107 protein-coding genes and 1 pseudogene (1 of these 108 running past the window's edge) are annotated in these 115,343 nt (G+C 58.3%); 45 read left to right on the plus strand and 63 right to left on the minus strand.

Annotation, left to right across the window (positions count from 1 at the left end; genetic code table 11):
• Both ACW5W8_RS01640 and ACW5W8_RS01645 read right to left on the minus strand, forming a co-directional pair.
• A partial coding sequence (locus tag ACW5W8_RS01640; protein ID WP_498626117.1) for a transposase occupies positions 1-410 on the minus strand: 410 nt, incomplete at its 3' end.
• Positions 411-534: 124 nt separating this feature from the next.
• Positions 535-1,827 (minus strand): HAAAP family serine/threonine permease, encoded by a 1,293-nt coding sequence (locus ACW5W8_RS01645; RefSeq protein ID WP_431361331.1) that lies wholly within the window; start codon positions 1,825-1,827, stop codon positions 535-537.
• 494 nt (positions 1,828-2,321) lie between these two features.
• Between ACW5W8_RS01645 and ACW5W8_RS01650 the strand changes: the two genes are divergently transcribed.
• Positions 2,322-3,260, plus strand: a complete 939-nt coding sequence (locus tag ACW5W8_RS01650; RefSeq protein WP_498626202.1) for a LysR substrate-binding domain-containing protein — start codon at positions 2,322-2,324, stop codon at positions 3,258-3,260.
• Between the two features lie 73 nt (positions 3,261-3,333).
• A complete protein-coding gene (locus ACW5W8_RS01655) occupies positions 3,334-4,746 on the plus strand; it encodes an MATE family efflux transporter (RefSeq protein WP_498626118.1) in 1,413 nt (470 codons plus the stop codon).
• Between the two features lie 186 nt (positions 4,747-4,932).
• Here the strand turns inward: ACW5W8_RS01655 and tyrS are convergent, their stop codons facing one another.
• Positions 4,933-6,132, minus strand: coding sequence for a tyrosine--tRNA ligase (gene tyrS, locus ACW5W8_RS01660; protein ID WP_019445249.1), 1,200 nt, complete (start codon positions 6,130-6,132; stop codon positions 4,933-4,935).
• A 109-nt stretch (positions 6,133-6,241) separates the two neighbouring features.
• Here tyrS and ACW5W8_RS01665 point away from each other — a divergent pair, with 109 nt between their 5' ends.
• Together ACW5W8_RS01665 and ACW5W8_RS01670 are read left to right on the plus strand one after the other, a co-directional pair.
• Positions 6,242-7,579 carry a peptidoglycan DD-metalloendopeptidase family protein gene (locus tag ACW5W8_RS01665; protein ID WP_498626119.1) on the plus strand — a complete coding sequence of 446 codons (1,338 nt, stop codon included), beginning with the start codon at positions 6,242-6,244 and terminating at the stop codon, positions 7,577-7,579.
• 311 nt (positions 7,580-7,890) lie between these two features.
• A complete protein-coding gene (locus ACW5W8_RS01670) occupies positions 7,891-9,012 on the plus strand; it encodes an anhydro-N-acetylmuramic acid kinase (RefSeq protein WP_498626120.1) in 1,122 nt (373 codons plus the stop codon).
• Positions 9,013-9,033: 21 nt separating this feature from the next.
• On the opposite strand, the gene ACW5W8_RS01675 is transcribed toward ACW5W8_RS01670, so the two are convergent.
• Positions 9,034-9,906, minus strand: coding sequence for a hypothetical protein (locus tag ACW5W8_RS01675; RefSeq protein WP_498626121.1), 873 nt, complete (start codon positions 9,904-9,906; stop codon positions 9,034-9,036).
• 1,180 nt (positions 9,907-11,086) lie between these two features.
• Here ACW5W8_RS01675 and ACW5W8_RS01680 point away from each other — a divergent pair.
• A complete protein-coding gene (locus tag ACW5W8_RS01680; protein ID WP_498626122.1) occupies positions 11,087-12,352 on the plus strand; it encodes a RidA family protein in 1,266 nt (421 codons plus the stop codon).
• A 157-nt stretch (positions 12,353-12,509) separates the two neighbouring features.
• Here the strand turns inward: ACW5W8_RS01680 and ACW5W8_RS01685 are convergent, their stop codons facing one another.
• Positions 12,510-13,118: a hypothetical protein gene (locus ACW5W8_RS01685; RefSeq protein WP_498626123.1), complete on the minus strand. Its 609-nt coding sequence runs from the start codon at positions 13,116-13,118 to the stop codon at positions 12,510-12,512.
• Positions 13,119-13,376: 258 nt separating this feature from the next.
• The gene (gene tkt / locus ACW5W8_RS01690; protein ID WP_498626124.1) at positions 13,377-15,368 is read right to left on the minus strand and encodes a transketolase; all 1,992 of its coding nucleotides are present in this window, start codon (positions 15,366-15,368) and stop codon (positions 13,377-13,379) included.
• A 349-nt stretch (positions 15,369-15,717) separates the two neighbouring features.
• Between tkt and metK the strand changes: the two genes are divergently transcribed.
• The 7 genes from metK to ruvX all read left to right on the plus strand — a co-directional run bounded on the left by metK (position 15,718) and on the right by ruvX (position 21,463).
• The gene (gene metK, locus ACW5W8_RS01695; RefSeq protein WP_498626125.1) at positions 15,718-16,869 is read left to right on the plus strand and encodes a methionine adenosyltransferase; all 1,152 of its coding nucleotides are present in this window, start codon (positions 15,718-15,720) and stop codon (positions 16,867-16,869) included.
• Between the two features lie 68 nt (positions 16,870-16,937).
• Complete coding sequence (locus ACW5W8_RS01700; protein WP_498626126.1) at positions 16,938-17,465, plus strand: SprT family zinc-dependent metalloprotease; 528 nt, start codon at positions 16,938-16,940, stop codon at positions 17,463-17,465.
• Between the two features lie 73 nt (positions 17,466-17,538).
• The gene (locus ACW5W8_RS01705) at positions 17,539-18,243 is read left to right on the plus strand and encodes an endonuclease (RefSeq protein ID WP_498626127.1); all 705 of its coding nucleotides are present in this window, start codon (positions 17,539-17,541) and stop codon (positions 18,241-18,243) included.
• Positions 18,244-18,362: 119 nt separating this feature from the next.
• Positions 18,363-19,094: a 16S rRNA (uracil(1498)-N(3))-methyltransferase gene (gene rsmE, locus ACW5W8_RS01710; RefSeq protein WP_421191528.1), complete on the plus strand. Its 732-nt coding sequence runs from the start codon at positions 18,363-18,365 to the stop codon at positions 19,092-19,094.
• Positions 19,095-19,290: 196 nt separating this feature from the next.
• Positions 19,291-20,241 (plus strand): glutathione synthase, encoded by a 951-nt coding sequence (gshB, locus tag ACW5W8_RS01715; RefSeq protein ID WP_005338524.1) that lies wholly within the window; start codon positions 19,291-19,293, stop codon positions 20,239-20,241.
• A 202-nt stretch (positions 20,242-20,443) separates the two neighbouring features.
• Positions 20,444-20,998: a YqgE/AlgH family protein gene (locus tag ACW5W8_RS01720; RefSeq protein WP_498626128.1), complete on the plus strand. Its 555-nt coding sequence runs from the start codon at positions 20,444-20,446 to the stop codon at positions 20,996-20,998.
• 42 nt (positions 20,999-21,040) lie between these two features.
• Positions 21,041-21,463 carry a Holliday junction resolvase RuvX gene (gene ruvX, locus ACW5W8_RS01725; protein ID WP_005343821.1) on the plus strand — a complete coding sequence of 141 codons (423 nt, stop codon included), beginning with the start codon at positions 21,041-21,043 and terminating at the stop codon, positions 21,461-21,463.
• Between the two features lie 57 nt (positions 21,464-21,520).
• On the opposite strand, the gene dtpB is transcribed toward ruvX, so the two are convergent.
• From dtpB to ampC, 4 genes are all read right to left on the minus strand, one after another.
• Positions 21,521-23,026, minus strand: a complete 1,506-nt coding sequence (gene dtpB, locus ACW5W8_RS01730) for a dipeptide/tripeptide permease DtpB (RefSeq protein ID WP_498626129.1) — start codon at positions 23,024-23,026, stop codon at positions 21,521-21,523.
• A gap of 712 nt (positions 23,027-23,738) precedes the next feature.
• Entirely contained in the window at positions 23,739-24,701 is a 963-nt protein-coding gene (gene yidZ, locus ACW5W8_RS01735; protein ID WP_498626130.1) for an HTH-type transcriptional regulator YidZ, read from the minus strand.
• A gap of 18 nt (positions 24,702-24,719) precedes the next feature.
• Positions 24,720-25,892, minus strand: a complete 1,173-nt coding sequence (locus tag ACW5W8_RS01740; protein WP_498626131.1) for an MFS transporter — start codon at positions 25,890-25,892, stop codon at positions 24,720-24,722.
• A gap of 279 nt (positions 25,893-26,171) precedes the next feature.
• A complete protein-coding gene (ampC, locus tag ACW5W8_RS01745) occupies positions 26,172-27,320 on the minus strand; it encodes an FOX/MOX family class C beta-lactamase (protein ID WP_498626132.1) in 1,149 nt (382 codons plus the stop codon).
• 212 nt (positions 27,321-27,532) lie between these two features.
• Between ampC and ACW5W8_RS01750 the strand changes: the two genes are divergently transcribed.
• From ACW5W8_RS01750 to ACW5W8_RS01760, 3 genes and pseudogenes are all read left to right on the plus strand, one after another.
• Positions 27,533-28,453 (plus strand): AAA family ATPase, encoded by a 921-nt coding sequence (locus ACW5W8_RS01750; RefSeq protein WP_498626133.1) that lies wholly within the window; start codon positions 27,533-27,535, stop codon positions 28,451-28,453.
• Positions 28,453-28,934 (plus strand): annotated as a pseudogene (locus ACW5W8_RS01755) (hypothetical protein). The gene ACW5W8_RS01750 and the pseudogene ACW5W8_RS01755 overlap by 1 nt, the downstream one beginning before the upstream one ends.
• Positions 28,921-30,969 (plus strand): transglutaminase TgpA family protein, encoded by a 2,049-nt coding sequence (locus ACW5W8_RS01760; RefSeq protein WP_498626134.1) that lies wholly within the window; start codon positions 28,921-28,923, stop codon positions 30,967-30,969. Before ACW5W8_RS01755 ends, ACW5W8_RS01760 begins: the two are co-directional and overlap by 14 nt.
• Here the strand turns inward: ACW5W8_RS01760 and ACW5W8_RS01765 are convergent.
• Both ACW5W8_RS01765 and ACW5W8_RS01770 read right to left on the minus strand, forming a co-directional pair.
• Positions 30,920-31,987, minus strand: a complete 1,068-nt coding sequence (locus tag ACW5W8_RS01765; RefSeq protein WP_498626135.1) for a hypothetical protein — start codon at positions 31,985-31,987, stop codon at positions 30,920-30,922. The genes ACW5W8_RS01760 and ACW5W8_RS01765 overlap by 50 nt on opposite strands.
• 8 nt (positions 31,988-31,995) lie before the next feature.
• Positions 31,996-32,760, minus strand: a complete 765-nt coding sequence (locus tag ACW5W8_RS01770) for a transporter substrate-binding domain-containing protein (RefSeq protein ID WP_498626136.1) — start codon at positions 32,758-32,760, stop codon at positions 31,996-31,998.
• Between the two features lie 110 nt (positions 32,761-32,870).
• Here ACW5W8_RS01770 and ACW5W8_RS01775 point away from each other — a divergent pair, with 110 nt between their 5' ends.
• Entirely contained in the window at positions 32,871-34,253 is a 1,383-nt protein-coding gene (locus ACW5W8_RS01775) for an aminotransferase-like domain-containing protein (protein WP_498626137.1), read from the plus strand.
• Between the two features lie 60 nt (positions 34,254-34,313).
• On the opposite strand, the gene ACW5W8_RS01780 is transcribed toward ACW5W8_RS01775, so the two are convergent.
• Entirely contained in the window at positions 34,314-35,744 is a 1,431-nt protein-coding gene (locus ACW5W8_RS01780) for an alanine/glycine:cation symporter family protein (protein ID WP_498626138.1), read from the minus strand.
• 701 nt (positions 35,745-36,445) lie between these two features.
• Here ACW5W8_RS01780 and tal point away from each other — a divergent pair.
• Positions 36,446-37,396 (plus strand): transaldolase, encoded by a 951-nt coding sequence (gene tal, locus ACW5W8_RS01785; RefSeq protein ID WP_498626139.1) that lies wholly within the window; start codon positions 36,446-36,448, stop codon positions 37,394-37,396.
• Positions 37,397-37,555: 159 nt separating this feature from the next.
• Positions 37,556-37,738 carry a DUF3545 family protein gene (locus ACW5W8_RS01790; protein ID WP_005338547.1) on the plus strand — a complete coding sequence of 61 codons (183 nt, stop codon included), beginning with the start codon at positions 37,556-37,558 and terminating at the stop codon, positions 37,736-37,738.
• Positions 37,739-38,052: 314 nt separating this feature from the next.
• On the opposite strand, the gene accA is transcribed toward ACW5W8_RS01790, so the two are convergent.
• From accA to rpsB, 17 genes are all read right to left on the minus strand, one after another.
• Positions 38,053-39,003, minus strand: coding sequence for an acetyl-CoA carboxylase carboxyl transferase subunit alpha (accA, locus tag ACW5W8_RS01795; RefSeq protein ID WP_005338549.1), 951 nt, complete (start codon positions 39,001-39,003; stop codon positions 38,053-38,055).
• Between the two features lie 15 nt (positions 39,004-39,018).
• The gene (dnaE, locus tag ACW5W8_RS01800; RefSeq protein ID WP_498626140.1) at positions 39,019-42,498 is read right to left on the minus strand and encodes a DNA polymerase III subunit alpha; all 3,480 of its coding nucleotides are present in this window, start codon (positions 42,496-42,498) and stop codon (positions 39,019-39,021) included.
• A gap of 38 nt (positions 42,499-42,536) precedes the next feature.
• The gene (rnhB, locus tag ACW5W8_RS01805) at positions 42,537-43,127 is read right to left on the minus strand and encodes a ribonuclease HII (RefSeq protein ID WP_498626141.1); all 591 of its coding nucleotides are present in this window, start codon (positions 43,125-43,127) and stop codon (positions 42,537-42,539) included.
• A 119-nt stretch (positions 43,128-43,246) separates the two neighbouring features.
• The gene (gene lpxB, locus ACW5W8_RS01810; RefSeq protein WP_193859536.1) at positions 43,247-44,386 is read right to left on the minus strand and encodes a lipid-A-disaccharide synthase; all 1,140 of its coding nucleotides are present in this window, start codon (positions 44,384-44,386) and stop codon (positions 43,247-43,249) included.
• The gene (gene lpxA / locus ACW5W8_RS01815; RefSeq protein ID WP_216949524.1) at positions 44,379-45,170 is read right to left on the minus strand and encodes an acyl-ACP--UDP-N-acetylglucosamine O-acyltransferase; all 792 of its coding nucleotides are present in this window, start codon (positions 45,168-45,170) and stop codon (positions 44,379-44,381) included. Before lpxA ends, lpxB begins: the two co-directional genes overlap by 8 nt.
• Before the next feature lie 5 nt (positions 45,171-45,175).
• Positions 45,176-45,637, minus strand: coding sequence for a 3-hydroxyacyl-ACP dehydratase FabZ (gene fabZ / locus ACW5W8_RS01820; RefSeq protein WP_005338559.1), 462 nt, complete (start codon positions 45,635-45,637; stop codon positions 45,176-45,178).
• Positions 45,638-45,661: 24 nt separating this feature from the next.
• Entirely contained in the window at positions 45,662-46,681 is a 1,020-nt protein-coding gene (gene lpxD, locus ACW5W8_RS01825) for a UDP-3-O-(3-hydroxymyristoyl)glucosamine N-acyltransferase (protein WP_498626142.1), read from the minus strand.
• Positions 46,682-46,684: 3 nt separating this feature from the next.
• Positions 46,685-47,197 carry an OmpH/Skp family outer membrane protein gene (locus tag ACW5W8_RS01830; protein ID WP_005338563.1) on the minus strand — a complete coding sequence of 171 codons (513 nt, stop codon included), beginning with the start codon at positions 47,195-47,197 and terminating at the stop codon, positions 46,685-46,687.
• A 149-nt stretch (positions 47,198-47,346) separates the two neighbouring features.
• A complete protein-coding gene (gene bamA / locus ACW5W8_RS01835) occupies positions 47,347-49,881 on the minus strand; it encodes an outer membrane protein assembly factor BamA (protein ID WP_498626143.1) in 2,535 nt (844 codons plus the stop codon).
• 34 nt (positions 49,882-49,915) lie between these two features.
• Entirely contained in the window at positions 49,916-51,268 is a 1,353-nt protein-coding gene (gene rseP / locus ACW5W8_RS01840; protein WP_498626144.1) for a sigma E protease regulator RseP, read from the minus strand.
• The gene (gene ispC / locus ACW5W8_RS01845; RefSeq protein ID WP_498626145.1) at positions 51,268-52,464 is read right to left on the minus strand and encodes a 1-deoxy-D-xylulose-5-phosphate reductoisomerase; all 1,197 of its coding nucleotides are present in this window, start codon (positions 52,462-52,464) and stop codon (positions 51,268-51,270) included. Before ispC ends, rseP begins: the two co-directional genes overlap by 1 nt.
• Positions 52,464-53,321: a phosphatidate cytidylyltransferase gene (locus tag ACW5W8_RS01850; RefSeq protein ID WP_026034918.1), complete on the minus strand. Its 858-nt coding sequence runs from the start codon at positions 53,319-53,321 to the stop codon at positions 52,464-52,466. Before ACW5W8_RS01850 ends, ispC begins: the two co-directional genes overlap by 1 nt.
• A 27-nt stretch (positions 53,322-53,348) precedes the next feature.
• Complete coding sequence (uppS, locus tag ACW5W8_RS01855) at positions 53,349-54,125, minus strand: polyprenyl diphosphate synthase (RefSeq protein ID WP_498626146.1); 777 nt, start codon at positions 54,123-54,125, stop codon at positions 53,349-53,351.
• A gap of 72 nt (positions 54,126-54,197) precedes the next feature.
• Positions 54,198-54,755 carry a ribosome recycling factor gene (frr, locus tag ACW5W8_RS01860; RefSeq protein WP_498626147.1) on the minus strand — a complete coding sequence of 186 codons (558 nt, stop codon included), beginning with the start codon at positions 54,753-54,755 and terminating at the stop codon, positions 54,198-54,200.
• A gap of 101 nt (positions 54,756-54,856) precedes the next feature.
• A complete protein-coding gene (gene pyrH / locus ACW5W8_RS01865) occupies positions 54,857-55,591 on the minus strand; it encodes a UMP kinase (protein ID WP_033137947.1) in 735 nt (244 codons plus the stop codon).
• Positions 55,592-55,662: 71 nt separating this feature from the next.
• The gene (gene tsf, locus ACW5W8_RS01870; RefSeq protein ID WP_005338578.1) at positions 55,663-56,544 is read right to left on the minus strand and encodes a translation elongation factor Ts; all 882 of its coding nucleotides are present in this window, start codon (positions 56,542-56,544) and stop codon (positions 55,663-55,665) included.
• 104 nt (positions 56,545-56,648) lie between these two features.
• Positions 56,649-57,377, minus strand: a complete 729-nt coding sequence (gene rpsB / locus ACW5W8_RS01875; RefSeq protein WP_005303470.1) for a 30S ribosomal protein S2 — start codon at positions 57,375-57,377, stop codon at positions 56,649-56,651.
• Positions 57,378-57,747: 370 nt separating this feature from the next.
• Between rpsB and map the strand changes: the two genes are divergently transcribed.
• The 4 genes from map (at position 57,748) to ACW5W8_RS01895 (ending at position 62,784) form a co-directional block, all read left to right on the plus strand.
• Entirely contained in the window at positions 57,748-58,536 is a 789-nt protein-coding gene (map, locus tag ACW5W8_RS01880) for a type I methionyl aminopeptidase (RefSeq protein WP_498626148.1), read from the plus strand.
• An 86-nt stretch (positions 58,537-58,622) separates the two neighbouring features.
• Complete coding sequence (gene glnD / locus ACW5W8_RS01885) at positions 58,623-61,271, plus strand: bifunctional uridylyltransferase/uridylyl-removing protein GlnD (protein WP_498626149.1); 2,649 nt, start codon at positions 58,623-58,625, stop codon at positions 61,269-61,271.
• A gap of 174 nt (positions 61,272-61,445) precedes the next feature.
• The gene (gene dapD / locus ACW5W8_RS01890) at positions 61,446-62,273 is read left to right on the plus strand and encodes a 2,3,4,5-tetrahydropyridine-2,6-dicarboxylate N-succinyltransferase (RefSeq protein ID WP_005338581.1); all 828 of its coding nucleotides are present in this window, start codon (positions 61,446-61,448) and stop codon (positions 62,271-62,273) included.
• 127 nt (positions 62,274-62,400) lie between these two features.
• Positions 62,401-62,784, plus strand: a complete 384-nt coding sequence (locus ACW5W8_RS01895) for a DUF3461 family protein (protein WP_498626150.1) — start codon at positions 62,401-62,403, stop codon at positions 62,782-62,784.
• A 258-nt stretch (positions 62,785-63,042) separates the two neighbouring features.
• On the opposite strand, the gene ptsG is transcribed toward ACW5W8_RS01895, so the two are convergent.
• From ptsG to ACW5W8_RS01925, 6 genes are all read right to left on the minus strand, one after another.
• Positions 63,043-64,473: a PTS glucose transporter subunit IIBC gene (gene ptsG, locus ACW5W8_RS01900; RefSeq protein ID WP_498626151.1), complete on the minus strand. Its 1,431-nt coding sequence runs from the start codon at positions 64,471-64,473 to the stop codon at positions 63,043-63,045.
• A 423-nt stretch (positions 64,474-64,896) separates the two neighbouring features.
• The gene (locus ACW5W8_RS01905) at positions 64,897-65,868 is read right to left on the minus strand and encodes a MalM family protein (RefSeq protein WP_498626152.1); all 972 of its coding nucleotides are present in this window, start codon (positions 65,866-65,868) and stop codon (positions 64,897-64,899) included.
• A gap of 91 nt (positions 65,869-65,959) precedes the next feature.
• Entirely contained in the window at positions 65,960-67,273 is a 1,314-nt protein-coding gene (locus ACW5W8_RS01910; protein WP_498626153.1) for a maltoporin, read from the minus strand.
• A gap of 542 nt (positions 67,274-67,815) precedes the next feature.
• Positions 67,816-68,256 (minus strand): flavodoxin, encoded by a 441-nt coding sequence (locus ACW5W8_RS01915; protein ID WP_498626154.1) that lies wholly within the window; start codon positions 68,254-68,256, stop codon positions 67,816-67,818.
• 90 nt (positions 68,257-68,346) lie between these two features.
• Positions 68,347-69,120 carry a tRNA pseudouridine(65) synthase TruC gene (truC, locus tag ACW5W8_RS01920; RefSeq protein WP_498626155.1) on the minus strand — a complete coding sequence of 258 codons (774 nt, stop codon included), beginning with the start codon at positions 69,118-69,120 and terminating at the stop codon, positions 68,347-68,349.
• Positions 69,117-69,452 (minus strand): YqcC family protein, encoded by a 336-nt coding sequence (locus ACW5W8_RS01925; RefSeq protein ID WP_498626156.1) that lies wholly within the window; start codon positions 69,450-69,452, stop codon positions 69,117-69,119. The genes truC and ACW5W8_RS01925 overlap by 4 nt, the downstream gene beginning before the upstream one ends.
• A gap of 276 nt (positions 69,453-69,728) precedes the next feature.
• On the opposite strand from ACW5W8_RS01925, the gene ACW5W8_RS01930 reads away from it, so the two are divergent.
• The 5 genes from ACW5W8_RS01930 to ACW5W8_RS01950 all read left to right on the plus strand — a co-directional run bounded on the left by ACW5W8_RS01930 (position 69,729) and on the right by ACW5W8_RS01950 (position 72,660).
• On the plus strand, positions 69,729-70,769 hold the full coding sequence (locus tag ACW5W8_RS01930; RefSeq protein WP_498626157.1) for a DUF3549 family protein: 1,041 nt from the start codon (positions 69,729-69,731) through the stop codon (positions 70,767-70,769).
• A 111-nt stretch (positions 70,770-70,880) separates the two neighbouring features.
• Complete coding sequence (locus ACW5W8_RS01935; protein WP_100654341.1) at positions 70,881-71,180, plus strand: DUF3301 domain-containing protein; 300 nt, start codon at positions 70,881-70,883, stop codon at positions 71,178-71,180.
• A gap of 74 nt (positions 71,181-71,254) precedes the next feature.
• Positions 71,255-71,491, plus strand: a complete 237-nt coding sequence (locus ACW5W8_RS01940; RefSeq protein ID WP_088869965.1) for a DUF2789 family protein — start codon at positions 71,255-71,257, stop codon at positions 71,489-71,491.
• Positions 71,492-71,574: 83 nt separating this feature from the next.
• Positions 71,575-71,871: a DNA-binding protein gene (locus ACW5W8_RS01945; RefSeq protein WP_498626158.1), complete on the plus strand. Its 297-nt coding sequence runs from the start codon at positions 71,575-71,577 to the stop codon at positions 71,869-71,871.
• 3 nt (positions 71,872-71,874) lie between these two features.
• Positions 71,875-72,660 carry a Zn-ribbon-containing protein gene (locus ACW5W8_RS01950; RefSeq protein ID WP_498626159.1) on the plus strand — a complete coding sequence of 262 codons (786 nt, stop codon included), beginning with the start codon at positions 71,875-71,877 and terminating at the stop codon, positions 72,658-72,660.
• 91 nt (positions 72,661-72,751) lie between these two features.
• Here the strand turns inward: ACW5W8_RS01950 and syd are convergent, their stop codons facing one another.
• Positions 72,752-73,300: a SecY-interacting protein gene (gene syd / locus ACW5W8_RS01955; RefSeq protein WP_498626160.1), complete on the minus strand. Its 549-nt coding sequence runs from the start codon at positions 73,298-73,300 to the stop codon at positions 72,752-72,754.
• 204 nt (positions 73,301-73,504) lie between these two features.
• On the opposite strand from syd, the gene queF reads away from it, so the two are divergent.
• The 7 genes from queF (at position 73,505) to ACW5W8_RS01990 (ending at position 82,960) form a co-directional block, all read left to right on the plus strand.
• Positions 73,505-74,353, plus strand: coding sequence for an NADPH-dependent 7-cyano-7-deazaguanine reductase QueF (gene queF / locus ACW5W8_RS01960; protein ID WP_498626161.1), 849 nt, complete (start codon positions 73,505-73,507; stop codon positions 74,351-74,353).
• 212 nt (positions 74,354-74,565) lie between these two features.
• On the plus strand, positions 74,566-76,848 hold the full coding sequence (locus ACW5W8_RS01965) for a hypothetical protein (RefSeq protein ID WP_498626162.1): 2,283 nt from the start codon (positions 74,566-74,568) through the stop codon (positions 76,846-76,848).
• Positions 76,849-76,931: 83 nt separating this feature from the next.
• On the plus strand, positions 76,932-78,548 hold the full coding sequence (locus ACW5W8_RS01970) for a GGDEF domain-containing protein (protein ID WP_498626163.1): 1,617 nt from the start codon (positions 76,932-76,934) through the stop codon (positions 78,546-78,548).
• 148 nt (positions 78,549-78,696) lie between these two features.
• Complete coding sequence (gene ppnN, locus ACW5W8_RS01975; RefSeq protein ID WP_019445906.1) at positions 78,697-80,052, plus strand: nucleotide 5'-monophosphate nucleosidase PpnN; 1,356 nt, start codon at positions 78,697-78,699, stop codon at positions 80,050-80,052.
• A gap of 352 nt (positions 80,053-80,404) precedes the next feature.
• The gene (xni, locus tag ACW5W8_RS01980) at positions 80,405-81,217 is read left to right on the plus strand and encodes a flap endonuclease Xni (protein WP_498626164.1); all 813 of its coding nucleotides are present in this window, start codon (positions 80,405-80,407) and stop codon (positions 81,215-81,217) included.
• Between the two features lie 159 nt (positions 81,218-81,376).
• Positions 81,377-82,384 (plus strand): isocitrate dehydrogenase, encoded by a 1,008-nt coding sequence (locus tag ACW5W8_RS01985; RefSeq protein WP_268011936.1) that lies wholly within the window; start codon positions 81,377-81,379, stop codon positions 82,382-82,384.
• Between the two features lie 117 nt (positions 82,385-82,501).
• Positions 82,502-82,960, plus strand: coding sequence for a hypothetical protein (locus ACW5W8_RS01990; protein WP_498626165.1), 459 nt, complete (start codon positions 82,502-82,504; stop codon positions 82,958-82,960).
• Positions 82,961-83,042: 82 nt separating this feature from the next.
• Here ACW5W8_RS01990 and rlmM read toward each other — a convergent pair whose 3' ends face one another.
• The 6 genes from rlmM to dinB form a co-directional block, all read right to left on the minus strand.
• On the minus strand, positions 83,043-84,137 hold the full coding sequence (rlmM, locus tag ACW5W8_RS01995; protein WP_498626166.1) for a 23S rRNA (cytidine(2498)-2'-O)-methyltransferase RlmM: 1,095 nt from the start codon (positions 84,135-84,137) through the stop codon (positions 83,043-83,045).
• Positions 84,130-84,516, minus strand: a complete 387-nt coding sequence (locus ACW5W8_RS02000) for a DUF423 domain-containing protein (RefSeq protein WP_498626167.1) — start codon at positions 84,514-84,516, stop codon at positions 84,130-84,132. The genes rlmM and ACW5W8_RS02000 overlap by 8 nt, the downstream gene beginning before the upstream one ends.
• Positions 84,517-84,567: 51 nt before the next feature.
• On the minus strand, positions 84,568-85,197 hold the full coding sequence (locus ACW5W8_RS02005; RefSeq protein ID WP_498626168.1) for an alpha/beta family hydrolase: 630 nt from the start codon (positions 85,195-85,197) through the stop codon (positions 84,568-84,570).
• On the minus strand, positions 85,190-86,110 hold the full coding sequence (locus tag ACW5W8_RS02010) for a transcriptional regulator GcvA (protein WP_005338622.1): 921 nt from the start codon (positions 86,108-86,110) through the stop codon (positions 85,190-85,192). The genes ACW5W8_RS02005 and ACW5W8_RS02010 overlap by 8 nt, the downstream gene beginning before the upstream one ends.
• A 284-nt stretch (positions 86,111-86,394) precedes the next feature.
• On the minus strand, positions 86,395-88,536 hold the full coding sequence (locus tag ACW5W8_RS02015; protein WP_498626169.1) for a methyl-accepting chemotaxis protein: 2,142 nt from the start codon (positions 88,534-88,536) through the stop codon (positions 86,395-86,397).
• A 66-nt stretch (positions 88,537-88,602) separates the two neighbouring features.
• A complete protein-coding gene (gene dinB, locus ACW5W8_RS02020; protein ID WP_498626203.1) occupies positions 88,603-89,658 on the minus strand; it encodes a DNA polymerase IV in 1,056 nt (351 codons plus the stop codon).
• 131 nt (positions 89,659-89,789) lie between these two features.
• Between dinB and ACW5W8_RS02025 the strand changes: the two genes are divergently transcribed.
• Positions 89,790-89,996 (plus strand): hypothetical protein, encoded by a 207-nt coding sequence (locus ACW5W8_RS02025; protein ID WP_498626170.1) that lies wholly within the window; start codon positions 89,790-89,792, stop codon positions 89,994-89,996.
• Positions 89,997-90,107: 111 nt separating this feature from the next.
• Here the strand turns inward: ACW5W8_RS02025 and ACW5W8_RS02030 are convergent, their stop codons facing one another.
• Complete coding sequence (locus ACW5W8_RS02030; protein ID WP_439965322.1) at positions 90,108-90,668, minus strand: DJ-1 family glyoxalase III; 561 nt, start codon at positions 90,666-90,668, stop codon at positions 90,108-90,110.
• Between the two features lie 37 nt (positions 90,669-90,705).
• The gene (locus ACW5W8_RS02035; protein ID WP_498626171.1) at positions 90,706-91,659 is read right to left on the minus strand and encodes a ketopantoate reductase family protein; all 954 of its coding nucleotides are present in this window, start codon (positions 91,657-91,659) and stop codon (positions 90,706-90,708) included.
• 200 nt (positions 91,660-91,859) lie between these two features.
• Here ACW5W8_RS02035 and ACW5W8_RS02040 point away from each other — a divergent pair, with 200 nt between their 5' ends.
• Complete coding sequence (locus ACW5W8_RS02040) at positions 91,860-92,342, plus strand: YajQ family cyclic di-GMP-binding protein (RefSeq protein WP_182939041.1); 483 nt, start codon at positions 91,860-91,862, stop codon at positions 92,340-92,342.
• Between the two features lie 105 nt (positions 92,343-92,447).
• On the opposite strand, the gene ACW5W8_RS02045 is transcribed toward ACW5W8_RS02040, so the two are convergent.
• From ACW5W8_RS02045 to ACW5W8_RS02065, 5 genes are all read right to left on the minus strand, one after another.
• Positions 92,448-93,254 (minus strand): nucleoside-specific channel-forming Tsx family protein, encoded by an 807-nt coding sequence (locus ACW5W8_RS02045; RefSeq protein ID WP_005349699.1) that lies wholly within the window; start codon positions 93,252-93,254, stop codon positions 92,448-92,450.
• Positions 93,255-93,410: 156 nt separating this feature from the next.
• Entirely contained in the window at positions 93,411-94,790 is a 1,380-nt protein-coding gene (locus ACW5W8_RS02050) for an AmpG family muropeptide MFS transporter (RefSeq protein ID WP_041202292.1), read from the minus strand.
• Between the two features lie 172 nt (positions 94,791-94,962).
• Entirely contained in the window at positions 94,963-95,550 is a 588-nt protein-coding gene (locus tag ACW5W8_RS02055) for a peptidylprolyl isomerase (protein WP_498626205.1), read from the minus strand.
• A gap of 2 nt (positions 95,551-95,552) precedes the next feature.
• Positions 95,553-96,137 (minus strand): YajG family lipoprotein, encoded by a 585-nt coding sequence (locus ACW5W8_RS02060; RefSeq protein WP_005349692.1) that lies wholly within the window; start codon positions 96,135-96,137, stop codon positions 95,553-95,555.
• A gap of 17 nt (positions 96,138-96,154) precedes the next feature.
• The gene (locus ACW5W8_RS02065) at positions 96,155-97,288 is read right to left on the minus strand and encodes a methyltransferase (RefSeq protein ID WP_498626172.1); all 1,134 of its coding nucleotides are present in this window, start codon (positions 97,286-97,288) and stop codon (positions 96,155-96,157) included.
• 204 nt (positions 97,289-97,492) lie between these two features.
• Here ACW5W8_RS02065 and ACW5W8_RS02070 point away from each other — a divergent pair, with 204 nt between their 5' ends.
• The 9 genes from ACW5W8_RS02070 (at position 97,493) to nqrM (ending at position 105,352) form a co-directional block, all read left to right on the plus strand.
• A complete protein-coding gene (locus ACW5W8_RS02070) occupies positions 97,493-97,807 on the plus strand; it encodes a BolA family protein (RefSeq protein WP_335874049.1) in 315 nt (104 codons plus the stop codon).
• A gap of 434 nt (positions 97,808-98,241) precedes the next feature.
• On the plus strand, positions 98,242-99,585 hold the full coding sequence (locus ACW5W8_RS02075) for a Na(+)-translocating NADH-quinone reductase subunit A (protein ID WP_005349684.1): 1,344 nt from the start codon (positions 98,242-98,244) through the stop codon (positions 99,583-99,585).
• 3 nt (positions 99,586-99,588) lie between these two features.
• On the plus strand, positions 99,589-100,818 hold the full coding sequence (locus tag ACW5W8_RS02080) for an NADH:ubiquinone reductase (Na(+)-transporting) subunit B (RefSeq protein WP_498626173.1): 1,230 nt from the start codon (positions 99,589-99,591) through the stop codon (positions 100,816-100,818).
• On the plus strand, positions 100,808-101,596 hold the full coding sequence (locus tag ACW5W8_RS02085) for a Na(+)-translocating NADH-quinone reductase subunit C (protein WP_498626174.1): 789 nt from the start codon (positions 100,808-100,810) through the stop codon (positions 101,594-101,596). The genes ACW5W8_RS02080 and ACW5W8_RS02085 overlap by 11 nt, the downstream gene beginning before the upstream one ends.
• Complete coding sequence (locus tag ACW5W8_RS02090) at positions 101,589-102,221, plus strand: NADH:ubiquinone reductase (Na(+)-transporting) subunit D (RefSeq protein WP_005338644.1); 633 nt, start codon at positions 101,589-101,591, stop codon at positions 102,219-102,221. Before ACW5W8_RS02085 ends, ACW5W8_RS02090 begins: the two co-directional genes overlap by 8 nt.
• 3 nt (positions 102,222-102,224) lie before the next feature.
• Positions 102,225-102,821, plus strand: coding sequence for an NADH:ubiquinone reductase (Na(+)-transporting) subunit E (gene nqrE / locus ACW5W8_RS02095; RefSeq protein WP_431361087.1), 597 nt, complete (start codon positions 102,225-102,227; stop codon positions 102,819-102,821).
• 32 nt (positions 102,822-102,853) lie between these two features.
• Positions 102,854-104,077 carry an NADH:ubiquinone reductase (Na(+)-transporting) subunit F gene (gene nqrF, locus ACW5W8_RS02100; protein ID WP_498626175.1) on the plus strand — a complete coding sequence of 408 codons (1,224 nt, stop codon included), beginning with the start codon at positions 102,854-102,856 and terminating at the stop codon, positions 104,075-104,077.
• 3 nt (positions 104,078-104,080) lie between these two features.
• Positions 104,081-105,118 (plus strand): FAD:protein FMN transferase, encoded by a 1,038-nt coding sequence (locus ACW5W8_RS02105; protein ID WP_107682463.1) that lies wholly within the window; start codon positions 104,081-104,083, stop codon positions 105,116-105,118.
• A 9-nt stretch (positions 105,119-105,127) separates the two neighbouring features.
• Positions 105,128-105,352, plus strand: coding sequence for a (Na+)-NQR maturation NqrM (nqrM, locus tag ACW5W8_RS02110; RefSeq protein WP_005338668.1), 225 nt, complete (start codon positions 105,128-105,130; stop codon positions 105,350-105,352).
• A gap of 73 nt (positions 105,353-105,425) precedes the next feature.
• On the opposite strand, the gene ACW5W8_RS02115 is transcribed toward nqrM, so the two are convergent.
• From ACW5W8_RS02115 to ACW5W8_RS02175, 13 genes are all read right to left on the minus strand, one after another.
• Positions 105,426-105,965 (minus strand): DUF3833 domain-containing protein, encoded by a 540-nt coding sequence (locus tag ACW5W8_RS02115; protein ID WP_193859518.1) that lies wholly within the window; start codon positions 105,963-105,965, stop codon positions 105,426-105,428.
• A gap of 14 nt (positions 105,966-105,979) precedes the next feature.
• On the minus strand, positions 105,980-106,522 hold the full coding sequence (locus ACW5W8_RS02120) for a chalcone isomerase family protein (RefSeq protein WP_498626176.1): 543 nt from the start codon (positions 106,520-106,522) through the stop codon (positions 105,980-105,982).
• Positions 106,479-106,700, minus strand: a complete 222-nt coding sequence (locus ACW5W8_RS02125) for a TIGR02450 family Trp-rich protein (RefSeq protein WP_005338671.1) — start codon at positions 106,698-106,700, stop codon at positions 106,479-106,481. Before ACW5W8_RS02125 ends, ACW5W8_RS02120 begins: the two co-directional genes overlap by 44 nt.
• A complete protein-coding gene (locus tag ACW5W8_RS02130) occupies positions 106,697-107,173 on the minus strand; it encodes a DUF2878 domain-containing protein (RefSeq protein ID WP_498626177.1) in 477 nt (158 codons plus the stop codon). Before ACW5W8_RS02130 ends, ACW5W8_RS02125 begins: the two co-directional genes overlap by 4 nt.
• A 2-nt stretch (positions 107,174-107,175) precedes the next feature.
• The gene (locus tag ACW5W8_RS02135; RefSeq protein WP_498626178.1) at positions 107,176-108,432 is read right to left on the minus strand and encodes a class I SAM-dependent methyltransferase; all 1,257 of its coding nucleotides are present in this window, start codon (positions 108,430-108,432) and stop codon (positions 107,176-107,178) included.
• Positions 108,432-109,214, minus strand: a complete 783-nt coding sequence (locus ACW5W8_RS02140; protein WP_498626179.1) for a DUF1365 domain-containing protein — start codon at positions 109,212-109,214, stop codon at positions 108,432-108,434. Before ACW5W8_RS02140 ends, ACW5W8_RS02135 begins: the two co-directional genes overlap by 1 nt.
• Entirely contained in the window at positions 109,211-110,470 is a 1,260-nt protein-coding gene (locus tag ACW5W8_RS02145) for an NAD(P)/FAD-dependent oxidoreductase (RefSeq protein ID WP_498626180.1), read from the minus strand. The genes ACW5W8_RS02140 and ACW5W8_RS02145 overlap by 4 nt, the downstream gene beginning before the upstream one ends.
• Positions 110,467-111,201, minus strand: coding sequence for an SDR family NAD(P)-dependent oxidoreductase (locus ACW5W8_RS02150; protein WP_335843426.1), 735 nt, complete (start codon positions 111,199-111,201; stop codon positions 110,467-110,469). Before ACW5W8_RS02150 ends, ACW5W8_RS02145 begins: the two co-directional genes overlap by 4 nt.
• Positions 111,198-111,626, minus strand: coding sequence for a nuclear transport factor 2 family protein (locus ACW5W8_RS02155; protein ID WP_498626181.1), 429 nt, complete (start codon positions 111,624-111,626; stop codon positions 111,198-111,200). The genes ACW5W8_RS02150 and ACW5W8_RS02155 overlap by 4 nt, the downstream gene beginning before the upstream one ends.
• A gap of 1 nt (position 111,627) precedes the next feature.
• Positions 111,628-113,049, minus strand: coding sequence for a deoxyribodipyrimidine photo-lyase (phrB, locus tag ACW5W8_RS02160; RefSeq protein ID WP_498626182.1), 1,422 nt, complete (start codon positions 113,047-113,049; stop codon positions 111,628-111,630).
• A complete protein-coding gene (locus ACW5W8_RS02165; RefSeq protein WP_498626184.1) occupies positions 113,046-113,933 on the minus strand; it encodes a MerR family transcriptional regulator in 888 nt (295 codons plus the stop codon). The genes phrB and ACW5W8_RS02165 overlap by 4 nt, the downstream gene beginning before the upstream one ends.
• Before the next feature lie 145 nt (positions 113,934-114,078).
• The gene (locus ACW5W8_RS02170; RefSeq protein ID WP_139463029.1) at positions 114,079-115,026 is read right to left on the minus strand and encodes a YbgA family protein; all 948 of its coding nucleotides are present in this window, start codon (positions 115,024-115,026) and stop codon (positions 114,079-114,081) included.
• A 180-nt stretch (positions 115,027-115,206) separates the two neighbouring features.
• Positions 115,207-115,343, minus strand: the final stretch of a protein-coding gene (locus ACW5W8_RS02175) for an autotransporter (RefSeq protein WP_498626186.1). The gene runs 511 nt beyond the window's last position; the window shows 137 of its 648 coding nt (coding positions 512-648); the start codon falls outside the window, past its right edge; it ends in the stop codon at positions 115,207-115,209.

Raw genomic sequence — 115,343 nt, forward strand, 5'->3', positions numbered from 1 at the left:
TGATGGCCTGCCATGGCACGCAAGAAGCGGTGACGCCAGAGGAACGCGGTGTTTTTGCTGACCCCACAGCGCCGCGCTGCCTGGCGGACGGTCAGCCCTTCGATGAGGGCTTGCGCGTAGTCTTCCCAGCACTGTGCTTTACGCAACCGGGCCAGAGGCGTCTTGGTGAGAATGGTGCTGGTGCGCAGACACAGTTTGCAACGGTAGCGGCGCAGTCCCCGACTCCAGCCCCAAGGCGCCAGCTCGGTGACATCGGCCTGACAATGTGGGCAGCCACTGCATGCCGGTAACTGAGTATTGAGCGAGGTAATGGTGTGGGGTGCAGTGAGCTCCTGCTGAGCAACACGGCGCTGGCGCAGGGTTAACTGGGGAAAGAGGGACAACAGGTGTTGAAAGGCTGGGGTATCCATGATGGTAGACCTCAAGGTGATGGCCTACTTCAAGCTTAGCCTTTCAACACGTAATTGGGACATAGCCATAAAAAAGCCGCCTCTTGCGAGGCGGCTTCTTCATTCAACTTGGTAACCGGAGTTATCAGGCAATCAGCTTGTAGATGATACCGGACATGGCGATCAGGCCGATGATGGTCACGAAACCGTTGCTGATGTTGCCAGCGTATTTGCGCATGGCAGGTACCTTGGCGATGGCGTACATCGGCATCAGGAACAGCAGCATTGCGATGATGGGGCCGCCCAGGTCTTCGATCATGCCGAGGATGCTCGGGTTGATGGTAGCGATGGCCCAAGTGGTCAGGATCATGAAGATCGCGGTCACTTTGTTCAGTTGCTTGACGTCAACGTTCTTGCCCTTTTCACGCAGGGACTTGGCCATCAGGCCATTCATGCCCTCTTGCGCACCCAGGTAGTGACCCAGGAAGGATTTGCTGATGGCAACCATGGCGATCAGCGGAGCCACAGTGGCGATAACCGGGTTGTCGAAGTGGTTGGCCAGATAGGACAGGATGGAGATGTTCTGTTCTTTGGCAGCAGCCAGGTCAGCCGGGGAGAGGCTCAGTACGCAGCTGAATACGAAGAACATAACGGTCATCACCATCATGACGTGGGCACCCAGCAGGATGTTGCTGCACTTCTTCTCGGCACCTTCACCGTAACGACCTTTGTTGTCCACCGCGAAGGAGGAGATGATCGGGGAGTGGTTGAAGGAGAACACCATAACCGGGATAGCCAGCCACAGGGTCTTGATGAAGTCACCGTTGAAGGCGTCGGACAGGGCCGGAGCTTCAGTGATGATGGCACCATTCCAGTGCGGGATCAGGTAGAGCGCCAGGCCCATCAGGGTGATCACGAACGGGAATACCAGCACGCTCATTGCTTTGACGATAACCTGGCCGCCGAGACGAACGATCGCCATCAGACCGAGGATCAGCGCCAGAGACAGGATGGCACGGGGAGGTGCAGTCATGCCCAGCTGGTGAACCATCAGGCTCTCAACAGTGTTGGTGATAGCTACTGAATACATCAGCAGGATCGGGTAGATGGCAAAGAAGTAGAGCAGGGTGATGAACTTGCCTGCGGTCTTGCCGAAGTGCTCTTCTACTACTTCGGTGATGTCGCCATCACGGGTAGAACCGGACAGCACGAAGCGGGTCAGGCCACGGTGGGCGAAGAAGGTCAGCGGCAGGGCCAGGATCAGCATGGCAACCAGCGGCCACAGGCCACCTACACCGGCGTTGATCGGCAGGAAGAGCACACCGGCGCCGATTGCGGTACCGTACAGGCCCAGCATCCAGACCACATCGGCCTTGTTGATGCCACGAGCGGCGTTGCTGGCTACACGACCATCAGCTGCAATATTCATGTCAGACATAAGTTGTTCCTGTCATCTAGGAAAAATGGGATTCTTGTTCATTCGGGCCTTGGCCCGGTTCCATCTCCCTGGAACGCCTGCTCTTCTTCCCTGTAGCTCTCACGCCCCGACAATCTGGTCATCACTCCATGTAACAACAAGAATGCAACAAACAACGGCATGAGTTTTTGACTCTGAGGGGGGACACCTGCTCGCCTTAACAACTCGACAACATGCGTCTCTCTCGATGGGGTGACTTTAATTAAATGACCTTATTAATCACAGCGTTTTTTTGAATTAATCAACCAAAGTTTGATTCGAGTCGCCTTTCGGACGACTAAGATCACACTCAAGGCGCTTTGTTGTGAGTTTTTTTTAACATTTAAAATTAGTTTCACTGGATTCAATGAATTTTGATGATTTACATTTTTAAAACAAGCGATCGTTTTCGGGTGGATTGTATGCAGCATCCCCTTGGCGTACCCTTGTGACTCACGCCTTTTTGTTGATTGATGATGACCATTACCCGTACCGATCTCGCCGAACTGGCGGTGTTTGCCGCCGTCGCCCGTCACCGCAGTTTCAGCAAGGCCGCCCTCGAACTCGGGGTCTCCTCCTCCGCCCTCAGCCATAGCCTGAAGGGGCTGGAAGCCCGTCTGGGGGTGCGACTGCTCAACCGCAGCACCCGCGCCGTGGTGCCGACAGAAGCGGGCCAGCGGCTGCTCAAGCAGCTGCTCCCCACCCTCAATACTCTTGAAGAGGCGCTTTGCGAGCTGGCCCGCAACAGCGATGAACCGGTGGGGCGACTCAAACTCTGCGCCCCGCGCAGCGCCATCGACAGCCTGCTGGCACCTGTGCTGATCGACTATCTGGCCCATTATCCGCGGATGCAGGTGGAGGTGGTGGAGCAGGAGCTGATGCCCCGGCTGATTGAAGATGGTTACGATGCCGCGCTCTTTTATGGCGATCTGCTGCCCAAGGAGATGATCGGCATCCCCCTCGGCCCGCCCCAGCGTTATCTGGTGGTGGGCTCCCCGGCCTATCTGGCGGAGCACGGTACGCCGGAGCACCCGAGCGAGCTGAGCCGCCACGCCTGCATCGGCTATCGCCTCACCCCGCACCATCACTATCGCTGGGCCTTTGCCGCCGACGGCAACATGCTGGAAATTGAGGTGACCGGGCCGCTCACCACCAGCACTCCGGCACTCTACCTGGGCGCCGCCGAGGCGGGGCTGGGGCTCGCCTACTGTCTGGAAGAGGAGGTAAGCCAAAAAATTGCGGAGGGAAAACTGCTCACCGTGCTGGAGCCCTGGTGTCCCACCTTTGCCGGTTTCTACCTCTTCTATCCCAGTCGGCACCAGCTGGGTAGCGGCCTGCGCATTCTGATCGACATGCTCAAGACTCACTACCAACACCCCGGATTAGTGAGCAATACTCAGCAATTCATCAAGTGAAACCCTGATTATCACCAAATAAGTATTAATCTAGACTAGCTGTTCGATAATCGAACTCCCCGAGAGAACAGATATGTCTGCCTATTTAACACTGCGACAACGGGCCATGACCCGTCGCTTCTGGGCTTACGCCCTCCCCTCCATACTTGCCATGCTGGTCTCGGGGGCCTACTACCTCATCGACGGCATCTTCGTCGGCCACTATGTGGGCGCCGCGGGCCTCGCCGGGATCAACCTGGTCTATCCGGTCATCATGGTGCTGATTGGTCTGGCCGCCATGATCAGCATGGGGGCCGCCACTGCCATCTCCTTCCAGCAAGGGGCGAAAAACGACACGCTGGCCCGTCAGGCGCTGGTCAACGCCCTCTGGCTGCTGGCCGGTCTCGGGGTCATTGCGCCGGTTCTGCTCTATTACACCCACACCGATATCCTGCTGGGACTGGGGATTGAACAGGGCACCGAGACCTGGATGCAGGCGAGCGACTACCTCACCTGGATTGGCGGCGGTACCCTGCTGCTGGCCAGCAATCTGGCGGTTCCCTATCTGCTGCGCAACGATGGTCGCCCGAAACTGGCCATGGTGCTGGTGAGCAGCGGCGCCGTGCTCAATATCATCCTCAACTACATCATGGTGGGTCGGCTGGGACTGGGACTGATCGGTACCGCGCAAGCCACCCTGATGGCAGAGGGTGCGGTGAGCCTGATCGGCCTTGGCTACTTCTTTACCCCCTGGGCGCGGCTGCGCCTCAGCTGGCGGGATCTGGTGCCCAACCTCCCCGCCATGCCGCACCTGCTCTTTACCGGTCTGCCGAGCCTGATTGCCCAGTTCAACCTCGGCCTGCTGCTGATGCTGCACAACAGCCAGCTGATGCTGTATGGCAATGTGAAGGATCTGGCGGGCTTTACCGTAGCCGGTTACACCGAGGCGGTCTTTATCGTCATCCTGCAGGGGCTGGCGTTCGGCATTCAGCCGCTCATCAGCAAAGCCGCGGGGGCCAAGCGCCATCGCAACCTCAAGTACCTGATGGAGATGGGGCTCAAGTTCACCTTTATCTACGGCATGCTGGTGTGGCTCACCATCCAGCTGCTGCCGGGACAGGTCGCCATGCTCTATACCGGCGATCAGGATCCCGAGCTGCTGGCCGCTGCCATCAGCAGCCTGACCCTCAACCTCGGCGCCATTCCGCTGGAGGGGATCATCATGTTCGGCATCGTGCTGCTGCAATCCATGGCGCGTACCCGTCAGGCGCTGGTCATCTCCATCGCCAAAACCGTGTTGCTGCTGCCGCTCATCTTCCTGCTGCCGCAACTGTGGGGCCGTGATGGGGTGCTGATGGCCCAGCCCGCGACCGTGCTACTGCTAACCCTGCCGCTTTGCTGGCTGCTGTGGCGCGAGTGGCTGCGCCTGAAAGTGGCCTGCGCACCAAAAGCCAGGCTCCGCCCGCAACCGGCCAACGCGCGCGCCACCGTCCAGCTGGCCCGTTAAGGCCACCGATCCCGCGTAGCAATAAAAAAACCGGCATCCCTGATGCCGGTTTTGGTATCTGCGCTTCCCGCCCATATCGTACATACAGAGAAGCCTCCGCAAGGGAGGCTTCTCTTATTCAACGTATCAGACTGGATGACCAGTCAGCGCGGACTGAGCGCTCAGGGCTTACTTGACGGTCGCGACTTACTTAACCGTGACACGAGCAAACTTGCGCTTGCCGACCTGATAGACGGCGGTACCGGCACCAATCAGTGCCTTGCCATCTTCCAGCTTCTCGCCATCCACCTTGACCGCGCCCTGCTTGATCATCCGCAGCGCTTCGGAGGTGGTGGCCACCAGATCGGCCTCTTTCAGCAGGTTGGCGATGGCCAGACCTTCACCTTCCAGTGCCAGCTCGACTTCCGGCATCTCGTCCGGAATGGCGTTCTTGGAGAAGCGCTGGGTGAAATCTTCGTGGGCCGCTTCGGCCGCCGCTTCGTCGTGATAACGGGCGATGATCTCTTTGGCCAGCCAGATCTTCACGTCGCGCGGGTTGAGGGTACCGGCAGCGATGCCAGCTTTGAATTCTTCAATTTCAGCCAGCGGACGGAAGGAGAGCAGCTCGTAGTAGTTCCACATCAGATCGTCGGTGATGGACATGATCTTGCCGAACATCTCGCCTGGAGCGTCATGGACGCCGATGTAGTTGCCTGCGGACTTGGACATCTTCTTGACGCCATCCAGACCCACCAGCAGCGGCATCATCAGCACGCACTGGGTCGCCATGCCGGCATCTTTTTGCAGCTCGCGGCCCATCAGCAGGTTGAACTTCTGGTCGGTACCGCCCAGTTCAACGTCCGCCTTCAGCGCGACCGAGTCATAGCCTTGCAGCAGCGGATAGAGGAATTCGTGAATCGCGATGGATTGGCCGCCGGTGTAGCGCTTTTTGAAGTCGTCGCGCTCCATCATGCGGGCCACGGTCTGCTTGGCCGCCAGCTTGATCATGCCGGTCGCACCCAGCTCGCTCAGCCAGGTCGAGTTGTACTCGATGCGGGTCTTGGCCGGGTCGAGGATCTTGAACGCCTGCTCGGCATAGGTGAGGGCGTTATGCTTGATAGCCTCTTCGGAGAGCGGCGGACGGGTAGCGTTCTTGCCGGAGGGATCACCCACCATGGCAGTGAAGTCACCGATCAGCAGGATCACTTCATGGCCCAGATCCTGGAAGGTCTTCAGCTTGTTGAGGATCACGGTATGACCCAGATGAATGTCGGGGGCGGTCGGGTCCATGCCCAACTTGATGCGCAGCGGGCGCCCTTCCTTCAACTTGGCGACAAGTTCTTCTTCAACCAGAATTTCTTCCGCTCCGCGCTTGATCTCGGCTAGCGCCACCTCGAGCTGGGACATTTTTTGACTCTCCATCACGATTCCACAGGGCCAAACATATTACTGGAATGGCGGGCCAATTGGAAAGGCTGTAAAATCCGCCCATTCTGCCCGACTTCATCTGCTTCTCATGGTTATTTGGCACGCCTTCAACTCCCTCCCCCACTGGCACCGCAAGATGGTGCTGATCTTGAGCATCATGATCATGATGCTGGCAGCCTGGCCCAGCGAACAGGCGGTAGCAACACGGGTCGATGAAAACGGCAACGAGATTGCCCTGCGACAGCAGCAGGAAGAGAACAGCGACGACAATCTGCCCCAGGACGACATCACCGCAGATGCCGTGCAACCGGCCACCCCGCCCAAGCCGCGCTACATCACCAAGCAGGTGAAGGTACGCCGTGGCGACAACATGGGGGTGATCTTCCAGCGCATTGGCCTGAGCACCACGGACCTGCACCTGATCGACCAGCTCGAGGGCAGCGATCCCCTGCGCATGCTGCAACCGGGGCAGGAGCTCACCTTCAAGCTCACCGAGAACGGCGAGCTGCACAGCCTTTATTACCCCCACAGTCTGGAGCAAGCGCTCAAGGTGAGCCGCAAGGAGGAGACCTTTGTCGCCCGCAACGTCAAGATCGCCCTCGACACCCGCGAACAGGTGAGCAAGGGGGAGATCCGCTCCAGCTTCTGGGGCGCCGCGGTGGATGCGGGTATGACCGAAGATCAGATCATGGACTTGGCCGCCATCTTCGGCTGGGATATCGACTTTGCCCAGGACTTGCAGCCGGGAGACAGCTTCCGGGTGGTCTATGAAGACAAGTTCCGCGACGACGAGCGGGTTGCCTCCGGCGATATTCTGGCTGCCGAGTTCGTCAACCAGGGCACCGCCTACCGCGCCGTGCTCAATGAAGATGGCAACTACTACACCCCGGAAGGGAAGGCGATGCGCAAGAGCTTCCTGCGCGCGCCGGTCAACTTCAAATACATCAGCTCCAACTTCAACCCGCGCCGCCTCCATCCGGTGACCGGCAAGATCCGCCCCCACAACGGCATCGACTATGTGGCGCCGGTGGGTACCCCCATCATGGCGGCGGGCTCCGGCAGCGTGGTGGCCGCCGGTTACAACCAGTTCAACGGCAACTACGTCTTTATCAAGCATGCCGGCAACTATGTGACCAAGTACCTGCACCTCTCCAAACGCACCGTCAACAAGGGGCAGCGGGTGAAGCAGGGACAGACCATCGGCACTCTGGGTGGCACCGGCCGCGTCACCGGCCCGCACCTGCACTATGAATTCGTGGTGGGCGGCATTCACAAGAACCCGCGCACCCTCACCCTACCGCAGGCAGAGACCCTGAGCGGACGCGAGCTGGCCAACTTCAAAAAGCTGGCGATGCCGCAACTGGCCAAGCTCGATAACCCCGAGCTGCAGCTGGCCCAGAACAAACGGGATGGTCGCGGCAACTAAGCCATCAGGACTGGCAGGGTGAAGGCCCTGCCAGCCCATTTTATTCAGCTCGCGCCAGGTAACCAGATTGAAATGAGTCCGCTTTCAGACATAAGATGAGATGGATCACCGGGAGCGGCATGTGGCACAGGCGTAAGGGCTTATCTATCCTGTCTCTCACTCTTTTTCCGGTCCGCATTGAGGATGCCCCATGGTTGAGCGTTATATCGGTCTGATGTCAAAGACCACGCCATGTGGCATGGGATGAAAGCCGTTCCCCTCTTTACCCTCTCTGCACACCGCATTTTCGAACAGCAATGTAAGGAGACACCATGGCTGAGCGCTATATCGGTCTGATGTCAGGCACCAGCATGGACGGCATCGACGCCGTACTGGTGTTGATCGACGGGGATGAACTGCGGGTCGAAGCGGCGCTTTGTCACCCCTGGCCGCAAGAGACCGCACGCACGCTGCATGCACTCTGCACCCCGAGCGACAACGAAATCGACCGCATGGGGGTGGCCGACAATCTGGTGGCACGCGAATTTGCCGCTGCCACCCACGCGCTGCTGGCCAAGGCGGGCCTCACGCCCGCCGATATTCGCGCCATCGGCAGCCACGGCCAGACCATCCGCCATCGCCCCCAGCTCGGGTTTACCCTGCAGATCGGCAACGCCGCCCTGCTGGCGGCACTGACCGGCATCGACGTTATCGCCGACTTTCGCACCATGGATATGGCCCTCGGCGGTCAAGGGGCGCCGCTGGTGCCCGCCTTCCATCAGGCCTTCTTTGCCCGCCCCGGCGCCCTGCGGGTGGTGCTGAATCTCGGCGGCATCGCCAATATCTCGGTGTTGCCGGGTCACGCCAACGGGGTCTATGGCTTCGATACCGGCCCGGCCAACACCCTGCTAGACGGCTGGTATCGCCGCCATCACCCCAAGGGGGCCGGTTACGATGCTGGCGGCAAGTGGGCAGCCAGCGGCCAGCTCATTCCCGAACTGTTGGAACAGCTCTTGGCTCACCCCTACTTCGCCGCTCCCCATCCCAAGAGCACCGGGCGGGAGATGTTTACCCTCGATTGGCTCGATGGGGAGCTGGCAGACACTTCATACGCCCCCGTGGATGTGCAGCGCACTCTGCAGGCGCTCACCTGCCACAGCATCGCCCGCCAACTGCCCGCCCGGCCCGAATCAGTCGGTACCAGCCAGCCGAAAGCCGAGCTGTTTGTCTGCGGCGGCGGAGCCCATAACACTTCCTTGCTGAAGGAGCTGGCCAGCCTGCTGCCTGCATGGCGCATCGCCAGCACTGCCGAGCTGGGCCTTGCCCCCGACTGGGTGGAAGGCGCTGCCTTTGCCTGGCTGGCCATGAGCTTTGTTCACCGCAAGCCGGGCAATCTGCCCGCCGTCACCGGCGCCAGCCGTCCGGCTGTGCTGGGGGCGCTCTATCCCGCCTGAGTGATGACAAGGGGCTGCGTATCAGTGTGCCCCCTTGAACAGACGCACAACCTGTTGCCGGATCGGTGCAAACAAAGGAGGCTTTGGCGGCTCCAGATTGATATGGCGCCGCCCGGCACGGGTTTCACAGCGAAGCAGATTCTGGATGTAGTGCTGGTGGGAGCGATGGATCAGCAGTGAAGCCTGATACGCCCACTGTCTGGGCACGCCCCACAGGGTGCTGGCAATCGCCCCGACGATGCAGAAGAAAGCGGGCTCCTGAATTCCCATCCGGCTGGCGTTCTCCAGCGCCTCCTTAAGCGAGTTGGAGTGGGCAATACAGGTCATGATATTGACCATGAAGGCGTCGTAATCATCCTCCCCACCTTTGCCAACGCGCGCCGTCAGGGTCGCCGCGGGCTGATAACCAAACTGATGGCCGATATTTTCCAACACCGTATTCCGCTGGCGGATCACCTTGCCATAAAACATCAGCATCACCATGCAGTCGATCGCCTTGCACAGCGCCTCGTAGTGGGGATGGCTCTTCTTGGGACGCGGCGCCGTGGCGAGGGCCAGCTCTTCAGAGATAGCCAGCAGGCCCACAGGTACGGCTGTGCTGACAAACGAGAGGTCAATCGACAGCTCCAGCCCCTCCTCCCCTTCCATGCGGGCCACAATCACATGTTCGCCAAACAGCCGACGCTGGCGCTCGATAAAGGCGCCAAAGACCAGATCACGAAACTGCTTTTGCGGATAAGGGGTATCGAGCAGGCTCTCGATGGTCATGATGGCGGCGGATACCCGGCCGCGCAGTCGGTAATCGGCAGGAATGGGAAAGCTCTTTCCCAGGCGAGGAGGTAACCGCTGCCCAGATGTTTGACAATACATATCGCCCAGAACGAAACCCAGCATAAATCCTCCACAGTCAGGTAATGATGATCGCGATGCGATCTCGCTTGCCAATCCTGGGCAATGGCCTGCCGGTGCATCGATGCTCTCCGTCAGGGCTCCTTGATTACCTTATTAATCATACGATTAATAGCGAATGAAAAAAGCGACCTGACTCGCAATCACGCCACTAATTAACAGTTTCATCAAGAAACAATAAAAAGCGGTCGATAAATCCATTTTTTGACTAATTTTCCTTTAAAAACAATACATTGAACTTTATGCCTGCAAAGTCACCTGAACTGTTCCCGAGCTCTGAAAACCATCCCAATCATCACAACCAGCCACAGATAAGAGGGAGATCAGACAAAGCCACAAAAAAGTGGAAAAAGCGATGACGCGGGGCAACCCCATCGGGGGATACAACCGGCGTGAAGAGAAGCGGATTGCCACCACTGCCCCTTCCTCATCCATCGCCACCTCTCATCCAGCACTACAGGTCCCGCACACCGTCACGCCAACGCCAACGCCAACGCCAACGCCATGCTCCCCACTCCTGTGCAGCAGGGGCAGATCCGCCGTGCAAATTCATGGCATAGAATTTTATGGCGCTAATAACAGATCCCGGCTGCCAGCAAGGCGTCACCGAGTATGCCGGAATAATCATTAACAGAGAGGAATGCAAAAGCCGTGAATTATATTCCAGAGGTATCTTTAATAAGGTGGATATGCATATTCACGGGAATTTTCATAGCCCCTTTAAAAAGCTGAAAACAGATATCCATGCACCATAATATGCATTATTTGCACATCGGCGCATAATATTAACCCTTTATTCACACGCCAATATCCCGAAGAGGGGAAGAGCAAACCCAGTCAGGGCAAGGCTGTCCGCCGATTTGGCACCATTTGCGCACGAATTGGCTACGATTGCGGGTGAATTGAATAGCAATATGATTAAATTTGCGCCCATTGAGCCATCTCATAGAAATGCAATCAGCGGTTTGCACCCCCTGATAGCCACTCATAGAATCGCCCTGTCTGAAATATCTACCCTGTCTCTTCCTCTCTTATCCCTCTCAGCTATTGAGTGGAACACAAATAATAACCGGGGATGCCGCCGCTGGCGCAGTGCCGTGGCGCACAACAAGATGGGGTAAACCTGTACCTGAATGAACAACAAATATTAAAAAGAGGCATATCTATGAGTGGCACCATCATCAAGTCGGCAAGAAATACCCCCCATGCACCCCAGGATCTGGGCCCCTGCACCCAAACGGTGGCGTTTTCTCATTACAACAATATCTCCGCCCAGCTGCCGGTCGATCCCGCCACCGGCAAGATGGTGAACGGCGATGTCACCGCGCAGGCCAGACAGTGCCTGAGCAACCTCAAGGCGATCATCGAGAGCATCGGCCATGTGATGGACGATATGGTCAAAGCGACCATCTTCCTGAAAGAGATTGCGGATCTGGAAGCGGTCAACGCCGTCTATCGCGAATTCTTCCTGGGCTATCTGCCGACCCGCACCACCCTCGCCGTCGCCGCCCTGCCGCTGGGCGCGCTGGTGCAGATCGATGCCATCATCTCCAACGGCGAAGGTACCTTCCCGCAAGATCCTTGCCCGCTGGTGAAGCTCGCCCGCAACAGTGACAAGGCGCCGCACAATCCGTTCTCCACCCATACCGTGGCCTTCTCCCACTACAACAATATCGGTGCGCAACTGCCGGTCGATGCGGCCTCGGGCCAGCTGGTTGCCGGTGGCATCAAGGAGCAGGCGGGCCAGTGCCTGCGCAATATCAAGGCGGTGCTGGAGAGCATCGACGTGCCGTTTGACGATATCGTCAAGGTCACTGTCTATCTGACCGACCTGGCCGATCTGGAGGCCGTCAACGAGGTCTACACCACCTTCTTCCCCGACTCCGCCATCGCCCGCGCCGTCGCCTATCTGCCCGCCCGCTCTGTGATCAGTGCCGCCGCCCTGCCCATGGGGGCGCGGGTGCAGATGGATGCGGTCATCTCCCACGGTGACGGCACCCCGCCGCAACTGGTGGAAGATCGTCACAATCTGGTGATCCGTGCCCGTAATACCGACAAGGCACCGCGCAGCCCGCTCCATTGCCAGACCGTCGCCTTCTCCCACTACAACCATCTCTCTGCGCAACTGCCGATTGACCCCGCCACCGGCAAGATCCTGACTGGCTGTGTCAAAGAGCAGACCGCCCAGTGCCTGAGCAATATCAAGGCGATTGTGGAGAGCATCGGCCATGTGATGGACGATATCGTCAAGGTCAATATCCAGCTCGGCAATATCGCGGATCTGGATGCGGTCAACGCCGTCTACACCAAATATTTCCCAGGTTATCTGCCTGCCCGTACCGTGATTGGCGTGAGCGAACTGCCCGCTGGCGCCATGGTGCAGATGGATGCAGTGATGTCCAACGCCGAAAGCACCTCGCCGCAGGTATAAAGGTTGCGTTCAATAATAAAAAGAGACCGGCTATATGCCGGTCTCTTTTTTGGTAACAGGAGGGGATATTATTTTTATGGTATCGTCTTAAAAATGCGAACGTCCGATTACGCTTCGCTAGTCGAACTACGAGCGACTCAATCTTTCACAGAAGTTTTTACATTATTGCATATCTCTGGAGAGTTTTATAAACATGTTCATCTGCTCTGCAATACGTATCTTTAAGCTGTATATTAAATTCTAACTCTACATCTTTATACTCAGGCAATATATCTTTTGATAAAAAATCATAAGATAACTTGTTTTTTACAAACTGATAAATTTTATCGAGAACTTTCTTTTCATCTATGTATTTCAGCAGGTTTGATAGTTTTTTCGAATCAGAGAAACTTGCTGCATATTTCCCAACCTCAACCTGGTATTTTGACATATCTACTACAAACTTTGGATTTGTATAAAAATGCTCTATGCATATCTTTCTAACTTTCTCTCTAAATTCATAATCTTTTTGAGTATCAAGCATATATCCCATATCAGCTTGATATTCCTCTTCTAGCTTCTTCTCTAAGTATATTTCAAGCTTGGTTGATATTCCAAGCAAATCAATATCATCCAGTGAGAATGACACATCTTTCAAAAATTTTGCTACTCCTAACAAGTGCAAGTCAAGATAGTGATCATACACCTGCATAGAGACATCTTGACGCTGTTGCGACTCAAATTTTTCAATCCACTGTTCAAGAGTTTTTTTCACTACTTCTCTCATGTGCACCTTCCATTAGAGATCTCTAAATAACTTGATTAAATTACATTTTTGATATGTATTTTTCAACTAAATAAATAATGAATACACACATGATTTATATTCATTATAAATATACTCTTTTCTACCATAACTTTAAGTAATTGAAGTATTTACAACATTTAAAATTCATACAATAGCAGATAAAAAACACCCCCCATCTTGCGATGGAGGGCATTTTATTTTCCGGCTATTGAGTCAGATTGACCCAATATTCAGCGATTACAGGGACTCTGCGGTCGCAACCACGTTTTCCACGGTAAAGCCGAATTCCTTGAACAGCAGCTCGGCCGGCGCAGACTCACCGAAGGTGGTCATACCGATGATCTTGCCGCCGAAACCGACGTACTTGTACCAGTAGTCAGCGATACCCGCTTCGATGGCCACGCGCTTGGTGACAGAAGACGGCAGGACGGACTCTTTGTACTCGGCAGACTGGGCGTCGAACACGTCGGTAGACGGCAGAGAGACTACGCGCACGGCACGGCCCTTGGCAGTCAGCTGCTCATAGGCGGCAACGGCCAGTTCTACTTCGGAACCGGTGGCGATCAGGATCAGCTCCGGAGTACCGGCGCAATCCTTCAGCACGTAGCCACCCTTGGCGGTATCAGCCAGTTGCTGGGCAGTACGATCCATCTGGGCCAGGTTCTGACGGGAGAAGATCAGGGAAGTCGGACCGTCGGTACGCTCGATGGCGTGTTTCCAGGCGATGGCAGATTCAACCTGGTCACACGGACGCCAGGTGCTCATGTTCGGAGTCAGACGCAGGGAGGCGATCTGCTCAACCGGCTGGTGAGTCGGGCCATCTTCACCCAGACCGATAGAGTCGTGGGTGTAAACGAAGATGGCGCGCTGCTTCATCAGGGCGGCCATGCGCAGGGCGTTGCGGGCGTACTCCATAAACATCAGGAAGGTCGCGCCGTAGGGGATGAAACCACCGTGCAGGGCGATACCGTTCATGATGGCGGACATGCCGAACTCGCGGACACCGTAGTGGATGTAGTTGCCGGAGGCATCGTCGTAGGTCAGGGACTTGGAGCCGGACCACATGGTCAGGTTGGACGGCGCCAGGTCGGCAGAGCCGCCCATGAACTCCGGCAGCAGCTTGCCGAACGCTTCCAGAGAGTTCTGGGACGCTTTACGGGTAGCAATCTTGGCCGGGTTGGCTTGCAGGGTTTCGATGATCTTGGCAGATTCAGCAGCCCAGTTGGCCGGCAGTTCGCCAGTGGAGCGGCGCTTGAACTCGGCAGCCAGGGTCGGGTGAGCGGCTTCATAGGCGGCGAACTTGGCAGCCCAGTCGGCTTCCAGTGCAGCGCCCTTTTCCTGACCGTTCCACTCGGCAGCGATATCGGCCGGGATAACGAACGGCGCGTGGTCCCACTTCAGGAAGGCACGAGCTGCGGCGATCTCGTCGTTGCCCAGCGGTGAGCCGTGGCAGTCGTGAGAACCGGATTTGTTCGGGGAGCCGTAACCGATGATGGTGCGGCAGCAGATCAGGGTCGGCTTGCCGGTCTCGGCCTTGGCGGCTTCGATGGCGGCATTGATGGCTTCCGGGCTGTGGCCGTCAACAGCCGGGATAACGTGCCAGCCGTAAGCTTCGAAACGCTTGACGGTGTCATCGGTGAACCAGCCTTCTACGTGACCGTCGATGGAGATACCGTTGTCATCCCAGAACGCGATCAGTTTGCCCAGTTGCAGGGTACCTGCCAGGGAGCACGCTTCGTGGGAGATACCTTCCATCAGGCAGCCGTCGCCCATAAAGGCGTAGGTGTAGTGGTCAACGATGTCGTGGCCCGGCTGGTTGAACTGCTCAGCCATGGCTTTTTCGGCGATCGCCATACCCACGGCGTTGGTGATGCCCTGACCCAGCGGGCCAGTGGTGGTTTCAACGCCCGGTGCATAGCCGTACTCCGGGTGACCCGGGGTGCGAGAGTGCAGTTGGCGGAAGTTTTTCAGATCGTCGATGGAGAGGTCATAACCGGAGAGGTGCAGCAGGGAGTACAGCAGCATGGAGCCGTGGCCGTTGGAGAGAATGAAACGGTCGCGGTCGGCCCACTTGGGGTTGTTCGGGTTATGTCTGAGGTGGCTACGCCACAGCACTTCGGCGATATCCGCCATTCCCATGGGGGCGCCCGGGTGACCGGAGTTGGCTTTTTGAACGGCATCCATACTCAATGCACGAATGGCATTGGCAAGCTCTTTACGAGAAGGCATCTGAATCTCCTGCGATTGCTTCATTTGATGGCCAAGATTAAGGCGCGTCATTGTCCCAGCAGGGCGCGCGGCGTGCAAATACTATCTGGGCGAATAAAGTGGCTTTGAGAGGACAATCGCTTTTCTTGGCGGTTTTTGGCCAAAGAGAACGGCGGCAAACGTTTGATTCCCACCCCCTTGGGGATAGCAAGGAGCCAATAGTAGCCAGCTTGCGACACCACGACAAAATAGTGCTGGCAATCGCAGGAGGCGCTAATTAAAATAGACGTCCAGATGTAGATACCTCTATACCATCCCATTCACCCGGTTATTGCTGTGGCGATAACCCAGACAAGCTGAGACTCCCATCATGGCAAAGCTGTTTACTTCCGAGTCGGTCTCCGAAGGCCATCCCGACAAGATTGCGGACCAGATCTCCGATGCGGTACTGGACGCCATCCTCAAGCAAGATACCAAGGCCCGTGTCGCCTGTGAGACCCTGGTCAAGACCGGCATGGTCATGGTGGCCGGCGAAGTAACCACCTCTGCCTGGGTTGATATCGAAGAGATCGTGCGTGATACCGTGCGTGAAATCGGCTACACCCACTCCGACATGGGCTTCGACGCCGACTCTTGCGCCGTGCTAAACGCCATCGGCAAGCAGTCTCCGGACATCAACCAGGGTGTTGACCGCAACGATCCGCTGGAACAGGGCGCTGGCGACCAGGGCCTGATGTTCGGCTACGCCACCAATGAAACCGACGTGCTGATGCCCGCCCCCATCACCTACTCTCACCTGCTGGTGAAGCGTCAGGCCGAAGTGCGCAAGAACGGCACCCTGCCGTGGCTGCGTCCGGATGCCAAGAGCCAGCTGACCTTTGCCTACGACGACGCAGGCAAGATCATCGGTGTGGATGCCGTGGTGCTGTCTACCCAGCACGCCGAATCCATCAGCCACAAGGATCTGGTTGAAGCGGTACGCGAAGAGATCATCAAGCCGGTGCTGCCGGCCGAGTGGGTCAACAAGGACACCAAATACTTCATCAACCCGACCGGCCGTTTCGTTATCGGCGGCCCGATGGGTGACTGCGGTCTGACCGGTCGCAAAATCATCGTCGACACCTACGGCGGCATGGCCCGTCACGGTGGTGGCGCCTTCTCCGGTAAGGATCCGTCCAAGGTTGACCGCTCCGCTGCTTACGCTGCCCGCTACGTTGCCAAAAACATCGTTGCCGCCGGTCTGGCCGATCGCTGTGAAATCCAGATCTCCTACGCCATCGGCGTGGCCGAGCCGACCTCCATCAGCGTCGAGACCTTCGGTACTGCCAAGGTCGCCGAGGAGCTGCTGGTCAAGCTGGTACGCGAGCACTTCGAACTGCGCCCGTATGGCCTGATCGAAATGCTGGATCTGAAGCGCCCGATCTACCAGGCTACCGCAGCCTACGGTCACTTCGGTCGTGACGAGTTCCCGTGGGAGCAGACCGACAAGGCCGAACTGCTGCGTTCCGCCGCCGGCCTGTAAGGCTCGCTGTTGTGATAAAAGGGGAGCCTGGCTCCCCTTTTGCTTATCCGCTATCTGACGAGATGTTGATGTCTGCCACCCCTGCCCAGCTTGTCGCCCTGCTGCAACAACGCGTAGAAGCCTGCTTTGTGCAGGCCGAGGCGCGCCTTGGCCGCACCTTTCCCCGCCCGCGGCTCTACTGCAATATGCGGGGCCGGGCGGCGGGATCGGCGCGTCTGCAAACCTGGGAGCTGCGCTTCAATCCCGCCCTCTATCAGGCCAACCAGCAGGCGTTTCTGGATGAGGTGGTGCCCCACGAGGTGGCCCATCTGCTGGTTCACGCCCTGTGGGGTGAAGGGCGCGGCAAAAACCGGGTCTTGCCTCACGGCCGCCAGTGGCAGTCGGTGATGCGAGAGGTGTTCGGCCTTGAGCCCAGAACTACCCACAGCTTCGATCTGGCAGTACTGGCCCAGCGCACCGTGCCCTATCGCTGTCACTGCCAGCAGCATCAGCTCTCTATTCGCCGCCACAACAAGGTGATGCGTGGCGAGGCCCGCTATCACTGCCGCCGCTGCAAGCAGCCGCTGGAGCGGGAACGGCCGGAGCCAGAGCAGTAAGCCAGCTTGTGTCGCGCCCCTGTGGTAGGGTGCCCGCCATCGTTCGTCAATCATCCCGTTTGCAAGGAATCCCATGCGTTTCATCTCCTCCATCGCCCTGACCCTGCTGGCCGGTTTGCCGCTGCTCAGCGCCCCCCTGCACGCCCAGACCTTTCGCGAAGCCAAACAGGATCTGGTGAAGCTCTATCGCAGCCAGCCAGCAGTCACCACCTTCTACTGCGGCTGCGACATCAACTATCAGGGCAAGAAAATGAGCCCGGATCTCGCCAGCTGCGGCTATGAGCCGCGCAAGCAGCCCAAGCGCGCCGCCCGCATCGAGTGGGAGCACGTGGTGCCCGCCTGGGAGTTCGGCCACCAGCTGCAGTGCTGGCAGGATGGCGGTCGCAAGAACTGCGAGAAGGTGAGCCCGGAGTTCAACAAGATGGAGGGGGACATGCACAACCTCTTCCCCGCTATCGGCGAGGTGAACGGCGATCGGGCCAACTACCGCTTCTCCGACTGGAACGGCAAGCCGGATCAGTACGGCCAGTGCCAGATGCTGGTGGATTTCAAGGATCGTCGGGTGCAGCCCCCCAAAGGGCCGGTACGGGGCCAGATCGCCCGCGCCTACCTCTATATGAGCGAGCAGTATGGGCTGCGTCTGGCAGCGCAACAGCGTAAACTGTTCGAAGCTTGGGATCGCCAGTACCCGGCCGAGGGCTGGGAGTGCGAGCGCAACCGCCGCATCGGCAAGCTGCAGGGCAATACCAATCCCTTTATTGAAAAGCAGTGCCAATAACCCCATTTGACCAGGGAGGGGATCGCCCCTCCTATCATGAAGCCCTTCTTCACCGCAGCGTGAGCCTTGCCTCGCTGCAGGATATAAAGGGTTTCCAAGCAAGAGACTGACAAGCAGCCATGCGCATTCCACGTATCTATGAACCGGCCACCCTGCAAGTTGGCCAGACCATCGCCCTGTCGGAAGACGGCGCCAACCATATCGGCCGGGTACTGCGCATGCAGCCTGGCCAGCAGCTCGAGCTGTTCAATGGCGATGGTAATCAATATCCCGCCACCATAGCCCTGGTCGGCAAGAAGTCGGTGGAAGTGACCATCGACAGTTGTGACGCCCAATCGGTGGAGTCACCGCTGGCCATTCATCTGGGTCAGGTGATCAGCCGTGGCGACAAGATGGACTTCACCATCCAGAAATCGGTGGAGCTGGGCGTCACCTGCATCACCCCGCTCTTCTCCGAGCGTTGCGGCGTCAAGCTGCCGGCAGACCGGCTGGAGAAGAAGCGCGAACAGTGGCAGAAGGTGGTGATCAGCGCCTGCGAACAGTGCGGCCGCAACGTGGTGCCCGAGGTGCGCATGCCGATGGAACTGGACGCCTGGCTGGCGGAAGAGACCAAGGAGCTCAAACTCAACCTGCACCCGCGCGCTGAGTACAGCATCAACACCCTGCCCGTTCCCGAGCATGGCGTGCGCCTGCTGATTGGCCCGGAAGGGGGATTGTCGAGCGACGAAATCGCCCGTACCGTGCAGGAAGATTTCAAAGAGATGCTGCTGGGGCCGCGGGTGCTGCGCACCGAAACCGCCGCCCTGACTGCGATTACTGCGCTGCAGTGCCGTTTTGGCGATCTCGCTTGAAACCAGTCCAATGTCTTACTGCGAGGTCGTGATCAAGGCTCATGCGCAGCTCGCTTATGTGGAACCAAGAGGCTCACGTATATCTATACGCTCCGGTTCCTGCGCTGCTCTTTACCTTGCTGACGACCTCTCGCGACAGACTTTGAACAGGTTTTAAAAATCTCACTCGCAATCGAGCCACAAGAAGGATATTCGGATGACCATTAAACTCGGCATCGTGATGGACCCCATCTCGGCCATCAACATCAAGAAAGATTCCAGCTTTGCCATGCTCGAAGAGGCGCAAAAGCGCGGCTATGAGCTGTTCTATCTGGAGATGAAGGATCTCTACATGGAAGCTGGTCGCGCCTTTGGCACCATGCGCCCGCTCACCGTCAAATATGACTATGCCGACTGGTACAAGCTGGGAGAGGTGGTCGATCAGCCCCTCTCCAACCTCGATGTGATCCTGATGCGCAAGGATCCGCCGTTCGACACCGAATTTATCTACGCCACCTACATGCTGGAGCGGGCCGAGGATGAGGGTTGCCTTATCGTCAACAAGCCGCAGAGCCTGCGTGACGCCAACGAGAAGCTCTACACTGCCTGGTTTGCCGAGCATACCCCGACCACGCTGGTGACCCGCCGCGCCGACAAGCTGCGCGCCTTCCACGCCAAGCACAAAGACGTGATCCTCAAACCGCTGGACGGCATGGGCGGCGCCTCCATCTTCCGCATGAAGGAAGATGACGCCAACGTCGGCGTGATTATCGAGACCCTGACCGCCCACGGCAGCCAGTACTGCATGGCGCAGACCTATCTGCCCGCCATCAAGGATGGCGACAAGCGGGTACTGGTGGTGGACGGCGAACCGGTTCCCTACTGTCTGGCCCGTATTCCGGCGCAAGGCGAAACCCGTGGCAATCTGGCGGCCGGTGGCCGTGGTGAAGCGCGTCCCCTGAGCGAAGCCGACTGGGCCATCGCCCGCGCGGTGGGCCCGACCCTGAAAGAGAAAGGGCTCATCTTCGTCGGCCTCGATATCATCGGCGATCGGCTGACCGAAATTAACGTCACCAGCCCGACCTGCATTCGCGAGATTGAAGCGGCCTTCGATGTGCACATCACCGGCATGCTGATGGATGCCATCGAGCGTCGGCTGGGCAAATAATCGCTTGGCAGGCTAAACCGGCCTGTTCAGGGGTAACCCGCCCCCGACAAGCCCGGCAACAGAGAGGGTGGCCCGGCGCCACCCTCTCTGTTTCAAGACAATCCGGAAAGGAGCGGGATCTCGCCTAGCCTAAAAAGCGGTTTTTCCCATGGGGATCAACTGCCATAATTGACCTCAAATACCTTTGCACTATTTGGCCTCTATGCAAACACTGCAAAATCACTTCCTGCTTGCCATGCCAAGCCTGACGGATCCCTACTTCGAGCGTTCGCTGGTCTATCTGTGCGAGCACAACGAAGAGGGCGCCATGGGGCTGGTGGTCAACATTCCGGTCGAGATGTCGCTGGAAACCATGCTGACCCAGCTCAAACTCAACCCGCCCGCCAATCCGGAGCTCAAGCAACCGGTGTTGCAGGGGGGGCCGGTTCACGCCGATCGCGGCTTCGTGCTGCACAGCTTCCGCCCCGGTTTCAACTCCACCCTGCAGGTGGGGGATGAAATGATGGTGACTACTTCCAAGGATATACTGGAAACCCTGGGCACGAGCGAAGCGCCCGCCCATTGGCTGGTAGCCCTTGGCTATGCTGGCTGGAGCGCCGGTCAGCTGGAACAGGAGCTGGTCGATGGCGCCTGGCTGGTGATCCCCCCCAATCCGGATCTGGTGTTCAAGACCCCCATTCACAAACGTTGGCAACAAGCCGCCGCCAGCATAGGGGTGAACCCGGTTCACCTCTCCAGCGACATCGGTCACAGCTAACCCCTGCAACGCATCTGGCGTTGCATTTCGAGGATTTTTTTCATGTCATCACGCAGCATTATGGGCTTTGACTATGGCACCAAGAGCATTGGCGTCGCCATCGGTCAGGAGCTGACTGGCACTGCCCAGCCTCTGCGCGCCCTCAAGGCCAACGACGGCATCCCCAACTGGGATGAGATTGAGAAGCTGCTCAAGGAGTGGCAACCGGACCTGCTGGTGGTCGGTCTGCCGCTGAACATGGATGGCACAGATCAGGAGATCACGGTACGGGCCCGCAAATTCGGTAACCGGCTGCATGGCCGCTTCGGCAAACCGGTGGAGTTCAAGGATGAGCGACTCACCACCACGGACGCCCGCGCCCGGCTGTTTGAGCGGGGCGGCTATCGCGCGCTGGAAAAGGGCAGTGTGGACGGGGTATCGGCACAACTGATCGTCGAAGCCTGGATGGAAGAGCAGTACAACTAAGCCATCAACAACAAGGCAAGGGTCGCCGCCCTTGCCTTGTCTCGCACTATCCTCTCATTACGCCTGTGACTGACCAGGCACCAGCCCTTCGGCCTCTGTCGGAGTCGCATTCATCATCCGGTTGAGCCAGGGCACCATCAGGCCCATCACTACCGCAACCAGCAGGGTCGCTATCCCGATCTTGCCAAACACACCGGTGTAAATTGGCAGGGTCTGCAGCGGATCCGTCATCCCTTGCGGCACGGCGGTAAAGGTCGCCACATAGCCCCCGAGCAGCGATGCCATCGCCTGGGTCAGGAACCACATCCCGAGAATGAAGCCCATCAGGCGTTGCGGCACCAGCGCAGCCACCATGGCCAGCCCCAGGGCGCTGATCATCAGCTCGCCGATACTCTGGAACAGGTAGATCAGCACCATAAACCAGGGGGAAGTGAGCCCCAGTTCATCGGCAAACCACCAGCCGGACGCCGCCGCCGTCAGAAAGCCCAGCGAGCAGAAGAACATCCCGAGGGTAAATTTGAGCGGCATGGTGAGATCCCGTCCCTTGCTGCCCATCCGGGTATAGATCATCGCGAGTACCGGGCTGCCCACCACCACCCAGAAGGGGTTGAGCGCCTGGAAGCTGATGGGGTTGACGCTCATGCCCAGCATCTCGTGATGCATGTTGTTGATGGCAAAGAAGTTAAGGGAAGTCGGCATCTGGGCATACAGCACGTAGAAGAGCACCGCCTCCAGCATCAGCACGAAGGCCACATACATCTTGTTGCGACCGACGGTGTCGAGCTTGAACGCCTCGCGAAAGAAGACGATCACCACAGCGACGGTCACTGTCATCAGCACCATGTTGGCGATCACCACGTGGTGCATCAGCCAGGCGCAGAAAAACACCATGGCCACCGAGCCCACGATAACCAGCAGCAACTTGCTGTAATCGAGCGGCAGGTGATCCGGCTCGGAGCCGATATCCTTGACCATATTACGGCAGGCAAAGAAGGTGAGCAGCGCAATAATCAGCCCCACCCCGCACAGGTTATAGGTCACGGTATAGCCGTAGTGATCGGCAATCACCGGCGCGAGCGAGAGGGAAATAAGGGAGCCGATATTGATCGACATATAAAACAGGGTAAAAGCCCCATCCAGCCGCGGATCTTTTGGCTGGTAGCATTTTGACAGCAGGCTGGCCGGATTGGCCTTGAACAGACAGTTACCGACCGCAATGGTGCCCAGCGCATAGAAAATCAGGTCGGGATTGTAGATAGAGAGGCCGGTCAAAAAGTAGCCTATCACCAGCACCACGGCCCCCAGCACCATGGTGCGCTTGGTGCCGAGAACATGGTCACCGACATAGCCACCGACCGAGATCAGGCCATATACCAGCGCCGAGAAGGCACCGAAGGTAATAAAGGATTGCTCTTGGGAAAATCCCAGTTGCTGCACAAAGAAAACCGCCAGGATCCCCTGCACGCCGTAATAACCGAAGCGCTCCCAGAGTTCGACGAAAAATATCATAAAGAAGGGTTTGGGCTGTTGTAACAACCTTGTGGGTGCTGTTGCTGGATGCATATCAACCTGCCTTTGCTGAGATTTATTTTTATTAATCTGGTGGTGGCTACCGCACTATTTTTTTGCCCGCCATCGCTATAACGGGGAGCACAGTCAGCCTGCCAATCTGGCTATTTTCGGGTGCACGGGCCCCGTTCGATGAAAGGTGTTTTTCATCTAGCCGGTTTCAATTACGGGTTATCGGGGGATGGTGAGTGGCGTCTCCCAGTACAGTTACCGGCTCCGGGTTCTACCTTTGCTTCATCCCTTCACTCAAGCCGGTTTATCAACCTTGATGCTTATTCCCCTCTGTTCCGTCACTCATGGCTGGTGGCCAGATAGCCGGGGCATGACACTGCCACAGACGACCTGTGGGGCTGGCTCACTCCGCGCTCTACTGGCTATCACACTACACAAGCGCTATCTCACCCCGCCACTCCAAGGGGTGTCATGCTATATCACTGCAAATACAGGAACTTAATGGTCGATCACACTTTAAAAGTGACCATCGGTGAAGTTTTCTAATGAAACCACATGAATTTTTTTCGTGAAAAGAGCTTCACTCGAGACGTGCAACCAAGGCCAATCTGTGCATAAAGAGAGTTGAATGGCACACAGCTTGAACCCGAACTCGGCACTTCAGTCGTGCAGAAGCCTGCTCATCAGGGCGATGCGACAACAAAAAGCCGGAGCAGATGGCTCCGGCTCATCGATAGGCACCGTCACGGCCACATTAGCGTGGCGATTCGTCGTTGTAGAGTCGCCGGATCTCGTTGCGCAGCCACATCACCTTGGCATCCTGATTGTGCCGCTTGTGCCACAGCAAGATGAAGGCGATTTCCAGCTGGGCGTAGAGCTTCTCGGGGAGCGGCAGCGGCATGGCGATCAGATTGCCGTGATGCCGACTGGCATAACCACCGCAGTAGGAAGGGGCCACCGCAATCAGCTCGTGGCTCGACTGGGAGGCAATATGCAGCGCCTGCTCGAAACTGGCGACCATGATGGGCACCTCCCGCTTCAGCCCCTCATCCTCCAGCAGACTGTCGAGGGCCCAGGTATCGTTCGCTTCCCACACCATGCTGATCTGGGGGCAGGCCAGAAAGTTCTCCAGCGACCACTTCTGCTCAAGCAGGGGGTGATCCTTGCGCAGAAAAACCACCGGACGATCGGTAAACAGCACCTCGTGATCGATGTAGTAGGGCAAGCGGTTGACCTTGGCCCGGGAGCGGCCATGGGTTTCGCGGGCGCAGAAGCCGAGATCTGCATCGCCATTGACTATGTCGTTTAGGGAGTGGTGATCCCACCCCAGCATCCTGACCACCGAGTTGGGGTACTTCTGGTAGATGGTCATGGGCAGATCGCTAAGGAAGCTGATGTAGAAGGGAGACTCCATCACCAGCGTGAAGCGTGCACCGTCGGGGATCGCATCGCTATTGAGCGAGGTGATGCTGTCGGTGAGTTGGAACCAGACCTTCAGCTCCTCCTCCAGAGTCAGGGAGAGGTTGGTGGGCTGCAACCCCTGCCGTACCCGCACAAACAGGGGATCGTCAAACCACTCCCGCAACTTGGCCAGAGACTTGCTCACCGCCGACGGAGTGACACAGAGCTTTTTCGCCGCCCCTGCCACACTGCGCTCCTGCATCAGGTACTTGAACACCACCAGCAGGTTCAAATCGAGTTCACCCAGATTGCGCATATCCCCTCTCATCTTCCATCAGCCCTGCGACCGCACTTCACGAAGCGCGAGCCATGGTAACAGCCCTTTGACAGCCAGGTAACTGAGCAGTGCCAGCAGCAGAGCGCAGATCAGCATCTCGGTCGGGGCAAAGCCAAGTTGGCCCAGCAGCCAGATATAGAGGCCGGAGAGGCTGATCTGCATGATGCAGAGCACCGCGCTAGCGAACGCCACATTGTGCTGGCAACCATCGAGCGCCTCCCCCATCGCCACCCCGAAGCCACAGGAGAAGCCAACACAGACCAGCGCAAACCCCGGCAGCAGCAGATGGATATCGCCCCCCGTCTGCCAGCCGCCGATCAGTGAGCACGCCGCCAGCAGATAGGAGAGATGAGACACCGCCAGCACCTTATGCTTGCCCAGCCAGCGCAGCAGCAGCGGTGTCAGGAAAGAGGTGGACATGCTCACCCCGGCCATCACCATCATCACGATGGAGTACTGCTCGGTGGTAAAACCAAACTCCTTCATCAGGATCAGCGGCGAGACGCTGACATAGACCAGAATGGCGGTCACGCTGGCACTGGTCAGCAGGGAGAGCAACATAAAGCGCGGCGAGCGCAGCAGGGCAAAGGGCAGCGCCGTGCCGCTGCCAGGTTGCCGGGCTGGGCGGGTCTCCTTGAGCAGCAGCAAGTTCACCAGACCGCTGACGGCAGCCACCAGCGCCATCGCCACGAAGATCGCGCGCCAGTCAAAATGGGACAGGATGAGATAACCGAGCACCGGCGCCAGCACCGGGATCACGCAGATCACCCCGTTGATCATCGAGAGCGCCATCGCCAGCCGCTCCTGACTCAGCACATCCCGCAGCACGGTAAAGGTCATGATATAGAGCGCACCGGCCCCGACTCCCTGCCAGAAACGGCCGAGGTAGAACTGGTTGATCCCCTCGGCATGACCCGCCACCAGCGAGGCGATGACAAAAATCAGCGCCCCCCCCAGCACCACCCAGCGCCGCCCGTAGCGATCGGCAATCATTCCCCCCAGCAGCACGGTGGCCGCCATGCCAAACAGATAGATGGAGAAGGCGGTGTGGATCTGCGCCTCGCTCGCCTGCAGGGTATCGGCAATCCGGGGCACGGCGACCAGATAGAGATCGATCCCGACCGGATAGAGGATGATCATCAAAAAGGCGCACAGTAGAAAAGTTCTCATGGAGGCTCCGTAACAGAAATCTGGCCCCTGTTCTGCCAAAAGCACGGCAAACAGCAGGCAAGCAAGTGACTATGCGGAGCACTATAGGGGGGGGCAACCACCACACCTAGTGAAGAGATGGCGAACGGTACATTCCAATCAGGAAATTTTGTCTCTACCATCGAGCCATTTAGGCAGCAAAACCCACCACAGCACGATTGCCGGAAATGGGCATACCTACAGTTACGCCGGGGTTGCCCCGGCGTAACTATCAATTTTGGACGCCTTGAACTCAGCCGATCACTCGGCCAACTGACTCAGGATGGCGTAGGCCGCCTTGACCCGGGCATCATTGGGATAGTTGCGGTTGGCCAGCATGACGATGCCAATCCCCTTGGCCGGGACAAAGGCGACATAGGCACCAAAGCCGTTGGTCGATCCCGTCTTGTTGAAGAGCCGCGGCTCCCCCATATCTTTGGGCGCGGCAAAGCGTTCCACCGGATTGGCCTTGTAGCTTACCGCCGGCGAGTTGCCTGCCAGCAGCGCCTGCTCGGTCACCGGATAGGCATAACTCTCCCAGCCCAGCCCCTGAGTCATCCCTCCTACCGAGAAGAAACCGGTATGAGTCATGGCAATGGCCTGCTGCATGGTTGCGTCACCGCGTTTGGTCATATTGGCCTCGACAAACTTGATGAAATCCGCCGAGCTGGTCTTGATGCCATAGGCCTCGTCCGCCAGCACTCCCGGATTGACCCGGATCGGTTTCTCCTCTTTGGCATAGCCGTAGGCGTAATCGCCCATGGCTGCCGCAGGCACCTTGAGGTAGGTGTGGGAAAGGCCGAGCCCCGGCAACAGAGTCTGGCTCATCAGTTGCTCGAAGGGTTGGCCCAGAGAGCTCGCAGCCAGATAGCCGAACAGACCTATGCTGGGGTTGGAGTACTCCCGTTGGGTACCGGCGGCAAAGAGCGGCGTCCATTGGCGGTAATAGGCCCGCATCTTGTCCACAGAGTCGACCGCATCAGGGAACTGCAGTGGCAAACCGCCAGCGCTGTAGGTGGCAAGATCGGCCATGGTCACGCCGTCTAAAGCGGACCCTTTCAGCCAGGGGGCGTGCTGGCTCACCTTGTCATCCAACTGAAAGCCCCCCTTGACCACGGCGTAGGCACCGAGGGTCGCGGTCAGGGTCTTGCTGACTGAGCCGATTTCAAACAGGGTCTGCTCGTTGACGCGCTGACCGCTCTCCCGGTTGGCAACGCCATAGTTGAAATAGTGGGCCTTGCCATCTTTCAGCACGGCAACCGCCATTCCCGGGATCCGGTACTCCTTGAGCACGGGTTGAATGGCGTCGTCCACGATGGCGGTGAGAGGAGCATCCTGTGCAGCAGAAGCGAATGAAGAGATCAGCAGGGAACCCAGTGTCAGCAGCGAGAGAGTTGTTGGTTGTTTCATGACATCTGTCTTGTGGTGAGTTGAGAAGTGCATCATAAGGACGCTTGGTGAGCTGAGCGTGAACAACTGTGAAGCCGGTGTGAAGTCATTGAAAAAACGGGTGATTTCAATGGTTTTACGGCCTACTGAGCCCGCCCTGAGCGACTGGCGTATAAGCTGTAGGTGCCAAAAGAGAGAAGCAAGATACGGACAAGCCGAAAGCGGGAGGAATAGTGAAATCACAAGAACAGATCACGGCGGTGCTGGCGGCACTGGAGCAAGTCATTCTGGGCAAGCCACTACAGCTGAAAATCGCGCTGGTGACGCTGATGGCGCGCGGTCATCTGCTGATCGAGGATCTGCCCGGTATGGGCAAGACCACCCTGGCCCACGCGCTGGCGCAGGTGCTGGGGCTGGCATGCCGGCGGATGCAGTTCACCGCCGATCTGCTCCCCGCCGACCTGCTGGGGCTCCAGATCTTCGACCCCCAACAGCAAACATTTCGCTTTCACCCCGGCCCCATCTTCACCCAAGTGTTACTTGCGGACGAGATCAACCGCGCCAGCCCCAAGGTGCAGAGCGCCCTGCTGGAGGCGATGGCAGAGGGCAAGGTGAGCATTGAGGGGAATACGCATCCCCTCCCCGATCCGTTTTTCGTCATCGCCACCCAGAACCCGGCGGATCAGGCGGGCACCTATCCGCTGCCGGAATCCCAGCTCGACCGCTTCGCCGTGCGACTCTCGCTGGGTTTTCCGCCACGAGAGGCGGAGCGTCAGCTACTGCGGGGCAACCAGCCGACTGACCCGTTGCCCGCCATGCTGAATGCCGCCGGACTCGCCGCCTTGCAAAGCGCAGGGGATGCCATCCATGTTTCCGATGCCACCCTCGACTACCTGCTGGCGCTGGTGCACCAGAGCCGCTTTGATGGGGATCTGCCACAGCCCCTCTCCCCCCGGGCGGCCCAGACCCTGCTGATGGTGAGCCGGGCCTGGGCGCTGGTGGCTGGGCGACGCTTTGTCACGGTGGAGGATGTGCAGGCAGTCTTCCCCTATGTGGCCGAGCATCGACTGCGGGGCAGCTTTGGCGTGCAGCACGGCGAAGCCTGTCCCCTGAGCCAGCGATTGCTGGCCAAGGTCGATCCGGACCATCCCTGATGAGCAAATTGCTTAGCCGTTGGCAGCAGTGGCGAGCCCGCTGGCAGCGACGCTGGCTCGACCGCCGCATTCCCCCGGCCCGCCAGATCACGCTGGGTACCCGCAGCCTCTTTATCCTCCCCACCCGCATGGGGCTGCTCTATCTGCTGGTGCTGCTCGCCATCTATCTGCTCGGCACCAACTACCAGAACAATCTGGTACTGCTGGTGGCCTACTGCCTCGGCAGCCTGTTTATGGCCGCCATGTGGCTGACCCACCGCAATCTGCTGGGGTTGGAGCTGCTGGGGATCTGGAGCTGCGGCTGGCGGTGCTGGCCTGGTGGTGCGTCGATTACGGCAAGCGGGGCATCCCCTTTACCCTGACACTGGCAAACCAGACGCTGGGGCCTGATAGCGGTGCCGCCTTTGTGCAGCGCTGCCTGCTGGCACTGGCCCAGTTCGATGCCACACCACCGAAGAGCACGCCCGATGCTGCTCGATAACCGCCGCCTGTTGCCACTCATCGCCCTGCAACAGCTGCTGCTGGTCGCGGCGCTCTGGCCCCAGTTGAAACTCTGGGTAGTGGCAGTGGGCGCCATCACCCTCGGCGTCCGGACCATGATGCTGTGGCGCGGCTGGCCGCCCCTGCCTGCCCGCGGGTTGGCGCTGCTGGCCATCACCACTGTGCTGTTGCTGGGGTTGCAGTGGCGTGGTCTGGGCACCCTGCCCGCCCTGATCAATCTGCTCTGGCTCGGCTATAGCCTCAAGATGATCGAGGTTCGGCGCGAGCAGGATATCGAGCTGGTGCTGCTGCTCGCCTTCTTTCTGATCGCGCTGGCGCTGGTACAGCGACAGAGCATCGGCTGGACGGCCGGAATGACAGTAGCGCTCTGGCTGGCAGTGACCGCGCTGGTGGCCGCTATAGCGCCCGAGCAAAAACGGCCTTGGCGCAGCGCGGGCGGCGCCCTGCTGCTGGCGCTTCCCCTGCTTATCACCCTGTTTCTACTGCTGCCAAGGTTCCCTCCCCTCTGGCAGATGCCCACCACTAGCCGCGCCCTGTCTGGGCTGGCGGAAGAGGTTGCCCCCGGCGATATCAGCGAACTGGTCAACTCCTCCGAACTGGCGTTTCGGGTCACCTTTGCCGATGGCCCGCCCCCTGTCCGCGAACGTTACTTTCCGGTGATGCGCCAAGAAGTTTTCGATGGCCAGCGCTGGTTGCTGAGCCCCGAGATCAGGGCGTGGCAACAGACAGTGCCGGTGCAAACCGGGCTCCCCCTTCTGGCATCCTCTTCACAAGCCAGTACTCAACTGGCAGATAACCCGTTGCCAGCCGGGAGCTACGAGGTGATCGCCGAGCCCCAGCGCCACCGCTGGGCCTTTGCCCTGAGTGAACCGCGTCTGCTGGTGGGCCCGGTGCTGCTTACCCCTCTCGACACCCTCTATCGGCAGGGGAGCGGCGAGGTGGCGATCCGCTATCGCATTGGCCGCGGCGAAGCGCAGCCAGAGGACGACTACCAAGCCGCCCAGCGCAACCTGCAACTGCCAGCCGGAGGCAATCCGAGAGCGCGCGCCCATGGCCAAGGGCTGGCCGCACGCCATCTGGATCGCGCAGAGCTGGTCGCCGCCCTGCTCGCGCAGTTTCGCAGCCAATCCTATTACTACACCCTGACACCACCACGACTTGGCAGTGACGGGGTGGATGAGTTCCTGTTCGATACCCGACGCGGCTTTTGCGGCCACTACGCCATGGCGACCGCTTTCGTGCTGCGCGCTGCCGGTATTCCGGCACGGCTGGTCACCGGTTATCTCGGCGGTGAGTGGAATCCAAGGGGCAACTATCTGGCGGTACACCAGTTCGATGCTCACGCCTGGGTTGAGTATCTCGATGAAGGAGGAACATGGCGGCGAATCGACCCCACGGCGGCAGTGGCCCCAGAGCGTATTGAAGGCGGCGTGAGGGAAGCGCTGAGCGACGAGTTTACCGCCGCCGACCCCCTCGCTTTGCAGCGTTATCGCAACTGGGCCCTGCTCAATCAACTGCGCTGGTGGGGCAACAATATCGACTACCAGTGGAGTCGCTGGGTGATTGGTTACGATGCGGGCCAGCTCTGGCAACAAATTGGCCTGCGCTGGCCAACCCTGGCAGGGCACACCCCCTGGTTGATCCTCGCCAGCCTGATGCTGGTCGCCCTGCTGGTAAGCCTGCCCCTGCTGTTGCCCGCCCGCCTGCCGCCAGAGCGGCGCATCTGGCAGCCCCTGCTCAAACGGGGCAAACGCAGCGGCTACCCACCCCAGCCCGCCCAGAGCATGGGGGCATGGTGCGAGCGGCTGGCACGGCTGCGTCCCGACCTTGCCCACCCCTTGTTACAGGCGGCCTGGCTCTACCGCCGCTGGCGTTATGCCCCCCTGACGAAGAGCCAGCGCCGCCGCATCTTCCAAGCCCTGAACCGCAGACTGCGCCAAGTGATCCGCAATTGGTCCGCGGCGACTAGAGACCCAGCAGCTCACCCTCACGCAGGGGAGTCGTACCGGCAATAAAAAGCACCTCCTCCCCGGCAACCACCAAGGGTGACAGCAGACGGGCATAACAGACACCTGCAACCCCGGCGTTGAGCTGGCAACGTTCGCCACTGGCCGGGTCCAGCAGTTCGGCCAAGGGTTGACCGACCACCACCGATTGCCCAGGGGAGACCAGATAGTGAACGATGCCGCCCATAGGGGTCTGCACACCTTCAACACCGGCCAGCGGCGTGGCATTGACAAGAGGAGACAACTCGGTGGAGAGCGGGCGCACCAGCCATCCTCGTTCGGTCAGCAGCTCGAGCAGTCGCTCGCAATCTTGCGCCATCAGATCGGGAGCCAGATCCCGCTGACCGCGCAGCTCCACCGTTACCGCCAGGGGCACTGGCCAGTCGGCCTCTCCCCGCAGGGCATACCAGTTCTGGAGCAGGGCATCGTCAAAGGACATGCCTCCCGCCTCTTCGGCGACCAGGATCGCCTTGGCACCCAACCGGCGCCCTATGGTTTCCAGCGCGCTCTGCTGGCGTGTGTTGCCATAAAAATGCACCACTGCTTCGCTGTCACAGTGCAGGTCCAGCACCAGATCGGCCTCCAGCCCCCAGCCAAACAGGGTCTGTTGCAACCGTTCCAACTCGCCATGAGGCTGCTGCTCGCCAAGTCGCGCCAGCAACAGCGCGCGAGCCTCATCTAGGCTGCCACACTGCTCACCGGCACGGGCCAATCTGGGATAGCTACGATTGAAGTTGCGCCCGCTACCCAGCTCGAAACGCCCTTCATGACGCCCAAGAAAACGCTGGTTGATGCCGATGGGGTTGGCCAAAGGCAACAGCCGGATGCGCCCCCGCAGTGCCCCTTCCTGTTCCAGACGGACCAGCGCCTCCCGCAACCGGTGCAACACCAGCACACCTGGCAATTCGTCAGCATGAAGCCCTGCTTGCAGATAAGCCAAAGGGCCCTTGTCACCAAACTCCCAAGCCTGAAGTTCATAGCGACCACTCCCGACGGGGGCAGGTAATTCCATCTTTATCAGCTTCATTGAAAACCTTATTCGTATTGGTCGTAATCGAAATATTTGTCGTTAATCTGCTTGTAGGTACCGTTGGCCAGGATGTTCTTGAGGGCAGCATTGATACGGGCAAGCAGAACCTTATCCTGATGGCGCACCGCGATACCCGAGCCCACCCCGAAGTAGTTGGGGTCATCCATGCTCGGCCCGAAGAAGTCAAAACCGGCAGACCCCTCGCGCTTCTTGAGCTCCATCCCGACCCCTATCTCGACCACGATGGCATTGAGTCGTCCCGCCTGCAGATCAAGCCAGGCCAGCTCCGGCGAGCCATAGGTCGTCACGGTAGCCCCCGCCTTGCCATAGATGTCACGAGCATAGTTTTCCTGAATCGACCCCATCTGGACGCCAATTTTCTGCCCCTTCATGGATTCGGGGTCGCCGCTCAGCGTTGTCCCCTTGACTCCGATGAAACGGGAGTAGCCCCCCTCATACTTGTCACTGAAAGCCACGGCCTTCTTGCGTTCCTCGGTGATAGCCATGGAGGCGACAATCGCATCGAACTTGCGTGCCTTGAGGGCCGGGATCATGCCATCGAAGTCATATTGAACGATCGTGCACTGCGCCTTCATCTCGCTACAGAGTGCGTTGGCTATATCTACATCGAAACCGGCCAGAGTACCATCTGGCTGGACCGTGCTGTAAGGGGGAAAGGTACCATCAGTGGCAATCCGGATTACGGGTTCCGCCGCCTGCAACGAACCGGTCAACAGCAGGGAGCCCAACAACAATTTGGCAATCTTCATGGTTAATCTCCTCATCCTTGGGACCTTCAGGCTATTGTATCCTTGCGCCGCTCAACATATACAATTCATTAACACTTCATCACACTGTACAGGCTCGAGGTTCAATACAGATGCCCCTATTCACTCTGGACCCCCGCCATGGCACTTTGGTGCGGCAATTGATGTTCGCCATCGAGCAGGGGATCCGCGAATACCGGCTGCACCCGGCCAGCCGACTCCCTTCGGTACGCCAACTCGCCAGCCAACTCGGGATCAGCACCTTTACCGTGGCTGATGCCTACAGCCGCCTTGCCCACAGCGGCCATCTGCTGGCGCGTCCCGGCGATGGCTATTACGTAGCGCGAGAGGAGCCGTCCACCCCGTTTCTACCACGGCCCACCCCTGGCCCCGGCTGGCTGACGGATCACCGCATCACACCAGCCCCCGAGCTTATTCAGCCGGGTGCTGGCTGGCTGCCCCCAGATTGGTACCCTAATGGATTACTGCAAAAGGCGCTGCGGCAACAGGCACGGGATCTCGACTGTGGTGGTCATTATGAAGAGAGCGCGGGCTGGCAGCCCCTGCGCCAACGCATCTGGTCACAACATGAGGGGCTGGGCTCTCATGTCACTCCCGATGGGGTGTTATTGACCCAGGGAGCAAGTCAGGCACTCTCGTTGGTGGTCCAAAGCGAGCTGAGGCCAGGAGAGACTGTGCTGGTAGATGACCCCGGTTATTGCAACCTGATTGCCCTGCTCGAGCAGAGCGGCATGCGCGTGGTGGGTGTGCCATGGACACCGCAAGGACCAGACTGCCAGCAACTCGCCACGCTGCTCAACGCGCACAGCCCACGCCTCTTCTTCACCAATCCTAGGCTACATAACCCAACCGGTGCTAGCTACTCGGCCTCCACCGCCTTTCGGGTGCTACAACTGGCCGAGGTCCACGACTGCCTGATTGTGGAAGATGACGTCAGCGCCCCGCTAGTGCGCGAGCCTGGCCCCACCCTTGCGGCACTGGCTGGTCTGGAACGGGTTATCTACATCGGCAGCTTTGCCAAGACTCTGGCCCCTGGCCTGCGGGTCGGTTACCTGCTCGGCTCGCCGGAGCGGGTCGATCGCCTCATGCGTCTGAAAGCGATTCACGCCATCTCTTCCTGTGGTCTGGCCGAACGGCTGGTGCTGCGGATGCTGGGGGAGCCGGAGCGAGAGCGGGAACTGGTACGACTGCGTGACCGCCTGCGGGCGGCCTCTGAACGCTGGGAGCGGGGACTGGCACGGATCGGTTGGCAACATTTTTGCCCGCCAGCGGGGGGATTATTCTCCTGGGTACGCCTGCCCGCAGACCATCAGGACGCGGCCAAGTGCGCTGAGGATGCCCTGGCGGCCGGTTTTTTACTCGCCCCCGGCAGTCAATTTAGGCAGGGGCAACCAGACACGCCTTGGCTGCGCTGCAACCTGGCCTACTCACCGCCAAGCCTGCTCGATTTTTTGCAGCGCTGGGCCGACCAATAAAAAGAGGGAGCCACCGGCTCCCCCTTCAGGTTTTAATCAAGAGGTCTAACTCACCGCTTGTTATTTTTTGGTCGGATTGTCCCAGATCCCCTCTTCCAGCTGGGAGCGGATCTCGGGGTATTTGTTGGCATCGAAGGTGGGCACCTTGCCCAGCCGGAGCTGGTCGTTGTAATCCTTGGCCAGCTTGATGGCAACGCTGGAGAGCAGCAGGATCGCCACCAGGTTGACGATGGCCATCAACCCCATGGAGACATCCGCCATGGCCCACACAATCGGCAACTCACCCACGGCACCGAACATCACCATCCCCAGTACGAACACCCGGAACAGCATCAGGCCGCCCTTGTGGTTGTGCTCGAGGAACACCAGATTAGTCTCGGCATAGGAGTAGTTCGCCACGATAGAGGTGAAGGCGAAGAAGAAGATGGCCGCCGCGATAAAGATGTTGCCACCGCTGCCAATCTGGGAGGAGAGCGCCCGCTGGGTCAGCTCGACACCGGTCACGCCGGAGCCCGGCTCAAACTGACCGGACATCAGGATGATGGCGGCGGTACAGCTGCAGATGATGATGGTGTCCATAAAGACCCCCAGCATCTGCACATAGCCCTGTGAGGCCGGGTGCGGCGGATAGGGAGTGGCAGTGGCCGCAGCGTTGGGGGCAGAGCCCATACCTGCTTCGTTGGAGAAGAGACCGCGCTTGATGCCGTTGATCATCGCCTGGGAGATGGCATAACCCATTGCACCTGAACCTGCCTGCTCAATCCCGAAGGCGGACTTGATGATCAGCATGAATACATGGGGCAACTCGGTGATGTTCATCGCCACGATCACCAGCGCCAGCAAGATATAAGCCAGTGCCATGAAGGGCACCACCAGCTCGGCAAAACGGGCGATACCACGAATGCCGCCGAAGATAATCAGGCCCGAGAGCGCCACCAGCGCCAGACCGCTGACCCAGTCAGGAATGCCAAACGCCACCTTCATCGCCAGACTGATGGAGTTGGCCTGCACCGCGTTGAACACCAGACCAAATGCCAGGATCAGGCAGAGCGAGAAGACCACTCCCATCCAGCGCATACCGAGGCCTTTCTCCATATAGTAGGCCGGGCCACCACGGTAGTTGCCATCCTCATCCTTGACCTTGTAGAGCTGGGCCAGGGTGCTTTCGACGAAGGCGGTCGCCATGCCGATAAAGGCAATCAGCCACATCCAGAAGATGGCGCCGGGGCCACCCAGATAGATGGCAACGGCCACACCGGCCAGATTGCCGGTACCGACACGGGCGGCGAGGCTGGTGCAGAGTGCCTGAAAGGAGGAGATGCCGGCGTTGTCCGATTTGCGGCTGTTCTTCAGCACGGAAAACATGTGGCCGAAGTGGCGGATCTGGATAAAACCCAGTCTGAAGGTGAAAAAGATACCGACCCCGATGAGCAGGTAGATGAGCACGGCTCCCCACATCAGGTCGTTTAGCATCGCAATCAAGGTGTCCATAATTCTCTCGTTGTTATTCACATCCATGGTCAGTCTGCGCTGACCGTTTTCTGTCTGTCGTTTAATTAGCGTTTCGCTAAAGGGGCGGAATCTAGCACAGCGGGAGAGGCCGGAATAGTGATCCCGATCACTCGGGACACAAAAAACGAACGGTAAAAGCCCATAAAGCTCCATTTAAATCGCAAACTTTCAACAAACTCAATAATTTAATCAGACAGGTCACCATTAAGCCCCATAAGAGAACCACTTTGATATATCCCTGATGAGTTATCCGAAAACGCAAACGCTTGCATGAAATGGCTTTCAAACGGGGATATTTCGCCAAACGTTTTCTCTGTAATTAAATTTCAAGTACGTAACAGGACAATTTGTGTGATCGACAACACAAATATGGATATTGGCTAAAAAAGTTCAGTTGAAAGCAAATCGGAGCGAGGTCGGAATGAAATGTAAAAAACCTTACTAATCATATAGTTTCAAGCCATAAAACGGGATAACTCAACAGCCTGAATGTTTAACAACCAAGCGCCCCTATTGCAGGATGCAGCACATCAGTATTAATTAGGCAGGCAATGACGATGGGCCGCCCCCATCGCGCTTTTCTGAGCCTGAGGCACCAAGATCCTGTAATTTTATTTCAGAACCACCGTCTCAAGCCCACAACCCAGGGATTACTCCCTCATTAAGAGATGATATTCGCTATGGCCGATAAATTAACCCAGCTGAAAGCCCTGACCACTGTTGTTGCCGACACCGGTGATATCGAAGCCATCAAACGCTATCAGCCCATCGATGCCACCACCAACCCCTCTCTGGTTCTGAAGGCCTCCGAGATCCCCGAGTACGCTCCGCTGATCGAAGACGCAATTAACTGGGCCAAAGCCCAGAGCCAGGACAAGGCACAGCAAATCATCGACGCGGGCGACAAGCTGGCCGTCAACATCGGTCTGGAAGTGCTGAAGATCGTTCCGGGCCGTATCTCCACCGAAGTGGATGCCCGTCTCTCCTTCGATACCGCTGCCAGCATCGCCAAAGCACGCAAGCTGATCCGTCTCTACAACGAAGCGGGTATCAGCAACGACCGCATTCTGATCAAGCTGGCCTCCACCTGGGAAGGGATCCGTGCCGCCGAGGTACTGGAGAAAGAGGGTATCCAGTGCAACCTGACCCTGCTGTTCTCCTTCGCCCAGGCCCGTGCCTGTGCCGAAGCCGGCGCCTTCCTGATCTCCCCGTTCGTGGGTCGCATCCTCGACTGGTACAAGGCCAAGCACAACCGTGACTACACCGCCAGCGAAGATCCGGGCGTAGTGTCCGTCACCGCCATCTATGACTACTACAAGCAGCACGACTACCCGACCGTGGTGATGGGCGCCAGCTTCCGCAACACCGGCGAGATCCTGGAACTGGCCGGTTGCGACCGCCTGACCATTGGCCCGGCCCTGCTGGAAGAGCTGAGTAAGACTGAAGGCGCCGTGGTTCGCAAACTGGACTACACCGGTGAGCGCAAGGCCAAACCGACTCCGCTGACCGAAGCCGAATTCCGCTGGGAACTGAACCAGGACGCCATGGCTCACGAGAAGCTGGGCGAAGGCATCCGCATGTTTGCCATCGACCAGGGCAAGCTGGAAACCATGCTGGCAAGCCGTCTGTAATCAGTTCTTTTTTCTGATAAAAACCGGGCCCCTACCAAGGGGCCCGGTTTTTTTCATGGGCTTTTTTAGCGCTGTCATAGAGTCGTCACGAAAACGTTTTAATTTCAGATTCGTTATGTTATACGGGTGGTGAAAACGATAAAAACCAAGGAGGGAGCCATGGAAATGTTCAACTTCGATTATGACGAGGTGGTTGAACTCGGTTCGCGTAGCCGCGGGACAACGGGAAAAAAACGTAAATGGCGTGAAATCGAGGCGTTGAAAGACAAGCACCGCCTGCAGAAGGAGCTGCAATCCATCGATATCGCCTATGAAGGTCTTACAGACGAGATTGAACTGTAATACCACCAGACACCTGTAAAAGCGCCCCGCACAGCCGGGGCGCTTTTTTATGCCGCTATCGGATGATCAAGCGGCTTGTCATGCCACCGCTAGCAATGCCACAGGATGCAGCGGGCAGGCGACAGACAACGCGTTGCCACAGTCCCTGACAGCCCTCACCAACGGCATGGCATACCAACCCTGTTCCTCACCCGCGAATGCAGACCTGCGCTGTTTCAGGACGCATTGGGACACTCATCTGAATGGCAGATCAACCGCAATAAAAAGCCCCCGTCGATGACGGGGGCCTGAATACTCGGGAGTGACGGCTGCGCTTAGCAGTAGCCGTAGCCCAGCAGACGCTGGTAGCGCTGCTCCAGCAGTTGCTCGGTATCGAGCGGACGCAGGGCGTCAAGATCCTGCTTGATGCGGGCCTTGAGGTTTTTGGCCATCTTCTCCACATCGCGGTGGGCACCGCCGAGGGGCTCGTCGATCACGTGGTCTATCAACTTGAGCTCTTTCAGACGCTGGGCAGTGATCCCCATCGCTTCGGCAGCTACGGAGGCCTTGTCAGCGCTCTTCCACAGGATGGAGGCACACCCTTCCGGCGAGATGACGGAGTAGGTGGAGTACTGCAGCATGTTGACGCGGTCGCCCACGCCGATTGCCAGTGCACCACCTGAACCGCCCTCACCGATCACGGTGCAGACCACCGGCACGGTCAGACCGGCCATCACTTTCAGGTTGCGGGCAATCGCTTCAGACTGGCCACGCTCTTCGGCACCGACGCCGGGGTAGGCGCCCGGAGTGTCGATAAAGGTGATGATCGGCATCTTGAAACGCTCGGCCATCTCCATCAGACGCAGGGCCTTGCGGTATCCTTCCGGACGCGGCATGCCGAAGTTGCGCTTGATCTTCTCTTTGGTCTCGCGACCCTTCTGGTGACCAATCACCATCACCGGCTCACCGTCGAGACGGGCGATGCCGCCGACGATAGCCTTGTCATCGGCATAGGCGCGATCGCCAGCCAACTCGTCGAAATCGGTGAAGATATGCTCGATATAGTCAAAGGTGTAGGGGCGCTGGGGATGACGCGCCATCTGGGATACCTGCCAGGCACCCAGATCACCGAAGATCTTCTTGGTCAGCTCTTCGTTTTTCTTCTCCAGCCGGCGGATCTCGTCTTTCAGATCCACGGCGTGATTGCCTTCACTCACATGTTTGAGTTCATCAATCTGCGCCTGCAACTCGGCAATCGGCTGTTCAAAATCCAGAAAAAGACTCATAGGGCCTTAGAACCTCTAATCAAAAACCAATTCAACCCGCTCTCGTCCAAGCAGGACTCGCAAGTCATCTATCAGTTGATCGGTGGGCGTCACCCGCCACTCGGTACCGAGCGTCAATCGCACCCGGGAGCCGGGGCGACGATAGTTTACCTGAACCGGACAGACTCCGGCACGGGCGGGCTCCAAAATCTCGCACAAACGCGGGAAAAAGCGATCATCAATCCGCTGTTCATCGAGGGAGATGCGGATTGCTCTGGCAAAACGCTCCCTCGCATCGTTGATATCCAGTAATTCTCGAGCCGACATTTTAAGGCCACCGGAGAAGTCATCAAAGCTGACCTGTCCAGAAACCACCAAAATACGGTCTTTTTGCATCAACTCTTCGTACTTTTCCAGCGCTTCGCTGAAAAGTGTCACATCGAGACGACCGGAGCGGTCATCCAGGGTGAAGATCCCCATCTTGTTGCCGCGCTTGGTCACCATGCTGCGGGCGGCGATCACCAACCCGGCCGCGGTCGTGACCGTATCGCGGGAGGTGGGGTGCAGATCGCACAAGCGACCCGAGGTATAACGACGCAATTCGCTGCTGTACTGGTTGATGGGGTGGCCGGTGAGATAGAGCCCGAGCGTCTCGCGCTCCCCTTCCAGCCACACCTTGTCAGGCCAGAGTGGTACGTTGGCAAACGCCTTCTTGACGTCGTCAATCTCTTCGGTGAGCACGCCGAACATGTCGACCTGCCCCACCGCCTGCGCCTTGGCGTGCTGCTCGGCGGCCCGCATCGCCTCCTCCAGCGTCGCCATCAGGGCGGCGCGGTGGGGGCCGAGCCGATCCATGGCGCCAGAGAGGATCAGCTTCTCCATCACCCGCTTGTTGAGCTTCTTGATGTCGACCCGGTTACAGAAGTCGAACAGATCGCGGAACGGGCCGTCCTGATCCCGGGCGCTGAGGATAGCGTCGATGGGGCCTTCACCCACCCCTTTCACCGCCCCGATGCCGTAGACGATATGGCCATCTTCGTTGACCGAGAAGCGATAGCGACCGGTGTTCACATCCGGCGGGATCACGGTCAGCCCCATCCGCTGGCACTCGTCTACCAGGGTCACGATCTTGTCGGTATTGTCCATATCGGCGGTCATCACCGCCGCCATGAACTCGGCCGGGAAGTGGGTCTTGAGCCAGAGGGTCTGGTAGGAGACCAGCGCATAGGCGGCGGAGTGGGATTTGTTGAAGCCGTAGCCCGCAAATTTCTCCACCAGATCGAAGATCTTCATCGCCAGTTCGCCGTCGACGCCATTCTTGACGGCGCCCTCTTCGAAACCGGCCCGCTGCTTGGCCATCTCCTCGGGCTTTTTCTTACCCATGGCACGACGCAACATGTCCGCGCCACCGAGCGTGTAGCCCGCCAGGGTCTGGGCGATCTGCATCACCTGCTCCTGATAGAGGATGATGCCGTAGGTCGGTTCCAGAATCGGTTTCAGGCTCTCGTGCTGCCACTTCTCGTCCGGATAGGAGATCGCTTCATTACCGTGTTTGCGGTCGATGAAGTTATCCACCATGCCTGACTGGAGCGGGCCCGGTCGGAACAGGGCCACCAGTGCGATCATGTCTTCGAAGCAGTCGGGGCGCAGCCGCTTGATGAGATCCTTCATGCCACGGGATTCCAGCTGGAATACCGCTGTGGTCTCGTAGCGCTGCAGCAGGTCGAACGACTTCTTGTCATCGATAGGGATGGCGGCGATATCGACCGGCGGCTTGCCCTCTTTGGCAAGACGCGGGTTTATCATGCCGAGCGCCCAGTCGATGATGGTGAGCGTGCGCAGACCCAGGAAGTCGAACTTCACCAGACCGGCGTATTCCACGTCGTTCTTGTCGAACTGGGTGACCGGGTGATGGCCCTCATCATCGCAGTAGAGCGGCGCAAAGTCGGTGATCTTGGTGGGCGCGATCACCACGCCACCGGCGTGTTTACCGGCGTTGCGCACCACCCCTTCGAGCCGGCGGGCCATATCGATGAGGTCTTTGACCTCCTCATCTTGCTCGTAGAGCTCGGGCAGCTTGGGCTCGGCCTCGAACGCCTTGGCCAGCGTCATGCCCGGATCCGGCGGAATGAGTTTGGAGATGCGATCCACAAAACCGTAAGCGTGGCCCAGTACCCGGCCCACGTCCCGCACCACCGCCTTGGCCGCCATGCTGCCGAAGGTGATGATCTGGGACACCGCATCTCGGCCATACATCTCGGAGACGTGCTCAATCACCTCGTCACGTCGATCCATACAGAAGTCGACGTCGAAGTCGGGCATGGATACCCGCTCGGGGTTGAGGAAACGTTCGAACAGCAGGTCAAATTCCAGCGGATCCAGGTCGGTGATCTTGAGGGCGTAGGCCACCAGAGAGCCTGCACCCGAGCCCCGGCCCGGGCCAACGGGAATGCCGTTGTCCTTGGACCACTGGATAAACTCCATCACGATGAGGAAGTAACCCGGGAAGCCCATCTGGTTGATCACTTTCAGCTCGATGTCGAGACGCTCGTCATACTCGGGACGTCGCTCGGCCCGCACCGCCGGATCCGGGAACAGAAACTCGAGACGCTCCTCCAGACCCTCTTTCGACTTGGCCACCAGAAAATCTTCGGTAGTCATGTCGCCGGTCGGGAAGTTGGGCAGGAAGTATTCGCCGAGACGCACCGTCACGTTGCAGCGCTTGGCGATCTCCACCGTGTTCTCCAGCGCCTCGGGAATGTCGGCAAACAGCTCCGCCATCTCCTCCTGACTGCGCAGGTACTGCTGGGGGCTATAGCGACGGGGGCGGCGCTTGTCCATCAGGGTATAGCCGTCATGGATGGCAACCCGGATCTCGTGGGCGTCGAAATCATCGGCAGAGAGGAACACCACCTCGTTGGTGGCGACCACCGGCAGCTCGAACTCGGTGGCGATGGCCACCGCCATGTGCAGATAGACCTCTTCGTCGGGTCGACCGGTACGCAGCAGTTCGAGGTAGTAGGCATCGGGGAAGTGGATCTGATAGAAGGCGACACACTGCTCGGTCATCTGCCGGTTGCCCTTGAGCAGGAACTTGCCCACATCCCCCTCGCGGCCACCGGAGAGGACGATCACCCCCTTGGCATGCTCGGCGAGCCAGCTCTTGTCGATGACCGGCCGCCCCTGCACGTGACCGCGCTGGTAACCGCGGGAAATAAGCAGGGTGATGTTCTGGTAGCCGTCGTTATCCATGGCGAGCAGGGTGAGACGGAACTGCTCGTCGCCGAGCTCATCGCTCTGCACCCAGAAGTCGGCACCGACGAGGGGCTTGATCCCCTTGCCGTGGGCGGCGCCATAGAAGCGCACCAGACCGCACATGTTCATCTGATCGGTCAGCGCCAGTGCCGGCATGTTGTTGGCCGCCGCCGCCCCGACGATGGGGTTGATCTTCTGCAGGCCATCGACCATGGAGAAGTCGGAGTGGACTCGCAGGTGGATAAAACGGGGGTCAGCCATCGTCATCTCCTCTCGCTGCTCAAACTAAATGGCATGGTCTACTCGATCCCCAGTGCGCGGCACACCGGTTTGAAGCTCTTGCGATATTCGGGCAACGGGCCACGCTCGGCCAGAATGGCGAGGTGCTCAGGCGTAGGATAACCCTTGTGACGGGCAAAACCGTACTCGGGATGACGGCTGTCCAGCTCGGTCATCTCCGCATCGCGGGTCACCTTGGCGAGGATCGAGGCGGCGCTGATGGCGGCCACCAGGCTGTCGCCCTTGACCACGGCGCGCGCCTCCATCGGCAGAGCCGGGCAGCGGTTGCCATCGATAAAGACCAGTTCGGGGGTGACCTTCAGTCCCGCCACGGCTCGCTGCATCGCCAGCATGGTGGCATGCAGGATGTTGAGCTCGTCGATCTCCTCCGGAGTGGCACGACCGATGGCCCAGGCGAGCGCTTTCTCTTTGATCTCGTCAAACAGCGCCAGCCGCTTCTTCTCGGAGAGCTTCTTGGAGTCGTTGAGCCCCGCGATCGGATTGGCGGGATCGAGAATGACCGCAGCGGTGACCACGTCACCCACCAGGGGACCACGGCCCACTTCGTCCACTCCGGCAACCAGCTTGTCGTCAGGAATATCGATCATCATCTTGTAGCCTTGAATCAAAACAGGCCCCGTGGGGCCTGACAGGGGTCAACTGGCGCGGCATCACCGCTCGGAAAACGGATGAACGGGTAGCGCGGCGCAATCGACGGTCCGAAATAGCGTTATCTGCCGAGCAGATCCGCCACCGCATCGGCGGCCTGCGAGTCGGCATTGCAGCGGATCAGCTGGTGCAGCTCGGTGAAGGTGTTGACCAGCGCACTGTTGTCGTGCTCGAAGTACTTGCTCACCTCTTCCACCAGATTCTCCGGGGTGCACTCGTGCTGGATGAGTTCCGGCACCAGCATGCGACCAGCGAGCAGGTTGGGCAGAGAGACAAATTCGGTCTTCACCAGTCGCTGGGCCAGCCAGTAGCTGAAGGGCTTGAGCTTGTAGCCCACCACCATCGGCTTTTTCACCAGCATGGCTTCGAGCGCCGCGGTGCCGGAGGCCAGCATCACCACGTCGGCGGCGATCATCGCCTCGCGGCCCTGTCCTTCCAGCAGCACCATGTCGAGACCCGGCGCAACCTCGGCCTTGATGGCCATAAACTGCTCGCGCCTTTTCTGGTTGACCAGAGGCACGATAAAGCCGAGATCCGGATAGCGCACCGTGAGGTGTTTGCACGCCTCGAGAAACAGGGGGGACATAAAGCCCACCTCTGCGGTGCGGCTGCCCGGCAGCACCGCCAGCCAGCGGCGATTGGCATCGATACCGAGATTGCGACGCACGGCGGCCTGATCCGGCACCAGCGGAATGTCATCCGCCATGGTGTGACCGACAAAACGGCAAGGGGCATCGAAGCGGTCGTAGAAGGCTTTCTCGAACGGCAGGAAGGCGAGCACCATGTCGGTGGCGGCCTTGATCTTGTGAATGCGGTTCTGGCGCCAGGCCCACACCGAGGGGCTGACATAGTGAACCGTCTTGATACCGGCGCGGCGCAGTTTCAGCTCCACTCCGATATTGAAATCCGGTGCATCCACGCCGATGAAGATATCGGGCGGATTGGCAATAAAGTGGCGCAGCAGTTCGCGACGAACCTTGAGGATGCGCGGCAGACGGCCAAGCACCTCGGTGATCCCCATGACGGAGAGCTCTTCCATCTCGAACAGGGCCTTGACGCCGAGGGCCTGCATGCGCGGCCCGGCGATCCCTTCGAACTGCGCATCCGGATAGCGGACTTGCAGCTCGCGCACCAGACCGGCAGCCAGAATGTCGCCGGAGACCTCTCCGGCGACGATACCGATACGAACCGGATCAGGCACGGATGATCCCGCGCTCGTTGTCTTTGAGGAAGTCCACATAGAGCTGGACGGCCGGCTCGGCTTGCGCCATCTCGATCAACACCGGCAGCACCTCTTCAATGGTCTTGCCGGAGCGGAAGATCTCTTTGTAGGCACGCTTGACGGCAGAAATGGCCTCAGGCGTATAACCGCGGCGACGCAGACCTTCGGAATTGACCCCGAATGGCTTGGCGTAGTTACCGGCAGCCATCACGTAAGGCGGCACATCCTTGTTCAGGGCAGCGCAGCCACCGACGAAGGCGTGGGAACCGACGCGGCCGAACTGGTGAATGGCGGAGAGACCACCAAAGATCACGAAATCACCGATCACCACGTGGCCCGCCAGGGTCGCGTTGTTGGCGAAGATGCAGTTGTCACCAATGATGCAGTCGTGGGCAACGTGAACGTTGACCATGAAGAGGTTACCGCTCCCCACCTTGGTCAGGCTCTGATCCTGAATGGTGCCACGGTGGAAGGTGCAGTTCTCGCGAATGACGTTGTTGTCGCCAATCTCGAGGAAGGTGCGCTCGCCGGCGTACTTCTTGTCCTGGCAATCCTCACCGATGGAGGTGTGCTGGAAGATCTTGTTGCCGCAACCAATCTTGGTCGGGCCCTTGATCACCACATGGGAACCTACCCAGGTGTTGTCACCGATTTCCACCTCGGCGCCGATGACAGAAAAGGGGCCGATTTCAACCCCTTTACCGATCACGGCAGACTCATGGACGATGGCAGTATCGTGAATGATGGCAGTCTGGTCGATCACGTGTGTTAAACCTCGCGTTTGGCGCACATCAGCTCGGCGGTACAAACCACTTCACCGTCGACGGTAGCGACACCGGTGAACTTGGCAATACCGCGACGCTCTTTCAGGAACTCCACGTCGAGCACCAGCTGGTCACCGGGGCCGACCGGACGCTTGAAGCGAGCGTTGTCGATTGAGGCAAAGTAATAGAGTTCATTGGGGGACGGCTTGCCCACCATGGTAAAGGCCAGGATACCGGTGGCCTGCGCCATCGCTTCCAGGATCAGTACGCCCGGGAACACCGGCTTGGCCGGGAAGTGCCCCTGGAAGATCGGCTCGTTGAACGAGACGTTCTTGATGGCGCGCAGAGTTTTGCGCTCATCGCTGATCTCGTAGTCGTCTACACGATCCACCATCAGAAACGGATAACGGTGGGGCAGCAGATCCATGATTTCCTGGATACCCAGGCTCTTCTTTTCAGTAGTCAAAACAGTACCCTATACCAATCGTGATTATTCTTGATCCAGCTTCTTCTCAAGCTTGCTTAACCGCTTGTGCATCTCTTCGATACGCATCACCCGGGCGGCGGTCTTGCGCCACTCTTTATTGGTTTGCAGAGGGATGCCGGAAGAGTAGACACCGGGCTCGGTAATGGGTCGCATCACCATGGCCATACCGGTAACGGTGGCCTGGTCGCAGATCTCCATATGCCCGTTAAAGACGGAAGCGCCGCCAATGATACAGTATTTGCCGACCTTGAGACTACCAGCCATCACGGTAGAGCCGGCCACGGCGGTGCCGTAACCGATCTCGACGTTGTGGGCGATCTGGCACTGGTTGTCGATGATGACATTGTCAGCGATGCGGGTATCTTCCAGCGCACCGCGGTCAATGGTGGTACAGGCACCGATCTCGACCCGGTTGCCAATGGTCACACCGCCGAGCTGGGGGATCTTGATCCACTCACCACGCTCGTTGGCATAACCGAAACCATCGGCGCCGATCACTGTACCGGATTGAACCAGACAGTCGGTACCCATGGTCACATTGTGATAGAGGGTAACGTTGGCCCACAGCCGGGAGCGAGCTCCCAGCCGGGTATTCTTGCCAACAAAACAACCCGGGCCAATGCGGACATCGTCACCCAGCACCACACCGGATTCGATCACTACATTGGCACCGATGGCCACTCTCTCGCCCAGCTGGACGTCGGCCGCGATGACGGCACTCGGATGGATATCCATGGCCGGCTGCGGGGTGGTGTCCAGCAGTTGGGCTACCCGGGCAAAACCCACGTAGGGATCCTTGAGCACCAGCGCATTGGTGGGACAGAAAGGGAGATCCGCCTCTGTGATGAGCACGGCAGTCGCCTTGCTCTGCTCCAGATAAGAGCGGTACTTCTTGTTGGACAGGAAGGTAATCTCACCCTCCCCGGCCTTTTCCAGTGTCGCTACCTTGCGGATTTCCAGGGTTCCGTCGCCATGGACCTGGGCCCCCAGTTGCTGGGCCAGCTGTGCGAGAGTGAATGCCATCAATTAGTTGCTCTTGCTTACCTGAGAAATAACCTGGCCGGAGATGTCCAGCTTGCTGGCGGCATACGGGGCGGCATTGCGCTCCAGCACCAGATCGTAACCATTGCTCTTGGCGATGGAATCGATGGCAGCCTGCACCTTGGTCAGGATCTTGTTGCGCTCTTCGGACTGACGGCGGCCGTTGTCCTGCTCAAAGGCTTGACGCTTCTGGTTGAACTCCATCTGCAGCTTGGCCAGCTTCTCCTGGTTCTGCTTCTTCTGTTCGGCGCTCATGAAGGCTTCATCCTTGCGGAACTTCTCCACCAGCTTCTGGCCTTCCTGTTCCAGCTTCTGCAGCTCACGCATGCGCGGCTCGAATTCGCCTTTCAGCTTGGCTGCAACGGCTTCACGCTGGGGCAGCTTTTGGAAGACTTCGCCCATATCAACCACGGCGATCTTGGTCTCAGCGAAGGCAGAACCCATGCCGGCAGCCATCAGTGCAAAGCTCAAACCAGCTACTTTCAACGCTTTATTCACACTTACTCCTTGTTCCCTCATGGCGAGGGCTACCTGATTTACCCGATTATGCAAGCGGCGTTAGGACCGTCTTGTTACCTGGTGAGGCACGCATACCGCGCGTCCCATCATTGAAGACCCCCACCGCATAGGTGGGGGCGAAACTCTGCTTAGAAAGTACGACCGATGTTGAAGGAGAAGAACTCGGTACGATCCCCTTCATATTTCTTGATTGGTTGTGCCAGTGCGAACACCAGCGGGCCCATCGGCGAGAGCCACTGCAGGGAAATACCGGCAGAGACCCGGATATTGCCCGGGTTGGAATAGTCCTGGCTCAGATAGTTGCAATCCGCTCCTGCAGCACAGGGGTAAGCGCCATTGGCAAAATCAGTGCTCCAGACGGTACCAGCATCAACAAATGCGGTGGTACGGATCTGCGGACGATAGGTCTCTGAGACAAATGGGGTCGGGAAGACCAGTTCCAGTGATGCGACAGCCAGAGCATTGCCACCGACCGAGGTATCTGACCCCTCATACAAACAACTACCTTCAGAGTTTTTCTTACATGTCGGACTATCTGCACCAGTCGGTTTGTTATAAACCGGATAGATGGCTTTTGGACCAATCGTATTGCTCTTGAAGCCACGGACCGTATCGAAACCACCCGCATAGTAGTTCTCGAAAAACGGCAGCATGGGGTCATCACCATAGCCGTTACCGTAGGAGACACGACCCTTGCCGATCATTACCCAGCTATGATCCGCATCGAGCGGGAAGTAGTGGGCATCTTCGGCGGAGAGCTTGTAGTACTGCAGCTCCATGCCCGGCACGGTCACCTTGGCGTTGACACGCTGGCGGTCACCGGCTGTCGGGAACATCCCCTTGTTCAGGGTGGAGCGAGTCCAGCCAGCAGTCAAATCGACGGTCACAAAGTCGAGGTTGGCACCATCTTGTGAATAGAGATTCCAGAACTGATCCATCTGCACCGACTGGCGGTTATCATTCCACTGATCCCAGCAATAAGTACTGTCTTTTTCAGGATTATCAATAAGACACTGTTGGTAGTTCTGGCTATTGAATGACGGACGGCTCAGCTTGGTGCTCTCGATACCGGTACTGAAGTCGAGACGGTTGAACTCGTTGACCGGGAAGCCGCTGGAGAGACGAAAACCGATGGTTTCGTTCTCGTAATCGACGATATCGGCATCATCGGCGCGGAACTGGTTATAGTAGACCCGCCCACCCAAGCTGACACCATCTACGGTGAAGTAGGGGTCGTTGTAGCTCAGGTCAACGTTCTTGGAGTAATCGTTGGTGCTGGCGTTGATGGAGACCGTTTTACCGGTACCCATAAAGTTATTCTGAGAGATCCCCGCCTGCAGGCTCAGACCCGATTCGGTACCGTAACCGATACCGGCGTTGATGGAGCCTGCTGGCTGCTCCTTGACCTTGAAGTCGAGGTCAACCAGGTCATCGTTGCCCGGCACCCGCTTGGTGTCCACTTCGACGCTCTCGAAGTAGCCAAGGCGGTTGAGACGGCTCTTGGACTGCTCGATGTTGTCGGAGGAGAGCCAGGTGCCCTCCATCTGGCGCATCTCGCGACGCAGTACCTGATCTTCGGTGGTGGCGTTACCGCTGAAGTTGATATTGCGCACATAGACACGGGGGCCCGGCTCAACGTTGACGATCAGCTCCACTTCCTTGGTCTTGTCATTGACCTGCGGGAAGGTGACCACTTTCGGATAGGCGTAGCCGTAACGGCCGAGGAACTTGGAGAGCACCTCTTCGGTATGAGTCACCTGACTGGCGGAGTAGGTGCTGCCGGCAGCGATCGGGATCAATCCCTTCATCTCGCCACCGCGGTCGATCAGGTCACCCTTGAGCTGGACACCGGAGACCTTGTACTGATCCCCTTCCTTGATGTTGAGGGTGACGTAGACGCCCTTCTTGTCGGGAGTCATGGAGACCTGGGTAGACTCCTGCTGGAAACGGATATAGCCGCGGTCCATGTAGTAGGAGCGCAGGGTCTCGATATCCCCCGCCAGCTTCTGCTTCTGATAGCGCTGGTCGGCGGTGAAGTTCCACCAGGGTACTTCGTCGCGCAGGGAGAGCTGGGCAATCAGCTTCTCTTCAGGGAAGACGCTGTTGCCGACGATGTTGATCTGCTGGATCTTGGCCGCTTCCCCTTCCACGAAGGTGAACTTGAGGTCGACCCGGTTGCGCGGCAACGGGGTGACGATGGCCTTGACCTTGGCGGAGTATTTACCCACGCCATAGTAGAAATCTTCCAGTCCCTTCTCGAGGGAGGTGAGCACGGTGCGATCCAGCGGATCACCCACCCGGATGCCGGAGGACTCCAGACTCTGGGTCAGTTGCTCCTCTTTGATATCCTTGTTGCCGGCAAACTCGATGCTGGAGATGGTCGGACGCTCCTTGACCATCACCTGCAGCACCTGGCCGTCACGGTAGACCTTCACATCCTCGAAGTTACCCGAGGCATAGAGCTTTTTGATGGCGCTGGCCAGAGCCACGGAATCGACGGTATCACCGACCCGGATCGGCAGGTTCAACAGTGCGGCACCCAGGGTCACCCGTTGCAGACCTTCGACCTGGATATCTTGCACCACAAAAGAGGCAGGGGCCGCCTGGGCCAGGAAACTGGCACCCAGCAGGCAACTCAACACCAATGCTTTTTTAACAGCCATTTTGTTCTTATGTGTCCTTGTTGATGCTCTGGCCTCAGAGGCGAGCGAAATCGTTAAACAGCGCAATGCCCATCAATAACATCAGAATGGCGACGCCGATCCTGAAACCCACTTCCTGTATTTTCTCTGATACCGGCTTGCCGGTGACCGCTTCGATCAGGAAATAGACCAGATGGCCACCATCGAGCACCGGCAGGGGGAACAGATTGATAATCCCCAGGTTGACGCTGATCAGCGCCAGAAAACTCAAGAAATAGACCAGACCATAGTCGGCACTGCTGCCGGCGCCCTTGGCAATGGAGATGGGGCCGCTCAGGTTGTCCAGCGACACGATGCCACCGATCAACTTGCCAATCATGTCAAAGGTGAGCGTGATCAGGCTCCAGGTCTTGTCCGCACCATGCCACAGCGCCTGCAAAGGCCCATACTGTAACAGAATTCGATATTCATCCGGTAATGGAACCAGTTGCGGTGAGAGACCGACGAATCCTACCAGCTTGCCCTGCATCTTGCGGCTATCCGGAGTCAGGGTCACGTTGAGATCACTGTTGTTGCGCTCAACCACCACTTGCAGGGGTTCACCCGGTGCCTGCTGCACCAGCTCGACAAACTGGGCCCACGCGGTAATAGGCTGATCGCCGACCTGTTTGATACGGTCACCAACCTGCAGCCCCGCCTTTTCACTGGCACTCTTGGCCACCACGGCAGCCACGACTGGCAGCACTTTGCCACTCAGGGGGACGATCCCCAAGCTGCCGATGGGCGACTCTTTATCCGGATCGAAGGTCCAGCCGGTCAGCGACAAGGTTTTCTCGGTGGCATAGCTGGTATTGGGTGCCTGCACCTTTAGAGTCAGAGCATCATCACCCAAATGACTGATAAGGGCGTAAGTGACGCTCTCCCAATCGCCGGTCTGCTCATCGCCGACCCCGACAATCTCCATCCCCGGCAGCACACCCGCCTCGGCAACGATGGATGCAGGACGCACTTCACCGATCACCGGCTTGACGCTCGGCACCCCGATGATAAACATCAGCCAGAGGGCAAACAGGGCAAAAACGAAGTTGGCCATGGGACCTGCGGCGACAATCGCCATCCGCGCCCAGACACTCTTGTGGTTGAAGGCATACTGCTCGTCACCGGGCTTGAGTTCATCGACCCGGCCATCGAGCATCTTGACGTAACCACCGAGGGGAATGAGCGCCAGCACATATTCGGTGCCATCCTTGCCCATCCGGCGCCAGATCGCCTTGCCAAAACCGATGGAGAAGCGCTCAACCTTGACGCCACAGCGACGGGCCACCCAGAAGTGGCCAAACTCGTGCACCGCGACCAGCAGGCCCAGCGCAACAACAAAGGCACCGATATTCCACAACACACCGCCCATCAGCCAAGCTCCTCAATCAAAATGTGAGCACGGGCTCTTGCCGCACCGTCCAGGGCAAACAGATCATCGAGCGAGCCGACTGCGCTGCTCTCCAGCGCCAGCATCACTGCCTCGTTGATCCGGGCAATATCCATAAAGCCGATACGCCCGGCCAGGAAGGCGGCAACCGCCTCTTCGTTGGCCGCATTGAGCGCAGTGGTCGCCGCTTGTCCCTTCTGGCAGGCATTGATGGCCAGCGCCAGACAGGGGTAGCGATCGTAATCAGGCCGGATAAAGCTGAACTCTCCGACATTGAAGAAATCCAAAGGTTCCACACTGGAGGGGATGCGATTGGGATAAGCCAGCGCATGGGCGATGGGGGTACACATATCCGGATTGCCAAGCTGGGCCAGCACGGAGCCATCCTTGTACTGCACCATGGAGTGGATCACCGACTGCGGGTGGATCACCACCTGGATCTGCTCTGGCGCTGCATTGAACAGCCAGCGCGCTTCGATGTACTCCAGCCCCTTGTTGATCATGGTGGCGGAGTCGACCGAAATCTTGGCCCCCATCGACCAGTTGGGATGCGCGATGGCCTGCGCCGGTGTCACCTTGGCCAGCTCGCCGATCTCGGTGTAACGGAACGGGCCGCCGGAACCGGTCAGCAAAATCTTGCTGATCCCCGCCGCCGCCAGATCGCAAAAACCGGGCTGGCGCTGCACGGCAGTCGGCAGACACTGGAAGATGGCATTGTGTTCGCTGTCGATGGGCAGCAGCTCGGCGCCATGCTCGCGCACGGCCTCCATGAAGAAAGCACCGGACATCACCAGCGCCTCCTTGTTGGCCAGCAAAATACGCTTGCCGGCACGTACCGCGGCCATGGTCGGGGCCAGTCCGGCCGCACCGACGATGGCGGCCATCACGCTATGGGCGTCGGGGTGAGCGGCCACATCGCAAAGGGCGGCGGCACCAGACATGACCCGGGTCGCACAGCCGTGCGCTTTCAGACGGGCAGCCAGTTCACGGGCGGCATCCTCATCGACCATCACGGCAAAACGGGGGGAGAATTCGAGGCAGTCCCGCAACATGGCATCCACGTTGCGGGCAGCGGTCAACGCCAACACTTGCCAACTGCCCGGGTTATGGCGCAGCACTTTCAAGGTACTCTGACCAATGGAGCCAGAGGCCCCCAGAATAACCAGTGACTTGTGCATCAAAACTCCTGACTGAGTAGCAGATAACTGAGCAGAAACACCGGCAGGGCGGCGGTCAGGCTGTCGATCCGGTCGAGAATGCCGCCATGACCCGGCAACAGGGTGCCGGAGTCCTTGATGCCCGCCTCGCGCTTGAACATGCTCTCGGTCAGATCACCGAGCACGGAAGCAAGCACCGCCAACAGAGAGCAAAACAGCACGGTGATCATCTTGGCAGGAACAAATCCCATCGACCAGGTGACACCGATGGCCAGCAGGCTGGCGGTAAAGAGGCCACCACACATTCCTTCGATGGTCTTGCCCGGACTGACGGCGGGGGCAAGCTTGTGCTTACCGAACGCCTTGCCGAAAAAATACGCGCCAGAATCTGCCGCCCAGACCAGTCCCATCACGAACAACAGGATCCAGGCCCCCATCATGGGGTCATGGTAAAAGTTGTAACCACGGATGGCGACCAGCGACCAGAAGAAAGGAACCAGGGTCACCAGACCAAACAGCGACTTGAGCCAGATAGACTCTTTCCACAGTTTGGCGCTCTGGGGATAACGCAGCACCAGCAGCAGACCCAGCAGCCACCAGCTTACCGCTGTCCAGAGCACGCCCATCACGAGAGGGTGCAGGTGGGGCGTCCAGAGTTGCTCCACCGGCAGCCAAAAGAGGCTGGCACCAAGCAACAGACAAAATACGATGGGTAACCATTGCTGCGGAGCAGCAGAGACAAACCCGCTCCATTCGCGACTGGCCAACAAAAATACCAGTGCAGCCAACAGGGCAAAAAATTTCAATGGCAGAAAGAAGAGCGCCCCCAACACCAGGGGGATCAACATCAAAGCAGTAATAATTCGTTGTTTTAGCAAAAGAAACCTCTCTCTTGGGAGCGGGGTTTAGCCGGTCTGCTGCTCGGCGATCAATTCCCGTATCTGTTCACCGGTGCAACCGAAGCGACGCTCGCGGGCAACGAAAGAGGCAACCGCCTCACTGAACTCGGCCTCGTTGAAATCGGGCCACAATACCGGGGTAAAATAGAGCTCTGCATAGGCGAGCTGCCATAACACAAAGTTGCTGATGCGATGATCGCCACCGGTACGGATCAACAGGTCCACGGGTGGCAGATCGGCCATGCAAACCTCGCGGGTCAACATGGATTCATCAATGTCGTCAGCGGCCAGTTCACCGGCCGCGACCGCTTTAGCCAGCTTGCGGGCCGCCTGGGCGATATCCCACTGGCCGCCATAGTTGGCCGCAATGTTCAGGGTCAACCCCTTGTTATTGGCGGTCAAGGCTTCCGCCTTGGCGATTTTGGCCTGCAACCGCTCACTAAAGCGAGCAGTATCGCCAATCACCTTGAGCCGGATCCCGTTGTTGTGCAGTTTCTGCACCTCACGACCCAGCACTGTGATGAACAGTTCCATCAAGGCACTGACCTCCCCTTCCGGGCGGCGCCAGTTCTCGCTGGAGAATGCAAACAGGGTCAATGCCTCGATCTTGGCACGCGCAGCAAAGGTAACGGCCTCGCGCACTGACTTGACGCCCGCCTTGTGGCCATAAACCCGCATCTTGCCTCGGTTCTGGGCCCAGCGACCGTTACCATCCATGATGATGGCGACGTGACGGGGTAAAGACGAGTTGGCACTATCACCCAACGCAGCCAAAAGCGACATGTAATTCTCCCACAAAGACAAAAGCGCCGTGCAGGGGCACTACACGGCGCTCGTAATATACCTTTCAGACGGTTAGATTTCCATTAGCTCCTTCTCCTTTACGGCAAGGGCCTCATCGACCAGCTTGACGTAGGAGTCGGTCAGCTTCTGGATCTCTTCCTGGGCACGACGGTCGTCATCCTCGGAGATCTCTTTGTCCTTCAGCAACGCTTTGAAATCGGCGTTGGCGTCACGACGGATGTTGCGCACGGCAACACGGGCGTTTTCCGCTTCGGCACGGACGATCTTGGTCAGGTCACGACGGCGCTCTTCGGTCAGCGGCGGCAGCGGCACACGCAGGGTCTGGCCATTGCTGGACGGGTTCAGGCCCAGATCGGAGGTCAGGATCGCCTTCTCTACCGCCTGGATCATGGAGCGGTCAAAAATGGAGATGGAGAGGGTGCGAGCATCTTCTGCCACGACGTTGGCCAACTGTTTCAGCGGAGTGGCTGCACCGTAATACTCAACCTGGATGCCATCGAGCAGGCTCGGGTGAGCGCGTCCGGTACGGATCTTGGACATTTGGGTCTTGAGCGCTTCTACGCTCTTGCCCATACGGTCCTTGGCGTCGTTTTTAATCTCGTTGATCACAGTGGTTTTCCTTTTGGCGAACGAGCCGTTACACGGCCCGTGTCTATCTTATTTACTGACGTGATGGATAGGATAAAAGCGCCAGGCGGCTCACTTTTATCTTATTTACCAACGTGGTGGATCAGAGTGCCTTCCGGTTCACCCATGATGACCCGGCGCAGGGCGCCCGGTTTGTTCATGTTGAACACACGGATCGGCAAATCATGGTCACGTGCCAGGGTAAAGGCAGCAAGATCCATCACCTTGAGCTCTTTTTCAAGAACTTCATCATAACTCAGTTCATGATACAGCACGGCATCCGGATTCTTGACCGGATCTTCGTTGTATACACCATCGACCTTGGTGGCTTTGAGCACCACGTCAGCTTCGATCTCGATCCCGCGCAGGCAAGCCGCAGAATCGGTAGTGAAGAAGGGGTTGCCGGTACCGGCAGAGAAGATAACAACTTTGCCAGCGCGCAGCTGGCTGATTGCCTCGGCCCAGCTGTAGGAGTCGCAGACGCCTTGCAGGGAGATGGCAGACATCAGACGGGCATTCACATAAGCACGATGCAGGGCATCACGCATGGCCAGACCGTTCATCACGGTTGCCAGCATACCCATGTGGTCGCCCACCACGCGGTTCATGCCCGCTTTGGCAAGACCGGCACCACGGAACAGGTTGCCGCCACCGATGACCAGACCGACCTGAACCCCCAACTCAACCAGTTCTTTGATCTCTTGGGCCATCCGCTCCAGCACCGCCGGATCAATGCCGAAACCCTCGGATCCTTGCAGGGCTTCACCACTCAACTTCAGAAGAACACGTCTGTATGCAGGTTTGGGATTGGTACTCATGTCACTGATTCCTGGTCATATAAAGACCGCGACATAAGTCGCGGTCTGGGGAAACGGAAAAACCGGTTCGATTAGGCCTTTTGAGCGGCCGCGATTTGGGCTGCAACTTCAGCAGCGAAATCGGTCTCTTGCTTCTCGATGCCTTCGCCCACTTCGAAACGGGTGAAGGAGACAACGTCAGCGCCTTCTTTCTTCAGCAGCTCGGCAACGGTCATGGAAGGATCTTTCACGAACGGTTGACCAGTCAGGGAAACCTCACCGGTGAACTTCTTCATGCGGCCTTCAACCATCTTCTCGGCGATCTCTTTCGGCTTGCCGGAGTTGATGGCGATGTCGATCTGGATTTCGCGCTCTTTGGCAACGACTTCAGCAGACACGTCTTCAGGCTTGACGAATTGCGGGCTGTTGGCAGCAACGTGCATGGCCAGATCTTTGGCCAGCTCGGCAGAACCACCGGTCAGCTTGGTGATAACACCAATGCGGGAACCGTGAACGTAGGTACCCAGGTTGTCACCTTCAACCAGCATCACGCGACGCAGGTTCATGTTCTCACCGATCTTGGCGATCAGGTTGGTGATGGTCAGCTCGACGGATTCGCCGTTACCGAAGTCAGCGGCTTTCAGCGCGTCAACGTCAGCAATTTTCTGGGTCGCAGCGATGTCAGCGATCTTCTGGCCCATTGCCATGAAGCTGGCATCTTTGGCGACGAAGTCGGTTTCGCTGTTCAGCTCGATCATGACGGCAACGTTGCCTTCGGTGCGAGCAAAGATAACGCCTTCAGCGGCGATACGGCCCGCTTTCTTGGCGGCTTTGGCCTGACCGGATTTGCGCATGTTCTCAATTGCCAGCTCGATATCACCAGCAGCTTCTTCCAGTGCTTTTTTGCAATCCATCATGCCAGCGGCAGTGCGCTCGCGCAGTTCTTTTACCAGGGCGGCAGTAACGTTAGCCATGTCCAGTATCCTCGGTCTTGAATTGACAAGAAACAGGGGCCACAAGGGCCCCTGCTAACCAATTACATCAGCTTGGTTAATAAGGGCTTTACAGTCCTTATCAATTACTCAGCTTCAACGAAGCCATCTTGTTCGGCTTGAACAACGATGTCCTGAGCGCGAGCTTCCAGTACGGTGTCAGCAGCAGCATTCAGGTACAGCTGTACGGCACGGATAGCGTCGTCGTTACCCGGGATGACATAGTCAACGCCGTCCGGGTTGGAGTTGGTATCAACGATGGAAACTACCGGGATACCCAGGTTGTTGGCTTCTTTGATAGCGATGTGCTCGTGGTCGGCATCGACAACGAACAGAACGTCAGGCAGGCCGCCCATGTTCTTGATACCACCCAGGCTCTTCTCCAGCTTTTCCATTTCGCGAGTACGCATCAGCGCCTCTTTCTTGGTCAGCTTGTCGAAGGTACCGTCTTGGCTCTGGGTTTCCAGATCTTTCAGGCGCTTGATAGACTGACGAACGGTTTTCCAGTTGGTCAGCATACCGCCCAGCCAGCGGTGGTTTACATAGAACTGGTCGCAACGCTCAGCGGCTTCTTTGACGGCTTCAGACGCGGCACGCTTGGTACCTACGAACAGTACCTTGCCTTTCTTGGCAGCTACGGAGCTGATGAAGTTCATGGCATCGTCAAACATCGGAACGGTTTTTTCCAGGTTGATGATGTGAACTTTGCTGCGAGCACCGAAGATGTAGGATTTCATTTTCGGGTTCCAGTAACGAGTCTGGTGACCGAAGTGAACGCCGGCTTGCAGCATGTCGCGCATAGAAACTTTAGCCATTTTATACCTCTGTATGGGGTTAGGCCTCCACACATCCCATATAACCGACCCGTTAAGGCACCCCGGTATATGTGTCGATGTGTGTGTGTTATTGATTAAGGGTGATGAAATGGTGGACGCAAGTTCCCCATTCCGGCGCGCTTTATACCATAACTTTGCTCAGGACACCACCAGCCGACACCCGAAACGAGTGTAAATATGGATCCCGCCAGAGGATGCTGCGATGCCGATTTGACGTTGTGATGACAATCACACTGGAAGTACGCGGGGGTTGCGGATAAAATTTTGCCCTGATTGCAAACGCATCTATTTTTCATTACCTGTCCTGTCTGCCCTCGCAGGCCCAGCGGCAGTCCGCAAGAGAGATCCCATGTCCATTAAAATCAAGACACCGGAAGAGATTGAAAAGATGCGCGTTGCCGGCCAATTGGCCGCCGATGTGCTGGTCATGATTGCGCCCCATGTCAAAGCTGGCGTCACCACTGACGAACTGAACACCCTCTGCCACGACTATATTGTCGACGTACAACAGGCGGTGCCAGCTCCGCTCAACTACCACGGCTTCCCCAAATCCATCTGCACCTCGGTGAACGATGTGATCTGCCACGGCATCCCGAACCACAAGAAGCTGCGTGATGGCGACATCATCAACCTCGACATCACCGTTATCAAGGATGGCTACCACGGCGATACCTCGGCCATGTTCATCGTGGGTGAAACCACCCCGCTGCGCCGCCAGCTCTGCAAAGTTGCGCAAGAAAGCCTCTACGCTGCCATCAAGACGGTGCGTCCGGGTGCCTGCATTACCGAGATTGGCGCCGTTATTCAGCCCATCGTCGAGAAGGCTGGTTTCTCCGTGGTGCGTGACTACTGCGGTCACGGCATCGGTGCCGAATTCCACGAAGAGCCGCAGATCCTCCACTACCGCAACAGCGGCAAGCAGGAGCTGAAAGCGGGCATGTGCTTCACCATCGAGCCCATGGTCAACAGCAAGAAGTATCACTGCAAGGTCAATCCGAAGGATGGCTGGACCGTGACCACCAAGGATGGCGGCGACTCCGCCCAGTGGGAGCACACCCTGCTGGTGACCGAGGATGGCTGCGAGGTGCTCACCCTGCGCCCCGATGACACTATCGACCGCTTCATCAAACACAGCTAACATCGAACCCCGGCCCTGAACTTCCAAAGCGCCGGGGTTTTTACTTCTGTTTCAGCCATTTGCCTGCCACTTGCGTGTGAGATGCCATGGACGCCAGCCTGCTTTCCCCCCATTTGTTACCCGATGACCAGCTCACTCGCGACAACTGCAAAGAGTACCTGAGCCGCTTTCTCGGCTGGCTGCACGCCCGTTTCGATGCCGGTGACAACATCATCGAGCTGGTTGCCACCCGCTCCGAATACATGGATCAGCTGCTCTGCCGCCTTTGGCAGAAGTTCGGCTTCGACAAGAGCGACCTCACCCTGATCGCGGTGGGGGGCTATGGCCGCGGCGAGCTGCACCCCCACTCCGATATCGACCTGCTGATCCTCTATGACGGCGACGAGCTGGACGAGGTGTTGGGACTGCGCATCGGCGAGTTCATCACCCTGCTGTGGGATCTCAAGCTGGAGGTGGGTCAGGCAGTGCGCAACGTGGCGGAGTGCCTCGAGCAGGGCAAGGCTGACATCACGGTGGCCACCAACCTGATCGAGGCCCGCTATATCACCGGTCGCCAAGAGGGGTTCCGGCAACTGAAAGAGGCCACCGGCCCCCAGCACTTCTGGCCGAGCGAAGCCTTCTTTCGCGCCAAGCGCCAGGAGCAGGCGGAGCGCCATCGGCAGTTTCTCGGTACCGCCTACAAGCTGGAGCCCGATCTCAAGAGCAATCCGGGTGGCCTGCGGGATATTCAGACCCTCGCCTGGGTCGCCCGCCGCCACTTTGGCGCCACCACCTTGTTCGAGATGACCAGCCACGGCTTTCTCAACCGCGCCGAGTATCGCGAACTGCTCGACTGCCAGAATTTTCTCTGGAAGGTGCGCTTCGCCCTGCACATGGCCATCAACAAGGGAGATAACCGCCTGCTGTTCGATCGCCAGCGCACCGTGGCCCAGATGTTGGGGTTCGAGGGGGAAGGCAACACTCCGGTCGAGCAGATGATGAAACGCTTCTATCAGACGGTACGGCGGGTCTCCGAGCTCAACGAGATGCTGCTGCAGCTGTTTGACGAGGCGATCCTCGGCAACACCGCCATGGATGTGCGCCGCCTCTCCGACGAGTTCCAGCTCCGTGGCCGCCTCATCGATGCGGTGGATGCGGAGCTGTTTAGTCGTGAACCGGCCGCTATCCTGCGCCTCTTCTATCAGATGGCCCAGCATCCCGAGATTGCGGGCATCCACTCCGCCACCTTGCGCCAACTGCGCGAGGCGCGCCGCAAACTCAACTGCTGGTTGCAAGACTTGCCCGACTGCCGTCGCCTCTTTATGGCGCTGCTGCGCCACCCCAACGGCATCGGCCTGCCGCTCACCCTGATGCACAAGTACGGCATCCTCGCCGCCTATCTGCCGCAGTGGAACTTGATCGTCGGCCAGATGCAGTTCGACATGTTCCACGCCTACACGGTGGATGAGCACACCCACCGGCTGCTCAAGAACATTCATCAGTTTCCCAATCCGGCCAGTCGCCAGAGCCACCCGCTCTGCCACGAGGTCTTCACCCGGCTGCGCAAACCGGAGCTGCTCAGCATCGCAGCCCTGTTCCACGACATCGCCAAGGGGCGGCGCGGCGATCATTCGGAGCTCGGCGCCGTCGATGCGTTGGAGTTCTGCCAGCTGCACGGTCTGGACCGCTACGAGAGCCGACTGGTCGCCTGGCTGGTGCGCCACCATCTGCTGATGTCGGTCACCGCCCAGCGCCGTGACATCTATGACCCCGACGTGGTCACCGACTTTGCCCAGAAGGTGCGCGACGAGCAGCATCTCGACCTGCTCTACTGCCTTACCGTGGCTGATATCTGCGCCACCAACGATACCCTGTGGAACGACTGGAAGGGCACCCTGCTGCGGGAGCTCTACTTCGCCACCCAAAAGGCGCTGCGCCAAGGGCTGGAGAACCCGCCCGACATGCGGCTGCGCATTCGCGAAAACCAGCGTCAGGCCAAGCAACTGCTGGCACAACGGGATGTATCGATCGATGCGATCAATCAGCTCTGGGCCGATTTCAAGGCCGACTACTTCCTGCGTCACAGCCCGGAGCAGATCGCCTGGCACTGCCGCCACATCATCGAGCATGGCGACAATCCGGCACCGCTGGTGATCATCGGCAAACACCCGACCCGCGGCGGCAGCGAGGTGTTTATCTACTGCCGCGATACCCCGAATCTGTTTGCTACCGTGGCCTCGGCGCTGGATCAGAAGAATCTCAACATCCACGACGCCCAGATCATGAACTCGCGCAGCAACTATGTGCTCGATACCTTCGTGGTGCTGGAGCCGAGCGGCGAACCTATCAGCCCCAACCGCACCGCCACCATCAAGAAGGCGCTGGAGAAGGCGCTGCAGGAGCCGGGCAAGCTGGTGCTGCGCAACAAGCCGCTGTCGCGGCGCCACCGCCAGTTCAGCGTGCCGACCCGGGTGGTCTTCCTGCCCCGCTCTTCGCCCACTAAAGGGGAGAGCCGCCACACCCTGCTGGAGCTGACCGCCCTCGATACCCCCGGCCTGCTGGCGCGGATCGGCGCGGTATTCCAGCAGTGCGGACTGTCGCTGCACGCCGCCAAAATTGCCACTTTCGGTGAGAGGGTAGAGGACTTTTTCAGCCTGACCAGCCTCGATGGCGAACCATTGACCGCCGAACAGCAACAGCAGCTGGAAGAGCGACTGGTGCACCAGCTCAATCCCCAGCAGTCGGTGCTGGATTAAGTGAAACGTGATTCGAAAGAGGCTGGTTATCGGACGTTTTTTGCCATGCCAAACAACTGGTTGGCGCACACCGGATGAAGAAATGGTCGCTGGCCGGAAGAATTCCGGTCAACCCCTTAAAAACAGTCGGAAAAGTGTGATACAACAAACAGAATTTTTTAAAGGAAACCTGTCATGACCGAGTTGCAACAGATCATTGAAGCGGCCTTCGAGCGCCGCGACACCATTACTCCGGGCTCCGTGGATAGCGCCACTAAGTCCGCCATCCTGCAAGCCATCGACCTGCTGGACTCCGGCAAGGCGCGGGTTGCCGAGAAGATCGCCGGTGAGTGGGTTGTCCATCAGTGGTTGAAGAAAGCGGTACTGCTCTACTTCCGCATCAACGACAACGGCATCATCAAGGGCGACGATGCCCAGTACTACGACAAGGTTCCCCTCAAGTTCTCAAACTACACCGCCGAGCAGTTTAAGGAAGCGGGTGTGCGCGTGGTGCCGCCGGCAACCGCCCGCAAAGGCTCCTTTATCGCCCCCAATACCGTGCTGATGCCCTCCTATGTCAACATCGGCGCCTTCGTTGATGAAGGTACCATGGTCGATACCTGGGCCACCGTCGGCTCTTGCGCCCAGATCGGTAAAAACGTGCACCTCTCCGGCGGCGTCGGCATCGGCGGCGTGCTGGAGCCACTGCAAGCCAACCCGACCATTATCGAAGACAACTGCTTTATCGGTGCCCGCTCCGAAGTGGTTGAAGGGGTCATCGTCGAGGAAGGTTCCGTCATCTCCATGGGCGTCTTCATCGGCCAGTCCACCCGCATCTATGACCGCGAAACCGGCGAGATCCACTACGGCCGCGTACCGGCTGGCTCCGTGGTCGTCTCCGGCTCCCTGCCCTCCAAATGCGGCAAGTACAGCCTCTACGCGGCGGTGATCGTCAAGAAGGTTGATGCCAAGACTCGCGCCAAAGTCGGCATCAACGCTCTGCTGCGCTCCATCGACGAGTAATCAGCATTGCTGTGATGAAAAGGGCGCCTGATGGCGCCCTTTTCATTTTGGCGCCCCTGTCACAGGCAAGCCATGAGGCATAGGTTAAGATGGATGGGACAGGATCGTTTCAAACCGAGGAAGCCTGATGTACGAGAATCTGAAGAGCCTGGGGATCCAGGATCCCGCCTCCGTCGACAGCTACACCCTGCGCCAGGAGGCCAACCACGACATCCTCAAGATCTACTTCAAGAAGCAGAAGGGCGAGTTCTTCGCCAAGAGTGTCAAATTCAAGTATCCCCGCCAGCGCAAGACCATGCTGGTTGACTCGGGCACCCATGAGTACAAGGATGTCACCGAGATCAACGCCAACCTCAAGTATGTGGTGGATGAGCTGGACAACCTGACCCAGGGCGTCCATCAGCAGACCGACCCGGACATCAAGCAGAAGATCCTGCGCGACCTGCGCCATCTGGAAAAAGTGGTACAGAACAAGATCAGCGAAATTGAACGGGATCTGGAGAAACTCTAATCCCCTCGACTCGACAACAGAGCGCCCTGGTGGCGCTCTTTTTATTGGCTGACTTTATATAGGTTTATCAGGTGATGACATGCGATAAGGCGAGCGAGGCACAACGCCGACAGAAGGTATCCCGTTACACATCGCATCTTGGGCAACGAGACTCCTGCCGAGCTCGACCTGCTGTGACTCGCACGATCCATAACCAGAAATAGCAAGAGGGAGGCTTTCGCCTCCCTCTTCAAGCACTCTGGTATTCAGGCAACAGGATTAGTTGCTCTTCATCCAGATATCCATGTCGGTTTTCAGGTTGTCGGACTTGGTACCGAAGATGGCTTGTACGCCGGAACCAGCCACTACCACACCGGCAGCACCCAGTTTCTTCAGACCAGCCTGGTCAACTTTAGCCACATCTTTCACGCCAACACGCAGACGGGTGATGCAGGCATCCAGAGAAGCGATGTTCTCTTTACCACCGAAGGCGGCAACCAGAGCAGCAGACATCTCGTCTTTGCCTTGGCCAACGGTCTCTTCAGCAGTCTCGTCTTCACGACCCGGGGTTTTCAGGTCCATGGCTCGGATAACGAAGCTGAATACGACGTAGTAGATGGCAGCGTACACCAGACCCAGACCGACCAGCAGCAGCATGTTGTCGGCACGCGGCGATTGCACCACAAAGTCGATGAAGCCGTTAGAGAAGGTGTGACCGTGTACGATACCCAGGGTGTTGGTCAGCACGTAAGCCAGACCAGCCAGTACAGCGTGGATTGCGTACAGAACCGGAGCGATGAACAGGAAGGAGAATTCAATCGGCTCGGTGATACCGGTCAGGAAAGAGGTCAGGGCAGCAGAGGCCATGATACCAACGATCTTGGCGCGGTTTTCCGGCTTGGCAGCGTGAGCAATAGCGAACGCAGCAGCAGGCAGACCGAACATTTTGAACAGATAACCACCAGCCAGCTGACCGAAGCCGTTACCGGCAGCGCGGGAAGCGTCATCAGCAGTCAGGAAGCAGGTCATGATACCGTGAACAGTTTCACCAGCACCGTTGACGCAGGTACCAGCCTGATAGAAGAACGGTACGTTCCAGATGTGGTGCAGACCGAACGGGATCAGGGAGCGCTCAACCACGCCGTAGATACCGAAGGCCAGTACCGGGTTCTGGTTGGCGGCCCAGTCAGAGAAGGCGCCGATAGCGCCACCCACTGGCGGCCAAACTACGGACAGGATCACACCCAGACCGATGGAGACAAAACCGGTGATGATGGGTACGGCACGCTTGCCGGCGAAGAAGCCCAGATACTCAGGCAACTGGATCTTGTAGAAGCGGTTGAAGGCCCAGGCAGCGACACCACCGGCCAGGATACCACCCAGCACGCCGGTTTCGATGGTTTCAACACCCATCACAGGCGCCATGACCTTCAGGGTGGCGACCATGATGCCGTAGCCAACGATGGCTGACAGGCCGGATACGCCGTCGTTATTGGTAAAGCCCAGAGCAACACCCACTGCGAACAGCAGGGCCATCTGACCAAATACGGAACCACCAGCTTGCTCCATCAATTGGGAGACAATTTCTGGCAACCAGCTGAAGTGGGCAGCACCCACCCCCAGCAGAATACCTGCGACCGGCAAGACTGATACTGGCAGCATCAGCGCCTTACCAACCTTTTGCAGATTAGAGAAAGCATTTTTGAACATTGTGTGCGCTCCTGAATGGATTGTCTTCCCTGAACGATCTATCAGAATGAAATAACCACTAATTCATCCAGATATCTTCGAGTCGGGCATGTTTATTTTGACCATCAGAATATAACCCAGCGGGTCATAAATTGCTGCTTTCAGAAGCGGGGGAATATTGAATTTGGAGGGAAGATCACAACTTGTTTAGCGGCTAAAAAATGCCTCTAATATAAGTTAATAATCTGCATTATCACTCTATTACAAACATATATAAATTGCAGTTTCACTTTGTATTTTAACAATGCAATTTACATCAAACGGAAACTCATTGTAACCCAATGTAACGGCGTGATTTTTATTTATTACAGTCTACCGATTAAAAAGGCCTCCAACAAGGGAGGCCTCAACAAATATATCTGACCAGCAAACGGTCGTATTACTCTATTTTTGCGAGCGCTTGACCGCATCAATAAACACGGTTTTTGCTTTGGTTGAACCAGCCCGCTCGGCCTCGTTCACCAGCTTCATCGCCTTGTCGATATCCCCCGCCTTGACCGCTTTTTCGATCTGGCTCTGGTAGAAGGCTTCAGTTTCACTCAACATGGCAGGAGCAGGTTTGGCTGCGACCGCAGCTGTTGTAGTTGTGGTAACGGCTGCGGTAGTCGCTATCGCTGCAACCTGCTGACCCTGGCTCATAGCCACCTTGTCGGCATATTCGGGTTTGAATACCGCTTCAAGGCCACTCCCACGGGCCATATCTTTGACTTTGATCTGCACCAAACCCCACGGGGAGTGCGGGATCACCGGATCCTTGATATCAGGCTCAACGGTACCATTAGCACGAGCAAACGCTTTTGATGGATGAAGGATTGTTGTGCTGCCAGAGAGTTGGTCCGCAGGCGCATAGACGATCATGTATGTTTCGCTGGCCGGGTTGCCAGGCATGCTGCGGTCAACAAAAACACGTCCTTCGATACGGTCGTTATCGAGCAAGTGAGCAGGCTGATAGCTGAATACTGACTCACCCAGGACCCGAGTCACCTTGAACTCGGCATCCAGCATAATGACCTTGGGCACCATCACGGTTTTACTCACCTGTGATGCCAGGCTGATCGCCAGATTGCCGGTGTTGGTCGGCAAGCGATAAGCCGCAAAGTAACTCATCCCCTCATCAAACTGAAAAGTGGGTTGCTTGCCATCAATGGCCAGCAAGGTCTCACCTTCAGGCAAGGGGGCATAACTGAAATCTTTAAACGCCACACAGCAGCTTGAAGCTTTGGCCAACGCTTGCTTGGCTTGATCTGCATCGCTCAAGATCGAGCCATGTTCTTGCAGAGGAACAACCATGTTTCCGGCACAACCGGTTAATAGCGCAGTGATTACGGCTGCAATAGACATCTTTACCCGTTTCATTTTTCTTATCTCCATAATCCGGTGACCGTGATCCGGCGAAACAAAACTGCCCCCATAAGGGGGCAGTCACTAACTTAACTTAAACTTTTGCTTACCACCAAGCTTCTGCTTGAACACCAAATTGGTAGGTGTCTTTGGAGGTATTGCCTTCGAAGACTTTCTTGTCTTCGTCGTTAGCCAGATAGGAGGCGAACACACGGATTTCCGGACGGGCCCAGAAGCTGGAACCGGCAGACCAGGCTTGCGCCAGGGTCAGCTTGTAGCCAGCATCTTTGTCTTCGCTACCATTGGTAGACTTGTTGTTGTCCTTGAAGTAGCCGCCTTCAAAGATGGTCTTGTTGAAGTCATCCCACTTGTACATCGGGCGGATAACAGCGGACATGGTTTCGTACTTGTCGTTGCCATTCCACATTTCGTTGCCTACACCGTAGACTAACTGATGACCCATCTCCCAGGAGTTGCCCATCGGAACAACGCCCCAGTTGATGATACGGAAACCGTCGGCACCGTCTTTGGCTTCAGCGCCGTACCAGGAACCATCACCGTAGAAAGCCATGGTCTTGGAGTAACCTTCGGTACCGTATTGCAGCACGGTTTTGTTGAAACCACCGAGGATGCCTGCGGTCAGTTCAGCAGTCAGCATGACACCATCTTGCGGGTCTTTCTTCAGCGCTTTCTGATCATTGGTTTCATTAACCAGAGCGTAATCCACGCCCAGTTCCAGAGAGGCATCGGTCCACAGCGGGATGCCGGCATAACGCAGATCCAGAGTATTGACGTTCAGATCTTCGTTCTTCACGTATTTTGGAGCTGCACTGGTACCGGTATTGGTGTACTCGCCGAACACGTCTTTTGCGCTACGGTCGTTACGTACCCATGCGAAAGAGACTTTACCCGGACCAGCCTGGATGCCTTCGATACCAGCACCAGCACCGGAGATGTTCCAGTAGTAGAAGTCGGAGATGTGGATGTCATGGCGTTGATAGTAACGCTTACCAGCCCACAGGGTTGCTTCAGGAGCAAAGTTCAGCAAGCCTTTGGCTTGTACGTTGAACTGACGCAGAGCGAAGTCGGAATCACCATTGCACTGCTTGGCATCGAAGTTACAAACAGTACCGGTACCTTCCCAGTCGTTTGAACCGTTGGAAGCCATGGCAAACATGGAATCAACATAGAAAGTCTTGCCATCTTTGTTGAATACTTCCTGACCCAGTTGCACTTCACCGTAGGTATCATTTTCGTTACCCAGACGGCCAACTTTATTGACGTTGTATTTAACCATGTCGCCGTCGCCGGAAACACCGACGCCGGAACGGAAGTAACCGTGGAAATCTACGGCAAAGGCGGCTTGGGAAGCCAGGGCGGCAGTAACAGCTGCTGCAATCGGGAGCCACTTCATTTTCATTGTCATATTCCTTATTTCCCGCAGTGAGGAGTGTGATCCTGAATATTCAACTTCTTATCACCATGTAATCCTGTTGGTGATAACCGAGGTTGATTATAGGGAGCGTATTTCACGACAAATATGAAGCGACTCACAAAATGGCGACAAATCGCTCGGCAAACGATCGCCGCAACACAAGCAGGTAAAAAACTAACAAAGATAGCAATATATGACCATAAAAACCACAAAAACAGCAACTTAAACAAACCTGAAAGCGTTACCAGCAATTAATTCGCGACTGAACCAAAGTCATTATTTTACGTTCGAATGACAAAAACATGACTGAGATCGCTTTCAAGATTGAACTTTTATTTGGACGACGGGTCTGCTGTGCGCTTGAAACCATTACGCCGATGGAATGCCAAAAGGGGAAAATATCCCTCCGCCACTATCTACAATAAGAGTGGAAAATATGCTTGCTGAGTGAGATGACATTTTTGCAAATAACAATCCCCTGCCAGTTAAGGATCAGGGGATTGATATGGCTCTATTTCAGAGAATATTCAGGGCTGAATATCCCACTTTTTCAGCCAGCTGAGTGCCACCTGTTCGGGTTCATCGTGCACGGTAGCATCCAGCTCCAGCGGGGGAATCACTCGCGTGGCCCCCAGCTCTTGCAGCAATCCGTCTAGCCGACGGCCCGCGCCACAGAAATGGTCATAGCTGCTGTCACCCATGGCAATCAGGGCATAACGCAGCCCCTTGAGCCAGGGCGCCTTGTCAGCCAACTCGCTGGCAAAGGGCTGCAGATTGGGAGGAATGTCCCCCTGCCCTGTGGTGGCACTGACCAGCAATAAAAAACGGCCGGGGTCGATGTCCGCCAGCCGTGCTTCTTCGTGCAGAGAACAGTGATGCCCATTGCGTTCCAGCTCATCTGCCAAGGTCTCGGCCACCAGCATGGCTGCGCCGTAGACAGTTCCTACCACGATATCGATCTGCGCCATTCTCCTCTCCCTGCTTGAGTCACTCTTTTGAGCAACTCTATCAGCAAGCTGGCGTCAGATGCCACCGGTTCAAGGCTGAGGATCAGGCGCTTAGTAGTCGCTCTCGCTGGCGGGCCAGCCCAGCTCGGCAAACAGGCGCAGCACATCCTGACCGAGTGGCGCCAGGATCCGCATCGGCACCTTGAGCACCGGATGGGTAAAGCTCAGGGTGCGGGCCACCAGCAGCAGCCGTTCACAGCCAAAGTGCTCGCGAAAGAAGCGGTTATGACGGCCATCCCCGTGGGTGGTATCCCCGACGATGGGGTGGAACAGGTGATCCATATGACGGCGCAGCTGATGTTTGCGGCCGGTTCTCGGGAACAATCTGACCAGACTGTAGCGACTGGTGGGGTGTTTCTTGGAGACCGCATGGGGCAGCTCGACCCGATGCAGCCGACGGAAGGTGGTGACGGCATCCTGCGCCGGCCGATCCGGGTTGCTCATGGCATCGGCAATCTTGTCCAACTGCTCCTTGAGGGGATAGTCGATCACCCCCTGCTCGGGCGCCCAGCCACGCACCAATGCCAGATACTCCTTGTGCACCTGACGTTGGGTAAAGGCTTCGGTGAGTGCGCGGGCAATCACCGGATCGAGCGCAAACAGCAGCACACCGGAGGTAGGACGGTCGAGGCGATGCACCGGATAGACATGGCGACCACCGATGAGATCCCGGGTCATCTGCATGGCAAAACGGGTCTCGGCCTTGTCGAGCCAGCTGCGATGCACCAGCAGACCGGACGGCTTGTTGACCGCCACCAGCCACTCATCCTGATAGAGCAGGGTCAGCTTCAGGTCACTCTCTTCTCTGGTTTGTTCTGGCATCATTGTTCGATCACTTTGCCGGAGAGCAGCAGATCGAAGCGGCCGATCAGCCGCAGCAGCGCTTCTGCTTCGGCCAGATCCTCTTTGTAGACTTCGCTGGCCATGGGATAGAGGGAGACGCTGGTGGGCAGCGGCGCCTGCAACATAACCAGCTGCTCCATGCGCGGGATCAGCACGAACTGCAGCCACTGATCAAAGCTCAGGGTATCGACACAAAAAGGCAGGGTGCTTGCCAGGGCTTCGTCACCGGGATGGTCAGCTTGCCAGCGCTCGAGGCGCTGCAACTCGGCGGTGAGTTCCCCCAACAGGCCAGCGACCAGCAAATATTGATTCATCTCGCTCTCTTCCTCATAACCACAGATTGATCCGCCGACCCGACAGGGTCAGCAAGGATGCCGATAGATTCAGTCGCACAGCACCGGCGGTTCAGCCGGCTCAACGACATACACGGCAGCCAGCACGGCCTGCCGCCGTTAAAAAAGGGCGATACTATACACCTCCCCCTGCATGGCTGCCATGTTGATAGCTGCCGCAACGCACGTCTGCTGCCACTGGCTATCCTCGGCAAGGGCCTTATAATCGGCCCGCATCACCATTAGCCGGATCTCACCATGTCTGCGACGCCTACTGCCATCAATACCTTGACCGAATTTCTGACTCAGGCTGGCACCCAGTTCCAGCTGTTTGACATGGGCCGCCAGGTGCGGTCACTGGCAAGCGATACCTTTGTGCGCATCGAACAGCAGCAGGAGCCCTATCCCTGGCCGCTGCAACAGCACGCCTGGCTCGGCGTGCACTTCTTCCAACCGAACGAGTCTCGCCACTACCTCTGGTTCCTCAAGTTCGCCCTCGATGAGCGCGGCATGCTGATGTCAAACGGCCCCAAGCTGTTCATGGATCAGGTGGTGGAGACCCTGGGCTACAAGCTCACCGGCGATCTGGATGAAGAGAAGGCCCAGCGCTTGGCCGACAATCCCTACACCTTCCGACCGGCGGAGGCCAAGATGGCCAGTCTGCACGCCAAACTGGCGCGCCAGCTGGAGCAGGCCCCTTCTACCTATTACGATGCCCTCTGCCACTATCTGGCCGCCCCCAACGATACCGGTTGGCAGACACTGGGTCTGCAGGGCTTTGCCGACCTGGCCGAACGGCTGCATGATGAGCGCAATCTGGCGCTGATCTGCAAGGCGCTGCCCAAACTGCCGCAAGAGCCGCTCTACGCCCTCTGCCAGAGCCTTGAAAACGCCCCGCTGCCGCCGGCAGTACAAGGCGCCCTGCTCGAGCGGATCGGCAAGGAGCAGGAGTGCGCCGCCCCCAACCGGGAGACCCTGGCCTACCTCTGCCGCGCCTTGGCCTCCTGTCCCGGCAGCACGCTGCGCACCAACAAGCTGCTGACCCTGCTGCAAACCCAGCCGAGCCCTGCGCTGCTGCTCGCCATCGCCGGCCGGCTCTGGCCCGATCTGAAAGATGCCAATCTGCTCAGCCACTATCTGGAACAACTGGCACTGCAACCGACCCAGTTCTTCAATCAGGTTTTTGCCGAGTTGGTCACTTTACCGGCCCTGCGCAATGATATGCTGGCCAGACTGCGTGACCCCAACCGCAGCGATGCGCTGGGCAAGGCCATCGGCCGTCTGTTTGCCTCGGCCTGATCCCTCGCCTCCCCCTCACGCCACGAGGCAACACGGCGGGAAATAGAAAAGGAGATCGGGAGTGCCGAGCAGGACTCCCGGTTATCGACATCACGATAAGGAAGCCCGCCTATGGGAGAGATGCTCGGAATTTTGTTGCTGATTGCGATTGCCGGCCTGTTCTGGCTGCAACGCCAACAGGCAGAAGTGGCCTGGCAATACATGCGCCGCTACTGCCAGCACCATGACCTGCAACTGCTGTCACTGGCTCGCCATCGGCGGGAGCTGGCCCGCAATCCCCTGCGGCTGCTGACCCACTATCAGTTTGAATTTTCCAGCGATGGCGAGAGCCACTATCAGGGCACCCTCAAGATGCAGGGGCTGCACATCGTAGGCGTTGATCTGCCACCCCATCGCATCCCCTCTGCCTGATCTCCAATCTCGTCTCTGCGCCCAGAGGCTGTGCCTGTCTATAATCTCAGGGATTAAACAAAGGGAGAGACGAGATGGAACCCCTTGTCCACGATCTGCCAGCCCTGTTTGCCCAGCTCGGGATGGCCAACGACGAGCTGAGCCTGCACCGCTTTGTGCACGACCATCACCTCGACAATGAAACCCTGTTGCCGGAGGCCGGTTTCTGGAGCGCAGCCCAGGCCAGCTTTCTGCGCGACGCCCTGTGGAACGACTCCGACTGGTGCGAGGCGATCGACCAGCTCGATGTGATGTTGCGCCAACCCCGCTAGCCGCCCGCCCCTTTCCTCCCCTGCTGGCTTTGGTTAAGATCCCGCCCCGATATCGATCCCTCCTTCTCACCCAGAGCATGCTTATGTCCGCCCACGAGATCATCCGAATTGCCAACGAGCTGGCCGCCAAGGGCCTGACGCCCACCACCGCCATGATCAAGGCCCGCCTCACCCAGCCCGTGCCGATGGCCGAGCTGCTGAAAGTGCTGAGCCAGTGGAAGCAGCAGCCCGTCGCGACCGCCGAGAACGAGCTCCTGCCAGAGGCTGTGCCTCAGCCAGCGCCGGAGCTCACCCTGCAGCAACTCGCCGAACAGCTCGCACGCATCGAACAGAAGGTGGATCGCCTGACCGACCTACTCATCCAGCAGGGGCAAGGCTGAACCATGTATATCGTCGAACTCTGCTTTGAGTGTTACCGCGATACCTCCCTTGGCGACGCAGAGCGGGCCATCGTCAACTACCTCGACATGCTGCGCTATCAGGGCCAGATCCTCGGGCGGGAATTTCCCACCAGCATGCACGACGGCTATTTCGTCAGCCGGGTGGTCTGCCCGGAGCAGGATAGTCTGCACCCCGACAACCAGAGCGATCAGGTCAGACTGGCCGAACAGCAGCTCAATCAGGCGGGGTTGCTGGCGCCGAAGCTCCAGCTGCAGGGGGCCGATTTACTCTCTGATAGCACCGACCCTTGCGGCGAGCAGGGCGAGCGGCCGAGCTGGATGTTGCTCTATACCAGCTTTTTGCACAGCTGCTCGCCGCTGCGCTGTGGCGACCACTTCGCCCCCATTCCGCTCTACCAACTGCCCGCGGTCGCCAACGGCGATCAGAAACAGATCATCAAGTGGCAGGAGGATTGGGAGGCGTGCGATCAGTTGCAGATGAACGGCTCCATCGCCGAACATGCGGCGCTGCACGAAATCGGCGAAGTGGGTAGCCGCCTCTACCGACGCGGCAGTGATCTCGCCAAGCGGCTGGAAGTGCTGAGCGGCATCCCCACCTACTACTATCTCTATCGGGTAGGCGGGCTGAGCGCTGCCGAGGAGAAAGCGCGCCTCTGCCCCAGCTGTGGCGGTGAGTGGGCACTGGCAGAGCCGCTGCACGAGATCTTCGACTTCAAATGCGACAGCTGCCGCCTGGTCTCCAACCTCTCCTGGGATTTCAAGGATTAGGTTCGTTCCCTGCACGTTCCCCCATAAAAAGAGCCTTGCCGCATGGCAAGGCTCTTTTCGTTCCGATGAGTAACCTTGGCTCGAACAGGTGCTATTGCGGCAACGTCTCCAGCCGTTCCAGAAACGCCGACAAGGAGGGAGCCAACGGCAGACGGCGGCCTGAGTCGAGCCACTCCAGCCACACCTGACCACTCTCGTTATCCAGCGAGATGAGCGTCATCTCGTTGCGGGTGGTGGCAATAAATATGGAGGGGGTTCGTTTTAACTTGCGCAGCATCAGCAGGTGGCCGATGAGATTCTCCCTGAGCAGGTCGAGATCCGACTCATTCCACGGCATGATCAGTTCAAGGCGCAGCCCCTTGAAAAGGCAGGGGATGGGGCGGCTGAACCAGAGCCCGAACAGGGCAATGGCGCTGGGATGAATCGTCAGCTCAAGGGCATCGGCCATGGCCGTAAAATCGGCGGGTTCGGGGCGATGGTGAGGGCGCCAGGCCACCCGACCATCGGCGGGCTCACCAAGCTGGCAGGGGGAACGCCAGTCCGCCTCCCACTCGCACAAGGGCAGGCCTCGTCTGGCCTCGCCATCCCGTTGCCAGCGGGCAAAAAAGTGCTCCAGGGCAGACAAAACTTGATCCGACATCGAAAATCCCCACAATTGCTGGCAAAGTCCGCTATTGCACCACCAAACCCGGTAACAGACAAGGTTGCCAGCCGACCTTGCGACCCGGGAAACATAACCCGGGATACAGAGAGGCCGACGCCCAAGCCAAACGGCTGCAACAATCCGGCCCTGCAATGGCCCGTTTCATTCCACTCATCATGAGCACATTACGTGAGCAACCCTGTGAGCAAACAAGATAGATACGCCGGGGCCAGCGCCCTGACCGGCCTGAGTCTGGGCCAGCAATCCGATTACATCAGCCAGTACACCCCCTCCCTGCTGCAACCGGTTCCCCGCAGCCTGAACCGGGACGACCTCCAGCTGGGCGATGACCTCCCCTTTACCGGTTGCGATGTCTGGACCCTCTATGAGCTCTCTTGGCTCAATGCCAAGGGCAAGCCGATGGTGGCGGTGGGTGAAGTGGCCATTCCGGCCACCAGTGCGAACCTGATCGAATCCAAATCCTTCAAGCTCTACCTCAACTCCTTCAACCAGACCCGTTGCGACTCTATCGAGGCAGTCGCCACCATGCTGACCAAGGATCTGAGTGCCTGTGCTGGCGAGACCGTCAAGGTGACCCTGTTCCCCCTCGACAAGGCGCCGCACCAGATTGCCCTGCTGCCCGGCGAGTGCATCGACGAGCAGGATATTGAGGTAGACAATTACGAGTTTGATGCGTCCCTGCTGCAAGGGGCAGCTGGCAGCGAACAAGTAGAAGAGACCCTGCACAGCCACCTGCTCAAATCCAACTGTCTGGTGACCAGCCAGCCGGATTGGGGCTCTGTAGTGATCCGCTACAAGGGGCCCAAACTCGATCGGGAGAAGCTGCTGCGCTACCTTATCTCGTTCCGCCAGCACAACGAGTTCCACGAGCAGTGCATCGAGCGGATCTTTATCGACCTCAAGCACTATTGCCAGCCTGAGCAGTTGACCGTCTATGCCCGCTACACCCGTCGTGGCGGCCTCGACATCAACCCGTTCCGCTCCGATTTCGAAGCGGTGCCCGCCAACTTGCGCCTGATCCGCCAATAAACGCGAGCTACAGCAGAGAGGGCAGGCACACTGCCCTCTTTACAGTGCGCCAGAAGGTTTCAATCAATGCCTGATACGGCAAGAATGTGGGCGATGGATAATAAACTCCAGACAAAACCCACTTGCCGACCACTTTCAAACCACAGTAAACGCTGGACTCGCAGGGGGGGGCTTGGATAACATGCCAACACCTCTGCGCCATCCTTAATCCAATGAATCAACTGTTTTTTCTGGCCATGATGATGTCCTCCCTGTCAGCTCCGAATCTGGATCTGGACAAGGAGCAACTCTCTATCGATCTGCAACAAGCGCAATCGATGGTACTGACCGATCCTGCCAGATGCGTCCAGATCACCACTGCCTTCCTGGCGCGCGCAGCCAATAATCCCCAGCAAATCATCAGCAATCGTCAGGAGTTCGGTTATCGCGAACCCATCTTGAGCTACAGCACGGTAGCCCAGACCATAGGAGCCCATCTGCTCAAAGGGGAGTGTCTGCTGCAACTGGGCCAGTATCAGGCCACCCAGCAAGCGCTCGACAAGGCGATGGCGCTGGCCGACAAAGAGCGGCAACCGGAACTCAAGGCCCACGGCCTCTATCTCAAGATCCGCAGCCAGGCCCTCAAACCGGATAACCAGAGCACCAGCCGCGCCCTGATGGCTCAGCTGGACGAGCAGTTGGCCGTCCCCACACTCAAGCAGAGCCAGCTCCATATTTATGGCCGCCTGCAACGCACCAGCTACGACATCGAGAACCAGCACTTCGATGATGCCAAGGCCCACTTGGCAGATGCGCGGATCTGGGCCGCCAAGACCCCCAATCCCCTCGCCAGTGCCTGGGTCAGCGCCATCAGCGGCGACCTTTATCGCGCGCTGCATCAGCCACAGCTGGCGCTGGGGGAATATATCGATGCCCAGCAACAGGCCAAAAGTCTCAACGACCCGCTCTTTCTCGGCCTGCTGTCAAACCAGATAGTCAAACTCTACCAGCAGGAGCTGGAGCCCCAGAAAGCACTGCAATATGCCAATGAGGCGGCCAACTACTTCCACTCCCTCGGCAATCCCTCCCTGCTGTGCGACTCACTCATCGTGTTGGCGCGACTCAATCGCGAGCAGGGCGACCTCAACATGGCACTGGTCTACTTCTTCAATGCGCTGGATCTGCTCGATGAGGGGAGCAACCGACCGCAAGCCTCCCTGCTCAAATACGAAATCGGCAAAACCTACCTGCAAAGCGGCAACCTCTCGCTGGCCAGCAACTACCTCAATGCGGCCCGCCAGTCCCACGAGCTGAGCGATGCCAAAGAGCCGCTGATCGATACCCTGCTGCTGCTCGGCGAGCTCTATCTGAAGAAACAGGAGGCCGCCATCGCCATCCTGCAGTTGGAGAACGCCCGCGCGCTGGCCAATCAGCTCGGCGATACTCGCCGTCAGTACGAGGTATTCCGCCTGTTGTCGCTTGCCTACGAGCAGAAGGGGTATCTGCGTCAGGCCCTCGACAGCTACAAGCGCTTCCACCGTCTTGGCGAAGAGGTTCGCCAGCAGGAGCAGGCCATGGAGCAGGCGGCGATCCGCGACAACTATGTCCAGGTCGAACGGGTGCAACATATCAAAGATCTGGAGCAGCGCCTGAACAACAGCCAGCACCAGCAGGAGCGCTATCTCTGGTCAAGCATCACCACCAGCCTGCTGCTGGCGCTCTTTATCTACCTCTTCTTCACCCTCTGGCTCAAGTTGCGTACCGCTCGCCTGCAACTGAAACGGACCAATGAGGCCCTGCTGATCGAGCCACGCTCGAGGCTGGCCAACTGGCAGCGGCTGATGAACCGCTGGCCGCGGGAGATGGCAAAACGCCAGCTCAAATCGGATCGCTGGTATCTCAGTGAACAACACGCCAGCGAGTTTGATGACAAGCTGCACTATTTGCTGTTCCGGGTGCCTTTCCTGGTCAACACGCTGGAGCGCCACGGCTATCAGGCCAGCAGAGAAATCGAGCAGGCCTTCGGTGCCTATATGGATACCCTGACCCCGCAAGATGGCCGTATCTATGACTTGCGTGAAGGACACATGCTCTATGTGGTGCCACAGCGCCACGTCACCAACCTGCATCAACTGGCGGGAGACCTGCTGACGGCCATCGCCGCCTTCCCTTGCAACTATCCGCTGGATCGCCAGATCAGCCTCGGGATTGTCAGTCACCCCTTCCTGCCGAAAGCGGCGACCGCGCTTGATCACAATGGCCTGTTTGACCTCTGCTATCTTGCCCTGTCGGGAGCCATTCAGCTCAGTGAAAAATGCCAGCAAAACGCCTGGTTGGAGCTGGCTGCGATCGATTGCCAACAAGCGGCATTTTTTAATGGAGATGTGTGGCAATGCGGCCTGATGGCAATTGACAAGGGACTGGTAAAAGTCAATTCTTCTCATGAAAAGCAATGGGTTAATTGGCCCAGCCTTGCAAGGAAGCCGGCAGCCGATAACCACCAGGAAATAATGTAGATAACAGGCGAGGATCGAAACCAGGTTCGACCACTGTTGCTATCCAACACCAAAAACAATAATGACAACAGGGCGACCTGATAATGAATGACATCGCTGCCGTAGCAGGACAATTGGCCAGGCTCAGGGAATCCCTTCAGCAAAAACAGCTGGAACTCGACGGCGTCCTGTCGTTTTCCGATGCAGAGCGTGCCCGCGGCATCCAGTTTATCAACAAGTTGATGCTCTCCTGCCGTGGCTTCGACCGCGAGCTGGACAATCGCTTCGCCAAGCTCAAGCAGAAACTGGATAACAATCCCGCATTTACCTCGTTAGACGAGGATCTGCTGGCCATTGAAAAACTGCTGCAGCAGCACAGCAATGCGCTGGAAGAGTCGATCACCCTGACCCAGACCGCCATCGATCTTGGCTCCAGGCAGCTGAAAAACATCAAGGGCTTCCCGGAAGAGACCCGCAAGTCCCTCAAGGAGTTTCTGGCAAGTCCCGCCGGTTACGGCATTGCCGATCACCAAAAGAAGGTGATCAAGCTGCTGGAGTTCTACCAGCAGGCGATCAAGATCCAGCTGCTGCCAAGCCAACCCCTGTTGACACCGTCAGGTGCAACTCAACAAGAAAGCGATGCTGCCAGCAACGATGCCCAGCCCGATGTCGACCCGTTTGATCTAAAGGATCACGCTCGCATCGCCGATGAGCTGCAGCGGCTTATCACCGAACTCGACTTTGCCGGTGCCATCGGCGAGAGCCTGAGCGACATTCGCCGCCAACTGCTGATCGGGATCAACCCTGCCCTGCTGGCGGAAACCTGCCTGCAGGTGATCGAGCTCATCATCGAAGGCACCCGTGAGGAGCGCAAAGCCTCCCGCGCCTTCCTCAGCTCCCTCAATGAGAGCCTGTCAGCGGTACATGTCGGCTTTACCGAATCCCTCGATGAGGGGCGTGCGCTGCAAAACGAAACCCGAGAGACCCGCGAGGCGCTGGTCAACGAGTTGCAGGCGATCGATCACTCCCTGGCCAGCCATAACTCCATCGATGCGCTCAAGCGCGCCATCTCCGGCCATATGGGCGCCATCAACCTGCTGCTGCAAGAGCGTGACAGCACGGCGGCGCGAGAGCGTCACCTGCTCACCCGCCTCTCCACCATGGAGTCCAAGCTGCGCTTGATGAAGGAGGAGACCGCCGAGTACAAGAAGCGGCTGACCATTCAAAAACACAAGCTGTTCCTCGACAGCCTGACTCAGGTACACAACCGGGCAGCCCTCGATGAACGGCTGGAGCAGGAGTACAAACGTTGGCTTCGTTACCGCACTCCGCTCTGCATGGCGATCATCGACATCGATCACTTCAAGAACATCAATGACAACTACGGCCATATGGCGGGTGACAAGGCGTTGAAAGTGGTCGCCAAGGCGCTGCAGAGTGCGCTGCGTGACACTGATTTCATCGCCCGTTTTGGTGGAGAAGAGTTCGTGGTGTTGCTGCCCAACATCAACCCGGACAAGTTCCAGAAGCCGCTGGAGACCCTGCGCCAGACCATCAAGAGCATCCCGTTCCGTTTTCGCGATGCCAAGGTGGAGATCACCATCTCCATCGGCGCAACCCTGTTCAAGGATGGGGACAACCCGTCCGATGTGTTTGAACGGGCGGACAAGGCGCTCTACCACTCCAAGCACACCGGTCGGGATCAAGTGACTCTGGCCTGACAAGCGGCTAAAAAAACAGCGAACAGTCGTCGCCCTATTTCCCTTCACCCTCTGTTACCACTACTATCGATCTCAGGGGATGCAACATAGCGTCCCCTTTTCTCCCCAGGGAAAAACACAACGATAACAAGTGAGTAAAGGGGAACCTATGATTACGCACATCAATCCCGTCGGCAGCATGGATTTGCTGTCACAGCTCGAGGTGGATCGCCTCAAGCAGACTGCCTCCAGCGATATCTATCAACTGTTTCGCAACTGCTCGCTGGCAGTGCTCAATTCAGGTAGCCATACCGACAGCTCCAAGGAGATCCTGGAGCGCTTCAAATCGTTCGATATTCATGTGATCCGGCGCGAGCGCGGGGTCAAGCTGGAACTGTTCAATGCTCCCGAGCACGCCTTTGTCGATGGCGAGATCATTCGCGGCATTCAGGAGCACCTCTTCTCGGTGTTGCGCGACATTCTCTATGTCTCCAATCAGCTCGAATCGAACCGCCTGGTCAATCTGACCAACTCCACCCATATCTCCAACGTGGTGTTCGCCATCCTGCGCAACGCCAAGGTGATCCTGCCTGGCGCCGATCCCAACCTGATCGTCTGCTGGGGTGGCCACTCCATTAACGAGATCGAATACCAGTACACCCGCGCCGTGGGCAGCGAACTGGGCTTGCGTGAGCTGAACATCTGTACCGGCTGTGGCCCTGGCGCCATGGAGGGCCCGATGAAGGGGGCCGCCGTCGGCCATGCCAAACAGCGGGTGCGCAACGGGCGCTACATCGGCCTCACGGAGCCTTCCATCATTGCGGCCGAACCACCCAACCCCATCGTCAACGAGCTGGTGATCCTGCCGGATATCGAGAAGCGACTTGAAGCCTTCGTGCGCCTTGGTCACGGCATCATCATCTTCCCGGGTGGGGTCGGCACCGCCGAAGAGCTGCTCTATCTGCTCGGCATCATGATGCATCCGGCCAACGAGCGGCAGCCGATGCCCATCATCCTGACCGGCCCGAAAGAGAGTGCCGACTACTTCCGTGCCATCGACGATTTCATCAAGGCGACCCTGGGTGAACCGGCGACCAAGCTCTACCGGATCATTGTCGGCGATGCGCCGGAAGTGGCCCGGGTGATGAAAGAGGCGATGCCGAAAATCCGCGAATACCGCAAATCGGTCGGCGATGCCTACTCCTTCAACTGGTCCCTCAAGATTGAGCCGGAGTTCCAGCTCCCCTTCGAACCGGATCACGCCAGCATGGCCAGTCTGGATCTGCACCGCAACCAGCCGCCCCAGTTGCTGGCCGCCAACCTGCGTCGTGCCTTCTCCGGCATCGTCGCCGGCAACGTCAAGGAAGGGGGCATTCGCGCCATCGAGAAGAAGGGCCCCTTCAAGCTGCACGGTGACAAGGAGCTGATGCACCTGATGGACAAGCTGCTGGAGAGTTTCGTCAAGCAGCAGCGGATGAAGCTGCCTGGCAGCCAGTATGTGCCCTGCTACGAAATCGTCCGCTAGGGTACAGATACATCATCGAAAGAGGGGCGCATCGGCGTAATGCCAGTCAGTTAAGCACTTTTATGACTAAATATTCGAGATATTGAATATCAAAAGTAGCTCCATGATTAAAGAGTCAATTTGGCTCCAACCCTTGCCCTGACTGGCATGCAATAAAAAGAGGGAGGCATCATGCCTCCCTCACTCGTTAGCCCTTATACCCCGTGGGTTGGGACTCAAATTCTCTTAACTGACTTGCATTAGGCGCATCGGCGCCCCTCTTTATTGGCGCTATCCCTCCCCGAGTGCCATCAATCCCCCATAAGGCGAGCGGTTTGTTACAATGGGGCGTCCCGACCGCCAAGAGTGCCTCATGTCAACTATCCGGCCACACCTGCTCATCATCGATGCCCTCAATCTCATTCGCCGTCTGCACGCGGTACAGGCCCAGCAAGCACTGACCCCTGCCCAGGCGCTGGTTGCCACCCGCGCCAACCTTATCAATACCTGCCGCAAGCTGCTGGCCAATAGCGAGCCGACCCATGTCATTGCGATCTTTGACGGAGAGAGCGATGGTGAGGTGCATAGCTGGCGCAAAGAGGTCTATCCGGCCTACAAGGAGGGGCGAACTCCCATGCCCCCCGAACTGCGTGAAGGGCTGGCGACCCTGCAGGATGCCTTTTGGGAGTGCGGGGTCGATGCCCTGCTCTCCGAGACCGATGAAGCGGATGACCTTATCGCCACTCTCGCCTGCGGCATCGCCAGCCATGGCCATCAGGCGACCATCATCTCCACCGACAAGGGCTTCTGCCAACTGATCTGCCAGCAGATCCGGGTGCGCGACTACTTCAACAAGCGCTGGCTGGATGCCGCCTTCGTCCAGCAGCAATATGGGGTAGCCCCTGCTCAGCTGGTCGACTTCTGGGCCCTGACCGGTATCAGCGGTTCCAATATCAAGGGGGTTCCGGGGATCGGCCCCAAGACCGCCACCCAGCTGTTGCAGCAATATGGCAATCTGGCAGCCATGCTCGAAGCCTGTCAGCAAGAGGACGCCGCCAAGCCACTGCTCAAGCTGCGCCAACATCAGGATAAGGCCCTGCTGGCCCAGCGGCTGGTGCGCTTGCAGCGGGATATTCCGCTGGGATTCAACCTGCGGGACATCCGCTACCCGCCCCAGCCAGACTAAATGGCCGAACAAAAATGCAGGCAAGGGCGTGAACCATGACAAGACTCACCCTCGCTGTTGATAAAAGTGAGTAGAATGTAAAGGAATGTGGTTGGTTTGCTGAGTAAATGCTATAAAGCAGCCCCATCCTCCCCTATACCCTGGAAGTGGAACCCTCTCATGTCCAAAAGAAAAATTACCGTGATCCCCGGCGACGGCATCGGCCCCAGCATCATTGAATCAGCCATCCAGATCCTGACCCATGCGGGCTGTGATTTTGAGTACGAATACGCTGATGCGGGTCTGGTTGCCCTCGAGAAGCATGGCGAGCTGCTGCCCCAGGCTACCCTGGATCTGATTGAGAAGAACAAGGTGAGCCTGAAAGGGCCATTGACCACACCGGTCGGCGGCGGTTTTACCTCCATCAACGTCTCCCTGCGCAAGAAGTTCAACCTCTACGCCAACGTGCGCCCGGTCATCTCCTTCAAGGGCACCAGAAGCCGTTACGACAACATCGACATCATCACGGTGCGTGAAAACACCGAAGGGATGTACTCGGGTGCAGGTCAGAAGCGCAGTGATGACAACAAGAGTGCCGAGGCGATGAGCATCATCACCCGCGAAGGGGCCGAGCGCATCGTCAAGTTTGCCTTCGAGCTGGCTCGTCAGGAAGGGCGCAAGAAGGTCACCATCATCCACAAGGCGAACATCCTCAAGTCGACCTCCGGCCTGTTCCTCGAAGTAGCCCGTGAAATCGCCAGCCACTACCCGGATATCCAGAGCGAAGAGATGATCGTCGATGCCGCCTGCATGAATCTGGTGATGTACCCGGAGCGTTTCGATGTCATGGTCACCACCAACCTGTTCGGCGACATCCTCTCGGATCTTTGCGCCGGTCTGGTTGGCGGCCTTGGCATGGCGCCCGGCGCCAACATCGGCGATGGCGCGGCCATCTTCGAAGCGGTCCACGGCTCTGCCCCCGACATTGCAGGCAAGAACATTGCCAACCCGACCTCGGTGATCCTCGCCTCCATCCAGATGCTGGAGTACCTCGGCATGCAGGATAAAGCAGAGCGGATCCGCGAGGCCGTACGAGCCACCATCGAATCCGGTGATCGGGTCACCCGCGATCTTGGCGGCAGCGCCTCCACCAGTGAATTCACCCAAGCCATCATCGATCGACTGTGAGTTAATCCATTGATTTTAAAAGGGAGCTTTGGCTCCCTTTTTTATATTTCCGAATCCTTTGCCACTCCCCGAACAGCAACTATGTTCAATAGAGAAGAAGAACAGGGAGTGTTTTTCATGAAGGGATATGGGTGTTATCTGGTGTCGGGTCTGCTGCTGGTGTGTGGTACTGCCAGTGCTTTCGAGCAGGTTCAACAGACCCAAACCGCCAAGCTGCCACAGCAGGAAAAACGGACTGCCACCGAGGTATGGCGCTCGAGCCTGGATACCAACGACCTGCTCAAGGCACCCAACCCCCTGTCGTTTGGTATTGAAGTCTCCACCGACAACTTTGGTAATCAAAAGATCACCTCCTACCCGCAGCTTAATCTGACCCCGGAAAAGAGCGTCAGTCTGTCGGTTGAACGCTTTAGACCCAAGGTCAAGTTCAAGGCTGGCGGAATGAACACCGCCCTCAGGCTGAGAGGAGACGGGATAAAGATGCAATTCAATCCGGTCGACAAAACCATCCCGCTGCAGATAGAGATCAAGGTGACCGACGACGAATCCTCCCTGCGCCTCGATTACCGTTTCTGATATTTTCCGGCAGCCGAATAGCAAAAGGCCGACAGGTTTCCCTGTCGGCCTTGGTATTTATCGTACGGGCAGAACTGCTACATCACGCCTTGGGCTCGAGTTTGGAGACCCAGTACTTGTTGTAAACATGCACGGTGATCTCTTCTCGATCGTGATAGAGCTGCTTGGCCTGGATCACGAACGCGTTGTCGATCTCCTTGAGCATCTCGCGCAACACCTCGATATTGTGTACCGATTCAGCATAACGCTTCTTCATCGGCAGCTTGAGGTTGAACATCGCCTCCTGGCAGTCGCCCTCACGGAACCAGTCCGCAATCATGTGAACGACCCGCGCCGGTTTATCGACCATGTCGCACACCAGCCAGTAGGTGTTCTTCTTGCTCGGACGCCAGACGAAACCGTCATCCCGGATATGCTTGACCTGACCGGTATCCATAAGGGATTGGGCCATCATGCCGTTGTCGACCGCCGTCACCATCATGCCACGACGCACCAGCTGATAGGTCCAGCCACCCGGGCAGGCGCCCAGATCCACCGCCTTCATACCTGAGCAGAGACGCACATCCCACTCTTCCCGCGGCACGAACACGTAAAACGCCTCCTCCAGCTTGAGGCTGGAGCGGCTCGGCGCATCGGCCGGGAAGCGCAGGCGCGGGATCCCCATGTGGAATCCGGAGTTGTTGAAGGAGTAGGAGTAACCCAGCAAGACATGATCATTGGCCATGAAGAAGGCATGGAACACCGGACGGTTCGGCGTCTCCTTCTTAGTCAGGATCTCGTTGCTGCGCAGCGTCTGACGCAGCGGCACGGTGAACTTGCGGCAGAAGGCCGACAGCTCTTTCGCTTCGTTGGTATCCGCGGTTTCGACCCGCAGATCACCGCAAATGGTGTAGTCACTCACCGCCTCAAGTATGGGGGAGATCCTGTCCGCGACATCCAGATCCTTCAGCTCATGGGTGACCACCAGCATCTGGCGGATAAAGATGAGCTCCCGGAACGGCAGCTTGCGAGCCAGCAGGTCCGCCTGCTCCTCGTCATACAGTTCGAAGATCACATAACCGCTGTCGTCCTTGACCCGGGCGAAACCGTAGCACTGCATGTTACCGGCACGCTCGGTGATCTCTGCAGCCGCCTCTTTCTCAAAACCGGGGCGACAATAAAGCAGCAGATTATTCATTTTTTCCTCCAAGACGACAGCCGGCCCAAATCAAAGCCGCCCATCCCAACATAAAACAGAGGCCACCGGCCGGGGTAATCCACCCCAGCCCCTTGCTGCCAAGCAGCACCATGGCGTAAATACTGCCGGAGAATCCGATGATCCCCAGCACAAAAGCGGTGCCAGCCAGCTGGATCACCTTGCTGCGCACACCACACCAGCCCAGAACCAGCAGGGCCAATGCGTGAAAAAACTGATATTGCACGGCGGTATTAAATGCCGCCAGACGCTCGGGCGTAATGCCGGTCGCCGCCAATCCATGGGCGCCATACGCCCCCAGCATGGTGGCCGTCAACCCGAAGAGACCGGCCAGTATCAGCCAATGTCGATGGATCTGCATCCTCACTCTCCCTCTCTCATCACAGCTAGCAATCAAACCAACCCTCTCGCGCTATCCGTGCCGGGCCACAAACTGGTTGATGGCCGCCGCTGCATGCTGCATATTCTCCTGCTCACTCACGCCACTGGCTTTACGCGGTTTGAAACCATGATCACCATCGGTCAACCAATGGACCGATACGGCGGGTGAGAAGGGGAAATCGGCCAGTTCGGCGCGACTACCGAAGGTGTCGCGCTCCCCCTGCAACAGCAGGGTTGGCACTGCAATATGCTTGAGTACCTCGCCTCGCCAGCTGTCGGGCTTGGCCGGAGGGTGGAAAGGATACCCGAGAATGAGCAATCCTGCAGCATTCATCTCACCCTCGCCTTCACGATAGAGTTCTGCCGCCATCCGCCCGCCCATCGACTTGCCCGCCAGGAACAGCCGTGGATGGGCAAACTCGCGGATCATGTCGCGCCAATGGGTTAGCAGCAAAGGTGCTCTGTCCGGCGGGCGGCGCTTGCCATCCTGTGCACGCTTTGTCATGTAGGGAAAGTTGAAGCGCACCACTTCGATGTCGGGGCCAGCCAGCAGGCGTGACAACTCGGCAAGAAAAACATGATCCATCCCTGCACCTGCCCCGTGGGCCAGCAAAATGCGAACGGGGGCATCAACAGCCCCCTCGCGGATCACATCAGGCATCGGCGAGCCTTGCCCTGCGACGCGCCTCTTCCTGCTCCACCAGCTCCAGCATCCAGTCGCGGAAGGCAACGATCTTGCCCTGATCCGACTGTTGCTCCTGGCACACCAGATAGAAGGCATTTTTGCTCACCAGCACCTGCTCGAACGGGCAGATAAGGCGACCGGCCTCAATCTCGGGTTGTGCCAGCACGCTGTGGCCAAGCGCCACCCCCTGGCCGTGGATCGCCGCCTGGATCACCATGGTAGAGTGGCTGAAGATGGGCCCCTGATTGACGTTGGGCGCATCGATGTCGAGCTGGCGGAACCAGGCCTTCCAGTCGCGGCGGGAGGTATCGTGCAGCAGGGTATGAAGAGTCAAATCTTGCGGCGTACGCAGCGGTTTGGGCCCGGTCAGCAGCAAGGGGGAACAGACCGGGATCAGGTATTCGGTATGCAGCTTGTCCGAGCGCAGACCCGGCCAGTTGCCGCGGCCGTAGTAGATGGCCACATCCACATCGTCGGTGAGCGACCCTTCATCGAGATCGACCGCCTTGATCCGCACGTCGATGTCAGGGTGGCGCTCGCTGAACTTGACCAGCCGCGGCACCAACCACTGGATGGCGAAACTCGGCTGCAGGCTGACGGTCAGCGCCCCTTTGGCGCTGCGTGCCAGCAGCTTGTCGGTCGCTTCCGAGATGGAGGCAAAGATATCCTTGATATCGAGGAAGTAGCCCTGCCCCTCTTCGGTCAGCAACAAGGAGCGATTTTTGCGGCGGAACAGCTTGATGCCAAGATACTCCTCCAGCGCCTTGATCTGGTGACTGATGGCAGCCTGAGTCACAAACAACTCTTCTGCTGCGCGGGTAAAGCTTAAGTGACGAGCCGCTGCTTCAAACGCCTTGAGGGCATTGAGCGGAGGTAAACGACGAGACATGACACCAGCCAACGATGAGTTTTTCTAATGGGGCGCATTATAATTTGTCGGTTGCGGGTCGACCAGTGAATAAACATAATTCGCCCAGCAATAAGTCGTCATATGGCTCACATTTTCTACTACGTGTTGGTTTACATGTGTTTTTAGTGAGTCTTTCGACTGTGATTGTGGTGTTGTGTTTCTTCCTCTGCGGGAAGAGGGGCTCAAATCTCACCGGTTTGACCCAGTCTGTCATCTGAATGTGTTTGGCGCCTCCAGCTGGATGGCGCCTTTTTTCATCCCTTCTATACCTTGAACTGCCCCACCAGCTGCTGCTGTTTGTCAGCAAGAGCTGAGAGCTCGCGACCATTTTCGGCGGATGTCGCCGCCTCGGCCCGGATGGTGTGGCTCACATCACGAATGTTGCTGACGTTGCGGTTGATCTCGTCCGCCACCCGGCTCTGCTCATGCGCCGCCCGGGCAATCTGCTCGTTCATCTGATGGATGGTGGAGACCGACTGGATAATCTGCTCCAGCACCTGCACCGAGAGATCCACCTTGGCGAGGGTCTCGTCAGCCTGACCATGACCATCGCGGATCGCCTTGACCACGGCGCCGGTACCGGATTGCAGTTGGCTGATCAGAGTCTGGATCTCGACGATGGCATTCTGGGTGCGACCGGCCAGATTGCGCACCTCATCGGCCACCACGGCAAAGCCACGGCCCTGCTCACCGGCCCGCGCCGCTTCAATAGCCGCATTCAGTGCCAGCAAGTTGGTCTGCTCGGCAATTCCCTGAATCACGGTGAGAATATCGTTGATGTTGTCGCTGTTGGCCGAGAGCCGCTCCACCACCGGCTGGGCATCGTTGATGATGGTCATCAGCTTGCGCATCGCCTCCTGGGTGTCGGCCACCACATATTTGCCCTCTTGCGCCGCGGCATCGGTGGTATTGGCGGCTGCAACGGCAGAACTGGCATTGCCGGAGACCTGCATCGCCGTGGCGCTCAGCTCTTCAAACGCCGTCGCCACCAGATCGATCTCCTGATACTGGGCCTGCATGCCGCTGCTGGTGCGCTCGGCCACCTGCGCCGCCCGCTCGGCACTGTTGCGGGTGCCGGCGACGGTATCAATCACCTGACTGATGGTCGATTGCAACTTGTTGAGGAAGCTGTTGAACCACTTGGCCAGCTCGCCAATCTCGTCTTGTCGCTGGATCTCGATGCGCTGGGTCAAATCCCCCTCGCCGCTGGCGATATCCTTGAGGCGAGCAACCACGGCGCGAATGGGCGCCACGATCTGGCGCGCCATCCACCAGATAAAGCTCAGGGCCACCAGCGAGATCAGCACCCCGATCGACAGTTGCGAGACCACGCTGCGATTGGCTTCACTGGCCAGGTCATCCTGCAGTTGCTGGGCAGAGGCCAGCACCACGGCTCGGGGCAATTCGATATAGATGCCCCACTTGCGATCGGTACCACGCATGGTCACGGGGACAAAGGTTTGCAGTATGGAGCCGTCGCTGCTCCAGCGGCTCAGCTCCTGCCCTTGGTTGAGCCACCCTTTCAGGTCAGCAGCCAGCGCCTGATACTTCTGATCCAGCTCCCGCCCCAGGGTCACATCAAACTCATCGGCCCCCGCCACGCGCCCCTCATGACTGACCAGCAAGATTTTGCCTTTGCCGTCATAGAGCTCCTTGTCCATGGTGCTAACCAGATCCTGCAAGGTGGTCAGGGAGATATCGACACCAGCCATCCCCAGCAAGGTACCCTGCTCCAGCAAGGGCACAGAGACGGAGGTGATCAAGACTTTCTTGCCCCCGACATCGTCCAGATAGGGTTCCAGCAGGCAGAGGGCACGGGTGCGAATACTGCAGCGATACCACTCGTTTTCAACACCACCGGCAGCGGTCGGGCTGTCGTCAGCCAGCACATCTTCGTTCTGCACCTCGGGCACCAGCTTGCCGTTATCATAGGCCCAATAACTGGAGAAGCGCCCCTTGTCGTTGGCACCGAGCGCGGTCGAGCCCTCATAGTTACTGTCTTCCCCATCCAGCTGATCGGGTTCGAACACCGTATAGACGCCGAGCAAATTGGTCGATGAAGCGGCGGCATCGTGCAGTTGCTGATTGATGGCGCTGCGCAGCGCCTCTGACGGGACAAAGTTCTCAGCCGCATTCTTGCGCTGGAACAGCACGCTCTCCGCCAGCAGACTGGCACGAAAATAGGCTTCATCGAGATAGCTGGTCACCTTGGCCGCCTGCTCCGAGCCCATCGCCTTCATCCAGTTTTCGGCTGACTGCTGCGCCTCGTGCAGGGTGGCTTGCCGCACCTGCATTTGCATCTTGTTCGCGTTGTAAATCGAAGAGGCAACCAGGGCGGCAGCGGTGACCAACAGACAGCAACCGGCGATCAAGGTAATCCGACCCTGGACAGAAAGAGCGCTCATGCCAATATTCCTACTTCATGCAGATATGGATAGATTATCGACTTTATAAACAAAAACTTAACTCTCTCACAGCAAATCCAGCGAGAGTTGATTAACTTCACCCTCTTTTGGCAAACCCACCACCAAGCCAAGCAGGCGCACCGAACGCCCTTGCGCCCGCTGCAGCCCCTCTTTGAGCAGGGGAACGAACAGGGCTGGCTGATAGCCACCCTGACTGCGATAGACGGTGGTCTGGTGGAAGTCGGCAAACTTGAGTTTAATTCCCTGCCCCATCACCTGCCCGGCAGGACACGCCAGTTGAAATCGCCGCTCCAGCTCCGGCAACAGTTGTTGCAATACCGTCAGGCAGGCGGCTTCGTCACAAACATCGCTCGCCAGCGTGGTCTCCACCCCGATGGTTTTGCGGATCCGGTGCGCCTGCACCGGCTGTTCATCCAGCCCCCAGATCCGGGTCGCCAGCATCTCCCCCAGCTTGCCAAAACGACTGCACAGCTCTTGTGCCGACAAAGCCCGCGCATGCTCGCAGGTGTAGAGCCCCTGCGCCTCCAGCCGCTCGGCGGTCTTGCGCCCCACCCCGGGCAGTTTGCCAAGGGGCAACTGGCAGACAAATTCAGCCACTTCGTCGGGACGAATGACAAACAGACCATCAGGCTTGCGCTGCTCCGAGGCAAGCTTGGCGAGAAACTTGTTGGGTGCCACTCCGGCCGAGGCGGTCAATCCCAGTTCGGAGACGATGGCTTGCCGGATCTCTTGCGCCATCAGGGTGGCGCTGCCGCCACAACAGCGACTGTGGGTCACGTCGAGGTAAGCCTCATCCAGCGACAGCGGTTCAACCTGATCGGTATAGCGCAGGAAAATGGCTCTGAGCTGACGGGAGATATCCTTGTACACCGCCATTCGCCCCGGGATCAGTACCAGCGGCGGGCAGAGTTTTTTCGCCAGTGCGCTCGGCCTGGCCGAGCGCCCACCGAACCGGCGCGCCACATAGTTGCAGGTCGAGATGACGCCGCGCCGCTCGGAGGCCCCACCGATGGCGAGCGGCACCTCCCGCAACGCCGGATTGTCCCGCATCTCCACCGCGGCAAAAAAGCAGTCCATGTCGATATGGATGATCTTGCGCATACCACTGTATAAATAAACAGACACGGCATCATCTTACCCCAAGGATAACCGCAGCTCTATCTCTCTCGTTGCAGCTAAAATAGTAGACTCCAAGGAGACCTTTACTACCACAATGACAAGGAGCGTTCGGGATGAAATATCTTTGGCTGGGACTCTGTTTGCTGCCGTTGACCGGCATCGGCAAGAACAACCCGACGGCAGAGTGCCGCTGGCTGTACGACCGGATTGAGATACTGGAACAGGCCATCAAGAAAGGGGACACACTCGGCACTGAACAGGAGTTGGCACGCTGGAAAACGGAGTACAACAAAAAACAGTGCTCAGAGTACGACTACTGAGTCGGGCAATATGGCGTGACTGACAACGGCAGATAACAAACGGGCCCCGATCAAAATGACCGGGGCCCGTTTTTCAATGCATGGCCAGCTTGATTCGCCCGCAGAGTGAGCTCAAGGCAGCACCATAGGGCCAGCGACGGCGGCAGCCACCTCATCCCCGCGCAGCACCCGAACCAGTTCGAGCGCAAACTCGATGGCGCTGCCCGGCCCCTGACTGGTGATAAGGCGATGAACCTCATCCCTGACTACCCGCTCATCTGACAACTGCGATATCGGTAGTCGAGACTTAAAACCGGGATGACAGGTGACGATGGCATCACCCAGCAGAGCGTGATGTTGCAACACCACCACTGGGGCAGCGCAGATGGCTGCGCGCCAGCGACCAAGGATGGCCTGCTCTTTGAGCAGATCGATGGCCAGCGGGGTATCGCGGATCACTTCACTGCCGGGCAAGCCGCCAGGTACCACGATGGCTTCAAAGTCCCGGCGGGTCAGCTCGTCGATATGACAATCGGCCACCAGCTGTACCCCGCGTGACGCTTTCACCTGCCGCGATCCGGCGGGGCAGCAAGAAGCCAGCACCACCTCGATGCTGGCTCGCACCAGGGTATCGACAATGGCGACCGTCTCTATCTCTTCCGACCCGGGGGCCACCAGCACCAGTACACTCACGTTCGCCTCCTTGCTGCTTGCTCTGCCATGTAACGTATCAGGCGACCTGACTCTTCTCTTTGATCGCCTGATAGAGGCCCTGATTGACCGGTACGGCGATGCCATGTCGGGCAGCCTTGGCCAACAGAAAACCGGTGATGGCCTCAATCTCGGTCTCGCGTCCCAGCTCCATATCCTGATGCATGGAGGAGTAATTGTCAGCGGTCAGCTCCACCACTGTCAGCACCCGACGCTGCAACTCCTCTGCCGTGGTCGCAATCCCTTCGGCGCACATCACATCCGCCACTTCCACGCAGATCTGCTGCAGGGCATCGGCAAAACGGGGACCCGCCAGCTCGCCATTTTTCAGCTTGTAGAGGGCCGTCAGGGGATTGATGGCACAGTTGATGGCCAGCTTTTGCCACTGGCGCGTCAATACCTGTTCATCCCAACCAGCCTGACCCAGTGCCAGCGCCAGCTCGTCCGCGAGCGCGGCGTGGGCCTTGGCGGCATCGTTGATCGGGCCAAGCCAGGTTTCACCCTTGCCAGTATGACGGAAGACAAAATGGCCGCACTGCATGGCGCCATGGCTGGTGACACCGGCAATCACCGGATTGTGCGGGAACATCTCGACCACCTGCTCGGCAATCCCCATCCCGTTGTGCAGCAGCACGATCGGCACACCGGCATCGAGCTTACCCACCAGCGGCGTCAGTGCGGCAATCACCTGACTGGCCTTGGTCATCACCAGCAGACGCTGGATCTTGCCGGGGTTGCTGACAAATCCGCGCTCGATATTGAGCAGCTGAACATGCCCCTCCAGCGAGGTGAAATCGATCCCCGGATGGAGCGTGGACTTATGGTGTTCGCGCAACAAGACACGGGTGGATTGACCGCTCTGGGTCAGCAGGGAGGCAAAAACGCCGCCGAGGGCGCCACAACCCAACAGGGACCACTTCGGGGGAACAGGTGGAATAACGGGCTGTCGGGCATTTTTTAATCCGCTTGGCATGGTGTGACTCTGTCAGGGTAAGGGTTGCAATCCTCTCAACCTGTTACCGGGGATAAGTGAAGATGTCGCTGACGGACACTAACGGGTCCGTCCATCCTGTGCGCAGGGGATTCTAGCAGAGCAACCCCATCAAAATCAGCAAATTTGCCCGTTTTCTGGTAGATTTGCCCCCCGATAACGCAACATGAGGAGCTCCGGCTATGCCGTCATTCGATATTGTCTCTGAAGTCAAAATGAACGAGGTGTTGAACGCAGTCGACAACGCCAATCGTGAACTGGCCACCCGTTTCGATTTTCGTGGGGTAGAAGCCAGCTTCGAGTTGAACAAGGAAGAGGTAAAACTGGAAGCCGATGCCGATTTCCAGCTCAAGCAGATGGTCGAAATGCTGCGCGCAGCCCTGCTCAAGCGCAACATCGAAAACAGCTCCATGGAAGTGGGTGACTCGGTTCACTCCGGCAAGCGCTTCCATCTGACCGTCAAGTTCAAACAGGGGATCGAGAAAGAGATCGCCAAGAAGCTGGTCAAGCTGATCAAGGACTCCAAGATCAAGGTGCAGGTCGCCATCCAGGGTGATGAAGTACGTGTCACCGGCAAGAAGCGTGACGATCTGCAAGAGACCATGGCACTGGTCCGTGGCGCCGAACTGGGTCAACCGATGCAGTTCCAGAACTTCCGCGACTGATTTATCCACTCAGCCGTGGCGACTTGATGACTCGCGCCACGCTATCAATCGCGGCAAATAAAAAACCGGAGCCAAGGCTCCGGTTTTTTTGTACCCCAAGTTTTATTAGAACTTGTAGGTAACAGAGAAGTAGTGGCCGAAACCGGTAGACTTGAACGCGTCAGAGTTGTCGATACCGTAGATTTCGTTGAAGTACTTCAGACCGTAGCCAACGGCATAACGGTCGGAATGCCAGTAGATACCGTGGAAGGTTCCCAGACCATCAGAATGACTGGTTTCTTTCATGCCCCAGGTGTAATCCAGATAACCTTGGTAAGAGACGAAGCTGCCATTGGAGAAGGTATAGAAAGGTTTGAACCAGTTCATGGAGAACTGTTGGCCGTTCCAGCCTTCGCCTTGACCACTGAAGGTTTCGTTAGCATGACGCTTGTACAGGTTCATACCAACTTTGCCAAACCACGGCACCATAACGTCAGCACCCAGACCTACAAATGCATCATTCAGGCCTTGTACACCACCGATGTTAAACAGGGTGGCAACGTAAACTTCTTGCACCGGACCAAAAGAGAGGTCTTGGCCAGTCAATGCATCCAGAGATACACGCGGAGCAAACTTCATGAAGAGGTTTTCTTGCTTGTGCTTGTCGCTGTGCTTGGAGTCAAAAATATCGAAGTAATCGACGTAACCATACAGGTCAAAAATGCCTGAACGACCACCAAACTCCATCTCGAAATAAGTATCGTTGTAACCATCCGGACCATGGGGCTTCTGATCGATGGTGTGCATGATATTGAACTGCATCCACTTGTAGTCATTCTTGTGGATATCACCGCTGTAGTCAGCAGCGAAGGCCGGGGTAGCGGCAGCAGCCAGCAGACCGGCAGCGATCAGAGTCTTGGTAAATTTGGCCATTTTATTGGTCTCTTGTGCGTTAGTTGAGGTTTTCCGTAGCCTGCCCACAAGGAGCGAGAGGGATTCTAATCAAATAAAATTGGGGGTGAAACAACTTCTCGGGAACTTTATCCGGAAGTGTGAATCTAATCACCCCCGACTCTACGCAAACGCTTGCTATTTGTCAGCCGTTGAGAGCAACTCACTCCCTTTTCTGGCGACAAGCACAATCAACAACAACACGGGCAAGCCCAATAAACTGGTTCCGACAAAGAAGGCACTGTAGCCAATCTGCTCCACAACCTGCCCGGAAAAACCGGCCAGCAACTTGGGTAGCAACAACATCACCGAGCTGAACAGGGCGTATTGAGTGGCCGAAAACGCCACATTGGTGAGGCTGGAGAGATAGGTCACGAAGGCCGCGGTAGCGATACCGGCGCTGAGGTTATCCAGCGAGATAATCAGCGTCAGCAGTTCCAGATTGTGACCAACCTGATTGAGCAGGGCAAACAACAGGTTGGTGCTGGCGGTGAGCAGCGCACCCAAGAACAGGATGCGCAGCGTGCCGAAGCGCATCACCAGCACGCCCCCCAGCGCCGCCCCCACTAACGTCATGATGACGCCAAACACCTTGGTAATAGTCGCAACCTCGGTCTTGCTGAACTGCATATCCACATAGAAGCTGTTGGACATTACCCCCATCACCACATCGGCAACCCGATAGCAGGCGATCAGAGCCAGGATCAGCAGCGCCGAGCTGCCATAGCGACGAAAGAAATCGGCAAACGGACACCAGACCGCCTCATAGCCCCAGGCCCCCGCACTCGCCAGCAGTGCAGGCCACCCTTTTTCCAGAAGCTGCGCCTTGCGTTCGGCCTGTTGTTTGCCCTGCTCGGCCAGATCGATATCCGGCTCGTGGCAAAACAGCGTGGTGATGACCCCGAGTGACATCAGACCCGCCATCACCAGATAGGTAATCTGCCAGCCACGATAGTCATAGCCGCTGTTGCTGCCAAACCACGCCGCCAGCGCCAGCGCACCGGCTCCCGCCATGATCATCGCCAGTCGGTAACCAGTCATATAGGAGGCAGCCATCGCCGCCTGCAGCCGCTCGGGGGCGGATTCGATGCGATAGGCGTCGATGACGATATCCTGCGTGGCCGAGGCAAAGGCCACCAGCAGGGCAAACATCGCCAGCTGGGCCAGCTCGGTCTTGGGATCGCAGAACGCCATGCCGACCAGCGCAGCGGCAATCAGCAACTGGGAGAAGAACATCCAGCTACGGCGACGCCCCAGCAGCGTGGAGAGCAACGGCAGCGGCATGCGATCCACCAGCGGCGACCACAGCCATTTAAAGCCATAGGCGAGCGCCACCCAGCTCATATAGCCGATATCGGTCAGGCTGACATCGGCCTCGCGCAACCAGAATGAGAGGGTACCGAACACCAGCAGCAGCGGCAGACCCGATGAAAAACCCATGGCAAAGAGAATAAACACCCGAAATTCGAGATAGACGGCGAGGGACTCTCTCCAGCTTGGTTTGCGGATCATGTTCAACTACCTGACGACTTTGGAAAAGTGCGTCATTTTGGCAGGTTGATGGCAGATAGCCAAGGCGAGCAAAGAGATAGGCAAAAGAAGCCCGGATAGAGAAAAGGCCCATCCCGAACGGGATGAGCCTTGTATTGTGGCCTGACGAGGCGAGGTGACGAACCGCGTCCGGCGAGAGTTACTTGCCCGCTTTCTTGTCGACTTTCTTGTCTGCCGGAGTGTCTGCCAGCAAGACCACCTTCTTCAGAATGATGGGACTGGTCGGCACATCGTTGGCACGCAAAATGGGGCTGTAACCGGTCTGTACCTGAGCCAGTTTGTCCAGCACCTCCATCCCCTGAACCACCTGACCGAACACGGTATAACCCGCGGCGCCACCGGCGTTGAGGTTATTGTTGTCGACCAGATTGAAGTAGAACTGGCGAGTAGCGCTGTCGACCGCCTGGGTGCGGGCCATGGCGATGGAGCCACGCTTGTTGGGCAGACCGCCGCGCGACTCGTTGACCACAGGCTCATAAGTCGGCAGTTGCTGGAACTGCTGGTTGTAGCCCCCACCCTGCACCACGAAATCCTGGATCACCCGGTGGAAGATGCTGCCGTCATAGCTGCCATCAGCCACGTAGCGCAGGAAGTTCTTCACCGTCTGGGGCGCCTGCTTGGACGCCAGTTCCACCACGATATTGCCGTGGTTGGTCTCCATTCTGACTTTCGGGCCCGCGAACGCCAGCGGGGCGATCAGCATGGCCAGCAACCAGAGTTTTTTCATCATCAGACCCCTGCACCGTTCGGTTGACCTTTCAGGTAACCACGCAGCGCATCATCCGCCATGATCTGCTGCAGCACGCTACCCAGTTGCAGGTTCAGTGTAGACTCCAGATCGGCCATGCTTGGCTCGCTCGGGCTCTCCTTGCTGGAGGACATGTTGAACTGCTTGGTCAGACGGTTGCCCTGGAAATCGGCGATCACCTGCAGGCTGACGCGGGATTTGGTGACATAGGTAAAGGTCTTCTCTTCCACATTGACTGCGGCGTTGGAGATCACCAGCGTCAGGTTGGTGGTGCCACTGTTGCCCACTTCCAGACCCTGGCTGCGCAGCCCTTCGGCCAGCCGCTCGGCCATCAGCAGGTTGAGCGGACGCTCACTGTTGACCAGCACGGGGGCTTTCTCTTTATGTTTGATGGAGAAGACGTAGGCAGCCTCACGCTTGTCTACCCCTTCCATGGTGATGCGATTGCCAGAGTAGTATTGCTGGTTGGCGGGGATCACCTGCGGATTGAGCAGCGCCGTCTCCGGCCAATGAGTGGCACACCCGCCCAGCATCAGGGCGGCCAGCAGCAAGAGTGACTTTTTCATCATGGTTTCCTTTGGCTTTAGCGTTTAATGGCTTTCAAAATAACGAATTTGCTGTTCGACGCAACGACTTGTGCGTTGGCAAACAAGCGCTTGAGTTTGTTGTGATAGTCCAGATGACGGTTGCCTACTATCCAGAGTTCACCCCCCTGAGGCAACACCCGGTGCGCATCGCTGAACATCTGCCAGGCGATATGATCGGTGATCGCCTGCAGCTGATGGAAAGGAGGGTTGCAGAGGATCCGATCCGCCGAGCCGACCGCCACCCCGTCGAGACAGTTATTGACCATAAAGCGAGCGCGCGGCAGTGCATCGGGCAGATTGTGCTCGACGTTGAGCTGTGCCGAGGCGACCGCCATATAGGATTCATCGATAAAGGTCACCTCCACCTCGCTGTCTTTGGCAAGCAGCGACAACCCCAGCACCCCGTTGCCACAGCCCAGATCGATCACCTTGCGGGCGCTATGTATCGGTAAATTGTCCAGCATAAAGCGGGCACCGATATCGAGACTGGTGCGCGAGAAGACATTGGCATGGTTGTGGATGAGCATACCACTCCCCTCCAGCGGCCACACGGTCGGGAAAGGATTGGTCAGCGCGGGACGTTCTGCCTGCGGCTCGCAGTGAATGAGGCGCGCCTTTTTCCAGGCCAGCGAGGTACGGGTAGGCCCCAGATACTTCTCGAACAACTTGAGGGTGGAGGTATGAATATCCTTCGCCTTGCCGGCAGCGATAACGCGGGTTGCCGGTGTCACCACCGCACGCAATGCCAGCAGTTGCTGCTCCAATAGAGCCTGATATTTGGAGACCTTGATCACCACAAGTGCTGGGGCATCGGGCAGCGGCGCCAGCGCATCCTGCAAGCGGATACCACCCGCATCCAGTCCGTTTTCGGCCAAATTGGCCAGGGTCCCACGCTCACTGATGTAGGAGTCGGTGACGCAGCAGGGGGAGTGCGGATGCAGATAGGCGGCCAGCGCGCCAAAGCCATCATTCATGATGATGACGGGGCCCGCCTGCTCGAGGGGAGACTCCGCCAGGGTATTGATCAGGTATTCGTCAGCCGCATCCCAGGCTTGCAGGGTCTCCTGACTCTGGCGCGGATAGCGGTGGAGCGTGAGCTGGCAATGGGGAGTGTCGAGAAGGGTTTGCATAGGAAGAGTCCAACCTCGGCTTGATTCGTGTATACAGGCGCCAGGGGCGACGCAAAGTGGCGCTATTCTAGCGAGGAGCAGGAATTTCACCAGTTCGATGCGCATCAAGGGAGCAACTGACGGGTGATTTCCCTCTTACGGGGGCTTATTCCATCCCGCGACTGCCGATAGAATGGCCCGACATTCACTCTGGAAGCCGATCCGATGACCATCCAACAACTGATTGAAGCCAAACTGAGCGCCGCCCTCTCCCCCACCGTGCTGGAGGTGATCAACGAGAGCCACATGCACCGTGTGGAACCGGGATCTGAGAGCCACTTCAAGGTGGTGATCGTCAGCGAGCAATTTGCAGGGCAGCGGCTGCTGGCCCGTCATCGTCAGGTCAATGCGGTGCTGGCCGACGAGCTGGCCGGTGCCGTTCATGCACTGGCGCTGCATACCTACACCGAGAGCGAGTGGCAGGAAAAAGGCCACGCCCCGCGCACCCCGAGCTGCGTTGGCAAACCGTCGCTCTCCTGAGCCAGGCTGCGCCGCACCATTCCCATCGAGCATCCGCCAACAAAAATGAAACAAATTTTCCCCATTGCCCCCGAAAAGGCTACATCCAAGGGGGTATTTTTCAGCATCAAGGCTTTGAATTGATAGTTGAAACAACAGCAATTACCCCCATTGAGGTATCGAAATAAAAAAACCTTTAAAACCACGACTTACAAGGGGTTCTGGCATTATTCATTGCAGGTTAATTTTGTGATGGCACGGGGATTTTGCCCATTTGGCATGGCAGAAAATGCACCTTAAGTGGTAAACTCAAGCGCTTTTGAGTGAGCTTGCATGTTGAATAATTGTTGAGCCTGACCACCTGGCGCAACCACAACATCGACTCATTCAACCACCCGTCGTGATGTATTTCTCGGCGCTAACCAACCTCTCCCGTAACGGTAGTGCAAGTAAGTATGATTACAATCAAAAGAGGACTGGACATCCCCGTGCTGGGTGCGCCAGAGCAAGTAATCTACGATGGCCCCGCCATCACCCGTGTTGCGACACTGGGCGAGGAGTTTGTGGGGATGCGACCTACTATGTTCGTCAAAGTAGGTGATCGCGTCATCAAAGGTCAGGATCTTTTTGAAGACAAGAAGAATCCGGGCGTTAAATTCACAGCTCCTGCCACCGGTGTGGTTTCAGAGATCAACCGTGGTGCCAAACGCGTTCTCCAGTCAGTGGTCATCGACCTCGACGGTTCCGATGAACAGGTGACGTTTGAGCATTTTGCCTCTGCCGAGCTGGCCAAGCTCGAGCGCAGCAAGGTGCAAGAGATCCTGGTCGCATCAGGTCAGTGGACTGCGTTGCGTACCCGTCCGTTCAGCAAAGTCCCCGCGGTAGCGTCTGCCCCGCGCGCCATCTTTGTGACTGCAATGGACACCAACCCGCTGGCAGCCGATGCCGAGCTGATTATCAAGGAACAGCCGCAGGCCTTCCTCGATGGTCTGGCCGTATTGACCCGCCTGACCGACGGCGCCGTCTACGTCTGTAAAGGCGAAGGCAGTCTGCCCCACTCTCCGCTGGCTCAGGTCAAGGAAGAGATCTTCGTTGGTCCGCACCCTGCCGGTCTGCCGGGTACCCATATCCACTTCTTGGATCCGGTCAGCAGCACCAAGGTGCAGTGGCACATCAACTATCAGGATGTGATCGCATTCGGCAAGCTGTTCACCACCGGTCAGATCTTCACTGACAAGGTGATCGCGCTGGCTGGCCCGAACGTGCTCAAGCCGCGTCTGCTGCGTACCCGTCTGGGCGCCTGCATCAGCCAACTCACCAACAATGAGCTGCGTGCCGACGAAAACCGTATCATCTCCGGTTCTATCCTGAGTGGTGCCAAAGCCGAAGGGGTTCACGACTACCTGGGCCGCTACCACAATCAGGTTTGCGTGCTGGGTGAAGGTCGCGAGAAAGAGTTCCTGGGCTGGATCAACCCCAGCGCCAACAAGTTCTCTATCACCCGGACCACCCTCTCTCATCTGATGAAGGGCAAGCTGATCAACTTCACCACCACTACCAACGGTAGTGACCGTTCCATGGTGCCTATCGGCAACTATGAGCGGGTGATGCCACTCGACATCCTGCCGACCCTGCTGCTGCGGGACATGGTCTCCGGCGATACCGACGGTGCGCAAGCACTGGGCTGCCTGGAGCTGGATGAGGAAGATTTGGCGCTCTGTACCTTTGTCTGCCCCGGCAAGACAGAGTACGGCCCGATCTTGCGTGAGTGCCTGACCAAGATTGAACTGGAAGGTTAAGCGATGAGTTTCAAGCAACTTCTTGAAAATATGGAACACCACTTCGAACCGGGTGGAAAGTACGCCAAGTACTATGCCCTGTTCGAAGCGGCGTACACCCTGTTCTATACCCCGGGTAGCGTTACCCGCAACGCCTCCCACGTTCGTGATGCGCTCGATCTGAAGCGCATGATGATCATGGTGTGGCTGGCTGTGTTCCCGGCCATGTTCTGGGGCATGTACAACGTTGGTAACCAGGCGATTGCCGCCATTGCCCACATGGGCTCGGCTGCTGGTGCCAGCAGCTGGCAATATGCCCTGGCGACCATGCTGGGCGCCTCCCTCGATCCGGCTGTTGCCGGTATCGGCAGCAAGATGCTGATCGGCGCCACCCACTTCTTCCCGATCTACCTGACCGCGTTCCTGGTCGGTGGCTTCTGGGAAGTGCTGTTCGCCATGGTGCGCAAACATGAGATCAACGAAGGCTTCTTCGTGACCTCCATCCTGTTTGCCCTGATCGTGCCGCCCGAGCTGCCCCTGTGGCAAGCTGCGCTGGGTATCACCTTCGGTGTGGTGATGGCCAAAGAGGTGTTCGGTGGTACCGGCAAGAACTTCCTGAACCCGGCGCTCGCTGGTCGTGCGTTCCTGTTCTTCGCCTACCCGGGCCAGATCTCCGGTGACGCCGTGTGGGTTGCCGTTGACGGCTTCTCCGGCGCGACTGCCCTGAGCCAGTGGGCCCAAGGCGGCCAGATGTCGCTGATCAACGGTGCAACCGGTCAGGCTATCAGCTGGATGGACGCTTTCCTGGGTAACCTGCCGGGTTCCATCGGTGAAGTCTCTACCCTGATGATCCTGCTGGGTGCCGCCATGATCGTCTACATGCGTATCGCCTCCTGGCGCATCATCGCCGGCGTGATGATCGGTATGATCGCCACCTCCCTGCTGTTCAACGTCATCGGTTCCGATACCAACCCCATGTTCAACATGCCGTGGCACTGGCATCTGGTACTGGGTGGCTTCGCCTTCGGTATGGCCTTCATGGCGACCGACCCTGTCTCCGCCGCCTTTACCAACAAAGGCAAGTGGTGGTATGGCGCCCTGATCGGCGTAATGGTCGTGCTGGTTCGCGTGGTCAACCCTGCGTTCCCGGAAGGCATGATGCTGGCCATTCTGTTTGCGAACCTGTTTGCTCCCCTGTTTGACCACTTCGTCGCTCAGGCAAACATCAAGCGGAGGATTGCTCGTGGCGTTTAATAAAGATTCAACCCTCGGCACCGTCACCGTTGTCACCGGCCTCTGTCTGGCCTGTTCCATCGTGGTATCCGTTGCCGCTGTGGGCCTGCGTTCCACCCAGCAGGAAAACAAGGCGCTGGACAAGCAGAGCAACATTCTCGCCGTAGCCGGTGTGGATGTGAGCGAAGTGGCCAAGCGCGACCTGGCCAAACTGTATGGCGAGAAGATCGAAGCGCGTCTGGTGGATCTGGCGACCGGTGACTTTGTTGACGGCGATGCCGACAACTTCGACACCAAGCTGGCAGCCAAAGATCCGGCCCGCAGCATCCGTCTTGCCGCCGCTGACGACAAGGCCAGCCTGCGTCAGATCTCCAAGCAGATCCCGGTATTCTTCGCCAAGGATGCCGAAGGTAAGATCGACAGCATCATCCTGCCCATCTACGGTCAGGGTTTGTGGTCGACCATGTATGCCTTCGTCGCCGTCGCCGCTGATGGCCAGACCATCAAGGGCATCACCTACTATGACCACGGTGAAACCCCGGGTCTGGGTGGCGAGATCGAAAACCCGGCCTGGCAGGCTCTGTTCAAGGACAAGAAACTGTTCGACCAGAATGGCATGCCGGCGCTGCGCGTCATCAAGGGCCATGCTCCGGAAGGTTCCGAGCATGATATCGACGGCCTGTCCGGCGCTACCCTGACCGGTAACGGCGTACAGCACACCTTCGACTTCTGGATGGGTCCCAAGGGCTTCGGTCCTTTCCTGGCCAAGGTTCGTGCAGGAGAAATCAACAATGGCTGACAAGAGCGAAATGAAGAAGTTGCTGTTGACGCCTGTGCTGGGCAACAACCCCATCGCCTTGCAGGTGCTGGGTGTCTGTTCTGCACTGGCGGTTACCAGCCAGATGAAAACTGCGTTTGTAATGACCCTCGCGGTCATGGCGGTCACCGCCTTCTCAAACCTGTTCATCTCCCTGATCCGCAACCAGATCCCGAACAGCGTCCGGATCATCGTGCAGATGGCGATCATCGCCTCACTGGTTATCGTGGTTGACCAGGTGCTCAAGGCGTACGCCTATGACATCTCCAAGCAACTGTCGGTCTTCGTGGGTCTGATCATCACCAACTGTATCGTAATGGGCCGCGCTGAAGCGTACGCCATGAAGAGTGCCCCGCTGCCCTCCTTCCTGGATGGTATCGGCAATGGTCTGGGCTATGGCGCCATTCTGCTGAGCGTCGCGACCGTGCGTGAACTGCTGGGCTCCGGCACCTGGTTCGGCATCGAGCTGCTGCCGCTGGTGAATAACGGTGGCTGGTATGTGCCCAACGGCCTGCTGCTGCTGCCGCCGAGTGCATTCTTCATCATTGGTTTGATCATTTGGGGCGTGCGCACCAAGGATCCCAAGCAGGTGGAGGCGAAGGATTAAGGTATGGAACACTATCTGAGTCTGTTGATTAAATCGATCTTCATCGAAAACCTGGCACTCTCCTTCTTCCTGGGGATGTGTACCTTCTTGGCGGTGTCCAAGAAGGTAAAGACCTCCATGGGTCTGGGTATTGCCGTTATTGTGGTGCAGACCATCGCGGTTCCTGCCAACAACCTGATCTACAACTACGTGCTTAAAGATGGCGCTCTGGTATCCGGTCTGGATCTGAGCTTCCTGAGCTTCATCACCTTCATCGGTGTGATTGCAGCACTGGTACAGATCCTGGAGATGGCGCTGGACAAGTACTTCCCGGCACTCTACAACGCGCTGGGTATCTTCCTGCCGCTCATCACCGTGAACTGCGCCATCTTCGGTGGCGTCTCCTTCATGGTGCAGCGTGACTACAACTTCATGGAGTCTGTGGTCTACGGTGTGGGTTCAGGGGCAGGCTGGATGCTGGCGATCGTTGCGCTGGCTGGTATCCGCGAGAAGATGAAGTACTCCGATGTTCCACAAGGCCTGCGCGGTCTGGGCATCACCTTCATCACCGCCGGTCTGATGGCGCTGGGCTTCATGTCCTTCTCTGGTATCTCCCTGTAATCGGCTTTCCTGCAATCAGAAAGGAACGATAGATGGAAATTATTTTGGGTGTGGTCATGTTTACCGTGATCCTGCTGGCTCTGGTGGCAGTCATTCTGTTCGCCAAGTCCAAGCTGGTGACCGCGGGCGACGTGACAATCAGCATCAACGGTGACCCGGCCAAGGCTGTGACCAGCCCGGCCGGTGGCAAGCTGCTCGGCGTGCTGGCTGGCAGCGGTATCTTCGTCTCCTCCGCCTGTGGCGGCGGTGGCTCCTGCGGCCAGTGCAAGGTACGGGTGAAATCCGGTGGCGGCGACATTCTGCCGACCGAACTGGATCACATCAGCAAGGGCGAAGCCCGTCATGGCGAGCGTCTGGCCTGTCAGGTTACCGTTCGCTCCGACATGGATATCGAACTGCCGGAAGAGATCTTCGGGGTGAAGAAGTGGGAATGTACTGTTATCTCCAACGATAACAAGGCCACCTTCATCAAGGAGCTCAAGCTGCAGATCCCCGATGGCGAGAGCGTACCGTTCCGCGCCGGTGGTTATATCCAGATTGAAGCCCCGGCTCACCACGTGCACTACAAGAACTTCGATATTCCCGAGGAGTATCGCGGTGACTGGGATCGCTTCAAGATCTTTGAGCTGGAGTCCAAGGTCGATGAGCCAATCATCCGTGCCTACTCCATGGCCAACTATCCGGAAGAGTTCGGCATCATCATGCTGAACGTGCGTATCGCAACCCCGCCGCCGAGCAACTGGACTGCCCCTCCGGGACAGATGTCCTCCTACATCTTCAGCCTGAAGGCTGGCGACAAGGTGACTATCTCCGGTCCATTCGGTGAGTTCTTCGCCAAAGAGACCGATGCCGAAATGGTATTCATCGGTGGTGGTGCAGGTATGGCGCCGATGCGTTCCCATATCTTCGACCAGCTGCGTCGCCTGAACTCCAAGCGCAAGATGAGCTTCTGGTACGGTGCCCGTTCCAAGCGCGAAATGTTCTATGTCGAAGACTTTGACATGCTCGCCGCCGAGAACGAGAACTTCACCTGGAACGTCGCGCTGTCTGATCCGCAACCGGAAGACAACTGGGACGGCTACACCGGCTTCATCCACAACGTGCTCTACGAGAACTATCTCAAGAACCACGAAGCACCGGAAGATTGCGAGTTCTACATGTGTGGACCTCCGGTGATGAACGCTGCCGTCATCAACATGCTCAAAGACTTGGGCGTTGAAGACGAAAACATCCTGTTGGATGACTTCGGTGGTTAATCCATGCACAGTGTTGTAAAGACCTGGCTAGCCTTCGGGCTAGCCTTTTTCTTGACTGGGTGCGGTCAGGAGACGGTCCAATCCAAACCGGAGATCCACATCACCGGTAGCACCATGGGCACTTACTACTCCATCAAGGTGGCGGACAGCGCCATCAACGATCCGGCCAAGCTTCAAGCTGAGGTGGATGTCTTGCTGGAGCGGGTCAACGACCAGATGTCGACCTATCGCCCCGATTCCGAACTGTCGCGCTTCAACCAGAGCCGTGACAACAAACCGGTAGTGGTCTCCCGCGATACCGCACGGGTCGTCACAGAGGCCATTCACATTGGCCGTGAGAGCCAGGGGGCGCTGGACGTCACCGTTGGCCCCTTGGTCAATCTGTGGGGCTTTGGCCCGGACAAGAAGCCGACCAAGGTACCCTCCGACGAGCTAATCACCCAGACTCGCCAGAAGACCGGTCTGGGCAACCTGCACGTCATCACCTCGGTGGATGCCGATACCCTGCAAAAAGACATTCCGGATCTTTACGTCGATCTCTCTGCCATCGCCAAGGGCTTTGGTGTGGACAAGGTAGCCGAGTATCTGGAATCACTGGGTGCGCGTAACTATCTGGTGGAGATTGGCGGCGAGCTGCGGATCAATGGCGTCAACGGCAAGGGTCACCCCTGGCGCGTGGCCATCGAGAAGCCCACCGCAGGCACCGGCACGGTGCAAGAGGTGATCGTGCCCGGTGACAACGGGGTGGCCACCTCCGGCGATTACCGCAACTACTATGAACTGGATGGTCAGCGCTTCTCCCACACCATAGATCCGCGCAGCGGCAAACCGATCCAGCACCGTCTGGTATCGGTCACCGTGATCCACCCCTCCTGCATGACCGCAGACGGGCTGGCCACCGTGTTTATGGTGATGGGGACCGAGAAGAGCCTGGCCTATGCCAACGAGCGGGGTCTGGCGATCTTCGTGATCACCAAGACGGACAACGGCTTTGAAGAGGCTTACTCCGATGCCTTCAAGCCCTATCTGGTCAAGAAGTAAGAGGTAGAGATGCAGATTTTTCTGATCACCTTCGGGGTATTCATGCTGGTGATAGCCGCCATGGCTATCGGTTACATCTTCCAGAAGAAGACCATCTCCGGCTCCTGTGGCGGTCTGGGTAGCGTCGGCATCGAGAAAGAGTGCGATTGCCCGGAACCCTGCGACAACCGCAAGAAGAAGATGGCCAAGGAAGAGGCCCGCCGCAAGATGCTGGAAGAGAACCGCATCATCTGATGAGTCTGGTTTTTCGGTAAACAAAAGCGCGCTATCGGCGCGCTTTTTACTGGCCGTTATCTTGCGTTAACGGTCAGGGCTGACGTTCGATATAGAGGATCACTTCACCCAGATGGATACCGAACTTGCTGATCTCGGCACGATTGATCAGACGATCTTCGTCCAGCAGGTACATCCAGTCATCGAAGCTCACCCGCACCACCTCGCCATCCGGCAGCGCCAGATCAAGCTGATAACGCCAGTTGAGGGCAAACCCTTGGCTTTTACCCATCGCCTCCCCCACCACATCGGAAGCAGTACCGCGCCAGTGACCATCATCGCCCTTGCTCAGATACCAGGTACGGGTCTGCTGGCGGCCATCGTCAAAGTAGAACTGCTCGAACAACTCTCCCTTGCCATCCTTCCAACGACCCACCATCTCGACTCGAAAGCGACTGGTCACTTCGCCGCTGCGGTCGGTCACCAGGCCGTGAGCCACCAGTTTGCCGTTGAAGAAACGGGCGAGATCCCAGTTTGGCCCCTGCCCCCGATAGTCATCGAGAGTGGCACCACAGCCACTCAGCAGCAAAAAGGGGAGCAACAGCAACCAGCGGTATGCACGATAGAAGGACATCAGAGACTCCATGTTCAGGGTTGGCCACGCAGGCGGCGGGTCAGGGCAGGATCACGGCTGTTGTCAGCCAGCCAGATGGCGAGAAAAGCGGCCGAGAATTGTGGATCGGCCAGAGTCCCGAGGGACTTCTCCTGCCACCAGAAGTGGCCTGCCCCGCCCTTGTCGACATAGAAGGTGAGCTGGTCGCCCGCCTGTACATCGGGCCAGAGTGCTGCGAGCCGGCCGAGCCAGCGCTGACGCTCGGCGTCGGAGCCAAGACCGAGTCGCTGCCACTCGGCGGCAGTGGCGCTCAGCAGATCTTCCCGCTCGATGGATCTGGCATAGGTGAGGGTCAGGGCCTGCGGATAGTGCCCGGGCTGATAGCGCCCGCTCGCACTGTAGAGGGTGGCATCGTAGAGCTTGAACCAGAGCCAGTTCATCTCCCCCTGCCCGACCGGGCGTAGCTGCTGCCAGGGGGCGGCAGAAGCCTGCACTGCGGTTGTAGCCAAGAGTGTAAACGCCAGCAGTAGCGGGTTAATTCCACCCCATATGCCAGTGGTTGGGGTCTTCCAGTTCATGCCAGTCCATCTCCTGTTCCTGCAGGGTGTTGATATCCTGCATCACCACCTGCACCAGCTGCCCCTGCGCATCCCGCTGGCAGGCAACCACCAGATAGAAGCGATCAGTGAGCTCATGCTGGCTCTCTTTGGTCCATTTGGAAAAAAGCAACGAGTCGGTCGAAAAGGTGTTTGTCATGACTCCCCCTCCAGCTTGACCATTACCCACAGGAGTACGGGTAACCACCACATCCAGATCACTGCCAGCAGCGCCGAACTGATCCAAATGCCCCAGGGTAAGTGTACTGCCCCCATGGCAGCCCCCGCCACATAGGAGGAAGCACCGCCAAATACGCCAAACAGCGCCTGCTGCCAGCGAGGCAAGCGCAACAGCCAGCGCATACCGTGAGCTAGCGTCAGGGCAAAACCGAGCCAGAGCAGCACCAGCCAGAGGGGACAACCGGACGGGAATCGGAACAGGCCGAGCTGCCAGAGCAGGGCATCCAGCAGACAGCCGACGACCGCGATGGGGAGCAGCCGCCAGTCACGCTGGCGGCTGGGTGAGAAGATAAAGTGCAGCAGCAAGATTGCCAGCAGCGGGCCGGGCTGCTGCCACTTCACCGCCAGCAACCAGTAGAGGTTGAACCCCAGCAGGTGAGCCCACTGCCACATGGTCAGTGACCGCTTACTGGCACATCACCCGACCAGCCAGCGGGCCCCGGCTTGGCGGCCTCCAGCTGTACCAGACTGATGCTGCGCTCCCAGAATCCCCCCTCGCAATAGGCAAAGTAGAAGTGCCACAACCGGATGAAATCCTGGCTGTAACCGAGCTTGGGCAGCTCGGGCGCCAACGCCAGAAAACGCTCGCACCAGTGAGCCAGGGTGCGGGCATAGTGATGGCCGTGATCGTGCAACCGTACCAGCTGCATATCGGTCTCCCGCGCCAGCAACCCCGCCATCTGGGAGACGCTGGGCAGGCAGCCGCCGGGGAAGATGTAGCGCTGGATGAAATCGACCCCGCGTAGATACTGGGCGTGGCGCTGATCGGCGATGGTGATGGCCTGGATGAGCAGGCGGCCACCGGGCTTGAGCAGCCGCGACAACTGGCGGAAATAGTCGGGCAGGAAGGCGTGGCCTACCGCTTCGATCATCTCGATGGAGACCAGCTTGTCATAGGTGCCCTCCAGCTTGCGGTAATCCTCCAGCAGCAAGGTGATGCGATCCCCCAGCCCCTCCCGCGCAATCCACTCTTTTGCGTAGTCATGCTGGGCCCGGGAGATAGTCGTGGTGGTCACCCGGCAGCCATAGTGGCGGGCGGCATAGACAGCAAGGCCGCCCCAGCCGGTGCCGATCTCCAGCAGATGATCGTCAGGCCCTAACTCGAGCCGCTCGCAGATGGTGCGCAACTTGGCCTGTTGCCCCTCTTCGAGAGTGGCGTCGGCGCTCGGATAGATGGCGCTCGAGTACTGCATATGGCTGTCGAGAAAACCTTGATAGAGGGTATTGCCGAGATCGTAGTGGGCGGCGATGTTGGAGCGCGAACCGGTCAAGGTATTGCGGTTGAGCCAGTGGCGCATCTTGTTGAACGGGAAACTGAGCCAGCCGAGGCGCCGCTCGAGGGAGTCAAGCAGGGTCAGGTTGCGGGCCAGCAGCCGCACCAGCGCCACCGGATCCGGGCTGGTCCAGAGTCCCTCCACCCAGGTTTCTCCGGCGGCAATGCTGCCCCCCAGCAACAGGCGACGATAGAAGGCCGGATCCTGCACCACCAGTTCGGCATGCAGATCGGTGCCAGCGACGCCAAAGCTGTGGCGCTCACCGCCATCCCGCAGCAGCAGCTGGCCATGTTCGAGGCGACCCAGCAGATTGAGCAGCAGTTGTCTTGCCCCCTTGTCGATGAAAGAGGCAGAGAGGGTTGATTGAGCAAGTTCCATTAGCGGCTCTCCGGGTGGGTAAATATCGGGGTTCGTTTGATAAATAGACGCAGTGCCTGCCAGTAGATCCCGAGCAGCACCTTCATGGTCATCCATGGCCAGCGGGCCAGCAGGGCCACCAGCCCCTTGCGCGACAAGGGTTCGCGAGTGAGCGCCAGGGTTGCGTCAAACAGCTTGGCTTCACCGGATACGGGATGACTCTCGATATGGATCAGAGTCTCCTGCGCGGGCGGCCTGATCCGCCAGTGATAACGCATCGCCAGCCCCATAAAGGGGGAGACGTGAAAATCCTTGTCATGGGGCGCCAGCGCCGCCAGATCCAGCAGGTAGTAGTGACGCTCGTTCCAAGGGGTGTTCGACACCTCTGCCAGCAGATAGCGCGCCTCGCCCTGCCGGTAGCAGAAGTAGAAGTTGACCGGGCTGAAGTAGAATCCCAGACAGCGCACATTGCCGAGCAGCAGCACCCGCCCCTCGGGGTCGGCATCGCCACCCAGCTCGCTCACCTTCTGCCACACCGCCTGCTTGAGGCTTCCCTCACTCCCCTTGAGATAGTCATGGCGGTGAAACGAGAGCAACCCCGCTCGCTCCACCCCGAACCAGCGCCCCTGCTCGAGCTGCGGCAGCTCGTCGAGATCCAGCCCCAGCATAAAGAGGCTGTAGGAGAAGGCGTGAGCCCGCGGCGCAAAACGGCGGTGGCGTACCGAGCCCAGCCAGATGGCGCTGGTGACGCCAGCCAGTTCGTCTGTACGCTCATGTTCGGTGGCCACGGTGGCGCCGTTCATAGCTCGGCTCCGAAGCGCCTGGCGACATCCAGCGCGCTGCGTACCCCATCCTCGTGGAAGCCGTTGTACCAGTAGGCGCCACAGAAGTGGGTGTGCTGCTGGCCGCAGATCTCCGCGCGCCGCTGCTGGGCGGCGATGGAGGCCTGATTGAACACCGGATGGTGGTAGACGAAGCGGCGCAGCACCTTGCTCTCATCCACCTTGCCCTTGGGGTTGAGGCTGACGCAGAAGGGCTCCGGCGAGTTCACCCCCTGCAGGATATTCATGTTGTAGCTCACCAGCGGCCGCGCCTCGTCGTTGCCATCTAGCTGATAGTTCCAGCTGGCCCATGCCTTGCGGCGGGTGGGCAGGCAGCGAGCATCGGTATGGAGCCAGACATCGTTGGCCTGATAGGGCATGTCGCCGAGAATAGCCTGCTCCCGCTCGCCGGGATCCGCCAGCAGCGCCAACGCCTGATCGCTGTGGCAGGCGAAGATCACCTCGTCAAACCGCTCCTCGCCGTAACTGCTCTGAATCACCACGCCATCCGCGTCCCGCCGTACGCTCTGCACCGGACAGGCGAGGCGGATCTGCGACTGCCAACCCGCGGTAAGGGGGCCGATATATTCCCGCGAGCCACCCGGGATCACATACCACTGGGGGCGATTGGCCACATCCAGCAGGCCGTGGTTGGCAAAAAAGCGCAGGAAGAAGCCAAGGGGGAAGGCGCGCATATCGGCCAGGGTCGATGACCAGATCGCCGCTCCCATCGGCAAGATGTAGTGGCGGGCGAAGTAGTCGCTAAACTCCCCCGCCAGCAAAAAATCCCCCAGAGTCAGCTCGGGACCAGCCCCCTGATGTTGCCCATCCGCCAGCCAGGCCCGTGCCTCACGGTTGAACCGCAAAATCTCGGCGACAAAACCGTAGAAACGGGGACTCAGCAGATTGCTGCGCTGGGCAAACAGGGTGTCGAGGTTGTGGCCGTTGTACTCCAGCCCCTCCGGGCTCTTCACCGAGAAGCTCATCTCGGCCGGTTGCCGCGCCATGCCGATCCGTGCCAGCAACTTCAAGAAGTTGGGGTAGGTGCGATCGTTGAAGACGATAAAACCGGTGTCGATGGCATAGCTGCGGCCAGCCAGATCCACATCGACAGTGGCTGTATGCCCCCCCAAAGTCGGCGCCGCCTCGAACAGGGTGATGTCATGGAGTTTGTGGAGCAGAAAACCGGCGGTGAGCCCCGAGATCCCTGAACCGACGATGGCGATCTTTTTCTTCATGAATGGCTTCCTTTCGATACGAGTGCGCGGCCAAGGCGCAGCCAGAGCCCCACCGGCAGCGCACCAAGCAGGCGCAGCAACCAGATGAAACGGCGGGGAAAGTGGATCTGGTGACGACCAGCGGTCAGCCCGTCCATGATGGCGCGGGAGGCCTCTTCCACCGTCACCAGACAGGGCATGGGAAAATCATTTTTGGCAGTGAGCGGCGTCTGGACAAAACCGGGGCGGATCAGGGTCACCCCGATCCCTTTGCTGGCCAAATCGAGGCGCAAGGTATCCGCCAGATAGTCGAGGGCCGCCTTGGAGGCGCCATAGGCCTCTGCTCGCGGCAGCGGCAGCCAACTCACCGACGAGCTGACGATGGCCAGCCGTGACCCGGCCCCGAGCAACGGCAAGAAGGCGGCCAACGCATGGCCGGTGGCGGTCAGATTGGTCTCAATCACCCGGGCAAACAGCTCGCTGTCAAACCCCTCGCCGACATCCATGTACTCGCAGTTGCCTGCGTTGAGGATCAGCAGGTCGAGGGATGGCAACGTGGCAGCCACCCCACTCATTGCGGCCAGATCCCGGGCATCGAACTGCAGCGGCGTGACGCCATCCAGCCCCAGCGCCTGCAGCCGTTCACCATCGCGACCACAGCCCCACACCTGCCAGCCTGCCCGCCGGTAATCCAGCGCCAACTGGCGACCGATGCCGGAGGTCGCCCCGGTGATAAGCACCCGGCCGCTCATGCGCCAAGCCTCATCTTGATGGTGCGCACCACGGGCCCGAGCAGCGGCAACTGCTCGTAGAGCATTGCGCCCAGGTCAAAATAGTCCCGGTGCTGGCACACCTTGCCCGCCTCGTCGAATTCGAGGCGGGTGGCCCCCTCCACAGTCACCGGCTCACCACCACGCAATCTGGGATGAGAGAAGGTCATGGTCCAGCCGAGCCAGGCCTGCTGCCCTTGCTGCTGCTGACTGGTGATGACGAAACGGCAGTAGGCGAGGCGCTGATAGAGGACGGCAAAATAGTCGCCAAGGGCCGCCAGCCCCTCGATACGGTGGGCCGGATCGGTAAAGACCACCTGTTCGGCATAGACCTCGGGCAAGCGGTACAACTGCTGTTTGTCCAGTTGCTGATAGAGGCCAATAAAGCGGGCCAGTGGCTCGTTCATCCTATTTCTCCAGAGAGCGAAACATCTCGATGGCTCTCACCCGGGCTACGGCGTGATCCACCATGGGTGCCGGATAATCCTGTCGCCCCTTGAGTCGCAGCCAGTCGTGGGGCTGATGCACATAAGCGGCGGGAATATCGGCCAGTTCAGTTACCCAGGTACGGATAAACTCCCCTTGTGGATCAAATCGTTGCCCCTGAGTGGTGGGGTTGAAGACCCGAAAGTAGGGGGCTGCATCGGCGCCGGTACCCGCTGCCCACTGCCAGCCGCCGTTGTTGGCCGCCAGATCCCCGTCGATCAGTCTACTCATGAAGTAATCCTCCCCGAGCCGCCAGTGGATATGGAGATCCTTGGTGAGAAAGCTCGCCACTATCATCCGTAGCCGGTTGTGCATCCAGCCGGTGGTGTTGAGACAGCGCATCGCCGCATCGACGATGGGGTAGCCAGTGCGCCCCTCACACCAGGCGGCGAAGGCATCCGGATCCCAGCTCCACGGCAAGGCCGCCGTCTCGGGCTTGAAGGGACGATTCATGGAGAGGGTCGGGATCAGTACCAGCAGGTGGCGATAGAACTCGCGCCAGATGAGCTCATTGAGCCAGACAAAGCCGGGCTGGGCCTTGGACTGGGGCCGATAGCCGAGCCGCTGCTGGAGCGCCGAAACACACTGACGCGGACTGACGATGCCCGCCGCCAGATAGGGGGAAAGCACGGACGTGCCTGCAATGGCAGGAAAATCCCGGGTCTCCCCATAGTCGAGCACCGCCTGCTCCAGAAAAATGTTCAAACGACGCAGAGCTTCTGCCTCCCCCACTGGCCAGCGGGGATCCGCCGTCAGTTCGCCAAGGGCGGCATCGACGAAGTCCCGCTCGACCAGCGGCTGCCACGGCAAGGGCTCGCCACGGGACGCAGGAGCGCGATGAATGACAAACCCCTCTTCATCGAGGGCCTTGAGCCAAGCACGGCTGAAGGGGGTGAACACCTTGAACATATCCCCCGAGCCGGTCAGCACCCGCCCCGGCGGCAATACGCAACAGCCGTTGAGCCAGTGACAGCTCACTGCCTGCTCTGCCAGTGCGGCGCTGACGGCGTGATCGCGGCGCTGCTCATCGATCTCGATAGCCTGATTGGCGTAGAGCTGGGTCACCCCCAGCTCGCGGCAGAGGTCTGCCAAAGCAGCGGGCGCCTCGGCAAAGGTCTCCACTCGCCGCAGATGGAGCGGGATGCCGAGGGCCGCCAGCTCGCGGCCCAATTCATCGACCTGCGCCAACATAAAGCGCTGACGGATGGGGGCCATTTTGTGCTGCCGCCATTGGGTGGGGGAGATGATAAAGAGCGCGGCGACCGGTTCGTCACCGGCGCAGGCATGGCGTAGCGCGGGGTTGTCGGCAAGGCGTAGATCGTAGCGAAACCAGACCAGTTTCATGATTTTTTCCTCCCGCGTCCGCTGGTGCCAGCAGCATCTGGGGCATCCGCCATCAGCTCGGCAAGGCTCGCCTGCCAGCTGTGGGCTTTAAGCCACTCATCGTCGTAGAGGCGCCCCAGCTCACCAAACAGGCGCGTGCCGGCGGGCCAGCCGGCAGCCAGATCCTGCTTGCCAAGCCCAGCCCCCAGCAGCACCAGCCAAGGGGTAACGGCACGTCCTTCCAGCAAGCTGGCATGGCGGGGCTCCACCGCCCCCAGCAGTTGCACCTCATAACCCTGACCGATCAACTCGTAGGCGGCCCAGACCAGATCGAGGGGGCCGACTTGCCCCCAGCTCGCCAGCGTGATCGGCACGCCCTTCTCCTGCTCGATCAGGTGGCGGGCGAAGCGGGTATGGAGCCAGCCCAGCCACACCTGTTGCAGTAGCTCGCCATCGGGCCGCTCGCGCCACAGCCCCAGCAGCCGCTCCACCAGCGGTTGTAGTATCCGGCTGCGCACCAGCTCGAACGGGTAGCTCGCCAGCAAATCGTTGAGCTCAGCCTCCGCCTTGCGCTGGTTGAAGGCGAGTAACGCCTGACTGAACTGCTCCAGGGTCTGCTGCCAGTGATCGCTCACCGGCTCGGAATGGGGTTCGCTCAAGAGCCCCTTCACCTGCCCGATACTCACTCCCCGCTCCAGCCAGCTCAGGATCTCGCCGATCTGGCGGATATCCTGCTCGCTATAGAGGCGGTGGCCCTTTTCGGTGCGGGCCGGTTGCACCAGACCATAGCGGCGCTGCCAGGCTCGCAGGGTCACGGCGTTGACGCCGGTGAGGCGGGAGACCTCGCGAATGGGGTAGATCCCCTCATCAGCGAGATGAGCAACTTCTTGCGATAAATCAGACATACAACGTCCATCAAAAAGAGGGGTGAAGCGCCCCGGCGCAAGCCATGCACCGGGGCAACAGAGCGGATCCAGAGCCCGTAACGCAATTTGAGCGTGTCGGGGTGAAGGTCGAGATAGACCTGCTAGACCCTACAAAACAGCATTCTCAGAGCCCATAACGCAATTTGAGCGTATCGGGGTGTGGATTGAGATAAACCTGCTCGGCGAGATAAGGATTGGGGTACTCGCGCAGGTAGTGGCGGATCAGGGTGAGCGGCACCAGCAAGGGGAAGATGCCGGTGCGGTACTTGTCGATGGTATCGGCCAGCTCCTGCTTCTGGGCCGGGGTCAGCACCCGCTTGAAGTAGCCCTGCAGGTGCATCAGCACATTGGTGTGACTGCGGCGGTTTGCTCGCAGGGTCAGCGCCGTCATCAATCCCTTGATGTAGTTGTCGGCCACCTCCTGCAAATTGGTGGACTTGCCCAGATTGCCGAGCAGCTTGCCAAGCGCCCGGTAGTGGGTGGTGGCGTGGGAGAGCACCAGATACTTGTAGCGGGAGTGGAAGCGGATCAGCGCAGAGGCGGTAATGCCGCGGGCGCAGAGCTGCTGCCAGTCGTGGTAAGCGAAGACCCGCAGCACGAAGTTCTCCCGCAGGATGGGGTCGCACAGGCGGCCATCTTCCTCTACTGGCAGCAGGGGGTTGGCCTCCATCAACGCCTTGGCAAAGAGGCCAATCCCCTCCTTGGCGCTCCCCTCGTTGTTGGCGCCATAGACCTTGACCCGCTCCATACCACAGCTGGGGGATTTGGCACAGAGGATATAGCCGGAGATAAAGTCGAGCTGGCGCGCTTTCTGCTCGCTAAAGGCAATCAGCTTCTCGGTGACGTCGAAGCTGCCGTTGCTCGCCTCGGCGCGGATCTCGCCGTGACGCTTGACCAACCGGATGGCGGCACGGGGCGCCCCGAGGCCAATGGCCATTTCGGGACAGACGGGGTGATAGTCAAAGTGAGCGCCAAGATCCCGTTCGCAGAAGCTGGAGCGCTTGTGGCCCCCATCGAAACGTACCTCTTGTCCCAGCAGGCAGGCACTGATACCGACTTTAATCTTGTACATGATGACGCTCCTTGTATAAGCATTGATTCAGTTATAGCAGTTATACAAAAAAATGAAAGTTGTATAACTATTTGCGACTGATACGACACAAGGAGAAAAAAGGGATCACCGGAAAAAGAAAAAACCCATGGCGAACGCCATGGGTAAAAATCAAGACACTACGGACTACGGGAAGGGGGTTTAGAAGCTGTACTTCACACCCAGGCTGGAGATGGAACCTTTTTGCAGATCCCAGTTGCGATAGGTGTAATCGGCAGTCAGCGCCCAGTTCTGGTTGAGCTTGTAGGCACCGCCCACCTTGAAGTCATGCATATCGT

The organism is Aeromonas aquatilis, from assembly GCF_054052405.1.

Bases quoted from the DNA above. Each gene is read 5' to 3' on its own strand.
- ACW5W8_RS01645 (WP_431361331.1), bottom strand. From the start codon at position 1,827: ATGTCTGACATGAATATTGCAGCTGATGGTCGTGTAGCCAGCAACGCC.
- ACW5W8_RS01650 (WP_498626202.1), top strand. From the start codon at position 2,322: ATGACCATTACCCGTACCGATCTCGCCGAACTGGCGGTGTTTGCCGCC.
- ACW5W8_RS01655 (WP_498626118.1), top strand. From the start codon at position 3,334: ATGTCTGCCTATTTAACACTGCGACAACGGGCCATGACCCGTCGCTTC.
- tyrS (WP_019445249.1), bottom strand. From the start codon at position 6,132: ATGTCCCAGCTCGAGGTGGCGCTAGCCGAGATCAAGCGCGGAGCGGAA.
- ACW5W8_RS01665 (WP_498626119.1), top strand. From the start codon at position 6,242: ATGGTTATTTGGCACGCCTTCAACTCCCTCCCCCACTGGCACCGCAAG.
- ACW5W8_RS01670 (WP_498626120.1), top strand. From the start codon at position 7,891: ATGGCTGAGCGCTATATCGGTCTGATGTCAGGCACCAGCATGGACGGC.
- ACW5W8_RS01675 (WP_498626121.1), bottom strand. From the start codon at position 9,906: ATGCTGGGTTTCGTTCTGGGCGATATGTATTGTCAAACATCTGGGCAG.
- ACW5W8_RS01680 (WP_498626122.1), top strand. From the start codon at position 11,087: ATGAGTGGCACCATCATCAAGTCGGCAAGAAATACCCCCCATGCACCC.
- ACW5W8_RS01685 (WP_498626123.1), bottom strand. From the start codon at position 13,118: ATGAGAGAAGTAGTGAAAAAAACTCTTGAACAGTGGATTGAAAAATTT.
- tkt (WP_498626124.1), bottom strand. From the start codon at position 15,368: ATGCCTTCTCGTAAAGAGCTTGCCAATGCCATTCGTGCATTGAGTATG.
- metK (WP_498626125.1), top strand. From the start codon at position 15,718: ATGGCAAAGCTGTTTACTTCCGAGTCGGTCTCCGAAGGCCATCCCGAC.
- ACW5W8_RS01700 (WP_498626126.1), top strand. From the start codon at position 16,938: ATGTCTGCCACCCCTGCCCAGCTTGTCGCCCTGCTGCAACAACGCGTA.
- ACW5W8_RS01705 (WP_498626127.1), top strand. From the start codon at position 17,539: ATGCGTTTCATCTCCTCCATCGCCCTGACCCTGCTGGCCGGTTTGCCG.
- rsmE (WP_421191528.1), top strand. From the start codon at position 18,363: ATGCGCATTCCACGTATCTATGAACCGGCCACCCTGCAAGTTGGCCAG.
- gshB (WP_005338524.1), top strand. From the start codon at position 19,291: ATGACCATTAAACTCGGCATCGTGATGGACCCCATCTCGGCCATCAAC.
- ACW5W8_RS01720 (WP_498626128.1), top strand. From the start codon at position 20,444: ATGCAAACACTGCAAAATCACTTCCTGCTTGCCATGCCAAGCCTGACG.
- ruvX (WP_005343821.1), top strand. From the start codon at position 21,041: ATGTCATCACGCAGCATTATGGGCTTTGACTATGGCACCAAGAGCATT.
- dtpB (WP_498626129.1), bottom strand. From the start codon at position 23,026: ATGCATCCAGCAACAGCACCCACAAGGTTGTTACAACAGCCCAAACCC.
- yidZ (WP_498626130.1), bottom strand. From the start codon at position 24,701: ATGCGCAATCTGGGTGAACTCGATTTGAACCTGCTGGTGGTGTTCAAG.
- ACW5W8_RS01740 (WP_498626131.1), bottom strand. From the start codon at position 25,892: ATGAGAACTTTTCTACTGTGCGCCTTTTTGATGATCATCCTCTATCCG.
- ampC (WP_498626132.1), bottom strand. From the start codon at position 27,320: ATGAAACAACCAACAACTCTCTCGCTGCTGACACTGGGTTCCCTGCTG.
- ACW5W8_RS01760 (WP_498626134.1), top strand. From the start codon at position 28,921: ATGCTGCTCGATAACCGCCGCCTGTTGCCACTCATCGCCCTGCAACAG.
- ACW5W8_RS01765 (WP_498626135.1), bottom strand. From the start codon at position 31,987: ATGAAGCTGATAAAGATGGAATTACCTGCCCCCGTCGGGAGTGGTCGC.
- ACW5W8_RS01770 (WP_498626136.1), bottom strand. From the start codon at position 32,760: ATGAAGATTGCCAAATTGTTGTTGGGCTCCCTGCTGTTGACCGGTTCG.
- ACW5W8_RS01775 (WP_498626137.1), top strand. From the start codon at position 32,871: ATGCCCCTATTCACTCTGGACCCCCGCCATGGCACTTTGGTGCGGCAA.
- ACW5W8_RS01780 (WP_498626138.1), bottom strand. From the start codon at position 35,744: ATGGACACCTTGATTGCGATGCTAAACGACCTGATGTGGGGAGCCGTG.
- tal (WP_498626139.1), top strand. From the start codon at position 36,446: ATGGCCGATAAATTAACCCAGCTGAAAGCCCTGACCACTGTTGTTGCC.
- ACW5W8_RS01790 (WP_005338547.1), top strand. From the start codon at position 37,556: ATGGAAATGTTCAACTTCGATTATGACGAGGTGGTTGAACTCGGTTCG.
- accA (WP_005338549.1), bottom strand. From the start codon at position 39,003: ATGAGTCTTTTTCTGGATTTTGAACAGCCGATTGCCGAGTTGCAGGCG.
- dnaE (WP_498626140.1), bottom strand. From the start codon at position 42,498: ATGGCTGACCCCCGTTTTATCCACCTGCGAGTCCACTCCGACTTCTCC.
- rnhB (WP_498626141.1), bottom strand. From the start codon at position 43,127: ATGATGATCGATATTCCTGACGACAAGCTGGTTGCCGGAGTGGACGAA.
- lpxD (WP_498626142.1), bottom strand. From the start codon at position 46,681: ATGGCATTCACTCTCGCACAGCTGGCCCAGCAACTGGGGGCCCAGGTC.
- bamA (WP_498626143.1), bottom strand. From the start codon at position 49,881: ATGGCTGTTAAAAAAGCATTGGTGTTGAGTTGCCTGCTGGGTGCCAGT.
- rseP (WP_498626144.1), bottom strand. From the start codon at position 51,268: ATGGGCGGTGTGTTGTGGAATATCGGTGCCTTTGTTGTTGCGCTGGGC.
- ispC (WP_498626145.1), bottom strand. From the start codon at position 52,464: ATGCACAAGTCACTGGTTATTCTGGGGGCCTCTGGCTCCATTGGTCAG.
- uppS (WP_498626146.1), bottom strand. From the start codon at position 54,125: ATGTCGCTTTTGGCTGCGTTGGGTGATAGTGCCAACTCGTCTTTACCC.
- pyrH (WP_033137947.1), bottom strand. From the start codon at position 55,591: ATGAGTACCAATCCCAAACCTGCATACAGACGTGTTCTTCTGAAGTTG.
- tsf (WP_005338578.1), bottom strand. From the start codon at position 56,544: ATGGCTAACGTTACTGCCGCCCTGGTAAAAGAACTGCGCGAGCGCACT.
- rpsB (WP_005303470.1), bottom strand. From the start codon at position 57,377: ATGGCTAAAGTTTCTATGCGCGACATGCTGCAAGCCGGCGTTCACTTC.
- map (WP_498626148.1), top strand. From the start codon at position 57,748: ATGTCCATTAAAATCAAGACACCGGAAGAGATTGAAAAGATGCGCGTT.
- glnD (WP_498626149.1), top strand. From the start codon at position 58,623: ATGGACGCCAGCCTGCTTTCCCCCCATTTGTTACCCGATGACCAGCTC.
- dapD (WP_005338581.1), top strand. From the start codon at position 61,446: ATGACCGAGTTGCAACAGATCATTGAAGCGGCCTTCGAGCGCCGCGAC.
- ACW5W8_RS01895 (WP_498626150.1), top strand. From the start codon at position 62,401: ATGTACGAGAATCTGAAGAGCCTGGGGATCCAGGATCCCGCCTCCGTC.
- ptsG (WP_498626151.1), bottom strand. From the start codon at position 64,473: ATGTTCAAAAATGCTTTCTCTAATCTGCAAAAGGTTGGTAAGGCGCTG.
- ACW5W8_RS01905 (WP_498626152.1), bottom strand. From the start codon at position 65,868: ATGAAACGGGTAAAGATGTCTATTGCAGCCGTAATCACTGCGCTATTA.
- ACW5W8_RS01910 (WP_498626153.1), bottom strand. From the start codon at position 67,273: ATGAAAATGAAGTGGCTCCCGATTGCAGCAGCTGTTACTGCCGCCCTG.
- ACW5W8_RS01915 (WP_498626154.1), bottom strand. From the start codon at position 68,256: ATGGCGCAGATCGATATCGTGGTAGGAACTGTCTACGGCGCAGCCATG.
- truC (WP_498626155.1), bottom strand. From the start codon at position 69,120: ATGATGCCAGAACAAACCAGAGAAGAGAGTGACCTGAAGCTGACCCTG.
- ACW5W8_RS01925 (WP_498626156.1), bottom strand. From the start codon at position 69,452: ATGAATCAATATTTGCTGGTCGCTGGCCTGTTGGGGGAACTCACCGCC.
- ACW5W8_RS01930 (WP_498626157.1), top strand. From the start codon at position 69,729: ATGTCTGCGACGCCTACTGCCATCAATACCTTGACCGAATTTCTGACT.
- ACW5W8_RS01935 (WP_100654341.1), top strand. From the start codon at position 70,881: ATGGGAGAGATGCTCGGAATTTTGTTGCTGATTGCGATTGCCGGCCTG.
- ACW5W8_RS01940 (WP_088869965.1), top strand. From the start codon at position 71,255: ATGGAACCCCTTGTCCACGATCTGCCAGCCCTGTTTGCCCAGCTCGGG.
- ACW5W8_RS01945 (WP_498626158.1), top strand. From the start codon at position 71,575: ATGTCCGCCCACGAGATCATCCGAATTGCCAACGAGCTGGCCGCCAAG.
- ACW5W8_RS01950 (WP_498626159.1), top strand. From the start codon at position 71,875: ATGTATATCGTCGAACTCTGCTTTGAGTGTTACCGCGATACCTCCCTT.
- syd (WP_498626160.1), bottom strand. From the start codon at position 73,300: ATGTCGGATCAAGTTTTGTCTGCCCTGGAGCACTTTTTTGCCCGCTGG.
- ACW5W8_RS01965 (WP_498626162.1), top strand. From the start codon at position 74,566: ATGAATCAACTGTTTTTTCTGGCCATGATGATGTCCTCCCTGTCAGCT.
- ACW5W8_RS01970 (WP_498626163.1), top strand. From the start codon at position 76,932: ATGAATGACATCGCTGCCGTAGCAGGACAATTGGCCAGGCTCAGGGAA.
- ppnN (WP_019445906.1), top strand. From the start codon at position 78,697: ATGATTACGCACATCAATCCCGTCGGCAGCATGGATTTGCTGTCACAG.
- xni (WP_498626164.1), top strand. From the start codon at position 80,405: ATGTCAACTATCCGGCCACACCTGCTCATCATCGATGCCCTCAATCTC.
- ACW5W8_RS01985 (WP_268011936.1), top strand. From the start codon at position 81,377: ATGTCCAAAAGAAAAATTACCGTGATCCCCGGCGACGGCATCGGCCCC.
- ACW5W8_RS01990 (WP_498626165.1), top strand. From the start codon at position 82,502: ATGAAGGGATATGGGTGTTATCTGGTGTCGGGTCTGCTGCTGGTGTGT.
- rlmM (WP_498626166.1), bottom strand. From the start codon at position 84,137: ATGAATAATCTGCTGCTTTATTGTCGCCCCGGTTTTGAGAAAGAGGCG.
- ACW5W8_RS02000 (WP_498626167.1), bottom strand. From the start codon at position 84,516: ATGCAGATCCATCGACATTGGCTGATACTGGCCGGTCTCTTCGGGTTG.
- ACW5W8_RS02005 (WP_498626168.1), bottom strand. From the start codon at position 85,197: ATGCCTGATGTGATCCGCGAGGGGGCTGTTGATGCCCCCGTTCGCATT.
- ACW5W8_RS02010 (WP_005338622.1), bottom strand. From the start codon at position 86,110: ATGTCTCGTCGTTTACCTCCGCTCAATGCCCTCAAGGCGTTTGAAGCA.
- ACW5W8_RS02015 (WP_498626169.1), bottom strand. From the start codon at position 88,536: ATGAGCGCTCTTTCTGTCCAGGGTCGGATTACCTTGATCGCCGGTTGC.
- dinB (WP_498626203.1), bottom strand. From the start codon at position 89,658: ATGCGCAAGATCATCCATATCGACATGGACTGCTTTTTTGCCGCGGTG.
- ACW5W8_RS02025 (WP_498626170.1), top strand. From the start codon at position 89,790: ATGAAATATCTTTGGCTGGGACTCTGTTTGCTGCCGTTGACCGGCATC.
- ACW5W8_RS02035 (WP_498626171.1), bottom strand. From the start codon at position 91,659: ATGCCAAGCGGATTAAAAAATGCCCGACAGCCCGTTATTCCACCTGTT.
- ACW5W8_RS02040 (WP_182939041.1), top strand. From the start codon at position 91,860: ATGCCGTCATTCGATATTGTCTCTGAAGTCAAAATGAACGAGGTGTTG.
- ACW5W8_RS02045 (WP_005349699.1), bottom strand. From the start codon at position 93,254: ATGGCCAAATTTACCAAGACTCTGATCGCTGCCGGTCTGCTGGCTGCT.
- ACW5W8_RS02055 (WP_498626205.1), bottom strand. From the start codon at position 95,550: ATGAAAAAACTCTGGTTGCTGGCCATGCTGATCGCCCCGCTGGCGTTC.
- ACW5W8_RS02060 (WP_005349692.1), bottom strand. From the start codon at position 96,137: ATGAAAAAGTCACTCTTGCTGCTGGCCGCCCTGATGCTGGGCGGGTGT.
- ACW5W8_RS02065 (WP_498626172.1), bottom strand. From the start codon at position 97,288: ATGCAAACCCTTCTCGACACTCCCCATTGCCAGCTCACGCTCCACCGC.
- ACW5W8_RS02070 (WP_335874049.1), top strand. From the start codon at position 97,493: ATGACCATCCAACAACTGATTGAAGCCAAACTGAGCGCCGCCCTCTCC.
- ACW5W8_RS02075 (WP_005349684.1), top strand. From the start codon at position 98,242: ATGATTACAATCAAAAGAGGACTGGACATCCCCGTGCTGGGTGCGCCA.
- ACW5W8_RS02080 (WP_498626173.1), top strand. From the start codon at position 99,589: ATGAGTTTCAAGCAACTTCTTGAAAATATGGAACACCACTTCGAACCG.
- ACW5W8_RS02090 (WP_005338644.1), top strand. From the start codon at position 101,589: ATGGCTGACAAGAGCGAAATGAAGAAGTTGCTGTTGACGCCTGTGCTG.
- nqrE (WP_431361087.1), top strand. From the start codon at position 102,225: ATGGAACACTATCTGAGTCTGTTGATTAAATCGATCTTCATCGAAAAC.
- nqrF (WP_498626175.1), top strand. From the start codon at position 102,854: ATGGAAATTATTTTGGGTGTGGTCATGTTTACCGTGATCCTGCTGGCT.
- ACW5W8_RS02105 (WP_107682463.1), top strand. From the start codon at position 104,081: ATGCACAGTGTTGTAAAGACCTGGCTAGCCTTCGGGCTAGCCTTTTTC.
- nqrM (WP_005338668.1), top strand. From the start codon at position 105,128: ATGCAGATTTTTCTGATCACCTTCGGGGTATTCATGCTGGTGATAGCC.
- ACW5W8_RS02115 (WP_193859518.1), bottom strand. From the start codon at position 105,965: ATGTCCTTCTATCGTGCATACCGCTGGTTGCTGTTGCTCCCCTTTTTG.
- ACW5W8_RS02120 (WP_498626176.1), bottom strand. From the start codon at position 106,522: ATGAACTGGAAGACCCCAACCACTGGCATATGGGGTGGAATTAACCCG.
- ACW5W8_RS02125 (WP_005338671.1), bottom strand. From the start codon at position 106,700: ATGACAAACACCTTTTCGACCGACTCGTTGCTTTTTTCCAAATGGACC.
- ACW5W8_RS02130 (WP_498626177.1), bottom strand. From the start codon at position 107,173: ATGTGGCAGTGGGCTCACCTGCTGGGGTTCAACCTCTACTGGTTGCTG.
- ACW5W8_RS02135 (WP_498626178.1), bottom strand. From the start codon at position 108,432: ATGGAACTTGCTCAATCAACCCTCTCTGCCTCTTTCATCGACAAGGGG.
- ACW5W8_RS02140 (WP_498626179.1), bottom strand. From the start codon at position 109,214: ATGAACGGCGCCACCGTGGCCACCGAACATGAGCGTACAGACGAACTG.
- ACW5W8_RS02145 (WP_498626180.1), bottom strand. From the start codon at position 110,470: ATGAAGAAAAAGATCGCCATCGTCGGTTCAGGGATCTCGGGGCTCACC.
- ACW5W8_RS02150 (WP_335843426.1), bottom strand. From the start codon at position 111,201: ATGAGCGGCCGGGTGCTTATCACCGGGGCGACCTCCGGCATCGGTCGC.
- ACW5W8_RS02155 (WP_498626181.1), bottom strand. From the start codon at position 111,626: ATGAACGAGCCACTGGCCCGCTTTATTGGCCTCTATCAGCAACTGGAC.
- phrB (WP_498626182.1), bottom strand. From the start codon at position 113,049: ATGAAACTGGTCTGGTTTCGCTACGATCTACGCCTTGCCGACAACCCC.
- ACW5W8_RS02165 (WP_498626184.1), bottom strand. From the start codon at position 113,933: ATGTCTGATTTATCGCAAGAAGTTGCTCATCTCGCTGATGAGGGGATC.
- ACW5W8_RS02170 (WP_139463029.1), bottom strand. From the start codon at position 115,026: ATGTACAAGATTAAAGTCGGTATCAGTGCCTGCCTGCTGGGACAAGAG.